This is a genomic window from Streptomyces sp. NPDC051286 (assembly GCF_044455345.1).
GTDB lineage: Bacteria > Actinomycetota > Actinomycetes > Streptomycetales > Streptomycetaceae > Streptomyces.
Genome location: NZ_JBITER010000011.1, coordinates 1 through 115343, shown reverse-complemented (window position 1 = coordinate 115343; position 115343 = coordinate 1). Strand labels below are relative to the sequence as shown.

Sequence of the window (115343 nt, the reverse complement as noted above, 5' to 3'; positions counted from 1 at the left end):
AGGGCCCGGCCACCGCTCCCCCGCTACTGCTCGGACCCTCGCTGGGTACCTCGGCCGGGCTCTGGGACGCCGTCGCGCCCGACCTCTCCGCCGCCCACCGGGTCGTACGGTGGGATCTGCCCGGACACGGCGGATCGGCCGCGGACCTGATCTGGCCGGGCGCGACAGTCGCCGATCTTGCCGCACTGGTGGTGGCGTTGGCCGACTCGCTGTGCCTGGACCGGTTCTCGTACGCGGGAGTTTCGCTGGGCGGCGCGGTCGGCCTCTGGCTCGCCGTCCACCACCCGGAGCGCATCGACCGGCTCGCCGTCGTCTGCTCCTCCGCGCACTTCGGCGAGCCCGGGCCGTGGCATGAGCGGGCGGCGCTGGTCCGGCGGGACGGGCTCGCACCGGTCGCGGCCGGGGCCGCGGCACGCTGGTTCACACCACGATTCACCGCGCCGGAACTGCTCGACGATCTCCGGGCCACCGACCCTTCCTCGTACGCCGCCTGTTGCGACGCGTTCGCGGCGTACGATCTGCGGCCCCGCCTCTCGGAGGTCCGAGCGACGACACTGGTGATCGCGGGGCGCGAGGACCCGGCGACACCCCCCGCACACGCACGGGAACTCGCCGACGCGATCCCCGACGCCACGCTCACCGAGCTTGCGGCGACCTCGCATCTGGCGCCCGCCGAGAACCCTGAGGCGGTACGGGTGGCACTGCGCGGCCACTTCGGTGCGAACGGGAACGGCCGCAGTGGCATGGCGGTGCGGCGGGAGGTGCTCGGCGATGCGCATGTGGACCGGGCGCAGGCCGGCACGAACGGATTCACCGCCCGTTTCCAGGATTTCATCACCCGGTACGCCTGGGGTGAGATCTGGACCGACCCCACCCTGTCGCGCCGTGAGCGCAGCCTGATCACACTCACGGCGCTCGTCGCGCACGGGCACCACGACGAACTGGCGATGCACGTCCGGGCGGCGCTGCGCAACGGTCTGACGCCGGAGGAGATAGGCGCGGCACTGCTGCAGACCGGGGTCTACTGCGGTGTGCCTGCCGCGAATTCGGCTTTCGCGGTGGCCCGCCGGGTCCTGGCGGAGGTACAGGAGACCGACGGGCCGGACGCCTCTCTGCCGAACTGACCGTCTCAGACCAGTCGGCCGTCGCGGGCGACGGGCCGTCCCGGCCCGTACCACCATGGCCGGGACGGCCGGTCCACCACGGCCTCCGGTAGCGAACCGGAGGCGAGATGTACGAAGTCGGCCGGATCGCCGACCTCCAGCTCCTTCCCCAAGCTCTCAGCTTCGTTCGAGCAGGGGAGACCCCATCCGAGGACTTCCGGCCGCCTTGCGATGCACGCCCTGGACGACGCTCCTCATGGGGCAAACATTGCCGGTCACGGCACTAGGATCGCGTCGGCGCGTCAGTGGTCCGTGCAGCTCGCAGCTCGGCCAGGTGATCGGCAATAACGGTGCGCAGCGCGTTGGGGGTGTCGACGTCCGGGCGCATGGCGGCGTGCACGGCGAGTCCGTCCAGCAGGGCGTGCAGCCGGGCGGCCTCCCGCTCCGGGTCGCGGCCGGGACCGATGAGGCCGGCTACGAGTCCGCGGCAGCCCGCGCGGAGCATGTCGTACCCCTCGTCGCGCAGGGCCCGCAGCTCGGGGTCCGTCATGGCGCGGGCGGTGAAGGCCAGCCACACCTCGTTCTCCGCTCGCCGCTGGTCGTCCAGCGGCAGCAACTCCGCGAGTACACGCGCGGCACGCTGCTGCGGGTCGCCGTCCGAGGGCAGTGCCGCCACCCGCTGCTCGATCCCGTCGATGACCATCCGCAGCGCGAAGGTCATCAGCTCGGACTGGCTCGCGAAGTAGTGCCTCAGTGAGCCCATCGAGAGTCTTGCCTCCCGGGCCACGTTGCGGACCGAGGCGTGCTCCAGGCCGTCGCGCCGGACCACCCGCCATACCGCTTCAGCCAGCTCTCTGCGACGGATCCGAGGATCGACCACCTTAGGCATGGACCTTTTATAGCACAGTCGTGTTACATTCGACCCGGACGCTTCATAGCACGGTCGTGCTAAATAAATCGCGGAGGTTCCCATGCGGCTCACCCGCCCCACCACCGCCCCTGAATCCGACTCGGCCCACCACAAGCCCTTGCTGCGCTCGCGGGCTCTATGGGCAGCCGCCATCGGCTGGCTGGCCGTCAACGCGCTCGTCGTCGCCGTTGCAGGAGACCGACTGCCCTTTACCTGGGCATCCAGCACCGGGCAGAAGACTGCGGACCACCTCCTGGAAGCCAATGCCGGTCTCGTCGAGGTTCTGCTGCTGATCGCCTTCGTCGGTCTGCTCACCCGCCGACGGCCCCGGCCCGACCTCGCGGCCCGCACTCCCGAGCGCGCCCAGGCGCTGCGCGAAACCCTCCTGTTGCTGGCCTACGGAGCGGCCGGACTCGCCTTCGGATACGTTCTCGCCCGCTCTCTCGGCTGGCACCCCTTCGGTTTTCACCTCGCCGGCACGCTCTACGGCACCCATGAACACGTCACCCCGACCGAGGCCGTCACCTGGGCCCTCTACAACGTGATCGTGTACGCCCTCCTACCTCTGCTCTACTTCCGCCGTCGCTATACCACCGAACAGCTCTGCCTGCGCTCAGCCGACCGCAGGGCCGACACCGTCCTGGTCGCCGCCGTGCTGGTCGTCGAGTCGGCGGTGCAGTACCTGGTGCTCGAACCCGAGACCCTCGAACTGGGCGGCCGCCGACTGCTCGTGGGCCTGCCGCTCACCTTCACGCTCTACCTCGCCGGCGCGGTGCTCCCCGCCATGATCTTCATCTACGCGATCCTGCTCCCCCGCGTGCTCAAGCTCACCGGCTCGACCGCCGCCACCGCGGTCGCGGGCGGCCTCGCCTACGCCGCCTTCCACCTGTGGGACGCCTGGACGCGGTTCGGCTCGCTCGAAGGCGCGCTGCTGTCGGGGGCCTTCCTGCTTCTCACCTATTTCGCCCCGGGCATGATGAAGGCGGTGCTCACCCTGCGCACGGGCAACGCCTGGGTCCACGTCTGGGCATACCACGCCCTGGCCCCGCACACCCTGGCGGACACCCCTCATGTGGTACACATCTTCCGCGTCTAGGGCGTGATTCGAAAGTAGCGTCGTCCGCCCGTAGGCCGCCCGGCAGGCGGGACTTTCGAAACACGCCCTAGTCGTCCGCTCGGGTCCGGCCCCGCCAGCGGTTCGACACCGTGATCCACGGCCGCCGCAGCTACCAGGTCGCCGTCGACGCCGGCCTCACCAGCCCGTACGGGCATCTGCGCGAGTACGTCCTGACGCGCAGCCTCACCGAGTCCCCGCACCCGAACGTGGAGCTGATCCGCGACGACGTCGGCAAGATCCGCGAGTTGAAGGTGGAGGACGAGCCGGCGGACATCTGGCTGTGCGGGGGCGCGGAGCTCGCCGGGGCGCTCGTCGACGAGATCGACGAACTCGTGCTCAAGACCTACCCGGTGATCTTCGGCGCGGGGATGCCGATGTTCAGCGGCGGGGCGTACGCCATGAAGGATTTCGCCCTGGAGGAGAGCCGCTCCTTCAAGAACGGTGTGATCGTCCGCCGCTACCTCAGGAACCGTTGGCGCGGCCCGGCCCGTAGGTTGGGCCCATGATCGAGCTGCTGCACATCACCGAGCGCGCCCTGTGGGAGAGCGCCCAGGCCTCCGGCACGTACGAGATGTCGACCCGGGGCAAGACGCTCCAGGAGGTCGGGTTCATTCACCTCTCCTTCCCGCACCAGCTGCGCGCCGTCGCCGAACTGCTCTACGGCACGGAGCCGGCGCCCGGTGAGCTGGTCGTGCTCGTCGTCGACGCGGACCGGCTCGCGGCGCCGGTGCGGGTGGAGCCGGTGGGACCGCGCGGGGAGGAGTTCCCGCATCTGTACGGGCCGTTGCCAGCGGGCGCGGTGCGGGAGGTGCGGGACTGGCCGCGCCCCGAGAACCGCAGCCACAAGGAGCGGATGCTCGCCGGTGACCTCTACCTCGCGGACGATCCGGAGCTGGAGGCGGACGCGTTGCGCGCCGCCGACCTCGGCGAGCGGTACAACGCGGGCAGCGTCACCGACCTGCCCGCCCGCCACGCCCTGCTGCGCGAACTGATCGGCGAGGTCGGCGAGGACGTCGTCGTGCGGCCGCCGCTCCACGTCGACTACGGGCGGTACATCAGCATCGGGGCGCGGACGTTCGTGAACTGCGGCGCCGTGATGCTGGACGTCGCGCCCATCCGCATCGGCGAGGACGTGCAGATCGGGCCGAACGTCCAGCTGCTCACGCCGACCCACCCATTGGACCCCGAGCAGCGCCGCGCCAAATGGGAGGCGGCGCGGCCGATCACCATCGGCGACAACGTGTGGCTGGGCGGCGGAGTCATCGTCTGCCCCGGCGTCACCATCGGCGCGAACACCGTGGTCGGCGCGGGGTCCGTCGTCACCCGCGATCTGCCGCCGGACGTGATCGCCGTCGGCAACCCGGCGCGCGTGCTCCGCGCCCTCGACGAGCCGAAGGACCGCCCGAGCCCGCCGCCGGTCTAGGCCCAATGCCGCTACTCGTTCCCGCATCCAAGACCGCCCCGACCGAGCGAAAGCCCAAGGCCACGACTTAAAACAGCGGCATTGGGTCTAGGCGCGGAAGGCCTTGCAAAGGCGTTCGCCGAACTCGGCCGGGTGCGTGGTCAGGCCGGTGTGCCCGCCTGGAAAGTGCTGGAGTTCCGTGCCGAGACGCTCGGCCAGGAAAGCGGCCGGACGGTAGGGCAGCTCGCCGCGTGAGTCCTGGCCGCAGGCGAGCACGAGCCGGTCCGATAGCGCCTCCAGCCGTTGGAGGTCTGGGGAGTAGGACATGAAGCTGGGCACGATGCGCTCGACGAAGTAGGGCAGGTCGCCCATCGTCCGCTCGGCCCGTGCCGCCGCTTGCGGCGGAAGCTTGATCTCGGCCTTCGGCTCGGTGGTGTCGACGTCCTTCTTCAGACCCGCAGCGAATACGGCCATCGCCGGCATGAGCCCCTGAGTGTGGAACGTTGCCTCCACGCGCGCGATGAGCGCGCGGTGTTCGGCGGCGTCCGGCAGGACCTCCACTACCGGCGGCTCGTGCGCCACGACACGTTCGAGGCGTTGGGGATGGGTGGTGAGCAGATGCAGGGCGGCGATCGCGCCCGAGCTGGCGCCGAACACCCGGGCGGGCTCATCGGGCGACAGCAGTTCCAGCATCCGGAAAGCGTCATCGGCGTGCTCGGCCACTCGCTGCTCGGCCTCGGGATCGTCCAGTGTGCTGCGGGACATGCCGCGCGGGTCGTAGGTCGCGACGGTGTATTCGGTGGCCAGGCCGTCGGCGATGCCGCAGAAGGAGGCCGCGCCGCCCGTCCCGCCGGGGATCAGCAGTAGGAGCGGACCCTGGCCGCGCACTTCGTAGTGCAGGGTCGCGCCGTTCACGCGCAGGCTGCCGATGGTCGGGTCGGTCATCAGGAGTCTCCTTCTGGGGACGGGGGCCAGTGCTCCAGGAGGGTGTGCAGGGCGTCGAGGGCGCGAACCCAGGAGTGCTGCGGCGAACGCTCGTGCGCGAACCCGCCCGCGGCTTCCAGGGCGACGAACCCGTGGAACGTGCTGCGCAGCAACCGGACCGCGTCGGTCAGGTCGGGCTCGGCCAGTCCGTAGCCGCGGAGCATGCCGTAGGTCAGCTCGACCGCACGCCGTGGTCCGGGCGCTTTTGCGGCCAGTTCAGGGTCGATCTGGATCGGGGTCTGCGTCGCCATGTAGCGGCCCGGATGCGTGTGGGCGTACTCCCGCCAGGCGTTGGCAAACGCGACCAGCGCGTCCTTGCCCGCTCGCCCGGCAGTTGCCTCTGCGATACGGATGGTCTTCTCGTCCGCCGCCAGAAGCGCGATCCGTCCGCGCAGGTCCTCCAGGCTTCGGACGTGCGTGTAGAGGCTCGCGTCCTTCACTCCGAGCCGCCGCGCCACCCGTGACATGGTCACGTGGTCGAGCCCGACCTCATCCGCCAGTTCAGCGCCCGCGATCGTCACTCGCTCCGCTGTCAGCCCCGCCCGCGCCATGCGCCCTCCTCAAAATCCTAGGTGGATTAGGTATATCCTAGACCCTCTAGGAATGTTAAGCGTGGGGCGCGTTCACACAGGTACCGCTGCTACGGATGACGGGGAATCAGGGCTGGCCACCATCACTTGTGCGTGCGAATGCCCGCTGGTCACCGAGCGGGTGAGCGAGCTGCCGACGCAGACGCTGATTCTCTTCTGTGAGTTGCCGATTCCGATCCAGGGTTGCCTCCAGGCGCGCGTGCAGCGAGGCACCGGAGGAGCGCTCAGCCGCAAGAGCCTGCAGCGAGCGGGAACGGCGGCTCCTTGAACGGAGCCGCGGCGAGGCGGCGGTGCACTGCCACGGCCCCGGGAGCAGATCGTCCGCGACCGGCCGAGTTCGGGCTGCGCGGCACCCGAGAGACGTCCGGGCAGCATGTGGGGCTGCGTCAGGTACGGCCTGCCCGCCACCCTCCCACCGGGACATCGACGCGGGGCAGCACCGTCCGACGCCATGCGTACACGCCTGCGCCCCCGTACGCGAACGTACGGGGGCGCAGGCTGCTGCGTGCGACAGGATCCCGTCAGCCGAGGCCGCGGGCGTCCTGCTTCAGGGCCGTGTCCACGGTCAGGGCCGTCGCCACGACGAGGCTGAGCAGCGGTTCGGGCAGCTGGTAGTGGATCTGCAGCACGTAGTTGTCCGCCGTCGTGAACATCGTCTTCGCGAGGCCTTCCCAGGTCTTGGTGATCCGGGCGATCTCAGCGTCGTTGTGGTCGACGATCGCGAAGTTCCAGGCGCGCCAGTTCTCCGCCTTGATGGCACCGACCTGCTGACCGTCCACCATGATGGCAAAGTTGATCTTGCCCATGAAGTTCTGCTGCACGATCTCGCCGACCGGCTGCCCGTCCGGGCGCTGCACGATGACCCGGGACTTGATGGCCTTCGCCGGCCGGGTCAGCAGCAGCTGCGGCTGCCCGTACGCGTCACGGATCTCCAGCTTGTGAGTCAGAAACTGATCGACACTGGAGACGAACCGCAGCACCTTGCGCAGCGCGCTCTGGCCGACCTGGACGACCGAGCCGATCGTGTTGCCCTGCTGATCGAAGACGCTGTACTCGTTCGTCAGCTCGATCAGCTTGGCCTTCTGGTTCACGACCAGGACCTGCTGATTGAAGAGCGTGGCGCCGCCGGGAACCGCACCCTGCTGCTGAGGGACGGCCTGCTGATGCTGGAGGGCCGCCTGCTGGTGGGGCACCTGGACCTGAGCGGGAGCCTGCGCGGGCGCCTGGGGCTGAGCGGGAGCCTGGGGCTGCTGTCCGCCGGCCTGGTTCGTGTGCTCGGTCCACTGGGAACCGTCCCAGTAGCGGAGCAATTGGGGCGCGCCGTGCGGATCCGGATACCAGCCCGCAGATGCGTTCGAGTGCGTTGTCACCGGGGCACACTATCCCGCCGATCCGACAGAGCACGCCCCACTCGTCCCATAAATGGCATCCCCGCACTCGTTAAAGGACGCGCTGCGGGCGGCGAAGGGCAAAGACGCCGAGGTGCACTTCCTCCGGCTGATGGCCGTGCACCACCGGGCCGGTGCGGAGATGGCGCAGGCGGCGGACCGACGCGGCGGGCACGGAAGAGATCAGAAATCCGGCGGCGGCATGGTCCTGGGCCAGCAGGCGGAGATCAGGCTGATGGCCGGCATGCTGAGGGAGCGCGTCGTCACGGCATGAGCCGGCAGGCCGGGGCGTGGTGGTCCCGTACCTTGCGTACGCGGCCACCACGCCCCGGTTGACACGGTCCGGCGGACGACGACCGGCTGTGGACCCAACGGGGCAACGTTTCCGTCTGCGGGGCTGGCGTCGAGCGTGAATGCGTCGCTGCGGCGAACGGCACGTCGGCGACCACACCCGGTGTCACCACGGGGTCGCACCCCGCACCCCGCACCTCGGCCACGGCGGGTTCCGCTGCATGCTGCGAGGGGAGCCGGCGCCCGCTCCAGACCGTACTGACGTGCGCAATCGCATAGGCTCAGCAGCGACATGAAGAGCAACCTCACGACGCTGGGCCCCAAGGCCGACAAGGACACCGTGCGACGGAGCAACCTCAGCCTGGTGCTTCGGGCCGTCCGCGACGAGGGCGAGCGCGAGGCGACCAGGGCCGGGGTGGCCGCACGCGTGGGGCTGACCCGTGCCGCCGTGTCCTCGCTGGTCGAGCAGCTGCTCGAGAGTGGGTTCCTCACCGAGTCCGGCAAGACGTTCAGCGGGCAGGCCGGGCGCCCCGGCACCGCGCTCAAGGTGGCGCGCACGGGCCCCGCCGGGCTCGGCGTCGAGGTCAACATCGACTACGTGTCGGTCTGTGTCGTGGACCTGGCGGGCACCGGCCGGGTCCGGCTGACGGAACACCTCGACAACCGGGGTGCTCCGCCCGCCGAGGTGCTGGCCCGGGCGGCCCGGATCGCGGCCCGCACCCTGGATTCGGCGGCCGAGCAGGAGCTGTTCCCGGTCGGGGTGGCCCTGGCGCTGCCCGGACTGGTGTCCGGCGGCACGGTGCGCCAGGCGCCCAACCTGGGCTGGAATCAGGTCCCGGCGGAGGAACTCTTCGCCGCGTCACTCGCCGCACTGCGCCCCGGCCAACCGGAACTGCCGGTGAGTTCGGAGAACGAGGCCAATCTGGCGGCACTGGCCGAGCTCTGGTTCGGCGGGCTCGACGAGATCCGCAGCTTTCTGTATCTGACGGGCGAGATCGGCGTCGGTGGCGCCCTGGTCATCGACGGTGAACTGCTGCGCGGTGCACACGGGTTCGCCGGTGAGATCGGGCATGTGGTGGTGGACGCGGAGGGGCCGGAGTGCCGGTGCGGGTCGCGCGGCTGTCTGGAGCAGTACGCGGGACAGGCGGCGCTGCTCCGGGCGGCCGGGATCGAGGAGACCGGCAGCGGCATCGCGGTGGCCGAGCTGGAACAACGCGCCCGGGCCGGGGACGAGCGGGCCGTGGCCGCCGTGGTGGAGGCGGGCCGGATGCTGGGGCGGGTGCTGTCCGGGGCGGTGAATCTGCTCGACCCGGACGCCGTGGTGCTCGGCGGGATATACCGGGGCCTGATGCCGTGGCTGTCGCCATCCGTCGACGAGGAGCTGACGGGCCGGGTGGTGTCCGGGCTGTGGTCCCCGCGCGGCGGCCGGCTGCGCGCCTCGTCGGTCGCGGGCGACGCGGCACGGGGTGCGGCGGCGCTGGTGATGCAGGACGTACTGACCGACCCGGTGGCGTACGCGGCGCGGGTGGTGGGCTGAAACCGGAACCGGGCCGCACCCGCCTGACACAGGTACGACCCGGACCCCAACGCCGGGCCGCACCCGCCTGACACAGGTACGGCCCGGACTCCAACGCCGGGCCGCACCCGCCTGACACAGGTACGACCCGGACCCCAACGCGGGAGCGGACCTGCCGGACACAGGTACGGCCCGGCAGCATCCGCCCGTGCTGTCAGCGGACCCCGAGAAGGTGGTCCATCGCCAGCTGGTCCAGCACCTCGAACGCCATGCCGCGCCCGGCCGCCGCGTTCACATCGAAGTCCTCGAATGCCGAGCGGTCGGCCAGCAGCCCCGCCACGCCGTCCTCGGCCGTCGGCCGGGCCAGCTCGTCGAGCCGGGACGAGCGGAGCGCCTCCTGGACCGCCGGGTCGGCGCGGAAGGCGGCGGCGCGCTCCTTGAGGATGAGGTAGTTGCGCATGCAGCCCGCGGCCGACGCCCAGACACCGTCGTAGTCCTCGGTCCGCGGCGGCTTGAAGTCGAAGTGGCGCGGACCCTGGTAACCGGCGGTCTCCAGCAGGTCGACGAGCCAGAACGCCTGGCGCAGGTCACCGGCGCCGAAGCGCAGGTCCTGGTCGTACTTGATGCCGGACTGGCCGTTGAGGTCGATGTGGAAGAGCTTGCCCGCCCAGATGGCCTGCGCGATGCCGTGCGGGAAGTTCAGCCCGGCCATCTGCTCGTGGCCGGCCTCCGGGTTGACGCCGACGAGTTCCGGGCGCTCCAGGCGCTCGATGAAGGCGAGGGCGTGGCCGATGGTCGGCAGCAGGATGTCGCCGCGCGGCTCGTTCGGCTTGGGCTCGATGGCGAACTTCAGGTCGTAGCCCTGCGCGACGACGTAGTCCCCGAGCAGGTCGAAGGCCTCCTTCATCCGGTCGAGAGCGACCCGGATGTCCTTCGCCCCGCCCGACTCGGCGCCTTCGCGGCCGCCCCACGCCACATAGGTGGCGGCGCCCAGCTCGACGGCGAGGTCGATGTTACGGAGGGTCTTGCGCAGCGCGTACCGGCGTACGTCCCGGTCGTTGGCGGTGAACCCACCGTCCTTGAAGACGGGGTGGGTGAAGAGGTTCGTCGTCGCCATGGGCACGACGAGCCCGGCCGCGTCCAGCGTCTGCCGGAACCGCTTCACGATGCTCTCGCGCTCGGTGTCCGACGAGCCGAACGGGATCAGGTCGTCGTCGTGGAAGGTCACCCCATACGCACCCAGCCCGGCCAGGCGCTGCACGGTCTCGACGGGGTCGATCGCCGCGCGGGTCGCGTCGCCGAATGGGTCGCGCCCCTGCCAGCCCACGGTCCACAGGCCGAAGGTGAACTTGTCCCCCGGGGTGGGCTTGAAGCGTTCCGTCATTGCCTGACCACCTTCGGTGCCGTCGGGTCCACGGCCGGTGGAGGCCGCCGAATCCCTATTTGTTCAGTGTCATGACTAATCATGCACGTCGCCCAGCGGAGAGGTAAACCCCCCACCACGGGGTGTCGAGAGTGACCCCTGTTCCGGGCTGACTCGATCGCGTAATTTGTTTTCCGTACGATCAAATGGATCGCGCCAGCCCTCCCACCCACCGTGGCCCCCGCGCCGCGAGAATGAGGTATCCCCAATGCCGCCGCGTACCGTCGTCATCGGTGTGGACAGCTCCACCCAGTCCACCAAGGCGGCCTTCGTCGACGCCGCAACCGGTCAGCTGCTCGCCGTCGGACGCGCCCCGCACGTCGTCACGGGCGAGGCGGGGGCCCGCGAGACCGACCCCGCGGTGTGGTGGCAGGCGCTGCGCACCGCCGTCGCCGCCGGCCTGAAGGAGTCCGGCGTGCCCGCCGCGGCCGTCACCGGCATCGCGGTCGCCGGTCAGCAGCACGGCCTGGTCGTCCTCGACCGTACGGGCCGCCCGCTGCGCCCGGCCCTGCTGTGGAACGACACCCGCTCCGCGCCGCAGGCCGCTGCCCTCACCACCGCGCTGGGCGGTGCGGACGCCTGGACGGCCCGCACCGGATCGGTACCGGTGGCTGCGATGACCGCGTCAAAGTGGCAGTGGCTGCGTGAGAACGACCCGGAGAACGCAGCCGCGACCGCCGCGATCCGGCTCCCCCACGACTTCCTCACCGAACGGCTGACGGGTGCGGCCGTCACCGACCCCGGCGACGCGTCGGGCACCTGCTGGTACTCCACCGCCACCGGCGCGTACGACCCCGAGCTGCTCGAACTGCTCGGCCTGGATGCCGCGTTGCTGCCCGAAGTGGCCGAGACGGGTGCGTCCCGCGCCGGTTCGCTGACCGATGAGGCGGCGCAGGCGCTCGGCCTGCCGGCCGGGATCGCCGTGGCGGCGGGCACGGGCGACAACATGAGTGCCGCCGTCGGCCTCGGTCTCGGCGGTGCCGGACTCCTCGACCACCCCGTTCTCAGCCTCGGCACCTCGGGGACGGTCTTCGCCGCCTCCCGGACCCGGCCCGCATCGGCGGCGCTGTCCGGTTTCGCCGCGGCCGACGGTACGTACCTCCCGCTGGCCTGCACGCTCAACTGCACCCTCGCCGTGGACAAGGTAGCCGCCCTGCTCGGCCTGGACCGCAACGACGCGGCGCCCGGCGGCGTGGCGGTACTCCTCCCCTATCTCGACGGCGAGCGGACCCCCGATCTGCCCACCGCCTCCGGTCTGCTCACCGGACTCCGGCACGACACCACCCCGCAGCAACTGCTCGGCGCCGCCTACGAAGGCGCGGTCGTCACGGTGCTGCGCGCCCTGAACGAGCTGCTGCGGGCCTGCGGGCTCGACCCGGCCGACCCCGAGGTCGCCGCCCGCCCGCTGCGCCTGATCGGCGGCGGCGCGCAGGGGCGCACCTGGGTGGAGACCGTACGACGGCTGTCGGGGCGGCCCGTGATCGTGCCCGGCAGCGGCGAACTGGTGGCCCTGGGAGCGGCAGCGCTCGCCGCGGCGGCGGATTGCGGAGAGGACCCCGTCACGATCGCCACCGGCTGGAATACGGCCGGTGAATCCGAGCCGGACACCGAACTACCGCCCATGGAACGGGACATGGACACCTGGAACCGGGTCGACTCGGTGCTGGAGCGGGCCACCGGACCTCTGCTCGGCGGGGACCGGTAGCCACCCCGCCGCCACATCCTGCAACAACCGCTGACCGACTGTCACTCACCCCCGCAGGTCCGGGACAACGGCATCCCGGCGGCCCCGGACCGGTTTGGGGGTGGCATGTGATCTTCACTAGTATCCGGCGATGATCATAAGAAAAAGGCTGACGGTCGGGGTGGGCATCCTGCTCGCCACCCTGACCGCCGGGCTCGGCACGGCCCTCCCCGCCGCCGCCGACGAACCCCCCACCAAAGCCTCCCCCAAGGTCGAGCTGGTGCTCGACGTCAGCGGTTCCATGCGGACCCGCGACATCGACGGCCAGTCCCGGATGACCGCGGCGAAGCAGGCGTTCAACGAGGTCCTGGACTCGGTGCCGGAGCAGGTGCAGCTCGGCATCCGGACCCTCGGTGCCGACTACCCGGGCAACGACCGGAAGGTCGGCTGCAAGGACACCAAGCAGCTCTACCCGGTCGGTCCGCTCGACCGGGTGGAGGCGAAGACCGCGGTCGCGACGCTGGCCCCCACCGGCTGGACCCCGATCGGGCCCGCCCTGCTGGGCGCCGCCGACGATCTCGAAGGCGGCGACTCCACCCGCCGGATCGTGCTGATCAGCGACGGCGAGGACACCTGCGGCCCGCTCGACCCGTGCGAGGTGGCGCGCGACATCGCCGCCCGTGGCATCCACCTCGTCATCGACACGCTGGGTCTGGTGCCGAACACCAAGATCCGCGAGCAGCTGACCTGCATCGCCGAGGCGACCGGCGGCACCTACACCGCCGTTCAGCACACCGATGAACTCTCCGGCCGGGTCAAGCAGCTGGTGGACCGGGCGGCCGAGCCCGTCGTCACGCCCGTGGCCACCGAAGGCGCGGACAGCTGCTCCGCCGCGCCCCAGCTCAAGGCTGGTCTCTACACCGACCGCGAGAAGTTCGGCGAGCACCGCTGGTACCGGGTGGATGTACTGCCCGGCCAGGAGCTGCGCGCCTCGGTGAGCGTGTCCGCGGACCGCGCCGTCAACAACGACTACGGCGTGCTGCTGCGCGCGGTGACCGTACACGGCCGCGAGATCGTCAGGGGTTCGGAGTCCGGCACTGGTCGCACCGATGCGATCTCGTCCGGGCTGCGCTACCCCAAGCCCGAGCAGGACGGCACGGACAGCGGGGACGAGCCGGTCGCGGAGACCGTCTGCCTGCAGCTCAGCAACTCCTTCTCGGCCCCGGCATCGGTGAAGACCTCACCGGGCATGCCGGTCGAGCTGACCGTCGACGTGGTGGACGCGCCGGACGACGCGGCCGATGCCGCCGCGTTCGGTCTCGGCCGCGGCTGGTGGCTCCTGGGTGTACTCGTCCTGACCGGACTGATCGCGGGTCTGCTCTTCGGCTGGATCTCGCGCTGGCGCATCGCCGTATGGAGGACCAACTGATGGTGCGTACACGACGGGTACTCGCGGGTGCCCTGCTGGCCGGGATGGCCCTGTTGACGTCGGCGGGGTCGGCCGCGGCCGACGACCCTTCGGCGAGCCCGAGCCCGAGCGCCTCCGACGGCGGTACGGGACCCACCGAGGCGGGCACCACCTTCCGTACCGCGACGGCGATCCAGCGGAACCAGCGCGCCACCGCCGGGGCGTCCACGGGTGACTACCTGTACTGGGTGTTCCCGGCCGATGCGGGAGAGCGCGCGACCGTCAAGGCGACGGTCACCCTGCCCGGGACCGCCACCCGGCACGGCGCCTCGACCTGGCAGGTCGATGTGTACGACGGGCTGCGGCGCCGGCAGGCCTGCGTGTACGGCCACCAGACCAGGAAGGCGGCCGCCGACGCGTCGACCGTCGAACTCTCCTGCGTCCTGCGGACCGTTCGCGCCTGGTCCGAGCCGTGGGCGAACGACCCGCTGCCGGGCAGCTACTACGTGCGCCTGACGGTCGTCGACCTCCCGTCGGCCGACCTTGGACAGCCGGTGCAGACGGCCGTCGAGGTGACGGCGGCCGACCAGGGCGGCGCCCATGACGTCGACGGCACGCTGAGCGAGCCCCTGGTGCCCGGCGCGTCCTCGGCGCAGCAGACGGCGGACGGCACCTCGTCCGACGACGGCTCCACGACCCGGGTCTCGCTCGGCAGCGAGCCGGACGACGGCTGGGCCTCCGGCTGGTGGACGGACCGCTGGATCTGGACCGTCGGCGGCGGCGTACTCGGTGCGCTCGCGGCCGTGTTCGGCTACTCCCTCACCCGCGGCAACGGCCGCCCGTCCCGGGTCCCGCCGGGCGTCTGACCTGCCCGGCCGCGAACCGGCCCTCATACGCGGCGCCTTCGCCCCACACCAAATGGGGCCAAGGCGCCGCGGCGTTTCCCCCGGCCGAGCCGCCCGGTGCGCGCCGATGTCCGGACGGTCGCCCATCGCCTCCGTCATATGGGGTCGGAACAGCACGCGGGATCCCGGTACGCGGCACCGCCGTTCCGACCGCACTTCCGTAACGAGACCCGGATACCCTCGACAACTCACGTACTCCGCAAGGCCGATGGGGACATCGCCCCTGTCGGAACTCCGGAGTCCAGCCACGTCGCCGCGTACCGGATGCCGGTGCGCCACCAGGAAGCGGAGACCTTTTCATGTCCACGGAGACCGGCCCGGCCGCCGATGCCGAGCCACGCGGCCACGTGCCCGTACCGGGCCCCAAGGGGCTGCCTTTCCTCGGGAATCTGCCGCAGTTCGGGAAGGACCCGCTGAAGTTCTTCGAGCAGCTGCGCGGGTACGGGGACATGGTGCGATGGCGCTTCGGCCCCAGCCCTTGTGTGTTCATAGCCGATCCGGAGTGCATAGGCGAGCTGCTCACCGAGACGGAACGCACCTTCGACCAGCCGGTGCTGGGCATCGCGTTCCGTACCGTGATGGGCAACGGCGTGGTGGTCGCGCGTGGTCCGGACTGGCGGCGGAAGCGATCGCTGGTGCAGCCCTCGGTACGGCCGAAGCAGGTGCGGTCGTACGCGGCGACGATGGCGGGCAGCGCCGTGGAGCTCGCGGACACCTGGTCCGGCGGCGAACGCGTCGACATCAAACGGGAGATGGCCGCGCTCACGCAGAAGATCGCGGTCCGCACCATCTTCGGGGTGGACACTCCGGCGGACACCGAGGCGATGGGCCGCGCGATGGATGTCGCCCAGCAGGAGATCGGCAAGGAGTTCAGCGGCATCGGCGCCCTGCTCCCCGACTGGGTGCCGACGCCCGGCCGGGCCCGGATCAAGAAGGCGGCCGCGGTCATCGACGCCGAGGTGGGCCGGGTGGTGGCCCGGCACCGGGACGGCGACGGCGAGCGTCCCGACCTGCTGAGCCGGCTGCTGACCGCAGTGGACGAGACCGGCGCACAGCTCACGGACGAGGAGATCCGCGACGAGACCGTCACCCTGTACATCGGCGGACACGAGACGACCAGTTCCACGCTGGTGTGGGCGTGGTACCTGCTGGCGCGCAATCCGCAGACGCGCGCGGCGCTCACCGAGGAGCTGGACCGTGTCCTCGGCGACCGGGAACCGGAGTTCGACGACTACGCGCGGCTGACATACACCCAGGCGGTGGTGAAGGAGACGCTGCGGCTGTACCCGACGATCTGGCTGGTGACCGGAGTCGCCAAGGACGGGGCGCGGATCGGCGGCGTGGACATGCCGAAGGGCACGAAAGTGTGGACCAGCCAGTGGGCGACGCACCGCGACGAGCGGTGGTTCCCGGAGCCTGAGGCGTTCCGCCCGGAGCGCTGGGACGCCGACCGCGGCGACAACATCGCGGAGTACGCCTGGTTCCCGTTCGGCGGCGGACCCCGGGTCTGCCTCGGTACGCGGTTCGCGATGGTCGAGGCGGTGCTGATCCTGGCGGTACTCGCGCGCCGGTTCGAACTGGAAGTGGACCCGGGTGACGTCAACCCCGTACCGACGCTGACCCTGCAGCCCGACCGGGACGTGCTGGCCACCGTGCGGGCGCGGTGACGGGGGAGGCCGTAAATCGGCGGGGAGCGTGTCCGTACGGCGGAACACGCGCGGGCGCGATGTGCCCTCGGGTTGCGCCGTACGGCATCCTCGTGCTGAACGAGCAGCCCGGCCCCGGAGCGGCGAGTGATCTTGCCGGTTCGGGGCCGTACCCGATGGTGGAGGATGCGGAACCCGATGACTGACAACTCCGACATGGTGGCCTTTGTCCGGGCTCGCCTGGCCGAGGAGGAACAAGTCGCGCGAGCGGCCGGCGGCGAGCGTTGGCGGTGCCCCGCCGAGGCGCCGGGCGAGGTCCACGACCGGACCGGCGCCATTGCGTTCAGCCTGCGGACGCATGGCTACGACGACCACATCGCCCTGCAGGATCCCGCGCGCACGCTCCGCCGCATCGAGACGAGCAGGGTGCTCCTGGACGAGTACGAGGAGGTCGCCGCCCTGGACACCGACCGCCCCCACCACGACTTCCCCTCGGGCCGTGCGGTCGGGCTCGGATTCGTCGTCCGGCAGATGGCGGCGGAGGATGCCGGCCACCCCGACTATCAGGCCAAGTGGCTGCCGCGGTTCACCCAGTGACGAGCCCCTCGCAGGGACGGTGACCGAGTTACGGGCCGCGAGCCGTACCCGGCCGGCGTCGGCGTCCTGCCGGGCCGGGGAGGGCCGACACCATGAGCGGATCGGTCAGGCCGTACCGCCGCAGGGCCGCGGCCGGTTCGCTGACGGACCCGGCTCGCACGCCGCGTGCGGCCGCGGCTCCGTCCGGTCGCCGCGGGAAACCGCCTCGACCGACCGGGCGCGGGGCGCGTCCCCGCGCCCCGGCTCCCCGCCTTCCCGCCTTCCCGCCTCACCGGCAGAAGGTTCACAGCCGTCATGGCGGGCAGGTCGCAACCGGACGGCAGATACTGATCTGGTCCGTCCGCGCCGGCCGTTCGCGGGGACACACCGGCCATCCAGCCGCGATCACCGGCCGTCGAGATCCCGGGAGAAGCACCATGCGTCTGCGCCCCGCCATCGCCTCCGGCTTCACCGTCCTGGCGGCCGCCACCGCCGTGGTTCTGGCGGCCACGGGCGCCACGGCCGCGGTCGGTACCGCGCCCGCCGCCCCTGTGGCAGCCTCCCGGCTCGGCGTGTGCCAGGAGAAGGCCCTCAGTGTGAAGGCCTCGCCCGGCGGTCAGCAGAACGTAGTGCGCATCACTGTCACCAACCGTGGCAGTCGCAGCTGTGTCGTCGACCGGATCCCGACCATCACCTTCGCGGGGCTGGACGGCTCCGCCCAGGCCGTGCCGCCTGCCGAGAGCGCCCCCTACGTGCTCTCTCGAGGTGAGCGGGCGTATGCCGCCCTCCGTACCGCCGATCCGGCGGGCACCGAGGGGCATGTGGTCGGCAGTGTGAGCGTGGCGGCGGATCCGGCCCACTACGGCGTCACGTTCGGAGCGGCCGGCGTGGGCATGCCCCGGGGGATCCGGGTCTGGGAGCCGGTCACCACGCTCTGGCAGGTGTCGGCGGCCGCCGCAGCCAAGGCCCTGGCCGACGGTCTGGGCTGATCCGCCGACCGTGCACGTCTCGCGGAAGGCCCGCCGGCTCATCCGTGCCGTACGACTGCGAGGCCGTCCTGGACCGGAGCGCGTCCCGCCAGCCACCGGGCGATCTCCGCCCGGTTCCGGGCTCTGCCCTCCTCCAGAACCGCCGCGAACCGCTCGGGCCGGGCCAGCAGCCGCCGGTCCTCGGGATACAGCGCCGTATGGGCGAGCAGCCAGCCGGCCAGCACGTGCCGGTCGAGGGGGCCGATGCCGCCCAGCTGTGCCGCGTACGCCTCCAGCGCCGCGCCCGCGTCCCCTGAGACCAACAGTTCGTCCGCCGTCGACGGGGGGCCGGGCTGCTTGCGCAGGTACAGCTGTCCGCGCTCGTCCTGCCAGTGCCCGCGGTCGCCCACGGGTACGACCACCGGCTGACCGCCCCGCACCGGCTCCGACCCGGAGCGCAACGCCTTGACGAGTGCCTCCTGTTCGTCCTTGCCGCAGCGCAGATTGCGCAGCCGCCACTCCACGCGGTGGCTGACCGCCGCTGCCCTGGCCCGGCCCTCCACCTCCTGCTCCACCGGTTCCCGCAGCCAGTTGTCGACGGTCTCGGACAGGCGTGTGACGAGCCGTCGCCCAGGGACGGTGAGCTCCGCGCGGGTGGCCAGCGTTCGGAGCACCATGCGCGTCTGGAGCCGGCGCAGCGCGAAGAGGAACGGTGCGTGCCCTTGGGGGTCGGCCACGGTGTCACCGATCAGGTCGAGCCAGAATCCGGTCACTCCGACGAAGGCGTAGGCACCGTGGAGGAGTCCCGGCAGGTGGCGTGGGTCGGAGCGCCACGGCGCGTAGTGGAGTTCGGTGCGGTCGTCGTCGAGCAGGGGGAACAGATGGAGCAGCGCGCCCAGTTTGCTGTGCTGGAATTCGTGTACGAGGGTTTCCGCCAGGGCGAGCCCGCTCCGGGGGCGGGCCACCACCATAGAGGCGAAGGCGTCGCCGGTGGAGGCGCTGAGCCCGGCGGCCGGAACGGGAAGCGTGTGCGCTCCGTCCTTGGCGCGCCAGGGGACGATCCGGCTGATCTCCTCGGGGCGCAGCCCTCCGGGCCCCGCAGCACCGCGTCGCAGAGTCGAGACGGCGTCCGCGAACAGCGCCTGCCAGGAGCGCAGTTCGCCGGGATCCAGTCGGCCCGGGGCGATCGGTTCGTCCAGGTCGCGGTACGGATCGAGGTCGTCGAGCTGCACGCCACGGGCCCCGGGCCCGACGAGCAGCGTGTGCACCGGCCACCAGGACGCGGATTCCGGGTCGGTGAGCGGCCGCACGACGACGTCGGCACCGTGCGGCCCGTCCCGGCCCTCACTGCGAAGGGTGACCGTCCCGGCGGACACCACGGCACGGACCGCGTGGAAGTCGTCCTGGACGGGTTCCGGGAGCCGGACCAGCCCGAGCGTCGGCAGACTCACGGCCGCGCCCCGGGCAGGCAGCAGCAGCTGGGTATCCGTACCGGCGTGTACGGCGGCCGTCGCGGCCACGGCGGCGATGTGTCCCGCGTCCGCCCACAGCGGCGGCCCGGACGTGGTTCCGTGCAGCCGGCGCAGGGTGTGGGCAAGCCAGCTGCCGACCTGGGGGCTGAGCAACAGCTCCTCGACGGCCTCCGGTGCCTGCGCGGCGGCAGCCTCCAGCGCGGGCCATATCGCCGCCGCGTCCAGCGGGCCGAGGATGCCGGGGCGTTCGTCGAATCGGTCGAGGAGCTCGCGCAGCAGCAGCAGGCGGCGGGTCCGCTCGCCCTTCACCAGGAACGCGACGGCCTCGGGCGAGCCGCCGCCTGCGGCGATCTCGTCGAACAACGGGCCGGGCATGCGGATCGGGGCGTACGCATCGCTTGCTGTCATGGACTGTGCCTCCTGGACCGTCTGCGCTATTCGGCCCGTCCGGGTTCGGGGTTACCCATGGCGTTGGTGCGCGCGCGCCGCAGCTCTTCCAGCAGCCGTGGGCCCGGGCCCGGAAGGTGCCGCAGGTCGGTGACGCTCACTGCGGCCAGATCCATGACGTCGGATTCGAGGTGATCAGCTGTGCGGTCGGCGGGTACCGGCTGGTACAAGGCGCGCTCCCCCTTCGCGAGCGGTGGCACAGGATGCCACCGTTTACTCCATGATGACGAACGGGACCCCTTCCCGAAACCCATGTGATCACGCCAGCGGATCACATTCCCGTCCCCGTGTCCCCGAGGAAGTCCTGTATGGCCGACTCGAGTTCAGCCGCTCGCGCGGGTTCGTCGTCGAGTAGCGTCACCGCGCCGTACAGCTCCCACAGACTGTCCGGCCGCGCTCTGAGGGTACGTACGATGCCGATCACGTCGGTGCGAGGCGTCGGGTGCCGTGGCATGCGCGCGACCACGGCGGGCGGCAACTCGTTCACCAGCGCCTGCCGTTCATCACGGTCGTTCATGAGTGGGTACGCAAGCAGGGCCTCGATGAGCCGGGCCAGCTGCCTGCCCGCCGGAGTGCCACCGGGGCCGGCCGGTGGCGGGAGCGGTGACACCGCCGGACTGCTCTCGGTACGTCCGGGTCTGTGCAGGAGGAGGCTGGGCAACTGGTCGGTGCGGCCTGCCGCTCGCAGTGCGGCCAGCCGGGCCCGCACGGACTCGAACAGGACGTCGGGATCCGGCAGCAGATCGGCTGGGAGTTCGTCCAGCACGATGTCCGAGAACACACCAAGCCGCCGCTCGGGATCGTTGGCCGCACGCTGCCCCCGGCCGGCCGCGAACATCAGGATCTGGTCGTGGGCCTCGATCCGGTGCCCGGCCGGAAACTGCTCACCGGGCAAAGAGCGCGGGAAGTTGTGCCGTTCGTCGAACGTCTGACAGGCGTCGACCATCCAGATCTGCCTGCCGAAGCCCGTCACCGCGTCACTTCTTAGCGTGCTGCGGGCCGATTCGACGTCGATGTTGCGCCGGTCCGGCTCGGTGGCGTCGGTGCAGTAGAGCCGCAGGTGCTCGTCGCGGTCCAGCACACCGTGGCCGCCCCACCACACCCACAGCACGTCTCCGGTGCGGGCCGGGATGTCGGTCACGAAGGCACGCCGCAGGGTGTCGTGGTCGGCCGGCCGGTACGGGACACCCGGATCGGTGCCGCCCGAAGGCGCGAGATGCAGCAGGACGTTTTCCTCGGGGACGCCGAGTTCCAGCAGCCAGTCGCGGAAGCGCAGCGCGTCCCGGACCGGCCCGGGAAGGTTCCAGCTGTCGCCGGCCGCGTACTGCTCGATGCCGACCACCAGTGCCAGGACGCGGCCGGGCTCGACACGTTGGTGGGTCACGGGAGCAGGTCTCCGATCGCCCGGTAGACGGCCCGGTCACTCCAATAGGCGCTGTGTGCGACGGGGAAGGGCTGTCGGCTGTCGGTGGGGACGTCGGTCGCCCGTCCGGGAAAGAGCGGCTCTGCCGCGTAACCGAGCAGGTCGCGACGGTCGTAGAGATTCAGCCACTGCGGTACATGGCCGGGCAGGGTGTCGGGGTGGGCGAGTGAGGGCAGCGCTCCGGTCTCGTACAGGAAGGGGCCCTGCGAGCCGACCGTCACCAGTAGTTCCACGCCGGCCAGCGGACCCGATATCAGGGTGTCGAGGGCGATGATGCCGCCGAGACTGTGGCCGAGCAGCACCACGGGGGGTTTCAGGGAGGCGACCATGTCCCGCAGTCCCTGCCGCATGGGCTCGCCCCGGGCCAGATACTTGAGGATGTCACCGGCGGCCGGGTGGGCGGCGTCGGTGAGGGCCCGGCGGCGGCGCACGGCGTAACGGGAGCCGAGGCGTACGACGGGCTTCGCGGCCATGCGGAGTACCGGGCCACGGCCGGTCCCCGCCGGGGCGGCACCGAGCCGTGCGGCGAGGGCGGCCACGGCGGCGTCCCGGGCATCGCCGACACCCTGCACCGGTGCGTCGGCCTCGATGGCCGCCGCGACGACCGCGGCCGTCAGCGCACGCGCCAGCGTCCACGACAGTGCCTCGGCGTCCAGTGCCTCGGCTGCCGGGGCGAGCAGCGCACTACGCGCGAGCTGGGCCGCCGCCTGCGCGAGCCCGGGCCCCATCCGGTCGGCCCGTTCCTCGCCCTTGGCCGCGAGCTCGAGCAGCAGAGCCCTGGGGCGCTCGTCCGGGAAGGCGGCGCCCGGCGGGATGGCCCCTGCGGTGGCTCCGGCCGCCGCCAGGGCCAGTTCGGCCGTGGGGTCGTCGTAGAGGCGCGCCCACCCCTCCGCCTCGTCACCCGGATCACCCGGGCCCTCGGCGCCCCGGCCGGCTCCGGCGCCAGGACCGTCCGGGATGCTGGCCCCCGCTGCCGCGAGGCTCGCCCCGTACTGCTCGCCCCAGCGGTAGGCGACCAGGTGGACGTCGGGCGCCGCTTCGGCAAGGCCCTCGGTGACCCGTGCGAGCAGGCCCGTGAGGTGTGGTTCACGCACACCTGTGCCGTGAGTGAAGACCACCGTGGTCATGTGCCGCCCCCATTGCTGTGTTGCTGCCGGGCCGGCCCACTGGCGTCCCATGGACGGCGGGACCGGTCCGGCAGTTCTTCCTGCGGATGCGCCGCGCACCGGTCAGATCGGCAGCGGTGCGATATCGCATTCGATGCGCTGGTGCAGGCGCGCAGCTGCCTGCCAGGGATGGTTGTCCCCCAGCACCCGTGAAAGGCCCTCGATCGCTGTCGCGTTGAGCCGGTCGGCCTCCGCCGACCGGCCCAGGCCCCGGTGATCGAGGGCGAGGTTGGCCGTGCAGACGAGTGTCAGCGGGTGATCGGGGCCCGCGGTCTCGGTGAGCCGGGGAAGAATGCCGGCATCGGCTTCCTGGGCGCGGGCGAAGTCCAGCCGTGCGTAGTGATTGTTGGCCCCGCTCATGGCAGCGGTGAGGGTGTTGATGTGGTGCTCGCCCAGCCCGCTCTTCAGAAGCTGCCACGCCTGGATGTCCAGGGTTTCGGCCCGGTCGATCTCCCCGAGCGCCCGCAGCGTGGCCGCCAGGTTCACCTTGGCGGACTGCGTGTTCGGATGACGGTCGCCGAATACCGCTTGATAGGCGGCCAGTGTCCGCTCCCCCAGCTCCCGGGAACCCGCGAGATCGCCGTTCATCCTGCGCTCGACCATGGTGTGGACCGCGGCGGCAAGGGCGTCCATGTTGTTCAGACCGTACCGGGTGGTGAACCGGTCGAACGTCTGCTCCGCGAGGGCCGCTCCTCCTTCGACCACACCGGCCCTGCGCCGGCACACGGCGAGGTTCAGGGCCGCGCGAATGGTGGCAGCGTTGGTCTCCCCGAAGTGGGTGACGAACGCCTGGTAGTTGGACTCCTGGAGGGCGCGCGCGCCGAGGTAGTCGCCCGCCTCACGAATGTCGATGGCCAGGCCGTTCAGCGTGTTGAGAGTAAGGCCGCTCGCCGGTCCGTAGAGAAGCTCACGCTGGCGCACCGTCTCTTCGTCGAGCTCCCTCGCGGTCTCGAAGCGGCCGCTCGCCCGTAGTGAGACGCCGTAGTCGTGCGCGGCGCTCAGGGTCGTCGGATCCTCGGGCCCGAACAGATCACTGGCCCTGGTGAAGGCCTCCTCGTCGAGATCGCACGCCGCCTGGATCTCGCCCCGGTGACGCAGGGCCCCGGCCATCTGCCACATGGAGTCGATGAGTTCCTCGTCCGGGATCTGCGCGCCGCGCGAGATCGCCAGGGCGCGTTCATTGTGGGCGACCGCCTCCTCCGGACGACCGAGAAGCCGGAGATAGAAACCGAGCAGCTTGGTGACCCTGATGACATGCAGGTCCTCGTCGCCGGACTGGGCGCGCCAGGCGGTCCACGCCTGCCGGGCCTGCGCCGCGCCCGACTCGTGCGCGCCCCAGTAGTAAAGGAAGAACACCATGTCGTAGAAGAGGTCGCGGACCCATGGATCGGAGCTCTCCACCGCTCCGGAGGCGATTACATGCGGCAGGATCGCCTGGTAGGCGGGCCACTGGTCGGGGGACGCGGGGGCGCCGGGCTTGGCCGTGGTGAGCAGCAGGTGGGCCGCTCGTGTCATCTTGGCCCGCTCCTCGGGATCCAGCCGGGCCACGATGACGTTCTGCATCAGCCGATGCATTTGCAGCGTGCCAGTCTTGTGGTCCAGCCTCACCAGGGACAGCTTGCTGAGGTCGCGGGTGGCGCGGGCGAGCAGCAGCGGGTCACGCAGGACCGGGTCGAGCTCCGGTGTGATCTCGACGTTCCGGCCGCCTCTGAGCATGTTCAGCGGAATGGGCTCCGGCGCCATGCACGCGCAGATCTCGAGGAGTTGACGGGCCGCCGGGTTGTCCTGCGACAGGCGTCCGAGCGAGATGTCCCAGACTGCGGCGACCGGCAGCGGGTAGTCGGGGGACGGGTCGAGTTCGAGGATCTCGGGCCGGCGCTGTTCCAGCAGTTCGAGGTACTCGTCCACGGGCATGCCGGTGGCGGCGTGCCATGCGCCCGCCTGTTCGACAGCGAGCGGCAGGTCGCCCAGGGCGGCGGCGAGCCGGCCCGCGTCCGTGCTGCTCAGGCCCCGGGCGCGGCGCTGCAGGAGGGTGATGCTCTCCTCCCGGTCGAAGACGTCGACGCTGAGCGGAGTCGCCACCCGTTCCCACTCGCGGTTGCGCGAGGTGACGATGATCTTTCCAGGGCCGCCGCTGGGGAAGTAGGCCCGCACGGCCTCGATGTCCTCGGCGTTGTCGAAGACCAGCAGCCAGTTGTCGAACGGTTTGCCGGTACGGAGCGCCTCGCGCACGGCCGGGACCGCGGCGTTGGCCTGGGGGCCCACCTCCAGGCCCAGGCTGCGGGCAAGGTCGGCAAGGGCGCCGAGAATCAGGTTCTCCTGTTCCGCCGGAATCCACCAGATGACGTTGAACTCGCCGCTGTGGCGGTACACGTACTCGACGGCGATCTGGGATTTGCCGACGCCGCCCATGCCGTGCAGCGCGTGCGGGAGAACGGCTGTCGTCTCGTCCTCCTGCAACTGCCGTTCGACGGCTGCCAGAAGGCTCTCGCGCCCAGTGAAGTTGGGGTTCTTCGGCGGTACATTCCCCATGATCTTCGGCTGGCCGGTCCGGACGAACCGCACATCCGGTGTCGTGACTTCCACTCTCGGGTCATCCCTCCGGGCATCCTGGTCATCTGTTACGGGTGTCGTGGGCGACACGGATCCTCCTGGTGTAACGGCCGGATGCGACCGGGGCGCGTGGGCATTCACGTCAAATGCCTCTTTATCATCTCTGGTCGCCTCCGTTGTCTGCCCCGCACCGCGCAGCCGGTCGGTCAGGCGTGCCGCCCGGTGTCGGTACGGCAGCCCTCCCAGGGCGCGCAGTACGGCCAGCTCGATGCGGAGCCACGTGTGGCCGCCCGTGGTGTCCGGGAGAGCCGCTTGCGCCGGGTCCCGCAGCGCCGCCCGGAGCCTGATGCCCTGCGCCTGGCCGGCTCGCGACTCCGCGACAAGGCCGACGGCCCGGGCCAGCTGGGTGCGGTTGCTGGTCGCCAGCAGCGCCTCCCGGACGCCTTCGGCGAAGTCGGGGCAGCCCTCGCCGTCGCGCTCCCAGTCGATGAGGCCGCCCATGAGGATCTCGGCCAAATGGTCGGGCCCGGACTCGGGAAAGGCCCGGTCGCGCAGCTCCTCGATGACATCGAATCGCAGCGGGGCCACGGCCAGCAGCACGGCCAGCTGCCGCGCGAGTGGACTGGCCAGCGAGACGAACTTGCGTACGGCGGCTGCCGCCGCGCGCGGCCCGTCGATCTCCGGTGCCCGCAGACCCGGCGCCGGCACGCCCTTGGCCATCGCTCCGGCCAGGACCACCGGGAGCGTACGCCGGACACCGCGTTCACCGGTGAGGAGGTCGGCCCAGGCCCGGAACGAGCCGGGGCGAAGGCTGAGCACCGGAACCGGTACGGAGCCGTCGTCCTGGTCGGGCAGCAGGTGTCCCTGGTCAGGCACGCCGTGGAGAGGACGACAGAGGAAATGCCGGTTGAGCGCCCCGAATCCGGCCGCGTCCAGCCGGGCGCGGAAGGGGTAGAGCGAGGATCTGTGGCGCAGATACGGGGGAAGCAGATGGACAAGGGCCGTAGGACCACCGGCCGAGAGCCGCCCCAGCAGTTCGTCGGCTTCCCGCCCGGCCCAGCCCGCCGCCAGCCCGTCGGTGACGACGAGGAACAGCCGTGACCCGCGTCCGTCGAGCAGCTCCGCCGGGTCGGCGTGCCGGTCGCCCGGCCAGCGCAGGACCGGCATGCCCCGCCCGGTCACCTCCACCTCGACCGTACGGACGTCGCGGAACGCGCCGCTGCGCACCGCCTCATCGGCCAGTCGGCGGACGGTGCTGCTCCACACGGGCATGCTGGGCGCATTGTCGACGAGCAGCATCAGGTCGAAGGCGCGCTCCTGTACGGGCTCGAGGTAGGGAATCCACAGCCCGTCGCTCAGACCGCACTCGGCGGTGCGCGGCTCGTCGAGACGGTTCAGGTAGCGCGAAGGCACACGTCGGCCGAGCCCCCTCAGCGCCTTCGCCAGTGGCAGCGGCACCACGCGTCGCACCGGTCGCGGCGCCGCCTGAAGCACCGTCTTCGGCTGGCCGCTCCGCATCTCTTCGACGGCTTTCAGCGCCAGCTCTCGCGGGTCGATGCCGATCATGCTCCCGGCGGCCACCACGTCCGGCGAAACTTCACCCGAAGGAGGGGCGGCGACATCGGAGGGTACGCCCGGCTCTGGCTCACCGGATAACTGTTCAGGGGTGTCCGGCTCCTGGCCCGAGGTCCGTCCGGACACATGCCATGCCGCAGCCAGCCAGGCGGCGTCGGCGATGTCCTGCCAGCTCGGGCCGCCGTCCGCGTCATGGATGGCGGTGTGGCTGGACGAGGCCGGCACGTCCGGAGCACGCTCCCGTGGCGAGCCGTTCATCAACGGCCTTTCGAGAGGTCGCGGAGCAGCATCTCAATGAGCTTACGCCCGTCCGCATCGGCCTGGAATCCGTTGGCCGTGGTGAGTTGCACAGCGTTCAGGAGCTGATCCACCGACTGGGTGCCCCCGCCGTGCAGGCGCCTCTCGAACTCGTCCACCAGTACTTCGACTCCCTCTGGTCGTTGGCGCAGATGGCTGACCACAATGGCAATCAGCTGCTCCCGGCTGGGCGGGCGCATCTCCAGTGGCAGGCAGCGGCGCCGGAAAGCGGCCGGGAATTCACGTTCGCCGTTGCTGGTGATCACGACGACGGGGAATTCCACACACTCGACGCGGCCTCCTCGGACGACGACCCGGCGTTCGGGATCGTCGGTGAAGACTGACACTTCCGCCGAGTTGGTACGCACCAGCTCCGGAATGTCGAAGCTGCCGTTCTCGAGGACGTGCAGCAGGTCGTTGGGCAGGTCGATGTCACTCTTGTCCAGTTCGTCGACCAGCAGGACGCGCGGTCGCTCGTATGCGAGCAGCGCCGTGCCCAGAGGGCCGAGGGTCAGGAAGTCCCCAAGGTCGGGCGCGCTGCCGCGGTCGCCCTCCGGCACATCGGCCCGTGCCTCGCCGCCTGCCCGCCAGGCCGCGATCGCCTGCGCCCGCCCGATGGCGTCGTACTCGTAGAGCCCGCCGCGCAGCGTCGTCCGGCTGACAATGCTCCACGGCAGCACCCGCCCGAGCCCCAGCTCACGGGCGATCAGATACGCGAGGGTCGACTTGCCCACCCCGGGCGGTCCAGTGATCAGCAACGGTCGGCGCAGCAGGAGCGCCGCGTTGACGGCGTCGATCTCCTCCTCGCGCAGCTGCGGACCGTCCTGTACGACCCCGAGGCGGCGCAGGGCGGCCTGCGCATCGTCGGGCGGCGCCGGCTGCAGGGGGCTCCCCGAGAAGACTCTCCAGGGCGGCGGGGACGGAAGCCCCGGCGGCTCTCCGGCAGGAGCCTGTCCCGTTGCGTGGAACACCCTCCAGGAAGGCGACATCGCAGGCAGGGCGGTCGCGTCCTGCTCGGTCATGCTGTCAACTCCTCACAGTCGACCAGGCGGTTGGGATCGTCCCAGAAGAACGCAATGTGTCTTCCCAATAGCAAGCTGCCGCTATCCAGATCCTCAGCGCTCTTACGTAACTGACCTACTTTCGAGGCAAGTTGGGCCGGATTGTGCCCGAGCAACAGCGTCAGCACCTCACCCGACTGTGCGGGACTGTCCGGCCTGCGGTCCCACGCGGCGAGGCCCACCCCCTCGGCGATGGCGGCGACGAGCGCCTCCAGACCGTGGCCGGGCAGGGCGGGCACGTCGAGTATGACCGCGGTCAGCCGTGGCTCCGATGCCAGTGCGGCACGCCAGCGGTCGAGTTGCCCGGTCTCCGAGCTGCGCCAGCGGAACGCCTCGGCGGCACCGGCCCTTTTGAGCCGCTTCCATCGGGCCCGCCATCGCCTCAGCTGACCGGGGTCACGGGTCCGCATACGCTCCAGACTACGCAGATGAATATGGTAGCGAAGGCCGATCGGCAGCGCGTCATGAGAGCGCGTACCCAGCTCGAGCCGAGCCATGTCGTGATTGAGCAACTGGAACGGAAGTACGAACTCGACCTGTACGGGAGGTTCGTTTTCCGTGTCCGGCACATCGGCCCATCGGGCCTCACCACGGTGGATGGCACGTTCGACCGCCACCGCCAGGGTGTCGAGAGTCGCGCGCTCCACAGCACCCGCCACCGGCTCCCAGTAGCCTGGTGCCGCATTGACCCAATGACGTACGTAAATATCGGCCGAACCGTCATCGGCGGGCTCCACCATCACGACGAGAGAGCGTGGCACTTCCGGGTCGGTCCTCGGCAGAGCCGCGATCGCGCGTCGGCGTTCCTGAAGCGCGCCCACCGCATCGGCACCGGCCTCCGCGGCCCATCGGTCCGACCAGTCCCTCAGCCTCTCGCCGAGAATCGCCCCCTGGTCGATGGCGATCACCTCCACCAGAACCACAGCCGGGGGCAGTCCGTCGGCCTGGGCGTTGACGTCCCGCAGATAGTCGAAGCGCCGAAGGGGGCTCAGCCCGTAGGGAATGTCGACGCCGAGCTCATGCCCGAGGATCGCGTGCACGCGGCCGTCGTCGAAGTCCCGGACCTCGGCGAGCAACCCTCCGATCTCCTGAACAGCGGTGTCAGTGAACACCGGGGGCAGCTCGGCGACCGTATCGTCGGGCCAGGCGGTTCCGGCGAGCCTGGCCAGGCGCGCCGAGTCCTCGGGGCCGGAGGCGACACTCACGCCGAAGACCAGCGCGTCGAGTCCGCCTTCGCGCAGCAGGACATCCATGACGAGGGACAGCATGTCGACGCGCGGGTTCTTGCGCAGGTAGTTGATCTCCATCCGGAGCTGCATGGCGACCAGCGCCACGAAGTGGATGCACTGATCTGGATCGCGCACACAGTCGAGCGCGCATAATTCGTCGACCAGCGCCCCGACCAGATACGGATCGGTCTCGCGTGGTCCTTGCGGCGCGTGTGCCACCACCGACCATCCCCCGCTGAGCCGGTACTTCCTCCACCACAACTGATCGCGAAGCTATCACGTCACATCTTCAGCAACCAGGTTCATTCCCAGCCCAGTTGACCCCTTCCTTGCCCTCCCCATGCGCTGTGTCGAAGCGCTTCGACACGGGTTATGCCGTATGGCCGCCGGGGCGGGGTGGCCCACCCCCACGATAGGCCGACCGCGCCCGCGAGCACACGGATCGGCGCACTGGATGGACACCCGGGGCCATGCCGTGTCCGGCGGAGCTTCCTTCCCACCGCTTCTTCAGTGTGATCACCGACGTGCTGATCACCGCGCCGCCCGGCCAAAGGTGCCGCCGCAATCAGGCCCTGTTCTGTGTGGGCCGCCCCCGCCGCCCCGAGATGCGGGACGACGGCGGGCAGCCCGTGCTCTCCCCGTTCAGCCGCCCAGCAGCACAGGGAAGGACTCCATGTCGTTCTGCGTCATCACCGGCAGCTTACGGAGCTCCTCGTCCGGCACGGCGAGCCTCAGCTCGGGAAAGCGGCCGAACAGCGCGGGCAGGGCGATCCCCGCCTCGACCCGGGAGAGCGCCGCGCCGGGACAGATGTGGGGGCCGTGACCGAAGGTCATGTGGCGGATCGGCGTGGGCCGGGTGATGTCGAAGGCGTCGGCGTCCGCCCCGTGCTGTTCGAGGTCGCGGCCGATGGCCCGATAGGAGATGACGACGCCCTCCCCCTTGGCGATCACCTGGTCGCCGACCTGGATGTCCTCCGTCGCGAACCGCATCAGCAGATGGGTGGTGGGGGTGTCCCAGCGCAGCGTCTCCTCGATCACGGTCTCCCACGGGATCTCGCCATCGAGCACCATACGCAGTTGGTCGGGGTGGGCGAGCAGGGCCCGTACCGCATTGAGAATCAGCCCGATGGTGGTCTCGTGGCCTGCCGCCACCATGGCCTTGAGGTTGCCGACCACTTCCTCCTCGGTGAGCGGCTCTCCGCCCTCGTCGGCCAGGATGAGCGCACTGGTGAGGTCGTCCGTCGGCTGCGCGGTCTTCTTGCGGACGAGCGCCGCGTAGAAGACGTCGAGCTCGGCGAGCAGGGCCAGCCGCTCCTCCTGCGGGGTGAGCATGGAGAAGAAGGCCTTGTACTTCCGCATCAGCATGGGGTGCTCGGCTTCGTCCACACCCATCAGCATGCCGACCACCCGCATGGGCAGCGGCTGGGCGAACACGGCCTTGAGGTCGACGACACCGTCCTCGCCCTGCTCGGCCAGGGCGTCCAGCAGCTCCTCGGTGAACTTCTCGATGTCCGGGCGGATGGCCTCCAGCCGGCGTGGGGTGAGCGCCTGGGAGGTCTTGGTGCGCAGCCGCCGGTGTTCCTCGCCGTCCACGGTGAACATGGACCGCCCGGCATCGATCATGCCGATCAGCGGCCAGGCGTGCGTCACCGCACCGCTCTGCCAGAGCCCCCAGGCGTCGAGGTCCTTCACCAGGCGCGGGTCGACGAGCAGTTGACGCGCCTCGGCATGCCGGGTGACGGTCCAGGCAGGAACCCCGAGCAGCTCGATCCTGGCGAGCGGCCCTGCGTCGCGCAGGCGCGCCGTCTCTCCGTCCAGGTCCTGGACCATGGGGTCGATGACGACGGCCTCGCTCCCCTGAGTGGCCTGGTGAGCGGCGGCGTGAGGACAGTTCAAGAGAGGTCTCCTGTCATGGGTACGGGCGTGAACCGGACGGGCAGCGAGGTCATCCCTCGCAGAAAGGCGGACTGCCGCCGGACGAGCGTCTGCGCGGGCACTGCGAGGAGGAGGTCGGGCAACCGGTCGAGGAGCACCTCGATACCGGTACGGGCGATGGTCTCCGCGATCTCCTGCGCGGGGAACGGGCAGCGGTACTCGCCGTGACTGAACGCCAGGTGGGCACTGTTGCCGCCCTGTCCGGACATTCCCTCGGTTGCGACGCGCTGCCGTACGTGCGGGTCGGAGTTGGCCGCCCCGAGGCCGAGGAGCAGCATGTCCCCGGCGCGGATGCTCCGGCCGGCGAGCCGGGTGTCGCGGGCGGCCCAGCGGCCGGCGAGGATCTGGGTCGGGCTCTCCTCCCAGAGAACCTCGTTCATCGCCTCGGCCACACTGTGCCGGCCCCCGGCCAGGGAGTCGGCGAACAGGTCGTCGGTGAGCATCAGCCGCAGGGAGTTACTGATCCAGTCGGCGGTGGTCAGGTGTCCGGCGGCCGTGATGGCCATCAGGTCGAGGACGTATTCCTCGTCGGTGAACGGTTCGGGGTAGGCCAGCATCCTGGAGGTCACATCGTCTCCGGGCACGGCACGCTTGGCCGCGACCAGCCGCTGCATGTGCTCCCCGAACCGCACATGCGCCCTCTGCGCCTCGGGACCGCCGTCAGCGAGGTCCTTCAGCACCTGCGCGATGTCCGTTCCCTCCGCGTCCGGGAAGCCGACGAGCCTGGCGAGGACCAGGACGGGCAGCGGCTCGGCGAACTCGGCCACCAGATCGGCCGTACCGCGCGTGCAGACGTCGTCGATGAGCCGGTCGGCCAACTCCTCGCAGTGGCGCCGGATTTCGAATGGATCGACGCGCTCCAGGGCCGGCCCCACCATGTCGGCGTGGCGGCGGTGCTCGGCGCCCGCGGTGAAGTAGATCGATGGCATGGGGCGACCGACCATCGGGAGCAGTGGCCAGTCCTCGGGAATGTTCTCCCACTGGTTCCACAGCCCGACGTCCCGGGGGAACAACTCGCCGTCAGTGGTGACCTGGTGGAGTTCCCGGTACCCGATGACCAGCCAGGCGGGGAACCCGCCGGGCAGCTCAACGGGGACGACGGGCCCGTGATCACGTCGCATGGTGCGGTAGAGGGCCTGGGGCTCGGTGTGGAATTCGGGACCGCTGAGCGGCACCGCGGCCGAGCCGTGCCTTACCGGACAGCCGCCGCCGGTGAGGGTCTCGGGGTCGGGCGCGGGTACTGCGGAAGAAAGGCGCGTCATCGAACTGACTCCATTGGCGGCGGCTTCGCGTTGCGGACCCATGATCAACGCAGCACCACTATAGGGATGTCGAGTGAAGCTTCAGGCATCAATCACGACTGATTTCGACACTTCGGCGATCACAAGAAGCAGACAGCGGAGCATGTTTGATTACAAGGGGGATGAACTCCCCCAGCGCACCGCTCTTTCGACACCGTCGGCCATCCCGCACCCGGGCCGTTGACATGCACCTGCATGAGGGTGAATCCTCGCGCGAGATGTTGCACGATCTCACGCATGTTCAAGCATTTGTAAACATCCAGTGCTTGGTTCGAAAGGGATGCATCCCGTGCGAAGACTTCAACACCGGTCCCGCTGGACCGCCCTGACCACGACGGGGCTCGTCGCGGCCCTGGCCGCCGCCCTGCTCGGCGCCCCGGCCGAGTCCGCCCACGCGGCGACCCCCGCGAGCGCCGTGCTCGACGAGGCCCACAAGAGCGTCACCTGGCAGAGCCCCGTCTACCCCAAGGGGACGGTCGGCGGCCCCAAGGAGTGTCCGTCCGCCGCCGAGGACCCGGACAACAAGGTCTGCGACCGCTTCGACCTCACCGTGTCGACACCCGAGGGCTACTGGGACGACAACCCGGAGGGCGGGGTGCCGATCTCCATCGAGTGGCAGAAGCCCGCCGAGGACTTCGACATGTACATCTACGACTCCGCCGGCAAGCAGGTCGCCTCCAGCGCGGGCACGGCCGACCCCGAGGCCACGGTGATCCCGCGGGCCGAGGGGACGTACCACGTGATCGTCGTGCCGTACGACGTCACCGACAACTCCTTCACCGGCACGGCGTATCTGCCGGAGACGACCGACTCGGGAAACCTCACTTCCTTCGGCGGGAGCAACGGCAGCTACTCCATCGAGGCGGGGGACCTGAAGGCCAAGGCCGACTTCCTGACCGGCGGCCAACTGCGCCTCCAGGCCACGCCCTCCGGAGAGTTCACCGACCCGGCCGGCACAGCGATCATCCGCAGGCAACCCGCCCTGCAGAAGCACACCAGCACCTTCGACAAGGGCGAGTACTACGGGATCCGGTCTCCTGACTCCGTACTCCGCGTCTACAAGAAGCCGCTGCGCTTCGGTCTCTACAAGGCCGACAACCGGACGCGGATCTGGCAGGAGGACAAGCCTCTGCGCTGGTCCACCGGAGGAATGCGGCAGAGCCTGGAGCGCGGCACGGACGAGCAGTTCTTCGGTGGTGGCGAACAGAACGGCAGCTTCTCGCACCGTGACAAGACGGTGTACGTCGCCAACAACACCAACTGGAACGAGGGCGGTTACAACAACTCCCAGCCCTTCTACCTCTCCAGTGCCGGATACGGCGTCTACCGCAACACCTTCGCGCCCGGCGTCTACCACTTCGGCTCCCCGGTCCAGACCGGTCAGCAGGAACGGCGCCTCGACGCGTACTACTTCATCGGGGACGCGAAGGAGGTGATCGGCAAGTACACCGCGCTGGTCGGCAAGCCGTTCATGCCGCCGGTGTACGGCCTCGAACCCGGTGACGCCGACTGCTACCTGCACAACGCCAACCAGGGTGAGCGCCACACCCTGGACGCGCTGAAGGTCGCCGACGGCTACACGCAGAACCAGATGCCGCTGGGCTGGATGCTCGTCAACGACGGCTACGGCTGCGGTTACGAGAACCTCCCGGAGACCGCCAAGGGCCTCCAGGACCACAATGCCCAGCTGGGCCTGTGGACCCAGAACGGTCTGGACAAGCTCGCCGACCAGGTGAAGGCGGGCCAGCGGGTCGCGAAGCTCGACGTCGCCTGGGTCGGCCAGGGGTACGGCATGGCGCTCGACGCCTGCGACGACGCCAAGTCCGGCATCGAGGAGAACAGCGACGCCCGCGGCTTCGTCTGGCTGCCCGTCTCCTGGGCCGGCGCACAGCGCTGCGGCGTCCTGTGGAGCGGCGACCAGTCCCTGTCCTGGGACTTCGTCCGCTGGCAGATCCCGACGTACGCCGGGGCCACCATGTCCGGCATCGCGTACAACACCGGTGACGTCGGCAGCATCTACCGCCACGACGCCAAGATGTACGCCCGCGACCTCCAGGCCAAGTCGTTCCTCCCGGCCCTGATGACGATGGACGGCTGGGCGACGGACCTCACCACCAAGAAGAAGATCAACCAGCAGCCGTGGGTGGACGGCGAACCGTACACCTCCATCAACCGCAAGTACCTCCAGCTGCGGGAGCGGCTGCTGCCGTATCTGTACACCCTGTCCGCCGAGGCCGCGAAGACCGGCGTGGGCGCGGTACGCCCGCTGTGGCTGGAGTACCCGGACGACCCCGACACCCTGGGCGCGAACGCCAAGTACGAGTACCTGGCGGGCTCCGACTTCCTGGTGGCCCCGGTCTACGAGGACTCCGACACCCGTAACGGCATCTACCTGCCCAAGGGCACCTGGACCGACTACTGGACGGGCAAGACCTACGAAGGCCCGACCACGGTCGACGGCTACCACGCCCCGATCGACACCCTTCCCCTGTTCGTCAAGGGCGGCTCCATCGTGCCGATGTGGCCGAAGGGCACGACGTCCTGGCAGACCCGGGACCGGAGCGAGCTGGACTACGACATCTACCCGCAGGGTACGAGCACGTACACGCTGTACGAGGACGACGGCGTGACCCGCAAGTTCGCCGAGGGGTCCTCGGCAGCGCAACGCGTACGTGTGCACGCACCCACCCAGGGAGAGGCGAGCACCACCATCAAGGTCGGTGCGAGTGTGGGGCGTTACGAAGGGAAGCAGGCCGCCCGGGCGTACCGGTTCACCGTGCACGGCAAGGACGCACCGTCGCAGGTGGTCATGAACGACGGCCGTCTCCAGCGCCTGAACTCCGCGACGGCGCTCGCCTCGGCCGAGTCCGGCTGGTACACGGACCCCGCAACCGGGATCACAGAGATCAAGACGCCGTCCGTCTCCACGGGCCACGGCTTCACGGTCGAGCTGCTGAAGTAGCAGGAAAGAAAATCAAGACAGTGTCAGGGGCAGCCTCCGGGCGGCCCCTGACGCACGTCCGGAGCCAGGGGCTCCTGACGTGTCCTGGAGCCGGGGCCCACGTACGGCAGGCTCGCTGTCCGCCACGAAGCACCCTCGATCAATGCCGCTCGCCGTTGTCCGGCGCGGCTGCAGTCCCGCCTGCCGCGGCTCACCCCCTGTCCGTGACGAGACGGTGAGCCGCGGCTCCAGCGGCGGACCCGTACAGATATGTCAGGCCTCGGGCTGCACGGCGTCCGGGTGCAGGACCCGCGCGAGGAAGGCCTTGGTCCGAGGGTGCTCCGGCCGGGCCAGCACATCCTCCGGGGCGCCCTCCTCCACCACTCGGCCGCCGTCCATGAAGACCACGCGGTCGGCGACGTCGCGGGCGAAGCCCATCTCGTGGGTGACGACCATCATCGTCATGCCTTCGTCGGCCAGGGTGCGCATGACCCCCAGTACGTCGCCCACCAGTTCGGGGTCGAGCGCGCTGGTCGGCTCGTCGAAGAGCATCAGCCCTGGCCCCATCGACAGGGCCCGCGCGATGGCCACACGCTGCTGCTGGCCGCCGGAGAGTTGGGAGGGGAAGCTGTCCTCGCGGTCGGCCAGGCCGACTTTGGCGAGGTTCTCCCGGGCGATGCGGCCGGCTTCCTCCCTGCCGCGTCCGAGAACCCGGCGCTGAGCGATCGTCAGGTTGTCCAGGACGTTCAGATGAGGAAAGAGGTTGAACTGCTGGAAGACCATCCCGATCCGCCGGCGCATCGCGTCCAGATCGATGTCGGGATCGGTCATGTCGACACCGCCGACGGTGACCGTGCCGCTGGTCGGCTCCTCCAGCAGATTCACACAGCGAAGCAGGGTCGACTTCCCCGACCCCGAGGGGCCGACGACGCATACGACCTCGCCGGAGGCGACCGTGAAGTCGATACCGCGCAGCACTTCGACGTCGCCGAACGACTTGTGCAGCCCCTGGATCTCGATCGCCGCAGTCATGTCCGCCATCCCGTGATCACCTCGCCTGTGCATGACGGGCCTCGAGGCGCCGTACGAGATAGCCGAGCGGGACAGTGACCAGGAGGTAGCACAGACCCGCGACGAAAATGGGGGTGGTGTTCGCCGTCGTACTGGCCAAGTCACGCCCGAACTTCGTGAGTTCACGCTGCTCAAGTGTGACGCCCAGGAACAGCACCAGCGAGGAGTCCTTGAAGAGCAGGACCAGTTCGTTGGTGAGCGGCGGCACGATGATCCGGAAGGCCTGAGGAATCACGATCGACCGCATCGCAGTGGCGTGCGACATACCCAGCGTGCGCGCCGCCTCCAGTTGGCCGCGCGGTACGGCCTGGATGCCCGCCCGGATGGTCTCCGCCATGTACGCAGCGGAGACCAGCCCGAGGGCGCAGGCGACCTGCCCGTACGTCTCCCCGGGGAAGACGATCCCCGGGAAGGCGAGCGGGACACCCACCCCGACGAAGATGAAGATCAGCAGGGCGGGCAGGCCGCGGAAGAACTCGATGTACGCCATCGCGAGCCAGCGGTACGGCCCAACGGACGACAGGCGCATCAGGGCCACTACGAGGCCCAGGACGAGTCCGACGCCGAAGCCGGTCAGCGTGTACACCACGGTGTTCAGCAGCGCGACCGTGATGAGTTCCGGGAAGAGCCGCTCGGCAACCGACAGGTCCAGAAACTGCTTCTGGAGCTGCTGCCAGTCGGCCAGCGCACCCACGACCACCACGGCGATCACGAAGACGGCGTACTGCACCCCGCGGGAGATACGGCGACGGCGGCGCGGTGACATCCGGGGCCGCGCAGCCGTCTCCTCCCGGTCCTTACCGGTGATCAGGGTCGTCACTGGGCGTCGGCACCCTTCGGCATGGGCCCGATCCACTGCTCGTACAGCTTCTTGTACGTGCCGTCGGACTTCGAGTCCTTGATGGCCTGGTCGATCGCCGCGAGAAGCTTGGGGTTGCCGCCCTTGCGGACCGCGAAGCCGTACTGCTCACCGGTGTCGAGATTGCCCACGATCTCGAACTTGGCCGAGTTGGCGGGGTCCTTGAGCCAGTTCTGCACGACCGGGTAGTCCTGCACGATGACATCGGCCTGGCCGGTGCGCAGTCCGTTGAGCTCGGCATCGGAGCTCTCGAAGGACTGCGGGTCGGCGCCGTGCTCACGGGCGAAGTCCTCGCCGGTGGTGGAGGACTGGGATCCGAGCTTGAGCTTCTGCTTGGTGATGTCCTCGACAGTCGCCGCCTTGACGCCCTTGCGGGCCAACAGGGCCTGGGTGGCGTTGAAATACGGGACGGAGAAGTCCAGATTCTGCTTGCGCTCGTCGGTGATCGTCATGCCGGCGGCGGCCACGTCACAGACACTGGCATTGAGGTCGGCACCGGTCTTGATCGTCTCGAACGACTTGTCCACGACGACCTGCTTCACACCCAGGTCCTCGGCGACCAGATCGATCATCGAGACATCGAATCCGACCACCTTTCCGTCCTTCTCGGACTGGAAGGGCGCGTATGGCAAGTGGGTACAGGTGGTTATCTGGCCGGACTTGATCAGCTTTGCACCTTTGACGGTCGCACCCTCACCGCTGCTGCTACAGGCACTGAGCGGGAGAGCAAGCGCGACGGCCGCGCATATCGCGGCGATCCGGCGGGAGGGCAGGCGGGACGATCTCATGAGAGTTCCCCTTGTGCACGAAGGACGGACTCGCGGACGGAGGTGAGGACGGACTCGCGGATAGACGCCGAACAGCAATCAAGGTCCGCACAGAATGTCGGAGCACTGACCGAAAGTCCACCCTGCCCGGGTGGTCCGGGACTTCGGCCCGCTTCACTCCGGGCGGCTCACTCCGGGGGCTGCTGGGCGGGTCTTCAGCTCCTGGGTTTGCGAGGTGGGAGATCAACTGGCCAACAACCGGCCTCGCAAAACCCTGAGTTGGCAGACCCCGGCCCAAGCTTTCGCCGCCGCTCTGGCACCATGAGCCTGCAACGTTGCAACGATCATGCGAATTCACCCATACACACACGGGTACCAGCTGGCAGTCGCTCGAGTACATGGTTCGCGGCAAAGCCGAACCCTTTGTACGGTTAACTCCCCGACTCTCTTCTCGTGCTCCCGCAGCCGGCACCCGTCCCGATCCTGCTCCGTAATCACGTCACGCGGTACGGCCTTCGCCTTCCCTCTCGTAGGCGAACAGTTCCCGATTGAGCGGGACCGCGTTCAGGAACCGTGTCCGCAGCTCCATGTCGTCGATACTCTCCGCCTTGCGCAGGACCTCTCGGCGAGCCCTGTCCAGCAGCAGGGTTGCCTCGCTGTCGTTGCCGTAGGCAGTCAGGGCAGTGGCAGCGTCGTACAGGACCTCCTCGGTGCGGAGGGCAGGCAAGTCTCCGTGCTCGGCCAGCAGGGCGAGGGCGTGACGGACGTCGCGGACCGCGAGGTCGGCGCAGCCAGTGGCGAGCCGGATCCGACCGCGCAGGCAGTACCCGGCGATTTCACTGCGCACCATCCCCGTCTCCCGGGTCTCGGCAAGCGTGTGATCGGCGAGTCGGCGGGCGAGTTCCGGGTCCTCACGTAGCCGCAGCAACACCTCGACGTAAAGGTTGCGGACGATCGGCACGAGATTCACCAGTCGGGTGCGCTCCGTCTCGTGCCAGGCGTCCTGGATCCGTTGCACTGCCTCGTCCCGACGGGCCGGGTCATGAGTGGCGCGCAGGGCAAGCAGTGCAGAGTTGTACGCGTGCCAGCCGCTGTCGCCACCACGCCGTTCCTCGAATTCGAGCGCCTCCCGCAGGACGGTCTCCGCATCCTCGTACGCGCCCATCGCGAGGTGCAACTGGGAGAGATAGTTGAGTGCGATGGGGAGTTCCGCGCGGAGCCTTTCACCGCGCAGACGGTCTGTGCAGCGCAGTAGTCGATGCCGGGCCTCTCCGAGACGACCCGCATCGAAGAGGTTGATGCCGATCTGCATCTCATTGAGGTTGCGTGCGTGCTGCAGTACGGGATTTCCAGCCTCCCCGAGGCTCGGGTCGGAGGAGTAAAGTTCCTCGGCCTCGATAAGAACCCGTAGGCCCGCCCGAAGGTCCCGTTTCGGCAGTTGGCGGCCATACTCGACCATGGCGACGAACAGCGCGGCCGCCCCACCCGCCCCCTCACACCCCCGGGCGTACTGGACCGCCTCTTCAAGCTTGGCCAGGGAGGGGTGCAGGCCTTGCATGGCCATCAAAGTCTTGCCGCGCTGCAACGTGGTGCGCGCTATGAGCAGGCGGTCCCCCAGCCGGTGGGCAGCCTGCTCAGCCTCGGCCGCGAGGGTGTCGATGCCGCCGCTGTCCTGCTCGCTCTCGCCGCCCTTCCACCGGACCTCGGTGAGGCACAGCAGCAATTCGACCGCCTCCACCAGCCGCAAGTCCCGTTCTGGGGTTTCGGGCGGCAGCATCCGTGCTGACTCGATGGCGGTACGGCAGTGCTGTTCAGCCTGCGCGAAGGAGAGGTCGTCCACGGCGACGGACCGGGCTAGTTCGTAATGGGCCGCTGAACTCTGACCTGCGCAGGCGGGCCCGGCCTGATGGAGCTGGTCGGCGATGAGCGCGCGCAGTTCCCGGGGTGCGCGCTCGGATGGGGCGTGCGGCAACTGCCGAAGAGCCTCTGCAAGGCGGGCGTGGCGGCCGAGCCGGGCGCCACGGGACTGTCGGCCCCGGATGCCGTGTTGCAGAATACGGTGCTCGAAGTCGTACCAGTCGGTGTTCAAGTAGCCTGCCCATGCCGGAAGGCCCTCGCATCGCTCGCGGATCAAGCCATGCTCGTGCGCGACCCGCCGCAGCAGGTCCTGGACCTGGGAGTGCGGTACTCCGGCCACCTCGGCCACCGTGTGTGAAAAGAAGAACTCGCCCATGGTGGCGCCGATGACGAGTAGCTCTCGGGACCGGTCGTCGAGCAGGTCTATTCGGTCGTCGACAGCCGCAGGAAGGTCTCGGGGCAGCGGAACCCGAGCTCCGTATGCGGGCTGCCAGAGTTGCAGGCACTGCTCCACAAAAATCGGGCGCCCTGCCGTTGCGCGGGCCAACTGGAGGGCGAAGTCCGCAGGGACGCCCTGGCCTTGCAGTCTGGCGTCGACGAGCTGACGGACCGCCCAGTCCGGCAGCGGTGGCAACACATGTCCGGCCATCAGCTCCCGATGAGACGCCCGCCACGCCTCCAGCAGAGTCTTGACTGCCGGGCCGTTACCCAGGGTGGACGTGTACGAGCTGACGCCCAGGACGAGCCCCAGCGGCTCGCCTGCCAGCCTGGGAAGCAGGAGATGCAGGAGCTCCAGCGTCGTCACATCGCAGAGCTGCAGATCGTCGATGATGAGCAGCAGGGGACCGCCGGCACGAGCCTGATCCAGCAGGACTTCGATGAACTGCTGGGTCACGGTTGCCTGTACCGGCAGAAGGCTGTCACCGGGAATGGAACCCGTGGACACCGCTGCATCAGTGAACTCCCGCCCTGCCGCGAACAGCACGCCGAGCCCTGGCACGGCGGCTGACAGCAGATCCGGTGCGGCGGCCATCGCGCCCCGGCCCAGGGCACGGCCCCACCAGGTGGATCGCCGTGTGGCTACGGGCGTGCGCCGTTGCAGTTCGTGAAGGGCGTCAAGAATGGGGCCGTACGGCCGATGCACACCGATCCCTGGCGTAGAACGCACCAGCACCATCCGACACAATGTGGTTCCCGCGTCAGCAGTACGCTCGACGAACTCGCGCAGAAGGGATGTCTTACCCATCCCCGATTCGCCTTCGATCACAAGGACGCTGCTGCGGCCATCCGTCAACGCGTCCGCCACGCTCGCGAGCGCGTCCAGGCTCTCCGCACGGTCGACGAAAACCGTCGTCACACTGCCCCCACCGTTGCACTTTGAAGGCTCCGCACTGAGCCAATAATGTGTGACTGAAGACTATTTGACGCGCCAGCATGTGATCGGGAAGCCTGGCACCTTGGCTGAATCCAGCCTGCTGATATGTATGAGCGCCTCGCCTCAGGAGGCCACTTCGCCCTCTGCGTCTACGAGTTGTTTTGTTGCGGAGCCCTTCAGCATCGGGGAAACGCGCGCCGGGGCACCGGCCTGGTCTTGCCGAACATCGACTCCGGCCGGAACGCCCGACGCCCTCATCCCACATCTGTCCCCTCAGTCCCCCGTCGGTGCCGCGGGCCGCTTCCGGTCATGGGCCTCCAGCGCTGCGCGGGCACAGTGGACCACCTCGCCATGACGCCCCTGGTCCTGCGCCAGCGCCAGGTCGATCGCCAGCCGAACCTGGGGAGCCTCCCCGTAGGCATAGGCGATTCCGGAGGTCTTCTGCCGGTTGCCCACCATGATCAGCGTCTGGGCCGCGCCCTCATGATGTTCATGGTGGAGCCACTTGCCGTAGGCCCACTCGCGTCGGCCGGCCACACCCGCGAAGAGAACGCGCTTGTCGGTGACGGCGATCTCGCCCACCCACGTGTTCTCCGTGTGGCTCACACCCTGTCGTGTGCGCACCTCCACCAGTGACGCGGTCGCGACCAGGAGCACGCGCTCGTCCCGCTTGCGCGCTCCCCAGCGGAAGTCCGCCGCGCTGTACTCCGTACCCCGTAGTTGACGTACGAATTCGTGGTCGGCCGCGAGCCTGTCCCGGGTTCGCTGCCAGTCGGCCAGTTCGCGCTCATATGCCTGCTGAGCACGCCGGAGCGCTTCCCGGCGACGGCGCGCATCGGCCTCCTGCCGTGCCACGCGCACGCGATCCGCACGCTGCTCGGCAGCCATCCGTGCGTTCTCCCGCCGACGGGCCCACCACGCAATGACCGCTCTGCGCCGCCGCCACAACAGAAGCCCGCCGAGAACCAGGGCCAGCACAGCGCCGGCCGTCCACAGCAGGGCGTTGCGGATCCGTGCGGCGGTCCAGTCGTCCGAGACGTGGACGGTGAGATCCGTGCGGTTGATGTTGCCGTGGGCGTCGATGAGCCGGGCGATCAGCCTGTGGTTACCGGGCGCCGCGTGCCAGCGGAACGTCCGGCGCTCCGCGTCCAGGGTGACGGTCCGCTTCTCGCCCGCGCCGGACAGCACCAGGCGGGCGCCCTCCTCGCCGGTCACAGTGAGGACTACGTCGCCGTACTTGGCACGTTCGGCGTCGTACTCAAGCCTCAGTGCTGGTGGAATGGTGTCCACTGTGAAGGTGCCGGAGCTCCCGGTGCCCGCGCGTCCGAAGGAGTCATTCAGGTTCACCAGCACACGGTGGGAACCGTCGTCGACCGAAATGGACACAGCGGCGCGCCCGTCGCTGTCGAGCCGCACGGGTTCGGACTCGCCTCCGGTGGAAACGATGCCTGCCGCACCGGGCGGCCCAGTGACCTCGACCTGCGTCGTACCTCCGCCGACCGGAGGCTGAACACGCACCTGGGGCCGGAGCTTGTCCAGCGACACGGTGGCGGCAGCCTCGGTACGCGTCTGGTTGCCCACCTCGTCCCGCACCACGCCAGTGAGCCGGTACGAACCGTTGGGGAGCCAGAGCGAGCCCCGCACCATACCGTCGTCACCGACCGTGCCGCTGAGCCGTTCCTTGCGGCCCTCGACACTCACTTCGTACCGTGCGCCCGCTTCGGCCTCGAAGGAGACCTGGACCGCGCCCGTCACCGCGTCGGCCGCGGTCACGACCGGCTTGCCCACCTCGGGCCGGCTCGCGTCGACGGCTACGGAGAGCTCCTCGCTCGCCTCGCTCGCATTGTCGGCCGAATCGACGGCGACGACGGAGTAGGTGTGGTCACCGTCCTTCGCTTTGAAGGTGACCGTCTGCGCGGAACCGGTGGCCGTGGCTCTGCTCACGACGGAGTCCTCGGCATCCCGCACCTCGATCCGCGATCCCTTCTCGGCGGTCACGGTGACAGTGACGCGGCCACCGGCGATGGCCTTCGCACTCTTGACCCTCGGCCGGTCCGGCGCCTCGATGTCGTCGGCTTCTTCGTCCTGGGCGCCGGAGCCGGAGCGCGGCAGAGAGCTGTAGCCGCAATAGGTGAAGTCCCCGAGGTCCCCACAGACGTAGGACCCGGTGTCGGACGGACAGGAATGCCAGCGGTGGCATCCGTCCCGGTGCGCGGCCGCGGGCGGCGCACCGAACCAGAGGGCGGTCGACGCGATGAGTAGCGCGAGTACCCCATTAAGGGCACGACGAAGGCAGGTACGTATCTGCACGTGGCTGGTCCCCCCAGCTCAGCGACGGCTCAATGCACGCCGGATGCGGGATCGTGTCAGACGATGTGAAGAAATTGCAAGTTACTTGTGGAGAAAGTCGGCTGACTGATCCAGTGACGCTGGTAGTCGGCGAGGGCACCGCTGGCCCACAGAGGCACCAGGCGCGGGAGTTCGGTGCGCGGGACGGTGCCGCGTACGCAGCGCAGGCCAGAGTTGCGTGAGTGAGCGGGGAACGGCGTCCCATGGTGGTCCTCCTGGTCACGATGGCAATGGCGGGGCAGGCCGCGGCGAGGCAATGTCGGGCGTGGGACGGGCGGCACCGGGCCCCCTGCCGGTGCTGCGGGTGGTTGGTCAGCCGGTGGTGCCGGCCCGGATTCTGGCGTAGAGGGTGAGGAAGAGTTCGAGCTCCTCGGCCTCCTCCGCGGTCACCCGTCCGGTGGCGAGACGGTCGCGGGCGTCGTGATGAGCGCGGCGCAGGTGGCCGGTGTGCTCCAGGTGATGCCAGAGGAGACGGAAGGTCTGCTGGTGGTCGTAGAGACTGGTCTCGTACGACCGGGTGGTGATATGCCGGGCCTGGGCCATCAGGGCCCGAAAGTTCCGCCGCTCGTCACCCTCCAGCAGCTGTGTCAGGTGGCGCTGATACACAGCCAGTTCCGGCTCACCAGTCGTGTCCATGCAGCCCCTCCCTCTTGTCGATGCGTTGCCGTGTTCGCTGTCGCGGCGGCGATGGTCGCGCGCAGGCGACGGTGAAGGTGATGCGCCGGCCGGTCAGCCGACCTTCTTCCACTCCTGGCAGCGCTGGGTCTGGAAGTACTCGCCCTTGTTGAGCGTCACCCGGCCCGGGCCCTCCAGGTTGTTGTTGGCGATGATCGCGTCGAACTCTCCGCTGGCGTCCTTGAGCCGGGCCCAGTAGCAGCCGAACGAACCGTCCGAGCCTGCGGTTTTGTACGTCCCTGCCTTGATGTCCTCGCCGACCAGGTACTCCCCGTCCCCACCAAAGCTGGTCGCGGGACCGGCCTCCTTGGTCTTCTTCGGCTTGGCCGTCACCGTCTCGGTCACGGTCGGCGCGGGACCGGCCTCGGCGGTCTTGGTCGTGGTCACCGTCGGCCCGGGCTTCGCGGCGGCGCCGGCCTTGGTGTCCGCGTCGGCGTCCCCGCTGGAACCAATGCCCGTGCCGATGAACAGGGCGACGAGGGCGACCGCGCCGTGCGTGAGCCATGCCTTGCCGCGCGAGGGCTTGTGAGGCGAGGGAACAGGCGGGGCCGGGACGGCGTGCTGGGGCGTGTTGTACGGTCCAGGGCCCTGGTACTGCGGAGAGTTCATGGCGTGCTCCAAGTAGGCGTGATGCCAGGTTGGTTCGGGATACCGTGCCCGCCAGAACGGCGGGCCGGGCTGGTGCTGTGCGTGAGATCCGGTGCTACTGGCCGCGGATCCTGCGCCCCGCCTCGGTGCCGGGGTAGAGGATCGCGTCGGCGACCCGGCCGCCGGAGTCCTTGACGCCGCCGCTGAAGTTCAGGCGGCCCGTGGCGCCCGCCTTGGCGGCTATGCCGTCCCAGTAGCGGGCCTCGCGGTCCCACTGGATGTCGGCAAGGAGCCGGTGCAGGTCCTCGGCGCCCAGCGCGTTCATCGGGTCGGCCCACGGGGTGGCCTGGTGCACGGCGATGCCGAGGCCCGCGAGTACAGCCGGCGCGGTGATGGCGCTGCGCGAGGCGAAGTGCGGGAAGTGGTCGGAGATCAGCCGGGCCAGCAGGGGGACGACGCTCCCCTCCACCCGCTCGGCGTTCGTCCCTGCGGGAAGCTCGTCCTCGTGGACGGTCTCTGCCGAGCGGGACAGTCCGGTACGTCCGTAGATCGCCGCGATGACGAGGGCGCGCAGCGCGGAGAGGGTGACGACTTCCGGGTCGGCCTTGCCGACCTGCCGCTTGCTGGCGTTGACGAGCTTCGTGAACGGTACGAGCTTGTCCTCGACGTCGACCTTCACAGCGTCGGCAACACGGTGCGCGAGCCGGGTCGCGAAGTCCCGCTGGTCCATGGACATGGCCAGGTTCTTGGCGACGACGACGCCCTGCACATTGCGGTCGTAGAAAATCTGCCGCGCGTCGGCGACGGACAGGTCCACGTACAGCTCGAAGGGGACGCGCACCTGAGCGAGTTCGGCGTACGTGAGGCCGTACCTCTCGGGGTCGTCGTAGAGCTCGTGCCAGGCCGTCGTCTGCGTCTCGCCGTCTATGGCGACGACGCAGGTGCCGGGCGTGATGGTCAACGTCCGCAGTCCGGTGCCGGGCAGCAGTTCGTCGCTGAGGGCAGCGAGCGGTCCGGCATGCCAGAACGTGATCGGCGGCGTGGACCAGCCGGCCCCCAGCTCCCCGTTCACGCCGTCGGCGATGTACTCGGCGTACGAGCCGACGTTCTTCCCCTTCTGCGTGGACTTCAGCGCCCGCTGCACCAGGGCCCGCAACTCGGCATGGCGCCGTACCGCACCGGACGCGGCCTTGAGCGTCTTGGTGTCCTCCTCGCGGCGGGGCGAAGGCACGAGCTGGACGAGCGTCGGCACGGACATGGTCCCAATCACGGCGTCCGCACGGAACGGCATGACGGTGAGCTGGATTCCTTCGACGACCGTGGTCGGCAGGGCGATGTGCATGGTGTGTCCCCCTTCGGGATCAGAAGCGCGGTGCATGTCTCTGCACCGCGCTACCGGCAGGGCAGCGAGCACCCCACGGGCTCATTCCGTGACGAGTGCTGCCAACCGGAAGCTCAACCAGATAAGCATCACCGTGAAAGCACTGTCAAACGACTTGACGGATTTGACGCCCGTTGTAGGGTGTTTACTGTTCGCTCTCGAGAGGCTCAGGAACCCATGCCACAGCCATCAGCCCAGGTGACCGCCGCCGAAATCTCCCGTATCGCGGGTGTCACGCGCGCCACCGTCAGCAACTGGCGCCGTCGGCACGACGACTTCCCGGCCCCGTCCGGCGGCACCGACACCAGTCCGCTCTACGACCTGGAGGCGGTACGGGGATGGCTGGAGGCACGCGGCCAGTCGTCCGCCGCCACACCGTCCGAGGAGCTGCGTACCGTGCTACGGCTCCATGGGTCGGGGGCCGGCGTCGCAGCACGCCTGTTCCCTCTCGTCCTCGCGACGTCACGGCGCAGCGCGGACGAACTCACCGCTCTTGATGAACTGCCGGACTCCGACGTCATCGCCCAGGCCGACAGCGCGACAGCGGAGCTGGCCGGCTCGGTCCCCGGGGCGGAGGCCGTTCACTTCCGTGCGGACGACGTCGGCGCTCTCCGTGCCTTGATTCGCTGCGTTCGCGATGAGGACGCCCAGAGCGCTCTCGACGTCCTCGCCGAACGTGAACTGGACGACACCGCCTCCAGCGGTACGTATCAGACACCTCTGGGGCTCGCGGCCCTCATGGCGCGGCTCCTGCCCGGTCGCACGGCACGCGTCCTCGATCCGGCGTGCGGCAGTGGCACGCTGCTCACGGCAGCGGCCCGGCGGGGCGCGACCGAGCTGTACGGCCAGGACTCGCTGCCCGTACAGGCTCAGCGCAGCGCCGTACGCCTGCTGCTGTCGGCGCCGGATGCGCAGGTCAGTGTGCACGCTGGAGACAGCCTGCGTGCCGACGCCTTTCCGGAGTTGAGGGTCGGGGGCGTGCTCTGCAATCCGCCGTACGGCGATCGCGACTGGGGGCACGAGGAGCTCGCGTACGACCAGCGGTGGGCCTACGGGGTGCCGCCGCGGATCGAGTCGGAGCTGGCCTGGACGCAACACGCGCTGGCGCATCTGGAGTCCGGCGGCTACGCGGTGATGGTGTTGCCGCCGGCCACAGCCGCCCGTGCCTCGGGCCGCCGTATTCGCGCCGAACTCGTACGCAGCGGTGCGCTGCGCGCCGTCGTCGGCCTGCCCATCGGCGCCTCCGCGCCCCTGCACATCGGCCTGCACCTGTGGGTCCTTCAGCGCCCCGAGCCGGGTGGCACGGACAGCAAGTCCGTCCTGTTCGTGGACGTGAGCGGAGACCAGCACGAAGGCCCGCCGAGCTCACCGCGGGCCGCGCACTCCCGGCTGCGGCATCGTCGCACGGGCGTGGACTGGAGCACGTTGTCCGACGAAGTCCTCGGCCACTGGACCGCGTACACGGACGACCCGGAATCCTTCACCGACGTACCGGGTATCGCACGGGCCGTGCCGACCATTGCCCTCGTCGACGATCTCGTCGACGTCACCCCGGCCCGACAGGTGCGTGCCGCACCCGTCGACATCGATCCGGCAGAGGTGGCACAGCGCACGGAAGAACGGCGCAAGCTGCTCGCCACTTCCCTCAACGCCCTGGAGATCGCGGTGGGTTACGGGCCGTGGAAGGCAGCCACGGAGTCCTCGCGGGCATGGCGTACGGCCACCGTCTCCGACCTTGCCCGAGGGGGCGCGCTCTCCTTGCTGCGGGCGGCAGTCCCGGCCGGCCGTGGGGATGCCCGAACCGGGAGCCCGGACACGGACGGCGCGGAACGCCCGGTACTCACCGCATCCGACATCAGCAGCGGCGCACGCCCGTCGGGCACGGCGGAGGACCTTCGTACCGATGCGGCGCATACCGTCGCCGCGGGTGATGTTCTCGTACGCGGCGTCGCCGGCGGCCACGGCATCATGGCCCGCGTCGCGGATGAGGCGGACGCCGATGCTCTGCTCGGTCACCACATTCACCTGCTGCGGCCGGACCCGGCACGGCTCGACCCGTGGTTCCTCGCGGGGTTCCTCGGCGCCGAGGACAACATCGCCGGAGCCTCCACGGGCAGCACCATCCTGCATGTCTCGCCGGGCAGGCTCCGCGTGCCGCTCCTGCCGCTGGAGGAGCAGCGTCGGTACGGGGCAGCATTCCGCCGCGCCTACGAACTGCGCACCGCCGCCCGGCGGACCGCCGCACTCGCCGAGGAGACGGCACAGGCACTGCTCACCGGCCTGACGGCCGGGGCGCTACTCCCGCCTTCCGAGAGCCAGTTGACCTGAACGGCAGCACCGTCTTCACACATCGACCACACTGGATCCCAACCGCCCCAGCCGGGCGGGCCATTGAAGGGAACGCGTTGAACAGCAGCAAGCACACGGAGCTGGCGAACCACGCCTGGTCCGTCGCCGATCTCCTGCGCGGCGACTACAAACAGTCCGACTACGGCAAGGTCATCCTGCCGCTCACGGTGCTGCGCCGCCTGGAATGCGTCCTGGAACCGACGCGCGACAAGGTCGTCGAGACCGTCGCCAAGTTCGCAGGCCAGGAGATCGACACCGACCACTTCCTGCGCCGCGCCTCGGGCCACTCCTTCTACAACACGAGCGACCTCACGCTGCGGAAGATCGCGGCCGACCCGCAGAACGCGGCGAAGAACCTGCAGATCTACGTCGGCGCCTTCTCCGACAACGCCCGCGAGGTCCTCGACAAGTACGAGTTCAACCAGCAGGTCAGGAAGCTCGACGGCGCGAACCTGCTCTACCAGGTCATCGGCAAGTTCACCGACCTCGACCTGCATCCTGATGTCGTGCCCAACCACAACATGGGCTACATCTTCGAGGAGCTGATCCGCCGCTTCTCCGAGCAGTCGAACGAGACCGCGGGTGAGCACTTCACTCCGCGCGAGGTCATCAAGCTGATGGTCAACCTGCTGGTGGCGCCGGACGCGGACGTCCTCAGCCTGCCGGGTGTCGTCCGCACGGTCATGGACCCGGCCTGCGGCACGGGCGGCATGCTCAGCGCCGCCGACGACCGCATCAAGGCGCTCAACCCGGGCGCGACGGTCGAGGTGTACGGGCAGGAGCTCAACCCCGAGTCGTGGGCGATCTGCCGGTCCGACCTCATGATCAAGGGCCAGGACCCGGAGAACATCGCCTTCGGCAACTCCTTCAACGACGACGGCCACGCCCGCCGCACGTTCGACTACGTCCTCGCCAACCCGCCGTTCGGCGTGGAGTGGAAGAAGGTCAAGGAGGACGTCGAGTACGAGCACAAGTCGCTCGGCGATGCCGGCCGCTTCGGCGCGGGCCTGCCGCGCATCAATGACGGCTCGCTGCTCTTCCTCCAGCACATGATCTCGAAGATGAAGCCGGTGGACGTGAACGGCGGGGGCGGCTCCCGTATCGCCATCGTCTTCAACGGCTCCCCGCTGTTCACGGGCGCAGCCGAGTCCGGCGAGTCCAACATCCGCCGCTGGATCCTGGAGAACGACTGGCTGGAGGCGATCGTCGCCCTCCCGGACCAGCTCTTTTACAACACCGGCATCTCCACGTACTTCTGGATCCTCACCAACCGCAAGGACGCCGACCACAAGGGCAAGGTCGTCCTGCTCGACGCGCGCGACCAGTGGCAGAAGATGCGCAAGTCGCTCGGCGACAAGCGCAAGGAACTGGGCGACGGCACGAACGGCCGCCCCGACCACATCGGCGACATCACCCGGCTGTACGCGGAGGCGTTGCAGGTCGCGGGCGACCCGGAGCACGCTCTGCACAGCAAGGTCAAAGTCTTCTGGAACGAGGACTTCGGCTACCAGCGCATCACCGTCGAACGCCCGCTGAAGCTCCGCTTCGAGGTCACGGAGGAGACGTTGGCGGCACTGGCGGAGGCCAAGCCGGTGGCCAAGCTGGAGCGGAGCGAGGAGTTCGTCGCGGCGGTGCGTACGTTGCTCGGCTCGACGTGGATGACGAAGTCCGAGGCGTTCATCGCGCTCAAGGACGCGGTGGTCGCGGCCGGGCTGACCTGGCCGTCAGGTGCGCCGTTCGCGAAGGCGGTACGGGAGACGATCGGCGTCCGGGACCCGGAGGGCGAGGTCCAGAAGGTCAAGGGCGCGCCGGAACCGGACGCGGACCTGCGGGACTACGAGAACGTTCCGCTCGGCGAGGACGTCGAGGACTACCTCAAGCGAGAGGTGCTGCCGCACGTGCCGGACGCGTGGATCGACCACACGAAGACGAAGATCGGCTACGAGATCCCGTTCACTCGGCACTTCTACGTGTATACGCCGCCGCGGCCGCTGGCAGAGATCGACGCGGAGTTGAAGTCGCTGGAGGCGGAGATTCAGGGCCTGCTGGGTGAGGTGACCTCGTGACCTCACCGGAACAACGCTTGAAATACTTCTATCGCGTGACTGACCAGCGCGCCGGAGAAGATCAGCCTCCGTTGCTCGCTGTGTCGATTCACCATGGTGTCGTCCCACGTAGCACCCTGACTGATGATCTACCTCGTGCCGAGGACCTGAGTAACTACAAGCTATGCGAACAGGGCGACATCGTCTTGAACCGCATGCGAGCCTTCCAAGGGGCCATTGGTGTCAGCTCGGTACGCGGACTTGTAAGTCCGGATTATTTGGTGCTCCGGCCGGGTCCTTCGACTGAGGTTCGGTACTTGCATCACCTTTTCCGGTCTAAGTGGTTTGTTGGAGAGATGAGTTCACGTCTCCGAGGTATTGGAGGCACTGAGAACGGGGCTGTGCGTACGCCTAGAATTAACCCTGAGGATCTTGGGGATATTCGCGTGGCTCTTCCATCACTTGAGGAGCAGCGCCGCATCGCCGACTTCCTCGACACCGAGACCGCCCGCATCGATCGCTTGGCCGATCGTTACCAAAAGTTGTCAAATTTGTCAATTGAACGGGCGCAAGTGGTAATCGACAAAGCTTTGATGGGGTTCTCCGAAGAATCCGCCGTCCCGGCATCTACCGTCTGTAGCGCCATTGTGGACTGCGTGAACAAGACAGCCCCAACATCGACAGAGGTCACGCCATACAAGATGATCCGGACCTCCAATATTCGGAATGGAGACGTAGATCTAACGGAGACTTTCTCCGTAGGGCATCAAGTGTTCATTGAGTGGAATCGTCGGGGCGCCCCTCAGAACGGAGATATCCTCTTCACGCGCGAAGCCCCGCTCGGGCAAGTTGGCATGTTGCGCACGGACGCCTCGGTCTTTCTCGGACAGCGCATCGTGCTCTATCGGGCAAATGAAAATGTAATCAAGAAGGAGCTGTTGCTCTACAATTTCTTGGGATCGCACATGGATAGGCAATTGCGGCTCCTCGGTGCAGGTTCGTTGCACGAGCACATGCGTGTTGGAGATTGCCTGAAGCTGCGCATCTACTGTCCGCCGCGTACACAGCAAGATGGACTCGTGGCAGAAATTGAGGCCGGAAGGGCAAAGAGCCTCCGCCTCGCCAAGCTCGCAAAGCGACAGCTTGCTCTCCTCGCCGAACGTCGCCAAGCCCTCATCACCGCCGCCGTAACCGGCCAGTTCGACGTTTCCACCGCCAGCGGACGCAACGTAACGGACGGAGTGAGCGCGTAGCCATGAGCCCCATCCACACGGAGTCTGCCTTCGGTGACGCCATCGTCGCCGCCATGGTCGAGCGCGGCTGGCGCGAGGCGCGTCCGCAGGATTACCGAGCCGATCTCGGCCTGGACACCAACGAGTTGTTCACCTTCATCGGGGCGACCCAGCCCGATGAGTGGAGCGAGCTGCTCACCGTCTACGGCGGCGACCCGAACGAGGCGCAGCGCGGGTTCGCGGGCCGCCTCGACCAGGCCATCGCTACCGACGGGCTCCTCGACGTGCTCCGCAACGGCGTCAAGGACCGGGGCGTCCTGCTCCGCGTCGCATACTTCAAGCCGAACCTCGTCGCCCACGACTCCGTACTCGACGGCTACCGGGCCAACCGCCTCACTGTCGTCCGTGAACTCGAGTACGCGACGAAGCAGGCCGACTGGGGCAACCGGCTCGACCTGACCCTCTTCCTCAACGGGATCCCGGTCGCCACGGCCGAGTTGAAGAACCCGCTGACCAAGCAGGGCGTGGAGCAGGCCAAGGAGCAGTACCGCACCGACCGCGACCCCACCGAGCTGATCTTCACGCGCCGCGTCGTCGCGAACTTCGCCGTCGACCCGGACCTGGTCTTTGTCGCCACCCAGCTCAAGGGCAAGAACACCCGCTTCCTCCCGTTCAACACCGGCTCCAACGGCCCCGGTCAGCCGGGCGGCGCCGGTAACCCGGCCCCGACCGCCTTCGGCGCGTACGCGACCTCCTACCTCTGGGAGCAGGTCTGGCAGCCGGACAACTGGCTGGACCTGCTCCAACGGTTCGTGCACCTGCACAAGAGCAAGACGCCCGGCGGCGGCACGACGAAGACGATGGTCTTCCCGCGGTTCCAGCAGTGGGACGCGGTCAAGAAGCTCACCACGCACGCCGCAACGCACGGCGCGGGCCACGACTACCTGGTCATGGCCTCGGCCGGCTCGGGCAAGTCGAACACCATCGGCTGGCTCGCGCACCGCCTCAGCGACCTGCACACCCCCACCGACCCCCGCGAACTCGACCCCGAGGCCGTGGCGAAGGGCCTCAAGCCCGGCGTGCCGGTCTTCGACAAGGTCATCGTCATCACCGACCGCCGCAATCTGGACGCCCAGCTCCGGGAGACCATCGGCAACTTCGAGCAGACCGCCGGCCTCGTCGTGAAGATCGACGAGAAGCACGGGGCGAAGGGCGAACAGCTCGCCAAGGCCCTTTCCCGCGACACCGGGAAGATCGTCACGGTCACACTGCACTCCTTCCCGGCGCTGCTCGACTACCTCCAGCGCAATCCCACCGAGATCCGGGGCAGCCACTTCGCGATCATCGTGGACGAGGCGCACTCCTCGCAGTCCGGCGACGCCGCCACCGCTGTGCGATCCGCTCTGCGCGATCTCGGCCTGGACTCCGACTCGGACGACGCGGGCGTAACTACGGTCAAGGCCGAGGTCGCCACCCTCGACGAGCAGCTCAAGAAGCGGGCCGAGCAGCGTTCCCGCGCCGCGAACCTGTCCTACTTCGCGTTCACCGCCACGCCGAAGGCCAAGACCCTCGAACTCTTTGGCACGCTGCAGGACATCGACGGCAAGGCGACCTACCGGCCCTTCCACACGTACTCCATGCGGCAGGCGATCGAGGAGGGTTTCATCCTCGATCCGCTGCGCAACTACGTCACGTACAACACGTACTGGAAATTGGTGAACCAGAACCCGGACGAGCGGGAGGTCGACCCGTCGAAGGCGAACGGCCTGCTCGCCCGGTACGCGCTGACCCATGACTCGACGGTCGCCCAGCACGCCCAGGTGATCGTGGAGCACTTCGTGGCGCATAGCCGGGGTCGCCTCGGCGGGCGGGCCAAGTCGATGGTCGTGACCGCGTCACGCCAGTCCGCCGTGCAGATGGCGCGTGCCATCAAGAGCTATATCAAGGACCGGGACTACGACACCAAGTACCCCGATCTGGGTGTCCTGGTCGCATTCTCCGGCTCGCTGACCGTCGACGGCGAGGAGACCACCGAGCCGAAGGAGAACGACGGTCTGTCCGAGAGCGCGCTGCCGAAGGCGTTCGCGTACACCCGTGCCGACGACAAGGCCGCGCGCGCCGGCGGTGCGGGCCAGCGGGAGTACAAGATCCTGGTCGTGGCGGAGAAGTACCAGACCGGGTTCGACCAGCCGCTGCTGACGACGATGTACGTCAACAAGTCGCTGACCGGCATCTCCGCCGTCCAGACCCTGTCCCGGCTGAACCGGACCGCCGAGCGCAAGACGCAGGCGGACCTGGCGGTACTGGACTTCGTCAACGAGGCCGAGGACATACAGGAGTCCTTCCGCCCGTACTTCGAGGAGGCGCACACCCTCCCCTCCGACCCCAACCTGCTCTACACCGCGCAGAGCCGGGTTATGCGGGCGGCGATCCTGTCCGGGCAGGAGATGGACGAGTTCGCCGCCGCGTACTTCGCCGCGAAGGAGAAGGCGGCAGGTTCGCAGTCCAAGTGGGAGAAGCTGCACGCTGAGCTGTACCGGCTGCTCTCCCCCGCCGTGGCCCGCTTCACGCCCCTGCTCGAAAGCGAGGACGAGGACGACCAGGAGATGGCGGAGGGCTTCCGCGCCGACCTCAACGACTACGTCAGGAAGTACGGCTTCCTCGCGCAGATCGTCCCCTACCGGGATGCCGAGCTGGAGCGGCTGCACCTCTACGGCCGCTACCTCCTCAACCGGCTGCCGCGCCGGGCGGACGGTGGCGTGGACATAGGCGAGGTCGACCTCAGCCATATGCGGGTGGAGAAGACCGGCGAGTACGACGTCTCCCTCACTGCTGAGGGGCCGACGACGATGCAGGGCTTCGGCGACGGCTCGGGCGGTGCGAAGGAAGCGGAGAAGTCGCTGCTCTCGCAGCTGATCGACAAGTTCAACGAACGCTTCGGCACCGAGTTCACCGAGCAGGACGTCATCCGCCCGTTCGAGGAGGCCAAGGCCGACCCGAAGGTGCGGGCGGCGGCCGTCGTCAACGACGAGGACAACTTCGGCCTCGTCTTCGACAACGTCTTCGCGGACAAGATGGCCGACCACATCGACACCATCGCAGGCATGGGCCGCCAGTACTTCGGCCCCGACAAGGGCTTCAAGTCCAGCCTGGACCGCAGCGCCCGCAAGGCCGCCTGGCGGATGATCCGCCGCGAGGAGGGCCTGGACGAGTAGTCCTTGGACTGATGGGAGGGCCCCTGCCGCACGCTCGAACCGGCGCGCGGCAGGGGCCCTCCTCAGTTGGCGACGAGACTTACGAACCCGGCCCATGCTTCAGGTCCAACGGTCAGCACGGGGCCGTTGACCTGCTTCGAGTCCCGGATGTGCACGTGGGTGGCGGCAGAGGCGAACTCCACGCACTGGCCGCCTTCAGCCCCGCTGTAGTTGCTCGCACGCCAGGCGACTTCCAAACATTCCCCGCCGTTGCCAGTGCTGTAGCTGCTCTTGAACCACGCCAAATCGAATGCCGCCGGCCTGGTGCGGTGAACGGTCATGTCTCTCCCAGAAGCTTCTCAATGAACTCCGAAGTCTCACGCGGCGTGAGCGCCTGAGATCGGATAATGCCATAGCGGGCCTCAAGCTCACGGACCGTCGTCTGGCCGGTGTAGAGACGGCTGTCACCCTGGACTTCGGCGTAGGCGATGCGCTGCCCCTGAGCAGTGTCAATCAGCGTGAACGGCCCTCCGAGTGCTGCGTGGTCCTCCCTGTCCAAAGGCATCACCTGCACCTCGACGTTGCGCTTCTGTCCGATGCGCTGCATCTGCTCCAACTGGTCGCACAGCACTGACCGTCCACCGATCGGCCTGCGGAGTACGGCCTCGTCGACGATGAAGCTCAACAACGGGGCGGGGCGTCGGTCGTAGATCTCCTGCCTGGTCAGTCGAGCAAAGACCCCTTGTTCAATGACCTCGTCGTCGAGTAGCGGCCGTTCCTGCTGAAACCCCGCTCTTGCATAGTCTGCCGTCTGTAACAACCCCGGAACCGCATACAGGCCGTACACACAGATGGCAGCGGCCTTGGCTTCCAACCGTGCGGCATCCCGGAAGAACGCCGGATACTGTGCCCGCGCGACCTCTTCCTTCAACGCCTTGAGCACGCCACCGGCATCCAGCACCTCATCCGCCCGGTCGATGAACCTCGGCGGCGGGATACGCCGTCCCTGCTCGAAGGACGCCACCGACTGCCCCGCGTAGCCCACTCGCTTGCCGAACTCGGGTCGCTCCAGCCCCGCTCTCAACCTCAGCAGCTTCAACTGCCTCCCGAACGCTGCCACCACGCCCGAGCCCGGTTCGTCCTCCGGCCGCCTCCCCGACTCTCCCGCAACCGCCTCGTCCTGCGTCATCGCCACCGCCTGTCCCACGCACGTACACGCCGTACGGCCGCCGCGTACAAACACCCCGCGACGGCGCGTCACCCCTGGTCACGCTACGCCACCGAGCGGCAACGTGGAGGCATGAACAGCAACCCGTCACCTCTCCCCGTACGTCCCATTCGCCCCACCCAACCCTGCTTCCCCTGGCACCACTTCACCATGCGGTTCAGCTCCACCCCACGCGGCGCCCGCCTCGCCCGGCGCCTGGCCGGGGAACGTCTCGACACGTGGGGCATCCCGTACGGGAGCGATGCACACGACGAGTTGACGCTGGTCGTCGCGGAGCTCAGTACCAACGCCGTACGCCACGGACGCGTACCCGGCCGCGACTTCCGTCTCCGGCTCTCCGCCGAGGGCGCGACCCTGCGCGTGGAGGTCACCGACTCACGCGGCGAGAGCATCCCCGCCCTCACGGAACCGTCGGACGACCTGGATGCAGGCCGCGGCCTCCTCCTGGTGGCCGCACTCACCGACCGCTGGGGCTGGTATCCGTGCGTCGACGGACCGGGCAAAACGGTGTGGGCCGTACGGGACGTAGGACTGGCGTAGGCGCTCATCCGCTCACGTAGCCGCCCCGCCCTGCCGGCCCGGGACCGTCCCCAGCCCCGCCTGCGGCTGGCCGCCGTCAACCGGGATGTGGGCACCGTTCACGGCTCCGGAGGCCGGTGAGAGGAGGAAGGTGATGACTCGGGCGACCTCCTCAGCGTTCAGCAGGCGCCCGCTGGGGTTGCGTTCCGCGTACGCCTCGTACGCCTCGGGGTCACGTTGGCGCAGGCGGTCCCAGCTCTTGCCCGGCAGGAGAATCGAACCAGGGCTGACGGTGTTGACCCGGACCCCGTACGGGGCGAGTTCCTGGCACAGGGCACCTGCAAGGTAGATCTCGGACGCCTTGGCCGCCCCGTACTGTGCCGGGAAGCGAGGCTTCCAGCCGGAGATGGAGGCGACGATCACCACGGAGCTGCCCGGACGTAGACTGTCCAGCGCCGACCGCACGGTGCGCACCGCGTGGCCGCCGTTCAGGTCCCAGGTCGCCTGCCAGTCCTCGCGGGTCGAGTCGAGGAGGCCGCCACCCCGCTTGCCTCCGATGTTGGCGACCAGGCCGTCGAGGCCGCCGAGTACGCTCCCGGCCTGCCGGGTGAAGTCCTCCAGTTCATGCGGCTTCAAGACGTCCACAGATCCAGCCACAACCTGGGCGTCGAAGTCCTTGCGCAGCTCGGACGAAGCCTGGGCCAGAGTGTCGGGGTCGCGACCGCAGATCGCAACGGACGCTCCCTCGGCGGCGAGGAGTCGGGCGACCGCGTACCCCAGTCCCCTGCTGCCACCGGTCACCAGGAACGATTTGCCACGCAGTCCGTACGCGACAGCCGGTGCTGCCACCGCGCTCTCTTCGGCCTCTTCACGCTGGTCCATGGGCCTCACTCTGTCACCCGGTCATCCCCAGGGACTCAACGCACCAGCTTGCGGATGACGATGCCCACAATGAGAGTGGTGAACAGCATTCCCACCACTGTGAACAAGACCGCAAGCGCCGACCATTCGGCCGTCTTGAGCTCGGACGGCATGCCGGTGCCGACGTTCAGCCACAGGGCGAGCGCCAGAACGAAGCTCTTGCCCGCGGTGGTCACGTCCGTAAGATCTCGTCCTGGTTCGCGCACCGCCCCCACCAGATGGAGCACCACGCCCGTCAGCACGACCCCCACTGCCAGCACACGTGCCGGGTTGCGGGCCCGCACTCCCCAACCGAGGACCCCGCCGAGGATGCCCTGACCGATGGCGCGCCGCAGCGGCGACAGGACTGCCGCCTCGCGCTGTCGCGCAAGGTAGTAGAGCTCGTCGACTTCGCGGTTCCGGTTCCTTCTGGCCAGTGCCGACCGTACGGACTCCAAAGCAACAGCGGTCACTTCGGTGAAGGAGCGCTCCAGGAACGAAAGGGCTTGGGAACCGTTGCGGAAGACCTCGCCGGCCAGTTCCATGTCACCGACGCTGGAGGAGCTGTCGAGGCTGTAGCGGGAGTTGCCGGACGGAAGTCCGAGGGTGCCCGTGACCGAGGAGCCGTGCAGGCTGATCACAGACGACGATTCGGACGATGAAGTGAGGGACATGAGCGTCGTGTTGTGAAGGGAAAGGCGGGCAGTCGTATCGGTCCGATCGCTACCCGAGCTGTCACAGAGCCCGAGGTTGCGGACCTCCATGGGCCCTCTGACGGTGCTGTTCGTGATCACGCTGTCCTCGACAGGTACGACCAACCCGTTCACTCGCACCGTCTCGCTGCAGCGAAGCTCGTTCGCCCGCAGCGGCTCGTCGAGTCGCACACGCTGCAAGATGAGCTCGGGTGTCTCGACATCGTCGAGTTCGATTGCGGACAGCCAGAGATCGTCGAACGTGACGTCCTCACGGGCGCGCAGTCCTCGCACGACCACACGAGGTCGGCCGAGGCGGCCGCCTGTGGCTTGGCTGCGGACCGCGAGCGCGGACACGCGCGTGTTGCTGATCCGAATCGGCCCGCGCAGGGCGTTGATCTGAACGAGCTCCTCCACGCGGAGGCGCTCCAGCCGAGTTTGTCCGCACGAGTGCAGAGCAAGAAAGTCCAGGGCGGAGTCAATGACCGTGACCTCACAGCCCATCGATGCATTGCGGATGGTCAGGCGGCCGATTCGGGAATTCACCACCAGGAGCGCGTCCGCCTCCACGTGATCGACGACCAGTTCATCGATGTGGCAGGCGCGTACGGTGAGCGCCCCGTCGATGCTCATACGGTCCAGGGAGACACGGTCGGCCGATACGGTGTCCAGCAGAAGATCTGTCGTGACCTCGTCCTGATGCAGATGCACGCTGCGATCGCTGACGGTGCGCTGGCGACCGATTCTCGCCAGGTCTTCTAACGTCCGGACAACTCCCACCGGCATCCCCCTGTTGCTTGTGGCCGTTGATGTCGCTGTACCTGTACGTGCACGTGCTCACGCACGGCGCTGAGTCGCGCTCCGGCGAGCCCCGCTTTTGTCCGTGCCGAGCTCGAGAGTCGCGTACAGCTCTTCCGTACTCAAGACGTCCGGTGCCCCGTCGAGCGCATGGGCGATCTGCTTGGCAGCCGTCTCCAGATCCGTACGGTCCGTGCGTACCACCAGGTCGAACAGGTCCCGTACGTCGGAGTCGAGAACGTCCTGTGCGGTCTCGTCCCAGGCAGTAAGCCGCTTGGTCGTATCGGTGTCTCCCCGTTCGCGGGACCGTGTCTCGCACACGTTCCTCGGAACCCAGAGGAGGATGCGCAGCCACGAGGTCGCCCGACTGCGGTCCAGCAGCGTGCGCATGTCGGTGACGTTGCCAATGTGGGCGATGGGGATCCGGCCCCGCTCCTGCGGCTGTGTGAGGGAGAGGTCATCGACCGCGTAGATGTTGCCGTAGCGCCGGGTCTCCACCACGATCCTGCCCTGGTGGCGCAGGTCATCGAGTTCCTCGGCGGTGACGAACTGGTACCCGGCCGACCGGCCGGTCCCGTGCTTGAGCTTGGTGACCAATTCGAAGCGTGAATCGGCGGCGCAGAGGGCTGACGTCACGGTGTCCTTGCCGGCCGTGGGGGGTCCGTACAGAACGATCGCGCTCACGAGTCCCCCAGCAGCCGTTGCGCGATGGACTCGACCTGCTCGGCCAGCGGGCGTGCGGCTCCGATGCGGTTGTCGATGACGTGGTGAGACGTCACTGGCCGGAGGCCGAGGTCGACGCCGGTCGTGTACGTCGGCCAGTGCGTCAGCTTCCACGTATCGCGTGAGGCATTGCGCGAGATCAGCCGGTCTCGCATGGATTCCAGGTCGCTGTCCACCCACAGAGTCTCGAAACGGGCTCCGGTCCTACGACACCGGCGTGCCACCCGAGAAGTCCATTGCGCATCGGCGCTCTCGGCGAGGAACGGCGCCACGGCGACCACGGACGTTCCGCACTCAAGGTTCTCCCAGACCGCTTTCATCAGGCACTCGTACTCCAGAGGCCTGGCGTGCTCCAGGTAGGTGGGGCTGTGACGGTCGTCCGGATCCCCGCCCAGTGCCAGCAGCAGTCGCTCGGTCATGGGGCGGCTGATGGTGTCCTTGTCGAGCATGGCCCAACCGGTCGCCGCCGCCAGGAGCTTGCCGGCCTCCGACTTACCCGAACCGGCATACCCGGCGACAAGAGCAAGGGTGATGGTGCTCGTGCCTAACGCAGTGGTCACGCTGTCCGCCCCCGAGACGTCTCGACACAACTGGGCCCAGCTTAAGGGCGGCAGGAGACTACGCCGCTCACACTTCTTGCATGTTGATCGCAAATCAAGCCGCGGGAGCCGCGGACTCACGGGCCGCTGAAGGGCTCCGAACGCCAGGCACGCGCGACCTGCCCGGCAACGAGCCACACGGCTGACCGGAAAGAGACGCCTCAGCCCCCGGGCCGCCACTGGACCCTGATCGCCCTACCGGAGAGACTTGGTCCCAACCATGTCGGGGCAAGCGCTGCAGCGCGCCCCGGCCAGCACACGCACGCACGGGGGCAAAGTGCCGCAGCAGGTGATCTCTGGCCGTTACGAGCTGCTGGAGCAGTTCAACGAGGGCGGCATGGGCGTCGTGTGGCGCGGCTACGACGCCGTCCTCGACCGGCCCGTCGCCGTGAAGGTCATCCGGCAGGCGTCGATCACCTCCCCTCACCTGGCCGAGGAGTTCGCCAAGCGGTTCCGCCGCGAGGCCCGTATCACCGCACGCATCCAGCACCCCGGAGTGCCGCAGGTGTACGACGCGGTCCTCGACGAGTCGTACGAGCGGCTGTTCCTCGTGATGGAGCTCGTCGACGGTATGTCGCTGTCCGCCTATCTCCACCCCGACCACCCCTTGCCCATCAGCTGGGCAGTCGCCGTCGCCGCGCAGGTCGCGACCGTGCTGTCGCATGCGCACGAAGTGCCGGTGATCCACCGCGACCTCAAGCCGGGGAACATCCTGGTCGCCCGCGACGGCACCGTGAAGGTCCTCGACTTCGGCATCGCGGCGATCCTGCGCACCGATGTCACCAAGCTGACCGCGACCGGAAGCCCCATCGGCACCTACCAGTACATGTCGCCCGAGCAGGTCCGGGGCGGGCGCATCACCCCGCAGACCGACCTGTACGCGTTGGGCTGCGTTCTGCACGAACTCCTCAGCGGACGGGTCGTGTTCACGGCGGAGAGCGATTACCTGCTGATGTTCCAGCACGTCAACGCCGCCCCCACTCCGCTACGGCAGCTGCGGACCGACGTCCCCGAGGCGCTGGAGGAGCTGGTGCTGCACCTGCTGCGCAAGGCGCCCGAGCAGCGGCCCGCCGACACGCAGGAGGTGTACGAGCGGCTGCTGCCGTTCCTCCCGCCGCCCGGCCAGGCACCCACCGCGGCCGAGGCCGGACCGGCCGGGGTGCCCGACCCGACGGGCCTGTTCCGCCACCCGTACGCGCCCCGCGCCCGCGCCCAGGCGTCGCCGGCCGGAGGTGCTGCGCCCGTTGTCCCCGCCCCGCACGCCCAGCCGGTGCCCGTGCCTGCCCAGCTGCGCCAGGACATCAAGGAGGCGTACGACCATTCCGACGCCCTCTTGGAAGAGGAACGCTTCGCGCAGGCCGCCGAGGTGCTCAGTGAGGTCATCGAGCCCGCCGCTCTCGCCCTCGGCTCCGAGAGCAAGCAGGTCCTGGCACTGCGCCGCCGGCGCGCGGCGGTCCGCCTCCTCGGTGGCGACTACCGGGCCGCTCTGCCCGAGTTCGACAGCCTCGCCGACGCCTACGCCCGCATCAGCGGCCCCACCGGCGAGCAGGCACGGTCCTGCCGCGCCCAGGCCGCCCGCTGCCGCGCCGAACTGGGGCAGGTCACCGATGCGCTCGCCGCGCTCCAGGGCGTACTGAACGTCGTACGGACCCTCGACAGCGACGTCAGCGAGGAGGCCGTCGAGCTGCGGCACAACATCGGGATGCTGCTGCTCGCCCAAGGGCGGGCCGCCGAGGCCCGGCAGATCCTCGAACCGCTCCACGAGGACATGTGCATGCTGTTCGGCCCCAAGGACGAGATGAGCGTCGAGATCGCCGAGGCGCTCGCCGTAATCCGCCTCGGGCTCGACGGCGACGGCGCCGGATGAGCGACACGTACACCTCGTACACCGTGAACTCCTAGGACGCACGCAGCACGTAACCGGAACGGAACACCATGCCGCATCTCGCCTTCGACATAGGCTTCTGCGCCCAGCTCGGTAAACTCCAAGGCACCGTCAAGCAGGGGGTCTTCGATGCCTGGGAGAAATTCGAGCGCCTCACCCTGGACCAGCTCTTCAAGGACCAGGGTCTGAAACTGGAGGCGTTGAAGCAGGCCAAGGACCCTCAGATCCGGACCATCCGCATCGCCCAGGGCACCCGCGGCGTCGTCCTCGCCCCGGACCGTGGCGACACCTTCGTCCTGCTGCGCGTGATGCCGCACGACAAGGCCATCGCCTGGGCAATCAAGCAGAAGGCCAGCATCAACGCGGTCACCCGCGCCGTCGAGATCCGCGACATCGCGATGCTCGACGATCTCACCCCCGCCTACGAGCGGATCGCCGCCGCACCCGATCGGCGGCTGTTCTCCAAGGTCTCCGACGGCGACCTGACCGCCCTCGGCATCGACGAGACCACCCTTCGCCAGGCCCGCGCCCTCACCAGCAAGGAACAGCTGGAGGTCTTCGCGCCCTACTTCCCGCAGGACCAGCGAGAGGTGCTGGAGTATCTCGCCGAGGGCTTCACCGTGGAGGAGGTCTGGCGTGACCTGGTGTCCGTCAACCTCCCCACCGCCTCCGCCGATCCGGTGGACACGACCGACTACGCGACCGCGATTCGCCACACCCGCACCCGTATCGCGCTGGTCACCGCCTCCGACGAACTGCGCGACATCCTCGACAAGCCGTTCGCCGCTTGGCGCGTCTACCTCCACCCCTCCCAGCACAAGGTCGCCTACCGGGCCAGCTACTCCGGACCGGCACAGGTGACCGGCGGTCCCGGCACCGGCAAGACCGTCGTCGCCCTGCACCGCGTAAAGCACTTGCTGAAGTTTCTGCGCGACGGCGACCGCGTCCTGCTGACGACGTACACCAACGCCCTGGTCGCCGCCCTGCGCGCGGGCCTCGCCGCCCTCGTCGAGGAGGAGGAGCTGCGCGCCCGTGTGGACGTCACCACCGTCGACGCCTTCGCCAGCCGCGTCGTCTCCACCGCGCGCCGCCCGCTGCGCAGTGGCGAAGAGGAGAGTCGCTGGGAGCAGGCCGCCCAAGCCACGGGCTTCACCGGGACAGCCCAGTTCCTGGCCCAGGAGTACAAGCACGTCGTCCTCGCGCAGAACCTGCGGAGTCCGGAGGAGTACGAGATTGCCGACCGGCGTGGGCGCGGGAGCCGCCTCCCTGCCGCGGAACGCCCTCTGGTGTGGAATACGGTCCAGGAGTTCTCCGACCGGCTCACCGCCGACAGCCTGCGCACGTACTTGGGAACGTGCGCCGAGGCCGCCGACACGCTCGAAGCGAAGGGGCCGCTGTACCGGCACATTGTCGTCGACGAGGCCCAGGACCTGCACCCCGCCCAGTGGCGACTCCTGCGCGCCGCCGTCCCCTCGCGCCCCGACGACCTGTTCATCGCCGGCGACCCGCACCAGCGGATCTACGACTCGAAGGTGTCGCTCAAGGCACTCGGTATCAAGGTCGCGGGCCGCTCGACGAAGATGCGGAAGAACTACCGCAGCACGCACGAGATCCTCAGCTGGTCCACCGCGCTGCTCGTCGGCCGCCGCATCGCACAGCTGGAGGACGACGACCGCAACGAGACCCTGCTGGGATACCGCTCCGCCCTTCATGGCAGCGGCCCGGCCGTGTACGCGGCCAGATCAGAGGAGGCCGAACTGGACGCGCTCGTCGCGCAGATCCGCACGTGGACCGAGGCCGGTGTCAGCCCCGGCGAGATCGGCGTCAGCGCCCGCTTCAACAAGAACTGCGCCAAGGCAGTCGAACGACTGACGGCCGCCGGCGTCCCCGCAGCACAGTTGCGGTCCGACACCTCCGAGCACGCGCCAACCGTACGCGTCGGAACGATGCACTCATTCAAGGGGCTGGAGTTCCGGTGCGTTGCCGTCATAGGCGTACACGACGCGGCGCTGCCCTACCCGGGCGCCGTGACGCCGGCCGACGTGGACCGACTCCAGCACGAGACAGATCTCATGGCTGAGCGCTGTTTGCTCTTCGTCGCCTGCACCCGGGCCCGCGACGGGCTGTACGTGTCCTGGTGGGGAGCGCCGAGCCCGTTCCTGGTCGAAGCAGGAGCGGCCTGAGGGCATACCGGAGGGGCATACCCGCGCGGGTATGCCCCTCCGGACACCAGTCATGCGATGGCATCCTCCGCCCGCATTCCGGCCGGGATGTGGAACGAGTAGTACAGCTGGTGCCATGAGCGACAACAACGCCCTGTACCGCCTGTTCATGCCCAAGGACCCACACCATGCCGCGCACCGAGATGCATAGGGCTGCGGGCCCTGGATCGCCCTCGCCCCCACACGCGCACCCAGGCCCTGTGCCGTCAGAAGACCGTCTCCGCGATCCGCCCGGCGACGGTGAATGCGTGTGTGCCGTAGACCACGAAGACCGCGATGGCGGCAAGGACGACTATTCCGAGCGGGACAGCCCAGGCGAGACGGATCTTCATGCGTGCTCCTTTTTCTTGACGGGCTCCGGTTCCGTCGTGCTTCCGACAGTCAGTACGGTGTCGCAGCGGTCTCGGACAGCGTCGTTGTGCGTGGCGATGACCACGGCGCAGCCGTCATCACTCATCGTGCGGAGAATGTCCACCACCAGGGTGGTGTTGTCGTGGTCGAGCGCGCCGGTGGGTTCGTCGGCCAGCACGAGGGCCGGTTGTTTGACGATGAGGCGGGCCAGCGCAACGCGCTGCTGTTCGCCGCCGCTGAGTCTGTGGACCTGTTCCTTCTCGCGGCCGTCCAGCCCGACACGTTCGAGGGCGTCGGCGACGGTCGGGGAGTTCCCCCGCTTCCTGCGCGGCTTCATGGCCACTTCGAGGTTGGCGGCGACAGTCGCGTTCTCGATCAGGGCGTAGTTCTGGAAGAGGTAGCCGAGGACATCGCGCCGGTACCGCCGGGCGGCGCCCGGGCCGAAGCCCGTGATGTCCTTGCCCTCGTGGCGGATCGCTCCCGAACTGGGGCTGTCGAGAAGTCCGAAGCAATTGAGCAGGGTCGACTTGCCGGAGCCACTCGGGCCGACCAGCGCAAGCAACTGACCGCGCTGGACGGTGAAGTCGAGGCCGGACCAGAGAGTGCGGGGGCCGTAGGACTTGCTGAGGTTTTCGATCTCGATCATGCGCTGGCTCCGGGAGAACGGTACGGTGTCATGCTTCTGCCGCTCCTTCCTTGACGATCCGGCGGTGGAAGACCGCCAGTGCCACGACAACCGCCGTGACCTCGACGGCGACGAGTAGGGCATTGGCGGTGAGGCCGAGGCCGGTGATCTCGATGGGGGCAGTGGGCCGCGCCGCTCCCATGGCCGCACGCTCCATGTTCTGCTGGTTCTCCCGCCATATCTGGAACGGCATCCAGACTGCGAGAAGGACGGCCAGGACACCCTCCAAGGCCAGGAGGGAGCGGTGGGTGACGGTGAACCGCCAGCCGCTGATGTGCCGGGCAAAGATGTTCTGTGCGTTCTTCCGGGCGTGGACGATGCACGCTCCGACGCCAGTAATGAGCAGGACCGATATCGCCACCGCCAGGTTGAAGAGCTGAAGCCTGAAGTCGGCGACGAGATCCCGGAGGTTGAGGGCGGCGTTCTGGCCGACCGGGCTCATGCCGGTGACGTAGGTCTCCAGATGGTGCTTCGCGATTCCGGCCGTGACATCGTCCGGGTCCTTGAAGACGAGACTCTGCTGGGAGGCATAGGACATGTACCCGCGGTCGCTCAGGTAGGGGGACCCGTCGGGAAAGACGATGAGAACCGGATCTTGTACGAAGGACTCGTCCGCATCGGGGTTGGTCCTGCTCTGCAGCCGACCTCGGGGGTTGTAGGTGAAGAGACGTTGCCCGTTCTCGATCCTGAGAGCGGATACCTGCTTGCCGGGGACCTTGCCCGGTTCGCTCGGGTTCAACGTCTCCGGGACCATGGCGGCGAGCCGGTCGGTGTACCGGCTCAGACCCTCGGGCACCAGCAGCCGTATCCGGGAGCGGTCGGCTGTTGTCCCGGGCAGACGCCGGCCGCCCGCGTCGAGGACCGGCTGCGCGGCGAGGTAGGACTCGTTGACCAGAAGAAGATCACGGTCGGGGAGTGCGGCCGGGTTGCTCGAATTCCGGAAATGCCGGTGTCCGACGACAAGAATCTGTCCGTCTCTGTCCGCCTGGCGCAGCCAGCCCCCCACCTGCTCGGTGAGCGCGTTCAAGCCGTTCTCGCTTGCGACACTGCCGTTGAGAGCGAGCGCCGTCGTGTCCCCGATCTCGCGGTAGGTCTCGATGCTTGATTCACGGGCCATGATGTTCTGGCCTGCCAGCACGACGTCACCGGTGATACCCACCGCGAGTAGCAGGGCAGGAATCCGTACGAGGTAGGTGCTCACCGAAGCGGTGCGTGTGGGCAGTTCACCCTTGAGGGCGCGCAGCAGCTCGGTCCGGAAGGTCAGCTGGAGGACGATCGCGTGGGCCGCCAAGGCGACGAGGCCCAGCACAGCGGCGAACCCCAGGGCGACGAGAGCGAAGGTCCCGATCCAGGCCAGCCCGTTGTACCAGGCCAGCAGCAGGAGGGCCAGGGCGGTCACGGCCAAGAGGGCGGCCATCCAGAAGATGGCCAGCTGACGGAGGTCCCGCAGGAGTATCCGCCCGAAGCCTCTGCCCTGCAGCCGTTGGACCCCGTACGTCTTAGCACTGAGCATGACGCCGGCACCTGTCATCGTCACGACGGCCAGGGCGACGATGAAGAAGGAACGGAGAAGAGCGCTGCCGCTGTAGACCGGAGTCAACTGGTCGATGGAGTAGGGGTGGTAGACCGCGGCCTCGAATCCGAGGCCCGCCAGGACCTGGACGAGTTCGCCGGCAGCTTGGTCCGGTCCGAAGACGTAGTAGTAGCCGCGGGGATCACGATTGCCGAGTTCGGCGACGGGGTGCACATCGGTGCCGTAGTCGCGGTCGAACGCGGGGTAGCCATCGCGCAGCCAGTCGGAGCGGGGCCCGCCGGCGGTGAGATAGAGGTGTCGACGACTGTACGGCGACTTGAGATCGGGGATCTCACGGGCGATCGTCGCCCGGTGGGAATCGGCGAACTCCGTCAGCACGCGGGTGACGTGTGCACCGCTGGTCGTACCGTTCGAATCCGTCACCCATACGACAGCTGAATGCCCCATGGCCCAGCGCCCGTCGAGGTCTCGGATGAACAGAAAGGCGAGTACGGCGGAGAACACCAGCACCGCGGCGTGAACGAACTTGATACTTCGGTGCAGCATGAACAACCCGAGATTGGGGAGCGCGGCTCCGGGAGGGCAGAGCAGACAGGCAGCGGGCCGTCCGCGCGAGACGTAGCGTCTGCGTGCGCGGGCGACCCGCTCACCTCATGGTCAGCAGGCGGGCAGGCCCACCCGCATCAGCAGGTGGTGTTGCAGTAGGCCTTGTTCCCCGACAGGGCCACGGTGGCCTGTGCGAAGGACCAGCTGCCCTTGGCCGCCTCGTCACTGTCGATGTACTTACCGACGGCGGTCGAGCCGTGGCACTTGCTCCCGTGGTAGTAGTCCGACCACACGATCGCCGTTCCGGCTCCGTGGTCCCAGGTGCCACCCTCCGCCGGGTAGGTGATGGTCGCCAGGGCCGGGGTGGCAGCCGCGACGACCAGGGCGCCGGCGGCTATGCCGGCCTTTTAACCATTCTTGATCTTCATAGTTGTTCCTCAACTCGCATGCGGAAGTCATGATCATGTAGATGGCATGACCATGCGAACGATCCAAGATCGTCGCGTCTGCGGCAAGATCATTTTTCGGCCAGCCTTGCAGTTGAGGGGGGCGTCGCGTTCAAGCGCAGGCCAGATGCCTACGCGCGCCGTCGAGTGGCTGGAACGTGTCGGGGTGGCGGTCCGCACGGCGCGGGGCCGGCACGGAGCAGGCGCTCAGGGTGCCAGGGCGGCGGCCGCGATCATGACGGCGCGTCGTCGCACGCCGTTCCCGGCAGGTCAAGTCCATCCGTCACGCCATGTGCTGCGTACCGCTGTCATGCGATGGGGTAGACGGGCACCTCGGCCGCCGGGAACAGCTCGCCCTGCCCATCGGGCACGTCCGCGGTGCCCAGGCGTTTGACACGGCGGATAATCAGGTGGGCAGTGACCTGCTGTTTCTTCGGTTTGGAGGTGAAGGCGGTGTAGGTGGTCTCGGCTATCTCGGCGCCCGAGATCCAGCACTGCGGTCGTCGCGGGTCCGCGCACGCTGAGCCCGGTGGCACACTGCCACAGCAGCGGACGGACTCCCCCTCCGCCGCTACGGCAGCGACCGCCGCTGTCTCCCGCTGAAGTCCCCCCACGGCAATTCGGCGGGGGATTCCCAGGGGCTTCCCCCAGGGGACAGCTGGGGGGTAACCCCCAGCAGAGTCGGGGATTAACCCAGTCGCTCGGACGACGCCCGGACCGTAGGTTCTGGGGTGGAATCGGAACACCGTTCCACTCAGCCTACGGAGGCCCCTCGTGACCGCCCCTTCGCGCCCGCAGACGCGCACTCTTCATCCGCTCGTCGCGGCCTTCGTGCGGTTCGTCCTGTGTGGTGGCGGTGTCGGGCTGGCGTCCAGCGGGGTACTCGTACTGCTCAACGACCGGATACCGATGGCGGTTGCCAACGCGCTGGTCACCGTCGTCTCGACGGTCATCGCCACCGAATTGCACGGGCGGGTCTCCTTCCGGAGCGGGCGGAAGGGGTGGGGGGTCCATCTTCAGTCCGGGGTGACCGTCGCCGTGAGCTACGCGTTCACGACAGGGGCACTGTTCTGCCTGTACGCCGTCCGACCCGAGCCCTCGGCCCTGGTCGAGCAGACGGTCTATCTGTCGGCGTCCGCTCTGGCGGGGATCGGACGGTTTGCGCTACTGCGGGTTGTCGTCTTCGCCGACCGGGCCCCCGCGCCCGACGCCTCGCTCAGCAAGGCTGCAGTGACGATGGCTGCGTGAGGTCGCCGTCTTACGGAATCGCGGATTGCGTCGCTGCGTAATTGGCACCTGGCCCCGCGGCCTTCACTGCCTTCTCGGCCTCGTTCTCGGCGGCTTCAGCGTCGCCGCCTGCCGCCCCTGCCCCTGCCCCTGCCGCTTGAGCCCGGTAGGCGCCGCTGATGGCTGCGGCCGAGATGGGCGGCCGGCCGCCGACGGGCCTGCTCGGCGACCGTCCTCAGATCCGCCAGACCCGCATGGTCGGGGTGACCGGATGCGAGAGCGGCCTCAAGAGCCTTATGGGCGGAGACTTCCTGGCCTCCCAGGATTTCGAGCAAGCCTTCGGGGCCCGCTGTCTCCAGGAGCTGGAGCAGGCTCTCGGCGACCATGACGAGGCTCTCGGGCTCGTTGAGGTCCTCGGCACCGAGGACCTCCCGGCGCACCAGGACACTCAGGGCAGTGGGGCCGAGGAGCGGGTCGCCGCGCAGGCCGCGCAGTAGGGCCTCGCCGTCCGGGTACGCGTCGACGAGTGCATCCAGCAGGGCTTCGGCGCGGGTACGGAACGGGGTCGCGCGCACCGCGTCGGTCAGCTTCTCCAGCGCCTCGGCAGGGCTCTCCCGGGCGGCGACCCAGGCAGCGAGTTCGGTGCGGGCTGCGTCCGGGTCGTAGTGCTCGGCGATGACCCCGAGGAGCCCGGCGGCGGGGGCGTGGGCGAGTTCACCGACGCGCGGGGCATCCCGCCCCTCGGCGAGCAGCCGACGGCGTACGGAATCGTGGCCGAGGGCGGTGAGACGGATCAACTCGACGGGTCCATTGGTCAGTTCTGCCCGCTGCTCCTTGCTCCGCTCTGCGGCATCCTCGCTCTCCCCGTGTCCACCGGCGACGACGCCGAAGAGCTCGGCGAGCTCCGGCGGCATCCCGGCGGGCGGCAGCATGGACTCCTCGAGCAGTATGTCGAGGAAGACCGGGTCGGCCATGCCCTCGTGCCGCTTGATCGCGCCCAGGTCCTCCAGCACGTCCAATGCGGTGCGCAGATCACGATCCGCATGTCCGAGTTCCCTCTGCCAGGCGTAGTGCCCGGTCAGTTCGTACTCGGCGCGGTAGCGCAGGTGCAGCGAGTCGCGCAGCCGGGGCCAGGGCATGGCGTGCGGCAGGCTGTAGAGGGTGCTGAGAACATCCGGCATGGTGTCCTCGAAGCTGTCGAAGAGCATCGACTCGGCGTGTCGGCCGCTGCGGGCGCCCAGGAGTGGCACGCGCAGCTCGGAGAAGGTCTCGAAGGCGTGCCGCCACAGCGCGAGCGGGTCCTTGAGCAGGGGCTGCGCCTTGGCGACCGCGTAGAGCCGCCCCTTGACCACTCGTACCAGCCGGGCCTTCTTCGCCCACTCGACCGCAAGCCTCAGCCGCGGCAGCTGCGTGGAGGAGCGCACCGTTTCCACCGCGTCGCCTGTCCCCAGCTCGGCGACGAGGGCTCGCGCGTCCGCCATGCGCAGGTTGCCCGTCGCGGTGAGCACGCGCCCCTCAGGGCCCGCCCAGTCGGCGATCCCTCGCAGCCACCGCAGCGCGCGGGACGTCTCGGCGCGTGCACGCAGCTCCTTCTCCACGGGCAGCAGGACCGGCAGCTGCGGTTCGGCGCGTGTCACGGCTGCCGGGCCGCGCGTCAGGTGGTTGCGCACCACCTCGTCCAGTACGTCCTGGTCGTACGGCACCTCGCCTTGCTGAGCTTGCTCCACGAAGCTTTGAAGCGCCGCCGGATCCTGGACGTCGATCCCCTGCTCTGCTGCGGTGACCGCCCAGAACTTCGCCATTCCCCAGCGGCCGCGGTCAGCCATGGCGGGGGCGTATCGCGGTGCGAGGGTCTCGACCGCAGCAAGGTTGTCGGCCGACGAGGCACCGCGTGGGTCGCTGAGGCCCATCGCATCGAGGTAGCGCAGCAGGGCTGCAAGCGTGCCGGGCGCATCCGCCGGCTCTTCGCCGGGCAGCACGGTGGCCGTGTGCGGCAGCCAGTCCAGCAGATACTCCTCGATGTGCCGGGGCTCCCAGAGCCCCAGCCGCCCGTCGGAGGTACCTCGGTGGCGATAGTCGAGCGCCGTCTCGACGACGAAAGGATCCACGCTCTCACCGTGCTCGCGGGCCCACTGGCCCATCCGGCGGATCAGCAGCGAACGCGCTGCCTCGTATTCCTCGGTCTCCTCGGGCGCGAAGAACATCCTCATCACACCGGCCCTGCCTGTCCTGTCGTACGGCCGCCGTCCCGCAGCATGCCAGCGGCCCCGGGCCCGGTGAAGATCACGGTTCCGCGGGACCAGGCGGTCACTATTGAACCGTAGCCGGTCTGCCGGCGGCCGCAGGGGCTGACGGGGGGGAGGAGATGATTCTGCGCTGTCGGCAACGGGTCCCCGTTGGGTTCAGGGCGCTGTGAAAAGTGCCGGGAAGCGGGAGCGAGGGCTTGGCCCCGTGACGGTGCGGGAGCGGGCCGACGGCCTCGGCCCGCTCCCGCGAGGTCAGTCCCCGGCCGGAGTGCCTGTCACCTTCAGGTGACGGACGCGGCCCGCGTTGTCGAAGGATCCGAAGCCCACCCGGCCCGAGGCGAAGACCGGGTCGGTGGCCGTGATCAGCGGGTTGCGGCTGCCGTCCAGGTAGACGGCGGTCTCACCGGTGTCGGCGCAGTGGGTGAGGCGCACCTTGTGCCATCCGTCGTCCTTGATCGCCGGAGGTGCGCCGGAGGTTCCGTTCCACTGGTCGTCGATGCGCAGCCGGTCGGCTTCGTTGACGGTGAACATGCCGTTGTGCGGGTAGATGGTGTTGTCGCTCGACAAGTGCGCGTACTGGAATCGGGTGTCCGACTGATAGTCCCAGATGAGTATGACGTCACGGTTGGTGATCTCGACGGGGGTGTCGATCCGGACCTCCGCCTCGACGGTGACGGAGGAGTAGCGCGGGCCCGCGGTCAGGACGGCGTACTCGAAGGGGCGGCGCGGTCCCGGGCGGGCGACGCCCGGCTCGGCCAGGATCGTCTCCCGCTCGGTGTATGCCCACTTGGCCGGGGTGACCGGCGCCCAGTTGTCGGGACCGGTGGTGTGGGTGGTGGGGGTGTTGCCGATCTCGCAGTCGGCGAAGGTGCGGGTCCCGGTCACCTTCCAGACCCTGCCGTTGGCCTTCGAGACGATGTACAGGCCGCCGCTGCGGTCGGAGCCGAAGCGCAGGTCGACACGTTGGTCACCGGCGAGGTCGCGCATGGTGACCGTCTTCCCGGTGGACTTGTCGAAGAGCATCAGCTGCTCGAGCGGCGCGAGGTCGGCGCCGCGGTGCATGTCGCGGGTGTCCGCGGCCAGGATCCGGCCGTCCACGAGGTCACCGAAGATGTACTTTCCGCGCAGCGCCGGCGCGTCCTTGCCGCGGTAGACGAAGCCTCCGGCAATGGCGCGGCCCACATCGGACCGGCAGTTCCAGCCGGGTCCCGGGTCGTGGTCGTAGGCGGCAACCGGGTAGGTGTAGCCGTACTGGGCGTCGTCGGCGGGAAGGGGACGGATGCGGGCGCACGGGTCTGTGGTCTTCTTGTCGAATGCGAAGGCGCCTTCGCGCTCGCTCCAGCCGAAGTTGTCCCCGGCCTTGACCTCGTACACCGACTCGATGGCATGCTCGCCTATGTGGCCGAGATACATACGGTGGCTGCCGCCCGCGTCCCAGCTGAAACGGTGCGGGTCCCGCATGCCTATCGCGTAGATCTCCCCGAGCGAACCGGGCTCACCGACGAACGGGTTGGACGCGGGGATGCCGTACCGGCCGTTGGCGCTGTCACGGCCCGCGGGGTCGATGCGCAGAAGTTTGCCGTGCGGGAGCGCCAGGTTCTGCGGCTCGCTGTTGCCGAAACCCTGCCCTCCGTCGCCCACCGCGAGGTAGAGAAGGCCGTAGTCATCGTCGTGGGGCTTGGCCGTCGGATTGAAGTCGATCTGCTGAATGCCGTGGACCTGGCCGCTGAAGCCGATACGCAGCACCTCGCGATGGGTGCCGTGGAAGACGGCGGCGGAGGGGTCGTCTGCGGTCCACTCAGTGATAATGCCGTGATAGGTGGGTGTGCCGGCCTGCTGGTGATCGGGAGTCTCGGTGGCCTGCGAGGCGAGCTCGGTGTGGACGGTGTAGAAGCGCCCGTTCGCTCCGAACTCCGGGTGGAATGCGGCGTACCCGAAGCCCTGACCGAGACCGCGGCCCGAGAAGAAGTGCGGGAATGCCGCCTTGACGTCCAGGTAGGGGTGCGGGGTGCCCCCGGAGGTGCGCGTCGCAGCTCCGGGGTCGGTGAGATACAGGGTGCCGTTGAGGTCGGGGGTCGCCATCCGGCCGGAGCCATCGGGGAGTTCATTGATGGTGTTGATCCGTGCGTGACGCATCAGGCGCGGATCCGTCGGTGCCGGGACGGGTTCCAACTTGGGGAAATTCGCGAACTCCTGCAGGACGAGACCCGTCGTGGACTGGACGGGCTTCTGCGGAATGGGGTCGGTCAGGGCGGCTGTCGCCGCGGAGGGCTCGTCGGCATGGGACGGCGCGGCAAGACCGCCCAGGGCGAGGGCCGCGGTGACGGCCACCGCCGCCCAATTCCTTCGGTACGTACGTCGTGACGCCATGTGGGTCCCTTCAGGCCGGCACGGCAAATGGGCAGGGAAAGAACGATCCGGGGACAACAACGGTCAGCGGCCCCCCGTCATGCGCCGGTACTCCGCCGCCACCGCTCCGGCCGGCACCGGACGGTCCAGGAACAGGAGGTCGTCCATGCGGCAGTCACAGGCGTTGTTCTCCCGGGTGTTCTGGGGGAAGCTGCCGCCGATCTTGATGCCGCGGGGATCGGTGGGCGAGGCGCGGTGGGGCGCCGGCGTGGTGGCGATTTCCCAGGGGTTGCCCGGCGTGGCGTAGAAGCCATCCAGGGGCTTGCCGTCGCGGTAGAGGGCGAGGGTGCCGTCGCGGAAGTCGAACGTCGCGGCCAGGTGGACCCATTCACCACGGGGCAGCAGTTCTTCCCAGGGGGCGCTGGCAGCGAACGTCTGGGAGGCGCCGCCGTCCAGGCGTCTCCCCAGCGCGACCAGCTTCAACTCGCCATTGACCTGGATGAGTTCGAGCAGCGCACGCACCGCGTGACCGTCAGAGGTTCCGGACAGTATGCCGGCCAGCCCGATCGCGTTGTAGCGGTCGCTCGGGTTGGCCGTGTTGGAGTTGAGGGCGGGATTGTCGCCCGTCATCTTGAACCAGCCCATGACGGTGGCACCCCGGGCACTGCGGAAGGCCCCGAGGGACGACATGCCCTCGGCGTCCCAGGCCCCGGCCTTCCAGTCGTCATTGCCCACGGTGGCCGGTTTCTGCTGGCGTACTTGCAGGGCGGGTGAAGCGCCCGGGTACGCCTCGTCGGCCACGCGCATCGCGGAACCGCCGTTGATCAGGGTGAGCGTGGTGCCGGAGCGCCCGATGTCCTGCTCGCGACCGGGGTCGGCGGGGTCCGGGTGTCCGAAGTCGTACGCCGCCACAGCCTGGGCTCGCAGCGGGGTGTGGGCGGTTGAGGGGCGGGCTGCCTGAGCCGGAAACGTGGCGGCGGCAAGCGAGGCGGTCGCGGCGAGAGCGGCGACGGCGAGTGAGTAGCGTCTGGTGCGGGGCGATGTCATACAGCCTCCCAGCGGCAGCGAAGGAGCAGCAAAGGGGCAACGAAGGGGCAGCCGACCGGGGTCTCCCGATCGACAGAAAGCGCTTTCGTCCGCGTGCGGGGACCATGTAACCCCTTCGCCACGACCCTGACAATGGGCGTGTACTCGCCAATTTCTTGGGCGCCTTTCGGAGGCGGCGCGGACCTCCGGACGATCACTTCGGTCAGGACCTCGCCGGTGCGCACGTCCATGGCGGCGACCAGGGAAGCGGTGCCGTGGCGGACGTACTCGAACTCCTGGCGAGCTGCCCGCCCCGGGGCGGTGGGGCAGCCGGGGTGCTTGCGGGAGCGGGCGGCAATCGCGGCCTTCTCGTTACAGGTCGCAGATGTGCTCGGCTCGCTGCCAGAACTCGGGGGTGTCGCGGCGGGTGAGCCAGCCGCGGACCTGGTGCGGTTTGAAGTCCAAGTCCGCCAGTATTCCCCCGACTTGGCAGGGTGAGACGGCTACGAAGACCATACCCGCGATCTGTTCGGCGATCGACCGGTGGGTCCAGGTCGTGGCCGGGCGCAGTGGCGCGCTGGTCGCGGCGGCCGCGATCGCCACCCGCACCTTGTCGTCGTAGACCTTGGGGCGGCCCGGGCGCTCGGCGCCCTTCAGGCCCTCGGCGCCGTGCTCGGCGAAGCGCCTGCGCCACTTGCGCACGGTGTTCACCGCGATGCCCAGGTCGCGTGCGATCTCGGCATTGGCAAGCCCGTCGGCGGCGGCGAGGACAATCCGGGCTCGCAATACCTGGCGGACGTGGGCCTTCGCGGAGGCGGACGCCCGTTCCAGGGTCCTGCGCGCGGTATCGCCCAAGGTCACCGCTACCGCCGCTACCGCCCCGCCCACCCGTGCGCACACGTTCATGATCGATGATCACGGCGGTCCGTCGGCACACCGGGCAGGATGGAGGCCGTGCCGAAGAACCCGCTCGAGTCCATGCAGGCCCACCTGTGCCAGCGCCTGAACACCCGCGCCCAGGACAACCTCCTGCCCACCGGGCTACCCTTCGGCAGTCCCGAGGACTGCCTGGACTGCGCCTGTTACCTCTGCCTCGGCGACCAGCCAGCCTGACTCCGCGACCTTACGCGGAGTTGCACTTGCGGGGCCGCAGCCCGTCAAGGGTGATGTCGATGAGCCGGCGCCAGTCGCCACTGTTGGTTCGGATGATCGCGGACAGGCAGCCGACGAGCATGTAGACATCCGCGACGGTGCTGTCCTCCCGGATGGTGCCAGCGGCCTGCCCCTGCTCGATCAGCGCGCTGACGGCGCTTTCGAGTTGTCCCCGCATCTCCCCCCTCGGTGCGGTCTCAGCGGATCCTCTGTCCGCCTCGATCGACGCGGACAGCCCCCGGTCACTGTCCAGCACCTCGCCGATGTGGCGCAGGTACTGGGCCAGCCCCTGTCCTGCCTCTGGGTGCCGCAGGCATTCCGTGCGTGCGAAGTCCAAGATCTGCGTGAATCGGTGCTCGGCCGCAGCCTCGATCAGCGCGTGCCGGGTCGGGAAGTGCCGGTAGACGGTGCCGACACCGACTCCGGCCGCGCGCGCCACCTCGGGCATCTGCACGTCATCGCCGCGCTCGGCGAACAGCGCACGTGCCGCCTCCACGACGCGGAGGCGATTGCGTTCCGCATCGGCACGCGGCTTGCGAGCGGCGGGAGTTGATGGTGTTGACAATGCTGGGGCTCCTCTCCGTATCCTGATCCGGAACCGGAATCCGTTTCCGGATTATGTCACGACGGAAGGGCTCACGTCATGCCTGTCGACCGTTTCATCCTGCTTCCGCCTGACGCGGCGCGGCCCGGCCGGATTCCCCTGCCGCCCGCGTTCACGGTCAAGGCGATGACCGAGGACACACAAGGACGGTTCTCCCTGTTGGAGGTGATCGTGGCAAGGGACATCCCCCGGCACATCCACCACGCGGCAGACGAGTGCATCTATGTACTGGACGGTGAGCTCGGGATCGAGTTCGACGACCGGAAGTACTCGGCGACGAAGGGTACGTTCGTGCTACTGCCCCAAGGGGTCCCACATGCCCTTCTCTGCGCCTCGGAGCCGCCTCCCCGCGTACTGCAAATCTCCTCACCTGGCGGGTGGGAGCATTACGTCGAGGACCTGATCGAAGCGGGACCCTCGGTTCTCACGGACGGCAAGCTCGACCCAGCGAAGATCAACCCCATCGCCGCCGCGTACGACCTTTTCTATGAGGAGCGGCAGCTGCCGGAAGCTGCCGAAAACGGGGCTGAGCGGGATTCCGAGCAGGCCGACTGAGACAAGAGCGACCAGGGCCCGGACCCCGTGCCGTCGAGGGCCTCGTTCGCCCGGGCCGGCGCGTGCGAAGGACCCGGCGGCGGTGCACGAGCCTCAAGACGTACCCCCGTCGCCGTAGCTGAGGCGCCGCCTGCCCAAGGACGCACTTACGCTGGACCTACGACGGCACCCCGCTCAAAGAAGCGGCCTGACCAACGCCTCTCCACGAACTAACGCGGAGCAGCACTGGCTCCGCCGCGCGGCGGAGCCGCTGGCCGGTGTGCCAGGGGGTGCGCGTCCTTGTACTGAGCCGCCTCAGCGATAGGCGGCCTGACCGGTGAGGGCCTGGCCGACGACCAGTGTGTGCACCTCGCTGGTGCCCTCGTACGTGAGCACCGACTCGAGGTTGTTGGCGTGCCGCAGCGGCGAGTACTCCAAGGAGATGCCGTTGGCCCCGAGCACGGTCCGGCATTCGCGGGCGATGGCCAGTGCCTCCCGTACGTTGTTCAGCTTGCCCGCACTCACCTGCTCGGGACGGAGGGTGCCGAGATCCTTGAGCCGGCCGAGGTGGAGGGCGAGCAGCGCCGCATTGCCGAGGGAGAGTGCCATGTCGGCGAACTTGCGCTGGGTGAGCTGGAAGGCGCTGATCGGCCTGCCGAACTGGACGCGCGCGTCCGCATAGTCGATGGCCGTCTGCAGGCAGTCACGGGCCGCGCCGACTGCGCCGAAGAGGATGCCGAACCGGGCCTCGTTCAGGCACGAGAGCGGACCCTTCAGCCCCTGGGCCCCGGGAAGCCGGGCGGATTCCGGCAGCCGGACGTTGTCGAAGTGGAGCTCGGAGGTGATCGAGGCCCGGAGCGACATCTTCTGCTTGATGTCGCTGGTGGTGAAGCCGGGCGTGCCGCGTGGCACGAGGAAGCCCCGGACGCCGTCCTCGGTCTGCGCCCAGACCGTGGCCACGTCGGCGATGCCGCCGTTGGTGATCCACATCTTGGAGCCGTTGAGGATCCAGTCGCCGCCGTCACGGACGGCACGCGTACGCATCCCCGCCGGGTCACTGCCGAAGTCGGGTTCGGTGAGGCCGAAGCAGCCGATGGCTTCCCCCGCGGCGAGCCGGGGCAGCCACTCCTGCCTCTGCTCCTCGGACCCCCACTTCCGGATCGAGTACATCGAGAGCGAACCCTGGACGGACACGAAGCTGCGGAAGCCTGAGTCGGCGGCCTCGAGTTCCAGGCAGGCGAGCCCGTAGCCGACAGCGCTGACGCCCGCGCAGCCGTACCCCTCCAGGTGCATGCCGAGAACGCCCAGCTTGCCGAGTTCGGGGGCGAGTTCGCGGGCGAAGTGCGCGTTCTCGAACCACTCCCCGATGTGCGGGCGTACCCGGTCGGCGAGGAACTTGGCGACCGTGGCCTGGATTTCGCGTTCCTCGTCGCTGAGCACCGAGGCGATGTCCAGCAGGGCGAGGGGGTCCTTCATCGGCTTGTTGCCGCTCATCATGTGCTCCTGGGAGGGGTGTATGGAGGTGTACGTAGTGGTTGGGGCCGGTTGCAGCGGTGGCCGGGTCAGCTGTCGAGCCAGTCGGCGATGGAGTCGGTGTGCTCGCCCAGCCGGGGCGGGCGCCGTGGGTAGTGGACCGGGGTACGGGACAGCCCGATGGGGTTGGCCACGAGGTTCATCGGACCGTCGTGCCCGCCCTCGGCCTCGGCGCCCGCGTCGTCCGGAGTGACGCGCGGCGCAAGCCCCAGCTGTTCGGCCAGGTCGAAGGCGCCGGCGAGGTCGTTCACCGGACCGCACGGCACGCCGAGCGGAGTGAGGAGCTCGAACCATTCGTCCGCAGCGCGCCGCCGGAGCCGTACGGACAGCTCTTCGGCGAGCGCCTCGACGTGGGCCACCCGGTCGGTGTTGGTGGCGAACCGCGGATCCACGGCCAGACCGGCCGCGTCCAGGCCCTGGCACAGCGCGGCGAACTGGCGGTCGTTGCCGACGGCGACGACGAGTGGACGGTCCGCCGTCTCGTAGACCTCGTACGGGGCGATCGACGGATGGCGGTTGCCCAGGATGCCCGGCACCTGACCGGCCAGTGTGTAGCCGGCGGACTGGTTGACCATGCCGGACAGCAGCGACGACAGCAGGTTGACCTCGACATGCTGACCCTCGCCGGTCGCATCCCGATGACGCAGGGCGGCCATGACCCCCATCGCGGCATGCAGCCCGGTGAGTACGTCGACCAGCGCGACACCCGTCTTGACCGGTTGCCCGGGGGCCGGTCCGGTGACACTCATCAGTCCGCCGACAGCCTGGATCAGCAGGTCGTAGCCGGGCAGTGCCGCACCCTTGCCCGCTCCGAAGCCGGTCACCGAGCAGTACACGAGGCCGGGGTTGAGTTCGCGGACCCGCTCGTAGGCGAGCCCGTACTTGTCCATCGTGCCGGGGCGGAAGTTCTCGAACACCACGTCCGATCGGTGGATCAGTTCCGTCGCCCTGCGGCGGCCCGTCGGGTCGCGCAGATCCACGGCGAAGGATCGCTTGTTGCGGTTGACGGAGAGAAAATAGGTGGCCTCACCCCGTGCCTTCGGCGGACCCCATGCCCGGGTGTCGTCACCGGTTCCCGGCTGCTCCACCTTGATCACATCCGCGCCGAGGTCGGCGAGGAGCATGGTCGCGTACGGTGCCGCGAGCACCCGGCCGAAGTCGGCCACCAGCACGCCGGACAGCGGCAGTCGAGAAGCGTCGGTCATCGGGTTCCTGCCCGGGAGGCGCGCACATAGACCGTGGTGGTCGTGGTGAAGAAGTCGCGGGCGGCACGGCCCTGCTCCTTCGGGCCGAAGCCGCTCGCCTTCGCCCCGCCGAAGGGCACGTGCGGATCAGCCCCTGCGGTCTCGGAGTTGATGTGCAGCACCCCGACGTCCAGGCGCTGTACGGCTGCGGTCACTGCCCGCAGGTCATCGGTGAACACGGCCGCGGCCAGCCCGAATTCGCTGTCACCGACGAGATCGAGTGCGGTGTCGTCATCGGGTGCCCGACGGACGACGACCACGGGACCGAACAGCTCCTCGCGCCACAGTGGGTCGTCCCCGGCGAGCTCCACGACGGTGGGCGGCAGAAAGGCGCCGGCGGAACGCTCGTCGTCGTAGGGCCGGCCACCGGTCAGAATCCTCACGCCTGCACGGGCGGCGCCTTCGTCCAGGGCACGCTGGATCGTGTCGCGTGCCCGGTGCGAGATCACCGGTCCCATCCGGACTCCGTCGTCGAGGGGATCTCCCACCTGAAGGGCGACGGTGCGTGTGACGAGCCGGTCGAGGAACGCGTCGGCGATCCGCTCGTTCACGATGACGCGGGAGGTGGCGGTGCACTTCTGTCCGGTGGAGCGGAACGCACCTGCGAGGACTTCGGCGACGGCGAGTTCGAGGTCGGCGTCGGACAGCACGGCGGCAGCGTTCTTGCCGCCCGTCTCCGTCTGCACGGGCCGGGCGAGACGGCCGCAGACGGCCATGACGTCGCGGCCCACGGCGGTGGATCCGGTGAAGGTGACCGCGTCGATGTCCGGGTGGCCGACGAGCCGCGCGCCCAGCTCACCGTCGCCGATCAACAGCGACAGCACCCCGTCCGGCAGTCCGGCCTCGACGAGTGCCTCGGCCATGCGCACGGCGAGCAGCGGCACGAGTCCGGAGGGCTTCCACACCACGGTGTTGCCGTATCCGAGCGCCGGGGCGATCTTCCACGCGGGGATGGCGATGGGGAAGTTGAACGGGGTGACCGCGGCGACGACACCCACCGGACGGTGGATCACCTGAATCTGCTCACCAGGCCGCGGAGAGGCGAAGACCTCGCCCGCCGGCCGGTCGGCCTCCGCTGCGCAGTAGCGGAAGATCTCTGCAGCCCGCCGCACTTCGCCGATGCCCTCGGGCAGGGTCTTCCCTTCCTCCCTGGACAGTTCCTCGCCCCACTGGGCCGCATGTGCTTCGAGCACGTCGGCGGCGCGGGCAAGGATCCGGGCCCGGGCGTGATGGGGTGTGGCCGCCCAGTCCGGGAAGACCTTGCGTGCGGCTGCCACGGCGTCTTCCAGATCGGCGGGACGGGCCATGTTCCCCACCGCGACCGGTTCGTCGGGGCGGGCGGGGTTGACGTCGACCAGTTCTTCGCCCGCACCGGTGCGCCACTCCCCCGCCACCAGGTGACGCAGGCGCGGGACTCCCTCCGGCGGAGCGGCGGCCTCCGGGGCGCGGTCACTGCCTGCGTGCTGCTGCATCGGGGTTCCCTTCCGTATGCGTCCGTACGCACCACGTCCTGGAGCGCATCGGGATGACGAGGCCGTCATTCTCCGCATGCCGCAGCCCCTCACGCAGTGGACAGAATGTCCCGCCCATCGCACAGTTGGCGCTCCAACACGTCCATGGCCGCCGGCCCCGGTGCACGGTTGGCTCAGCGGTCCATCCCCGTGCATCCAGGAGGAGACCCCATGCCTGCCACTCCCGGTCCGGTCGGCGGACCCCGGCTCTCACAGGAACGCCGGATCGTCACCGAGATCCCCGGCCCCCGCTCACGGGAACTCCTCGCCCGCCAGCGCGGACTCGTCCCGGCCGGTGTGGGCTCCACGCTGCCGGTCTTCGTCGAGTCCGCAGGCGGTGGCGTGATCACGGACGCGGACGGCAACTCCCTCATCGACTTCGGCAGTGGCATCGCCGTGACGACGGTGGGCAATGCAGCCCCCCGGGTCGTCGCACGGGCCGTCGCGCAGCTGGAGCGCTTCACCCATACCTGCTTCCTGGTGAACCCCTACCGCTCCTACCTCGACGTCTGCGAGACCCTGAACCGGCTCGCCCCGGTGCCCGGCGAGAAGCGCACCTTGCTCGTCAACTCCGGTGCCGAGGCGGTGGAGAACGCGGTCAAGATCGCCCGCGCGGCCACCGGCCGGCCGGCCGTCGTCGTCTTCGACCACGCCTTCCACGGCCGCACCCTGCTCACCATGTCGCTGACCGCGAAGAACCGCCCGTACCGGCAGGGGTTCGGCCCGTTCGCCCCCGAGGTGTACCGCGCCCCGATGGCCTATCCGTACCGTTGGCCGTCGGGTCCGGAGCGCTGTGCCGAGGAGGCCGCCGCGGCGCTCGCGGACCTGCTGGACCGGCAGGTGGGCGCGGAGAACGTGGCTGCTGTGCTGGTGGAGCCGATCCAGGGCGAGGGCGGTTTCGTCGTACCGGCTCCCGGCTTCCTGCGCAGCGTCGCCGAGCTGTGCCGGGAGCGCGGCATTCTGCTGATCGCCGACGAGGTGCAGACCGGTATCGGACGTACCGGGCGGATGTTCGCGTGTGAGGACGAGGGTATCGAGCCCGATCTGCTCACCACGGCCAAGGGACTCGGCGGCGGTCTGCCGCTGGGCGCGGTAACCGGGCGCGCGGAGGTGATGGACGCCGTTCCGGCGGGTGGTCTCGGTGGTACGTACAGCGGGAACCCGGTGGCGTGCGAAGCGGCGCTCGGGGTCTTCGAGGAGATCGAGACGCATGGACTGCTCGCGCGGGCACAGGAGATCGGCGATCTCATGCTCGGCGCCCTCGACGCGCTGCGGGCTGCCCACCCGGAGATCGGCGAGGTACGGGGCCGGGGCGCGATGACAGCCGTCGAGCTGGTGACGCCGGACGGCTCCCGGAGCCCGGCGCCCGAGCTGGCGGCGAGGATCGCGGGCCGCTGCCACGCGCAGGGGCTTCTGGTCCTGACGGCGGGCAGTTACGGCAACGTGCTGCGCTTCCTGCCGCCGTTGTCGATACCGGACGAGCTGCTGAAGGAAGGCCTGGAGATCCTGGGGGCGGCGTTCGCCGAGGAAACCACCGGGCCGTCGGCCTGACACAGAGCGGTCCGGCTCGTTCGCCACGTCCGGCGCATGCATCGCGCTCGGCGCACCCGGCTCATCCGGGTCGCTCAACTCGTCCGGCTCGTCCGGCTCATACGGCGCGCTCAGCGCTCCGGCGCGTCCGGCGCATGCATCGCGCCCTGCGCGTCCGGCCGCGTGCTCGCCGCCCCGCGGACCAGCGACCGGCCGGTCGGCCGGTCATTGGTCCGCCACCCCCTCCCAGGCGGCCAGCGCGAGCAGCAACTCGGCCCGTACGTGCGCGGAGTCGAGATCCACACCCAGCAGTGTCCGGATCCGCTCCATCCGGCTGCGCAACGTGTGCCGGTGGACCTCCAGGGCTGCGGACGCGGCACCCCACTGCCCGTGATGTTCCAGGAACGCGCGGAGGGAAGCGAGCAGTTCCGTGCCGTTGTCCCGGTCGTGCGCGGATAGCGGCGCGAACCGTTCGGCGGCCATCCGGCGCAGGACCTCTCGGGTCTCGGGGGCGCTGACGAGCACGTGTCCGGCCAGCGACTCGAAGGCGACGAGCCCCGACCGGCCGCGCGCCTCGGCGACCGCGACCGCGTTGCTCGCCTCGTGAAGAGCCTGCTGCCCGGCGTCGGGCTCATGCACAAGGCTGAGCCCGGCCCAGAGGCGCGGCCCGAACCGTGCGACCGCATCATCGACAAGGCCCCGGGCGAGGCCGATACCAGCGGCGCCGCCGCGTCGGTCGCTCTCTGCGGCACCGTCGTCCCCACCCGCTCGCATCCCCACCCGTGGACCGTCCCCGGGCAGCAGGAGCACGGCACGGCCCTCGCGTACGGCACCGAAGCGCGGCAGACCGATCTCGGCGAGGCGGGGGCCGACCGTGTCGAGGGCTTGCCAAGGGCTCGGCCCGCTCAGTACGAGGACCCGGATGCCATTGCGGGCCGGGAAGCCGGCCTCCGTCAGGTGGTCACGGGCGGTGCGCAAAGGGAGTGCCCCGTCCAGGACCATACGCAGGAAGAGGCTGTTGACCCGGTGCTGTTCGTCCTGCAGGCGCAGCGGCTTCTCGGCCTGGAGCGCGATCAGTGACGCCGCATGCCCGAGCAACAGGTGGTCGACGGCGGTCAGTTCCCGGTCGGCGGCGAGCACGAGTCTGCCGTGGGTGCGCGGGCCCACGCGGACCTGTTGGGCGACGACCACCCCGTGCGGTCCGGCACTCAGCGCCTGCGTCGCCCGGTCGCTCCCGCCGGCGCTCCTCAGCTCGGCGAGCACACCGGGGTCGACGCCCGCCGAACCGGACGGATGGGCGGCCCGCACCGCACCGGCGTCGTCCAGGTACAGCACCGTGGCGTGCGTCGAGACGGCGAGTTCCCGTACAACGGCCCTGGCGCCGTCGCGCAGCGCGGCCCGGGTCATCCGGGGCTGGACGCGGGAGGCCCGCACGACTCCCTCGTACTGCAGCTCGGCCAGGCGTTCCATCACGGCCTTGGTGATCGCGACGAACGGCGTGGGCAGCGGCACTTCGAGCAGGGGCAGTCCCACCTTGTCGGCCGCGTCCACGACGGCCGCGGGAACATGCCGGTGCGAGAGTCCCGTGCCGAAGCCGACAGCGGCCACACCGGCATCCGCCAAGCGCTGGATGTACGCCCGCTGCCCGGCCTCCGCTTCCGGCAGTCGTAGTCCGGTGGTGAGCAGCAGTTCGCCGCCGCTCAGCCAGGGAACGGGGTCGGCCAGATCGATGCTGTGGGCCCAGACGGCCTCCCGGTCGAGCCCGTCCCGCCCGGCCAGCACCGTCAGCCGCAGCTCGGGGCGGCCGATCAGCCAGTGGAGGGGTACACCCAAGGTTTCCACCGCCGCCCTGCCCGCGCCGCAGGTTCGCACCCGGGCCTCTCGTTCGATCGGGCAAAGGTAGCAGGCCGGCCGGAATCCGCCTCGACCGGTGCGGGAGCGTTCCCGGATCCCGTCACGGCGCACGGGTCCCGCCACCTCCGCCGACTTCGTGCGGGTCAATGGCCACACCGACCCGTCGTGCCCGAAAGCCCGCCGGCGGAAGGAATCTCCGCCGACTACTTGCCACCGGACGACACCCCGAACTCCCCTACGATCAACCGCGTGTGCGCAAACGTCATCGTCGCCGAAGACGACGAGAAACAGGCCGAACTCGTACGCCGCTACCTCGAACGCGAGGGCCACGCGGTCACCGTCGTCGGGGACGGTCTCGCCGCGCTCGACGAGGTGCGGCACGGGGAGCCCGACCTGCTGGTCCTCGATGTCATGATGCCTCGGGCGGACGGGCTCGATGTGGTGCGTGTCCTGCGCGCCGAGCACCGGGAACTGGCGGTGCTGATCCTGACGGCCCGGACCACCGAGGACGATCTGCTGCTGGGTCTCGACCTGGGTGCGGACGACTACATGACCAAGCCGTACAGCCCCCGCGAACTGATGGCCCGGGTCCGGACGCTCCTGCGCCGGACGAATCGGCCAGGACAGGCGGCCCCCTCCGCGGACGCCGCTGATGAGGTTCTCTCCGTGGGCGGACTCAGAGTTGACCGGGCCCGGCACGAGATATCAGTCGACGGTACGTCGGTGGAATGCACGCCGGGCGAGTTCCGCATCCTCGCCGCGATGGCCGCCGAGCCCGACCGGGTCTTCAGCAGGCAGCGGCTCCTGGAGGAGCTGCACGGCTTCGACCGGTACATCAGCGACCGCACGGTCGACGTACACATCATGAACCTGCGCAAGAAGATCGAGCCGGCCCCGCGGAAGCCGTCCCGGCTGCTCACCGTCTTCGGAGTCGGGTACAAACTGACCGACCCCGCAAGGGGCGCGTCGGGTGCGTAGCCGTGGCCGGCCGGACCGCCGACGACTGCCGCTCCGCAAGAGTCTGCTCGTGCGGCTGCTGGCCGTATCGGCGCTGGTGGCGGCCTGCTCGGTGGCGGCCACCGCCTGGCTCGCCGTACAGACCACCTCCGGTGCCATCAAGCAGGAGCAGGGCCAGAACCTCACCGCCGACGCCCGGATCTACAACAAGCTGCTCGGCTACGCGGCGGGCCATTCCCGGTGGGACGGTGTCGAGAGGACGGTGCACGAACTGGCGACGCAGTCGGGCCGCCGGATCGCCCTGACCACCGAGGGCCGGGAGATCATCGCCGACTCGGCGACAGGGGCGTCCCCGCCCGCGCTTCCCACGCAGGCATCGGCCCTGGTCGACCCGCTCTCCGTGGACACAGCTCTGGCGGCGCAGTCCTCCGGAGCGACCGGCACCGCGGCCGACCGAGTCGACCCGCGGGCCGTCGGACCATTCCGTCTGCCCGCGGCGGAACGCACGCAATTGCGTCGCACCGCCGACCGGGGTGTGGCGTGCCTGAACGACGCCGGGATCGCCTCGGACGTCGTCGAGGGACCGAGCGGGCGCCCCCGCATCCAGATCGTCGGCAACGCCCCCGACCGCATCCTGGGCACCAGGTGCTCGACCGACGCGCTGGACGGTCCCACCGAAACCGAGAAGAAGGCACTCGGCGCGCTCAATCAGCTGACCAACGCCTGCCTGGACCGGCAGGGCCGCGCGGGTGTCCAGCTGCGCCTGGACCTCTCCTGGGGGGACACCGAGCCGGAACCCAGCACGGGCCCGGCCCGCCGCCTCGCCACCCCTGTCCCTGTGCCGGCCGTTCAGAGCAGTGACAACGACCGGGCGATCGCGTCGTGCGTCGGCGCCGCCCGCCGCGAGCAGCTCAGTTCGTACGTCGCCTCGCCCGCGCTGCTGTTCATCGGGGACGCGGGCGGCGCCACCGTCCCCGGTTTCGATCTCTCACCGGCGAACACCGCCCGTATCGCCGGTGTCGCGGCCCTGGTCCTCGCCCTCACCGTCGGCGCCTCGGTACTGGCAGGAGTCCGGCTCATACGGCCGCTGCACGCGCTCACCGGTGCCGCCGAGCGGATGCGGGACGGTGAGGAGTCGGCGCCCGTACCGGTCACGACGGACAATGAGATCGGGCGACTGGCCGCCACCTTCAACGACATGACGGCGCATCGTGCACGCCTTGAGGAACAGCGGAAGGTGATGGTCAGCGACGTCGCCCACGAGTTGCGCACTCCGCTGAGCAACATCCGCGGCTGGCTGGAGGCGGCGCAGGACGGCGTAGCCGACCTCGACGCGGCTTTCGTCTCCTCGCTCCTGGAGGAGGCCGTTCAACTGCAGCACATCGTCGACGACCTCCAGGACCTGGCCGCGGCCGACGCCGGCGCACTGCGTCTGCACCCGGCGCCGGTACGGATCGACGACCTCCTCGGCCAGGTCGCCGCGGCTCACCAGGCCCGCGCCGAGACGGCCGGAGTGACGCTGACGGTACGCACGGCCGCCCCCGGGCCCCCTCCTCTTCCCCTGACCGCCGACCCGGTACGGCTGCGGCAGGCCCTCGGCAACCTGGTGTCCAACGCGATACGCCACACAGCTCCGGACGGACACGTGGCCCTGCGCGCGTACGGCTCCGAGTCAGGTGACGAGGTGGTCGTGGACGTCGAGGACACCGGCAGCGGTATCTCGCCCGAGGACCTCCCCTATGTCTTCGACCGTTTCTGGCGCGCGGAGAAGTCGCGGAGCCGCCGCACCGGCGGCAGCGGCCTCGGCCTGGCCATCGTCCGCAAACTCGCCGAGGCCCATGGTGGCGCGGTGAGCGCCGCGAGTACGGAGGGGAAGGGCTCGGTCTTCACGCTGCGCCTGCCTGCGAGCCCGCATCGCACACCGGCGGCCCGGCCGCTGAAACCGTCGGACCGTCCGGACGAGCCCGCCCCGGACCATCAGGGCTGATGCGATGACCACAGCGATCTGACAGCTTCTTCATAAGTTCACGCGAGGCTGACGGCACGCCCGGCGCCTGGTGCGAATCGGCATCCAGGCACCACCAAGGCCGGGCTGGAACTGGAGCCACGTATGTCCCACCGTCCCCGTCCGACCCTGCGCACCGCCGTCCTCACCGCCGTCGCGGCGGGCGCAGTACTCTTCCCCTCCGCCACGGCCTTCGCGTCGGTCCCCTCCGACGGAACCCCCAGTCCTTCGGTGACGTCCGCCGAGGGGACCCCGGCACCCACTCCGGAAGCCGGGTCGAGCAGTCCCGCGCGTGGCGAGGGACCGTCGGTGGCGCCCCGCGGCGGCGTGGCCGCCGGCGATGAGCCCAGCGCGACCCCGGCCGTGCGCTTGAGGCATGGCTCCGCCGAGCCCCGCGGCGGCGTGGCCGCGGGCGAGCGTCCGATCGGCACGACGAGCAACACCACCGCCGCCGTCGCGGGTTCGGTCGCCGCCGCGGCCCTGCTCGGGGGCGCGGGCACTCTCGTGCTGCGCCGCCGCCGCACGACCGCACACCGCAACGGCTGACCTCCACGTGGCGCCGTCCTTCAGGGGCGGCGCCACCGCCCGTCTCCGCACCTTCTGTCTCCTGTTCTGGAGCATGCATGTCCCCTGCACACCACACACCCCGGCGGTCCGCCGCCCTGCCAACTGTCGCCTGCCTCACGCTCGCCCTCCTCACCGGCTGCGCATCCCACGCCGCGGAGCCACCACCCCCCGCCCGCTCCCCCACGCACTCCCCCGCTTCCCTCGCTTCCCCCGGGGCGGAACAGCCCGCGGCTCCCGCTCAGGTGGCCATCCCCTCGATCGGAGTAACCAGTTCCCTGATGCCGCTCGGTCTCAACGCGGACGGCACCGTCGAGGTCCCGTCGGCGGAGAAGGGCATGACGGCAGGCTGGTACACCGGAGGTGCGATCCCGGGCGAGCGCGGAGCAGCCGTCCTCATCGGACACAACGACACCCGGTTCGGCAGGGCCGTCTTCCACGACCTGAAGAAGATCGGCAAGGGCGCGGATGTAGTCGTGCGCAACGAGCGGGGCCAGGCAACCCACTTCACCGTCACCGGTATGGAGTCCGTGAGCAAGAAGGCGTTCCCCACGAAGAAGGTGTACGGCAGGACCGACGACCGGGCCCTCCGTCTGATCACCTGCGACGGCGCATTCGACGCCCAGGGCCACCCGGTGGACAACCTCATCGTCTACGCCACCGCCCGCTGACGGGACGTCCGATGAGGCCTCCACCATCATTGGTACGCCGGTGGAGGGACTCCCGACACCCGGCGTCTACCCACGGGTAACTCCCGCTGATTGGATGTGTGTTGCCTGTTCCACCCCCCATCAGCAGATACAGGAGACCCCGTGCCGCTCACCGCGCTCCGCCGCACCTCCGGCGTGACTCTGTCCGCCGCGCTCGCCGCCGTCACACTGATCGCCAACGCCCCTCAGGCGTCGGCGGCCGACGTCCCGTCCTTGCGCGTGCTCACGTACAACACGTTCCTGATGAGCAAGAACCTCTACCCGAACTGGGGACAGGACCACCGAGCCGCGGAAATACCGAAGACGTCCTTCTTCCAGGGCAACGACGTGGTCGTCCTCCAGGAGGCGTTCGACAACTCCGCCTCCGACGCTCTGGCACGGACAGCATCCGCTCAATACCCCTATCAGACACCGGTGATGGGCCGGAGCAAGAGCGGCTGGGACGCCACGGGCGGCTCCTACTCGGCCACCACCCCGGAGGACGGCGGGGTCACGGTACTCAGCAAGTGGCCGATCGTCCGCAAGGAACAGTTCATCTACAAGGACGCCTGCGGCGCCGACTGGTGGGCCAACAAGGGCTTCGTCTACACCCAACTGAACGTCAACGGCACCAAGGTGCATGTGGTGGGGACCCACGCCCAGTCGACCGACCCGGGATGCAATGCGGGCGAGGCGGCGCAGATGCGCAGCCGGCAGTTCAAGCAGATCGATGCCTTCCTCGACACCAAGAACATCCCCGCGTCCGAACAGGTCATCGTGGCAGGCGACATGAACGTCGACTCCCGCTCCCCCGAGTACGCGTCGATGCTCGCCGACGCCGGACTGACCGGAGCCGATGCCCGCACCGGGCACCCGTACTCCTTCGACACCCAGGACAACTCGATCGGCGCTGACCGCTACCCCGACGACCCCCGCGAGGACCTCGACTACGTCCTGTACCGCACCGGGCACGCGAAGCCGGCGGGCTGGACGAACGAGGTGGTCAAGGAGCAGAGCGCGCCCTGGACCGTCTCCAGCTGGGGCACGGACTACACGTACACGAACCTCTCCGACCACTACCCGGTGATCGCTTCCGCCCGATAGCGGATCCAAGCCCCCGCACACCCGTCACCCCAGTCGCCCCACTCGAACACCGTTGGCAGACAATCGGATATGACGAGGCGGAGTGCCGCAAGCCCGGCACTCCGCCTCGTCGATGTACCCAGCGACGATCCGCCCCGAAGGAATCCTCTATGGTTCTCGCGCACCAGCCGTTCCGCCTTCTGCCCGGCGGGGTCGCCTCATCGATCCTGCTGCATGTTCCGCACTCGGCTCGCCACATCCCCGAGCAGGTGCGTAGCGGAATCAAACTGGACGACAGGGCCCTGGAGCTGGAGCTCGCCCACATCACGGACTCCCACACGGCCGAGTTGGCCGCCAAGGCCGCTCTGGCTGCTCCCGTCACGCCCTGGCGATTCATCAACGGCCTGTCGCGGCTCGTCATCGATCCCGAACGGTTCCCCGACGAGCGCGAGGAGATGGCGGCGGTCGGCATGGGCGCGGTCTATACGCAGACCACGCATCGCGAGCAGCTCCGCTCACCGGATGTGGATCCGGAGCCCCTGATCGACCGCTACTTCCGCCCCTACGCCGAAGCCATGACCGCCGCCGTCGACGAACGGCTGGCCGCGACCGGCCGCGTCGTCATCATCGACGTCCACTCCTACCCGACGGCCCCGCTCCCCTACGAACTCCACGGCTCCGGACCGCGCCCGCCGATCTGCCTGGGTACCGACCCCTTCCACACTCCGCCGGAAATCCTCGCCCAGGCCGAGAAGGCGTTCGCCGGTTTCGGGGGCACCGGCATCAACACCCCCTTCACCGGTACGTACGTACCGCTGAAGCACTACGGCACGGACCCGCGCGTCAGCGCCCTGATGATCGAGATCCGTCGCGATGTCTACATGTCCGAGCCGGGCGGACCTGCCGGCCCCGGCCTCACCGCGCTGGCTTCGGCGCTGGCCACTCTGGTCACCGCGCTGTCCGGGGCGAGCGAGCCGGGGGCGCGAGCGTGACCCCTCGCTTCGCCACCGCACGATTCCATGTCCGGACCGGTCCGGACGCACTGTTCACGCGGGTGCGACACATCATGAGGGCGCCTGTGTCGCTACGAACCGGCCGGCACGCGCTGGAGCGGCTGGCAGGACGGCACGCGCCGACAGACCGGCTCGTCGAGTTCGATCCGGGTGCCTGGGAACTGGTCTCCGCCGACGTACGGACCGACACCGGCAAGTGGGTCAAGTCCACCTGGAGCGTGGACGTCGACGGTCGGCGGTGGTGGGTGGTCATCGGCCTGGGGAGCACCGTCGTGACCGTGATCGACGTGGCTCCGGAGCGTGTGGGGCTGGGCGACGGGATCATCACGGAGGGGCCACTGTACGAGTTCGTCGCGGGCGTGAACGCGAAGCTGATGGGCTGATCGATCACGATCGAGGTGCAGAAAGGCTGTCGTGCGTGGGAAGCCACGCAACGACCGCCGACAGGTTGAGATGCCGTACACCCCCGAGACCACTGGGCACAGCTGTTACGGCCTTGAGCACACGCCGCTGATGAGCTGGCATCGCACCGGGTTGCCCGCGTCCGGAGCGGCCAGGATCTCGATGCCTTCGACGTCGAACCCATGCCGGACCAAAAGCTCTTCCCACAGGCTCGGCGCGATCACCCACATGTGCACGGGGAGAGGAGTGTGGTCGCGTAGGCGTACTTCCGCCCTTCGTGGCCGCACAGTCTCCGAGGGACCCGCCCCGTCCGCGTCGGTGTGCAGAACCGAGAACACCAGCCGGCCGCCGGTCCGGAGTGCATCCCGGATGGCAGGCAGCGACCGGTCCGGGTCGATGTAGCCCAGAGCGTGTACGGAGTAGACGACGTCGTACGGCGCACCGGCTCGCGCGTACTCAACCGCGTCGCCGTGCACGAAACTCAGCCCGTGGGTGTTCCCGTACTGGCCGAGAGCACGCCGGAGTTGCGTGGCCGATGAATCGATCGCGTCGACCTGGGCGCCGCACGCGCGGGCGACGTGAGCGGCGTAGCGACCGGTGCCGCAGCCTATGTCGAGAACTCGTTTGCCACTGACCTCGCCGAGGGCCTCCGTTCCGGGGCCCTCGCCCCAGAACCCCCAGTCGATGGAGTCAGCCACGGGCGGAAGATATCCCCGGTCAAGCTGGCGCCGCCCGTACTCCGTCCAGCTCCGCGCGTTCTCGAACTCCCAGGTTCCCACGGTCACGCCCCTCGCACGCTGTCGGCCGGTCCGCCGGTCCACCGATCCACTGGCAGCCTGAACAGGCGCTACCCCGGTCAGGGCATCCCTACACGAACACCCAGTTCCAGTCCACCCGCGCGAGCCTCACGAACCTTCAAGACACTGTCACCCACGGATGCGGAGTGCGGAAGCAGGTCAGGTCGCCCATGGATAACTACCGCGTCCAGTTGCTACGCCACCTTGAGGACTGCCTGCGAAGGGGCCGGTGGCGCCGCAGGCGGAGAAGAAGCTGCTGTCCGAACTGATCGGCAACTTCAATGCACCAAGTTCAGTGCGCACTTCGCCAAGCAGGACGTCATCCAGCCGTTCAACGAGGCCAAACATGACGCGAAGGTCCGGGCTGCCGCCGTCGTCAACGACAAGGACAACGTCGGCAAGGCCTTCGCCGACAAGATGGCCGTTCACATCGACACCATCGCCGGCATGGGACGGCAGTACTTCGGAACCGACAAGGGTTTCAAGTCCAGCCTGGACCGCAGCGCACGGCGGGCGGCGTGAGTAGCCGTTTCTTTTCCGAATCTGATGTGCGAGTTTCCACAAGTCAGGCGCGATGTCCGCGTTGTCGAGGCATGGCTTTGGCCGTCTTGTTCGTCGTAGGTGACGTGGGGGTGGCAGATGCCGTCGATGCGGGCAGTGCTCGAGTGCCGTGAGAAGGCCGCGCTGGTGCGGGTGGAGGAGTTGCGGGCCGAGTTCGAGCGTGTGCGGGCAGTTCTCGCAGAGGCGGAAGAGGTGCTGAACCACCGGGTGATCGGCCTGGAGCAGTATCTCGAGGCGCTGGCTGAGCATGATGCGCCCACCGCGGCGGGGGTCCCTGGGCCGGCCGCGGCCGAGACTGTGGTGGAGGAGCCGATGTCGGTGACTGGGCCGCGCAGGACGGTGGCCCGCAAGGAGGACGGGGTGTCGATGGAAGCCCTCGGTGCGGACTACCGGCACATCTCGCCGCCTTGCCCGCCGCACATGCGATGTCCGAGTGAGGGCCTATCGTCGTGAGTTCTGGTTGGGTCGTGGTGAGGACACAGGGTGGCATACGTGGGGGATGGTCGACTGGTTGCGGCGCCGGAGGTGCGCGCCTATCTCGATGCGGTGTTCACGCCGGGCACCCGGCTGGGGGTGCGGCGTGATGATCAACGGACGTTCGTTGAGGTGGTGGAAGTGGCTCGGGTGACATCGATCCGCGTGCCAAGCGGCCGGCTCGTGGTGGACACCCCATGGCTGGAGGACGAAGACGGGGTGCCGCGGGAGCTCGCGGTTCGGATCCCTCCAGGTGCATTCAGGGTGGATGCGGCATGGACGGAAGCGCCGTACGAGTTCTTGGGGGAGTACTTCTCCGGCCGTGAGGTGGCCGCGACGCACCTGTGCGTGCGGGAAGGCACGGTGGCGGTCTGGGAAATGGGCCTCGCCGAAGGCGACGACATCGAACGCCTTCGTCAGGGCGACCAGGTGGGATTCAACACGGACACTTCCACGGGCAGCTTCGGCGACGCGACAGCGTGGCCTGCTCTGACAGCGCCGTTCCGCAAGTTCTGGGAGCAGCGCAGGACAGCACCGGGCACGCTCGTGTCCCGTGACACCGAGAGCCTGGGCGGCGGCGAGTTCGAGATGGTCCGTGATGAGGCCCGGGGCGCAGACCTCCTCACCTTTTCCGCCACTGAAGGACTTTCCGTAGCCTGGCTCGGTCGTACGGAAAACGGAGAGCTCAGCTCCATTGTCGTCATGGGCCACATGGGGATGGAAGCGCTGGCCTGAGGACCATTCAGCACGGCTCCCCGGCGGCGGCGGGTGCTCTCGCTGTCTGCCGCAGTTGCACGGAGCCCACGACTTCTGTTCGCGGTTCCGCCACGGTGACGTTTTCGCGAACGGGACGGTTCTCCGATGCTCCGGCTGACCGCCACTGACCTACACCGTCAGGTTCAGAAACAGGCACTGACAGATGATCCGCCGCGAGGAGGGCGTGAACGAATAGTCCGGGGACGCGGGGGAGGGTCCCGCCGCTGCGCCGGTACAGCGTGCGGCAGGACCCTTCCGGCTTGCGCTACCTCAGCGGGCCTCCCGTCCGGTGGCAAATCCCAGTAGCCCTGCCCATGCCTCGGGTCGGACGGTCAGCATGGGGCCGCCGACCTGCTTCGAGTCACGGATGTGCACATGCATAGCCGCGACGGCAATCTGTACGCACTCGCCGCCGTTACCTGTGCTGTAACTGCTCTTGAACCACGCCAACTCGGGTGCGGTCGGCCCGGTGCGCTGAACGGTCCTGGGTCTTGACCGTGCGCAGGATTTCCATGCCGTGCAGGTGCAGGGACCGATGCGTGATGTCCGTGAACCGGTGCCAGCGACAGGGTCGTTCGCGGGTTCCGTAGAGAGCGCGCGCGGCGGCGGGGGTGTAATAGGTCTGCCGGGTTGCCGCGTCGGTTCTTCGGCTGTCGAGCTCGAAGGGTATGGGGCCTTCGGCCCAGGGAGGAGGGGAAGGCAGCCGGACGGGGAGGACTACGGCGACCGTCTGCCGGACACCGGTGATGGAATCGATGTCGGTCGTCACTGGGCATACCCTTCCGTCCGCGCACATCCGCGCCTCCGACAACCCCCTGCCGGCGCGTCAGGTGACCGAAGAACCGTCATGCGTGGATCTCCAGTTGCTCACATCCGGCAGCCGATCGCCCGGCAAGATTACCCAGTTGCGGATCACCAAACACGTCGCCCCACGGAAGACCGGACCCTCAACACCACGCTGACCCGGCGTACGTGTGGCCGGAGAACTTGCAGCGGCGTCTCGGTGGGAGTCATGCCTCACGGCAGCAGGCCTTCAGGCCTGTGCGGAACGTCTCGTACATGACGACCAGCCGCCGCCATCGCGAGCAGCAAGCGGTGCCCCTCACTGGCCGGGGTCAGGCCGGCGACGACGGCCTTCCGCATGAGGTCGACCGTGTTCTTGACGCGGATGCCCTTGCGGCGGGCGTAGCGGCCCGCTTCTCCGTCGTCCGTGATCCATACGGAGTCTGCCAACTCTCTGCGGTGCTCGATGATGACCAGCGTCTCCGCCTCGCCCAGGTGTTGCAGCGGCCGGGACGGTGAGCCGCCGAACACCACGCGGCGTATGCGGTCCACGCGTGCGGTTTCGGCCGGGTCGTCGATCTCGATGGGATCGCCGAGCCACCCGTCCTCGGTCACCTGGCGCAGCCGCGGCCAGTACCGGGTCGACTGCTGGGCCTCCGCCGAAACCGCCTGCGTCCAGCGGCCGCGACCGTCCAGGATCTTTTCCAGCAGGCCCAGACGGTCGACCGCCGCGAAGTTGCACAGCACAGTGTTGTCGGGGAACCAACAGTGGCGTGTCATGGCTGGAAGACCAGGTCCCCTTCGTCCACGTCGGCTGTGGACGGTGTGCCGTCCTCCGGCTCGGGTTCGAGGGTCGCGCGGATCTCGTCAACGTCCAGGCCGGTGTAGGCGGCCAGCGGGCGCAGGGTCGTCTCTCCGGCGAGGTAGGCCTCGTACAGCGACCGGATGGGGCGGAAAGGCAGCCGGGCGGCTTCCGCCCAGGCAGTGCGGGCTGCGAAAGCATCGCTCTGTCCGGTCAGCAAGTGGCAAGCCTCCGTGGTGAGCTCGCGCAGCCTGCCTCTCGTCTCCGTATCGATGAAGCCCAGCTGGGAAAGCCGGGCGGCCAGTGCGCTCGGCGACACCTTGAAGCGCACGACGAGCGATCTGAGCTCTTCGTCCGTGAGGTCACGCCCTTTCGCAGCGGCGTTCATCTCGTCCCTGGGCATCAGCAGGTTGGCGGCGAACACATTGGCGCGGATCTCTGTCAGGTCCTTCTGCCGGCCGGGCGCGAGATGAGTCTCCGTGAGGAGGTCCTGGGCGTCCCGGGCCAGGATGTGCCCGAGTTCATGGGCGAGCGTGAAGCGCTGGCGCGTCGGCACCTTCGTCCGGCCGATCATGATGAGCCGGAATCCGTCCGCCTGCCAGGCCGCACCGTCGACACCGTTGGGCAAGCCGATCTTCGCCACGTCCACGCCGAAGGCACGCTCCATGACGTGGACCAGCTCGGGCGTCTCCAGATCGCTGACCGTCGGTGTCCCGGCGGCGGCCAGTGCGTCCTCGGCCAGAGCCACACCCTGGTCGACATGGCGCTCCACCTCGCTCCGGACGGACGGCAGCTCCGGCAGCTCCGGTGACCGGCCGAGACATTCCAGTACCTCGTGGGCCGTCGTGAACCTTTCGACGAGATCCCTGAGCGTGTCGTGTCCCTGACCATCGGCTTCCGGGGCGCTTGCGCGGGCCGCGAAGGCAGGACGGAGCGGCTCGCGGCCGGTCAGGAGCCAGTCGACGGTGGTGTTGCCGAATTCGGCGATCCGGGCGAGGTCAAGGGACGTGAATCGTCGGACGCCACTGAGAGACTTCGACAGTTTGTCGGGGGTCAGTCCTATGGTCTCGGCGAACGCTGCCTGGTGGATCGAGGCCGCGTCCATGACTTTACGTACACGTTCACTCACACTCTCGCCCATGCGGCCAGCGTACGAGGGTGTTGCGAAAATCGCAACGCTCACCGCTTGCGCCACGGTTCCGGCGCCGCCGATATCGCAGTGTCCGGACCGGATGTGCGAACACCATCGCCTCCGCACAGGTCTTCACCACCGCCCGCGGCACATCGGGACTCACGGAGGCGTACACACGCCCCTTGCATACTGCCCCGTAACCTCTGACACACCTCAGATTTATTCCTGAGTGACGTGGGACACTGCCAAAACCACAGAAATCCCCGATGATGGACATCGAGCCGTGCCACGGTGACGACCCCCTGGCCCCCCACGGCCGGGACCGCACACCTTCCCCCCACAAAGGCGAATCTCCTCCATGAGTGACCGCTCCACTGCGGCCGAAACGCTCGCCGCCGCCCCATCGGCGACGAGCTCCCCCCACCGGGACGCCGGCGATGCCGGTTACAGCAAGGACCTCAAGTCCCGTCACATCAACATGATCGCCATCGGCGGCGCGATCGGCACCGGCCTGTTCCTGGGCGCAGGCGGGCGACTGGCCGATGCGGGTCCCTCGCTCGCCCTCGCCTATGCGGTTTGTGGTGTCTTCGCCTTCTTCGTCGTCCGCGCGCTCGGCGAGCTGGTCCTCTACCGGCCCTCCTCCGGTGCCTTCGTCTCATACGCCCGTGAGTTCATGGGCGAGAAGGGCGCCTTCGCCGCCGGCTGGCTGTACTTCCTGAACTGGTCGACCACCGCCGTCGCCGACATCACCGCGGCCGCAACCTACGCCCACTTCTGGGCGATGTTCAGCGACATCCCGCAGTGGATCCTCGCGCTGATCGCCCTCGCCGTCGTGCTCACCGCGAACCTGATCTCGGTGAAGTACTTCGGTGAGATGGAGTTCTGGTTCGCGATCATCAAGGTCTCCGCCCTGGTCACGTTCATGCTCATCGGGATCTTCCTGGTGATCACCCAGCACCCGGTGGACGGTCACACGCCCGGCTTCTCCACCATCTCCGACAGCGGCGGCATCTTCCCCACCGGCACGCTCCCGATGCTGATGGTGATCCAGGGTGTCGTGTTCGCGTACGCCTCCGTCGAGCTGTGCGGCGTGGCCGCCGGCGAGACGGAGAACCCCGAGAAGATCATGCCCAAGGCGATCAACTCGATCATGTGGCGCGTCGGCCTCTTCTACGTCGGCTCGGTGGTGCTGCTGGCCCTCCTGCTGCCGTACACCTCGTACTCGGGGGACCAGAGCCCGTTCGTCACGGTCATGGAAAAGCTGGGCATCCCGGGCGCGGCCGGTGTGATGAACCTGGTCGTGCTGACCGCGGCGCTCTCCAGTCTGAACTCCGGCCTGTACTCCACCGGCCGCATCCTGCGCTCCATGGCGCTGGCAGGCTCCGCACCCAGGTTCACCGGCCGGATGAACAAGGGGCAGGTGCCCTACGGCGGCATCCTGCTGACCGCCGGCTTCGGTGTCCTGGGCGTCGTGCTCAATTACGTCATGCCGGGCCAGGCGTTCGAGATCGTTCTCAACTTCGCGTCGATCGGCATCCTCGGTACCTGGGGCATGATCATGCTCTGTTCGCTGCTGTTCTGGCACCGCTCGCGGGACGGCCGGGTCACCCGCCCCTCGTACCGGCTGCCCTGGGCCCCCTACACGCAGATCGTCACGCTGTTCTTCCTCGCCGGCGTCGTCTGCCTGATGTGGTGGGGCGGCGGAGTGGGCCGTACGACCGTGCTGTGTCTGCCGCTGATCGCGGCGGCACTGGTCGGCGGCTGGTTCGTCGTCCGGGGCCGGGTGAACGTCCTGGCACGGGAGCGCGAGGACGCCTGACGTTTCCAGGCAGCGGCGACGGCCCGCGCGAAATCATCACCGCGCGGACCCTCGCGTGGATGGGGAATGCCGATCTGCCCCAGGCCTGCTCCGCGTTGCGGGCGAGGTGGTTCAGTCGGTCGGCGCGGGCCGCCTCGGCGGCCTCGACGCGACGGCGCTCGTCCGCTTCCCGCGCTGCGCGTTCCCGATCAAGGGGCCCGGTGCGCTGCGCATGAGCGGTGTTCAGTAGGTGCGCGGCACTGCGCCGCACTTCCGGCGCGGTGCCCTGGCGGCCCCTGGCGGTTTTCCGGTAACGGGCCAGCAGCTGTGCTCCGGGACGCGGCTCGCTGCCCATAGCGGCGAGCCGACCGAACACTGCCGGTGTGCCGGAAAGGGGCCGCCGTCACAGTGCGTGCTGGTCGAGCAGCCGCATCAGGTTCCGCTTGCGCTTCTGACCTCCGCGCAAGGCGGCGAGGTACGCGGCGAAATCGTCCGGAGTGCCCAGGCGGCGGTGGCAGTCCCGCATGCTCAGGAGCAGGCTGGTCAGGCGCTCGTAGACCGCGTTGCCGGTCTCTTTCTCGAGGGGTTCGGCCAGGCGCTGGTAGACGCGCAGCGCGTCGGCGGGGCGCGTGGTGCGGGCCTGGTCGGCGAGGGTGAGCCACTGCCGGTCGTCGGCGCCCGAAGCGGTGGCGGCCTGCCAGGCGGCATCGGTGTCCTTGTCGTCGAGCAGAGCGTCGATCAGGACCGGGCCGCCGTACCGGACCCGCTCGCGCTGTGCCGCGTCGGCACGCAGCAGCGCCAGCGCCTGCCCGCGCTCGGCCTCCCAGCAGTCGGCTGCCTGTGCCGCCGTGCGCAGTTGCTGATACGCGGCGAGGGAGCGATGGGCGGTGAAGTGGGCGCGGCGCACGGCGACCGCGTCGAGGAACCGGTCCGAGCGTGTGTACCGGTCGCAGAGGTAGTCGACCAGGCCGATGGCGGGGGTGGTGGTGTCGGAGACCTCGCCGATGCCGCGTTCCGCCCAGCGCAGCGCGTCGCCGGGACGGCCGGCAGCGTCCAGTTCGCGTGCGATGACCAGGTGGGTACTGCCGTCGCGTGCAAGATCGGACGCGTGCACGGCGATCACCGAGTCCACATCGCCGGCCGCCTTGGCCAACCGTTCCATCAGGTACTTCTCCGCCCAGCCTGTGCGGTTGCCACGCCAGGCTTCGAGCGCCAACTCCCTTACGCCGGCCAGTCCCCGTTCGCCGAGGACGTCCTCGTAGTCGAGCGGGTCGATGTCGGTCAGGTCGTCCAAGTCGCTGAGCACATGGTCAACCAGCCACTGCGCGGTCTCCTCCGGATCGGGGCGGGCCGCGCGGCACGCGTCGAGATGGACTGTGGCAAGAGCGGTCCCGACCTGACTGAGGTGTCCGTCGGAGTCGTCGATCGCGTCCTGCACCTCGTTCAGCATCCGCATCGCCTCCCGGGACAGGGAGATCGCGTCCCCGGCCTGCCCGGAGGCGATCAGATCAGCGATGGCGGAGACCGCCTGCGAGGCCTGTTCGCCGTAGGCGTGGGCATCGGCGTACTCGACGTATCCGTACCGTGCGAAGCGGCCGATGTCGAGGAGTTCGCGAATCCGGGTGCGGACTTCGGCGAGGTCTCCGCGGGCACTCGCGGCACGCAACTCCAAGCGGCGGCGCACCTGCCGGTCCTCGGCGATCTGCTCCCGTACGAGTGCGAGCAACTCGTCCCTGGAGAGCGCGGCCAGCCACGCGTCCAGGTCCTGAACACGGCTGCGGGCACGGGTGTACTCCCCCGGCAGGCTCTCCGACCGGGCGAGCGCGGTCAGGCCGAGCGCGACCAGGTGCTTGCAGAAGTTGCCCTCCATTCCGTACGGGCAGTCGCACTCCCCGGTGAGCCCTTCAGGCTCATCGAGCGACAACTCCACCTCGTAGGCGTCCGTCCCATGGACCGTGGCGGTGATCCAGCCGTCGCCGACCTCCAGAGCGGTCACCGCGTCCAGATAGTCCTCGCCCCGCTCGAAAGACCGCGGCCCGGCCAGTACCCGCAGATCCGCCTCGGTGAACCCACCCATGATTTCCCCGCCTCGGCCTTCCCATTTCGTTCCCGGAACCTACGCCGCCCTCATCCTGCCTGCTCGGGTACGCCTCCTCGGAGACTCGTCCCTGCCATCGGGTGGCGACCCGAATATATGTGCAGCCGACGCCCAGCAGGTCGGGCGGGCGGCACGCGAGGGCGCCCGCAGGGATGAGAAGCGTCGTCGTTCTGGGTCAACTGGTACGTCTTCCGACGAGCGTTCCCTGGCCGGCCTGCAGCCCGCACAGGAGGCCGAGGCCGCTTCGCAGGCCCCGCGCGCCGGCACAGCATCGTCGCAGCCCGGCGGTCGCTGCGTCAGCGGCCGTACCACCTGCACGAGTTGCTCATTCCTGCGCCGACCCTGGACATAAAAAAGGAAAACCCCCCGCCTTTGGCGCTGTTGCAGCGCCCGCACAGCGCGCTGCGGGTGCGCGCTTCGCGCTGGTAGCGCACCACATTGCGGGCCGCGCGCGGCACTTCGTACGGACTCGGTGCGTCCCGGTGTTGCCCAAGTCCGGCTCACTGCCGGCTACTCCGTCCACACGGACTTGTCGACGCCTTGTCCTGATCGCGATCCAACCGGCGGCGATGTTCGCGATGGCACGTGTCTGATGGCCCGTTGCGCTCTGCGATCCGGCCATCGAGGGGGCTGGTCGACATATCGGTGGTGCTCGGCGGGGCATCGGCGGGGCGGACGCCGGGTCGTCTCCCGTTCCATAAACGTTCAACCGGCTGTCCCTGCCTGCCACGTGTGCCGTCCCTAGGGTCCTTGAAGGTTTCGAAAGGAAGGGCTCATGGACACACTCCTCGCGATCCGGGCTCGCGGGATCACCAAGCATTTCGGCGACGTCGTCGCACTCGACGGCATCGATCTGGATGTGGCGCAGGGGCAGATCCACGGCCTGGTCGGACCCAACGGTGCCGGCAAGACGACCCTGCTCGGCCTCCTGCTGGGCCTGGCCGTCGCCGACAGCGGCCACCTCGAGATCCTGGGTACGCCGGTCGGGCGGGCACTCGCCGCTCCCGACGGTGTCGCCGGTTTCGTGGATGGGCCCGGTCTCTACCCCTCGCTCACCGCCAGGCAGAACCTCGCCGCGTTGGCCGCTCTCCGCGGCCGCGACGCGCGGACAACGGGAATCGACGACGTGCTTGACCAGGTCGGGCTCACCGATGTCGCCGACGAACGGGCCCGCGGCTTCTCCCTCGGCATGCGTCAGCGGCTCGGGCTCGCCGCCGCCCTGCTCACCAAGCCCCGGCTGCTCGTGCTCGACGAACCTTCCAACGGCCTCGACCCGGCCGGCAAAAGACACGTACACGGTGTCCTCACCCGGCTCGCGTCGGACGGAACCAGCATCGTGCTCTCGAGCCACCGCATGGACGACCTCGAGGCACTGTGCTCCGAGGTCACCATCGTCGCCACCGGACGGGTCGTCTTCTCAGGCCCGCTGAGCAAGCTGGCCGCCGAGAACCGTGAACTCGACTACCGCCTGCTGACCTCCGACCCGCAGGCCGCCCGCGGGCTGGCTGTCGACACGGCCGGGATCCGCGTCGTCGACGACGCCGGGGCACGGCATGACGCCGAAGTGCTCGTCGTGCGCGCGCTGGTGCCCGCCCTCGACGAACTGGTGGTCAGGCTCGTGCACGCGGGCGTCGCGGTGCGCGAGCTCGCACCCGTGGTGTCGCCGCTCGAGGCCGCCTTCCTCGCCCTGACCGAGCAGCAGGAGGCCGGCCGATGACCGCGACCATCGCCGACGACGTTGTTGCCGGTGCCCGCCGCGTTTCGATTTCGCGCGGCTACCGCTTCGAGCTGGTCAAGTTGGTCTCGCAATGGCGGATCCGCTTGCTGGTCCTCGCCTGCTGGATCGCGCCGGCGCTCTTCGTCGCCGCGGTGAGCCAGCAGAGCTCGCTCCCCTCCGACACCCTCTTCGGTCGCTGGATGCACGCCACGGGGTGGGCCGGATCGCTGGTGGTGCTCGGTTTCGCGGGCACCTGGGCGCTCCCGCTGCTGACCTCGGTGGTCGCCGGCGACGTGTTCGCCTCCGAGGACCGGCTCGGCACCTGGCGCCACCTGCTCGTGGCGGTCCGGTCGCCTCGACGGATCTTCGCAGCGAAGGCGCTGGCCAGCCTCACCGTCATCCTGCTGCTCGTGGCCGGACTGGCCTGTTCCAGCGCGGCCGGCGGGATCGTGGCGGTCGGTAACCAGCCGCTGGTCGGCCTCGACGGCCATCTGCTGACGCCGGCGGACGCCGGCGTCAGGGTCCTGCTCGCCTGGGTCTGCGTGCTCGCCCCGACGCTGTCCCTCGCCGCGATCGGGCTCCTCGGGTCGGTCGCGCTGGGGCGGTCCCCGATGGGGCTGCTGCTGCCCCCGCTCGTCGCGCTCGCGATGCAGGTCGCCCAGATGCTGCCGCTGCCCGTCGCCGTGCGCCTCGCCCTGCCCGGCTACGCATTCACCGCCTGGAACGGCCTGTTCACCAGCCCGGCACAGGTCGGCCCGCTCCTGATCGGCATCGTGGTCAGCCTGGTGTGGGCGGTGGTCGCGACAGCGCTGGCGTACCTGCTTTTCCTGCGGCGCGACTTCACCAACCTGGCCTACGACGGTTCCGGGCGCCGCGCGATCACCACCGGACTCCTGCCGCTGGCCGGACTGGCCGCCCTCACCGTTGCGGTGGTCGCCGTGGCGACCCCGTCGATGGGGTCCGGAATCGAGCAGGACAAGGTGCAGCGGTCGGTCGCCACGGCATTCGCCCACCTCTACCGCATACAGACCCAGCAGCTCAACCGCCCTGCCGTCACCGAGGCGCAGCTGCGGGTCACGACGGCGTGCAACAAGAGCGGCGGCCAGGTCGCCCCCCAGGGAGCGGGCAATGACTGGCGTTGCGTCGTCACCTGGCATCTCCCCGGCGTCGAGGCCGCGGGGACGGCCATCTACCAGCTTGACGTCGCCTCAGACGGGCGGTTCGTAGCCGATGGCGACGGACCGAAGGAAGTGAACGGCTACTTCCTGGTGCGGACCCCGACCGGGGACGCACCGAACCCCCTTTGGCAGTTCGACGGCAACGTCGAACTGCTCGACACCACCCCGAAGGGATAATCCCATGCAGGTAACACGGCAGCGTCGGATTAACGAGAAGGAACAGATCAGCCTTTTCGGTCGACGCGTCGGCCGCCGGACCCCTCTGGTAACGGCGGGCATCGCTGTCGTTCTCGCCGTCACGGGCACCGCTGTTGCTCAGACACATCAGTTCGGCACCGAGGAGGTCGGCCAGGTCACCGCTAACGGCCAGGTCGTCTCCGCCGACCAGTACATCGCCCCGTACGGCAGCCGCACCGTCATCAACGACGGCAAGATCATGTCGTCCTCGGCCAGCCCGGACGGCACCCACCTCGCGGCCTCGGTCACCGACGGTGGGATAGCACTGGTCATCATGGACCTCAAGACCGGGCAGGTGAAGCAGCGCGTCGGTACCCCGGCGTCGGCGGACCTGCGCATCAAGAGCAACTCCGTCGGCCAGGAGGGTCCGACGTACTCGCCCGATGGTTCGCAGCTGTGGCTGGGCCAGCTCGACGGCTACACCAAGTTCACCGTGAACCCGGACGGCACCCTGTCCAACCCGGCGACCGTCTCGATCCCGGCCGACGGCTCCAAGCAGGCACTGGTGGGTGCGGCGGTGTTCTCGGCCGACGGCTCCACGGTGTACTCCGCGGTCAACGGCCAGAACCGGGTGGTCGCCATCGACGCGGCGACCGGGACCATCAAGCAGAGCTGGGCCGTGGGCAACGCCCCCCGTGGCATCGCCATGGTCGGCAACAAGCTCTACGTCAGCAACGAGGGCGGGCGTCCGGCGAAGCCCGGCGACACCACGATGAACTCCTACGGCACCCAGGTGCTGGCCGACCCGGACACCGGTGCCACCACCACCGGCACGGTCAGCGTCATCAACCTGGCGGACCCGTCCGCCGCCGCTACGAGCATCGACGTCGGTCTGCACCCGACCGCGGTGTACGCCAAGAACGGGGCGGTGTTCGTCACCAACACCGCGGACAACAACGTGTCGGTCATCAACACCGCCAACGACAAGGTCGTGCAGACCATCGCCACCCAGCCGTGGCCGGAGGCGTCGGTCGGCTACGAGCCCAACGCGGTGACGCTCACCGACGACGGTCGCCTGCTGGTGACGCTCGGCCGCGCCAACGCGGTCGCCGTCTACCGGTACACCTCCCCGCAGGAGCCGGCCGGCTACGTGGGCTTGCTTCCGACGGACTACTTCCCTGCGGAGATCACCACCGTCGGCGAGAACGTGGTCGTTTCCAACACCCGTGGTATTGACGCCCTTCGCCCCACCAACAAGGCCGGGCACGGCACCCACGACACGACGTCGAGCCTGACGCAGTTCACGCTGCCGGACGACAGTGTCATCAAGTCCGAGACCGGCAAGGTCTTCACGCAGAACGGCTGGCACGGCAGCTCGGTCATCCAGGGCACGGGCGACGCGAAGCCGGTGCCGGTCCCGGTGAAGCTCGGCGACCCCTCGACGATCAAGCACGTCTTCCTGCTCGTCAAGGAGAACCGGACCTACGACCAGGTCTTCGGTGACATGCCGCAGGGCAACGGCGACCCGTCGCTTACGCAGTTCGGCGAGAACGTGACGCCGAACCAGCACGCGCTGGCCAAGCAGTTCGGGCTGTACGACAACACGTACGACATCGGCACGAACTCCGCCGAAGGTCACAACTGGCTGATGCAGGCCGACAACCCGGAGTACACCGAGTCCTCGGCCGGTGAGTACAAGCGCAGCTACGACACCGAGGACGACGCTCTCGGCCACCAGAAGTCCGGCTTCATCTGGACCGGTGCGCAGGCGGCGGGGAAGACCGTGCGGGACTTCGGCGAGTTCCAGTCGTTCGAGAGCAAGCCGTCCGGCGCGAACTGGCAGAACCTGTACTGCGACGCCAAGAACATGGACGCGACGGGGCAGAAGACCGCCTACCCCATACAGACGGGCTCGGCGATCCCGTCGCTCAACAAGGTGTCGGTGCCCGGCTTCCCGATGTTCGACATGGACGTCCCGGACGTCTACAAGTACGAGATCTGGAAGCAGGACTTCCAGAAGAACGGTCCGGCGAACCTGAACATGTTCTGGTTCTCCAACGACCACACCGGTGGTCCGACGAACGCGCCCGCCGCGGTCGCGGACAACGACCTCGCGGTCGGCAAGATGGTCGACGAGATCTCGCACAGCAAGTACTGGAAGGACTCGGCGATCTTCGTCGTCGAGGACGACTCCCAGAACGGCCTCGACCACATCGACGGCCACCGTGCCCCGGTCCAGATCATCAGCCCCTGGGCGCAGCACGGCAAGGTCGACAGCCGCTACTACTCGCAGATCACGATGATGCGGACCATCGAGCAGATCCTCGGGATCCACCCGATGAACCAGAAGGACAGCGCGGCCAGCCCGATGCGTGGGGCGTTCACCCAGCACGCGGACTACACGCCGTTCAAGGCGCTGCCCAACCGGACCTCGCTGACCGACGGCCTGAAGACCCCGCCTGCCTGCGGCGTGGACACCCCGGCGCCGCAGAACCCCAGTGCAGCACCCGCGCCGTCGGCGAAGGTGCCGGCGGACAAGCAGGCGATCGCGGCGAAGTGGGAGGACTGGAAGTCGCACCAGCGGCTGACCGGGCCCAACGCCGAGCCCGACTTCGCGAACCCCGCGCAGATGAACCACTTCACGTGGTACCAGACGCACGAATGGAAGAAGCCGTACCCCGGCGAGGACAAGATCTTCACGCCGGAGGGCGTGCCGGGCGCCTACATCCCGTCGTCGGAGTCCGACGGCTGACGTAGGCTGATCGCGCCAAGGGGCCCGTGGCCGGCGTCACCGCCGGCCACGGGCCCCTTCTGCCCGCTGTGACCGCTCGCTGCTGACCGACCCCCACGCCGCCAAACGGATCCGGCTGTTCGGTCTCGGCGGCTTCCTGCACGGCCGGCTGGTCCGCGCGGGGGTCCCAGCAGTTCGCGCCGAAAAACAACGCTACGGAATGCTCCACGGGTCAGCGCGCGGGTTCCCTGGCGGCCAGCTGCTCGTTGTGCTCGCGCAGCATCCGCATGACGGTGGCCTACCTGCGCGGATGGCGCGGCGGCGCGGTGTGGTCAGACGGCAACCGGAGCGTCCTTCTTGGCGGAGAGCCGGTGGATGCTCCACACACTCGGGGCGAACAGCAGGACGAGCGTTGCCAGGGTCATCGCGACGGCACTCGCGACAAGGACGTTGGCAGCGCCAAGGGAGGTCGCAGCGGCGCCGACCACGACGTAGCCCAAGGGCACAGCTGCAAGTTCACCGATGTCGCTGATTGAACTCACCCGCCCCAGCAGAGCCTCCGGAAGCTGCTGCTGCATGGCGGTGTTCCAGCACACGATGGCTATGTCGAGACCGATCCCCGCGAGGACCGCCGAGGCAGCCAGCACGAGCAGCGGTGTCCCGGCGGCCAGGGCGAGCAGGGGAAGCGCCAAGGGAAGATTCGCACAGATACAGGCGACCATGATTCTGGACGGTTTCCACTTCAGGGAAATTACGCCACCGGCGACCAGACCGACAGCAAATGCTCCTTGAACGGTTCCCCAGACGGCAGCACTGAGATTCCGTTCATGGGTGACCACAGGCCCGAGGAGCTGATACCCACCCAGCCAAAGCGCAACGACAACCGTTCCGGAAAGAACATAGGACCACAGCCAAAAACGGCCTGAGAATTCTTTCCATCCCTCCTGGAAATCGCGGATTATAGATGTGCGCGCCTTCATCGGCCCGGAAATGACGAGGCGATTACACAACGCGGCAGCAAGGGCGAAACTAGCCGCATCCCACACCAAAGCCCACTGTGGTCCGACGAGTGCCACGAGTGCACCTCCGATAGCCGGTGCCACGATTCTGATGACGTTGGTCGGAAGACGCAGGAGGGCATTCGCCTCCTGGAGCTCCGAGGCGTCGACAATCTGCGGCAGCAGGCTGTTCATGGCAGGTTGCATGATGGCCGAGGAGCCGCCTGCGACGGCGGCGAAAACGGCGATTCGCACGGTGTCCGCGGTGCCCGACGCAACCAGTAGAACCACACCGGCCTGGGTCAGGGCCAGCGCGAGATTACCGAATACGATGAGGCGTCGTTTGGAGAGCCGGTCGGCGACCACTCCCCCCGCCAACAGCAGGACTATTTGCGGAACGGTGTTACTGGCCAGCACGATGGCCAGCGAATTCGGCTTGCTGTCAAAGCCGAGAACGCTGAATGCCAGGGCGACGGGCGCCATTGCCGAACCACTCATCGATATAAGTCGAGCCAGCATGAAGATGCGAAACTGTTTGTGGCGCAGGACGGAAAAGGTTCCCTTGATGAGCACCCCGCGCACCCTACCAGTCCGATAGCGCTGCTCCAGAATCCGCCAGATCACATAACACTGATGACTGCGACGCAGCCAGCAATAGATAGAATCTTTACGTGATGAGCATCACGTGTCACTTCCCAGGTGTCCGTACCGTCCCGCATTGAACGCCTTGGGGTGAATAGCTCTCGATTGGAATGCCTGGCCGAAAGGTGACCCTTGACGGGCTGTTTGGTGCACGAATCCTTCACAGCGCCTGGGCTTGTGCTCTTGGCCCCGGTTTTCCAACGGAAGAAAGGGATTCGAAATGTCGGAGCTCAACACCAACGCTGACCAAGCACTACAAGGACCCCGACCATTTCAGGTCCCATCTGCCGACACCCGGGGGCGGTCGGTGGAGCGGACGCCGGTAGTCAACGGCATGCTCCTCCGCGGCGTACGGCGTGGGCCGCGGCGATCCTCGGCGTGCGGCAGGTCGCGCCGCCCGGCACGCCCGCTCGCCACGTCGGCCACAAGCCCTGGCAGCTCCTCATGGGGCAAACATGGCCGGTCACGGCACTAGGGCGTGTTTCGAAAGGAGCGTCGTCCGCCCGCAGGGCGGGCCTGGCGGCGTCTGGTGCGTGCGATCGCAAGGCGGAGGGTCACCCCGATACTGGGCGTATCGGGGAGAGCCCAACAACGCAGCGAGCGTGCGTGCCAGGCGTCGCCAGGCAGGCGGGACTTTCGAAACACGCCCTAGCAACGCGCCTCCCCGCCGCAGAGGCGCAGTGCGCTTTCCAAGCACAGAGCCTCTGCCTCGTGGGCAGTGAGGCGCCCGGTTGCGACTTGTGCCACGGCCGTGTGCTGGAGCCCGAAAATAACGGCGGCGAGCCAGGCCGCGGGGAGTGACGGGTCGAAGTCGCCCGCGTGCTGGCCTCGTTGGATGAGCCGTTCGAGCCGCGGGGGCGCGAAGTCATGGGGGTCGTTGTCGGGCCGCGGGATCCGGGCCGCGGTGGCGTTCAGCAGCATGGGATAGCGGTCGAGGAACCGCCAGCCGGCGCCGAGGAACTGGGCCAGCGCGTCGGCGGGCGGGGCAGTGTCGAGGCCCGCGTCGTCGAGCATGGCGGCGAATTCGGCGGCCGCGGCCTCGACGAGGGCGGCTACCAGGGCGTCGCGTGAAGGGAAGTGCGCGTAGACGGTCTGGCGCGTGACGCCGGCCGTGACGGCGATGTCCTCCATGCTCGCGTCGGGCCGCTCGCCGAGCACGCCCCGGGCCGCGTTGAGGATGGCGTCGATGCTGCGCCGGGCGTCGGACCGGCGGCGGCGTGGCGGCGTGGCGGTGTCGTGCGGGTCAACCATGCCAAGAATGATATGCGTTCGAGCATAGCCTTGACATGTTGTAAGAGATAGCTAACTCTTACAGCATGTCAAAGAAAAGCCTGGATGGAGATCATCCGGCGATCGAGGCGCACGGTCTGGTCAAGGTCTATGGAAAGAACCGGGCGCTGGACGGGATCGACCTCACGGTCCGGCGCGGTCAGGTGTTCGGCTTCCTCGGCCCCAACGGGGCGGGCAAGACCACCACGATCCGCATCCTGGCCACGTTGACCCGGCCGGACGGCGGCACCACCCGCGTCCTCGGCCATGACGTGCTGACCGAGGCGGACGCGATCCGGGCCCGGGTGGCGGTGACCGGTCAGTTCGCCTCCCTCGACGAGGACCTGACCGGATACGAGAACCTGCTGATCCTCGGCCGGCTCCACGGCTTGTCCCGAGCGGCCGGCAGACAGCGCGCCAACGATCTGCTCGTCGCGTTCGACCTGACCCGCTCGGCCGGCCGCCCGGTGGGCGGCTACTCGGGCGGCATGCGCCGCCGGCTCGATATCGCCGCCAGCCTGATCGTGACCCCCGACCTGCTGTTCCTCGACGAGCCCACCACCGGTCTTGACCCGCGCAGCCGCAACCAGGTGTGGGAGCTGGTTCGCCGGATCGCCGCGGCCGGTACCACGGTGCTGCTCACCACCCAGTACCTCGAGGAGGCCGACCAGCTCGCCGAACAGATCGCGGTCATCGACAACGGCCGGATCGTGGCCGAAGGCACCAGCGCCCAGCTCAAGTCCCGAGTCGGCTCAGGCACCCTGCACCTCCGGCTCCTCGACGGCGAGCAGCGCCCGCAAGCGCTGCAGATCCTGGCCGGTGCCCTGGAGGGGACGGTCCAGCTCGCCGCCGACCCGCTCGCCCTGTCCGTGCTGCTCGCCACCCGGCCTGACGCGACGGACGTGGGCCGGCTGGTCGGGCGCGCCGCGACCCGGCTCGCCGACGCCGGGGTGGGCATCGCCGATCTCTCCCTCGGCCGGCCCAGCCTGGACGAGGCCTTCCTCGCCCTGACCGGCCATCAGGCCGGTCAGGCCGGTCAGGCCACCATCGACCACGAGGGCCTGAGCGTATGAGTATTCCTGCCGCCTCCACGCGTCCCGCCGCGGCGGAGGCCGACCCGATCGACGTCCTGCTCGCCGCGGGACGCTTACGCCGCCGTGCCGGGGCACTCGCCGCCTCGGCCGCCTTCGGCAGGCGCGCCATGCTCAAGATCAAGCACGACCCCAAGCAGCTCGTGGACTCGGCCGCCATCCCGATCCTGTTCACCGTGCTGTTCACGTACCTGTTCGGCGGCGCCGTCAGCGGTTCGACCAGCGACTACCTCAAGATCCTCCTGCCCGGCGTGCTCGCCATGAGCATCGCCATCGTCACCATGTACGGCGGTGCCCGTCTCGCCCAGGACGTGCGGAGCGGAGCCTTTGACCGCTTCCGCGGCCTGCCGGTCTGGCGCGGCGCCTTCGTGCTCGGCGGCCTGCTCAGCGATGCCGCCCGCTACCTGTTCGCCTCCGCCATCGTGGTGGTCCTCGGCGCGCTCATGGGCTATCGCCCCGACGGCGGCGCGCTGGGCGTGCTCGCCGCGGTCGCCCTGGTCGTCGCCTTCGGGCTCTCGCTGTCCCTGCTGTGGGCCGCCCTCGCCCTGGTCATCCACGACCCGGCCGTCGTGATCAGCATCGCCAACGCCGTGCTGATGCCGCTCTCGTTCGCCAGCAACATCTTCGTCCAGCCCAGCAGCATGCCCGGCTGGCTCCAGGCCTTCGTCGACGTCAACCCACTCAGCCACGTCGCGACCGCGGCCCGGGACCTGATGAACGACACCGGCGGCGCCGGCGGCGCGGTCGCCTGGTCCCTCACCGCGACCGCCGTCATCACCCTCGTGTGCGCCCCGATCACGCTCCGCCTCTACAGCAAGCAGGGCTGAGGGGCGATCCGACAGGGATCTGTGCTGGGCCTGGCACGACGGACCGGCACGCTGCGGCACATGAACATCGACCTTCTCCAGGCAGTCGTCATCCCCCTTGCCCGAACCTTTTCAGTGGAGTTTTCATGCGAGTATTAACATTTTCGTCCGGCCGGAGGGCCAAATGGGCCGTCCTCGTGTTCTGGATCGGCCTGGTGGTCGTCGGCAGCATCTTCAGCGGCAAGTTCACCAGCGTCCAGAAGAACGACGTGGGCACGTTCCTGCCGAAGAATGCCGAGTCGACACAGGCCATCGAACTGGCGAAGAAGTTCACACCGGACGTCAGCTCGGCGGTCGTCGTCTATGAGCGCGCCGATGGCGCCGTCACCGCGGACGACCGGGCGGTGGCCGCGGCGGACTCCCGGCGCTTCGCGCAGTTGGCGCACGTGACCACGCCCATCGTCGGCCCGGTGGTCGCGAAGGACGGCCGGGCGATCGAGCTCGTCGTCCCCATCAAGTCCGAGGGCGCCGGGCACACGGGCTCAAGCGAGATCGAGACCGCCGTCAAGGAGATGCGGTCGATCCTCCACTCCCATCCCGGCGTCACCACGCACGTCACTGGACCCGCGGGCTACGCCGCGGACCAGGCCAACGCGTTCTCGGGTGCCGACAAGGCGCTGCTCCTGCTGACGGTCGCGATCGTCGTCGTCATCCTGCTACTCACCTATCGCAGCCCGGTGCTGTGGATCGCCCCGTTGATCTGCGTGGGTGTGGCGTTGGTCGTCGCACAGGCGACGATCTACCTCTTCGCCCGGTACGGGGGCCTGACGGTCAAGGGGGACACCCAGTTCATCCTCACCGTGCTGGTCTTCGGCGCGGGCACCGACTACGCCCTGCTGCTCATTGCCCGCTACCGCGAAGAACTGCGCCGACACGAGGACCGGCATGAGGCGATGGCGGTCGCCCTGCGACACGCCGGGTCAGCCATCCTCGCCAGTGGCGTGACGCTGGTCCTGAGCATGCTGTGTTTCCTCGTGGCCGAGCTCAACTCGACCAAGAGCCTGGGGCCTGCGATGGCCATCGGCGTCGCGAGCGCCCTGGCCGCGATGATCACACTGCTTCCGGCTCTCCTCGTCATCCTCGGGCGCTGGGTGTTCTGGCCGGTCCGGCCCACGTTCGGCTCCCCGCAGCCGGCGCAGCGCGGCCCGTGGACGTGGATCGGGCGCGTGGTGTCCCGCCGGCCGCGCACCACCTGGATCGGTACCTCGGTCGTGCTCGGTGTGCTGGCGCTCGGCCTGATCGGGTTCACGGCGGACAACATGCAGCTGAAGGACTCCTTCACCAGCAAGCCCGAAGCCGTCACCGGTGAGCAGGCGATGGTCCGGCACTTCCCGGCGGGCGGCGGCGATCCCGTCCAGATCATCGGCTCCACCGGCGCGGCCGAACCGCTACGGTCCGCCGTGGCCGCCACGCCCGGGATCACGGACGTCACCGCGCCGGTTGTGAAGGACGGCCACGTCTACCTGGAGGGCACGCTGACGGCCGCCTCGAACAGCAACGCGGCGTTCGCAACCGTCGACCGGCTGCGTGATGCGGTGCACGCCGTCCCCGGCGCGGAGGCCAAGGTGGGTGGAGGCAACGCGATCGACCTCGACTACCGGAGGGCCGCCCAGCACGACCGGACCCTGCTGGTCCCGCTCGTCCTGGTTGTCGTGGGCCTCATCGTCGGCGTGCTGCTGCGTGCCTTCGTCGCGCCGCTGGTCCTGCTCGGCACCGTCGTGCTGTCGTTCGCGGCGGCGCTCGGTGTGAGCGCCCTGACCTTCCAGCACATTTTCGGGTTCGCCGGAGCCGACCCGCAGATTCCGCTGTGGATCTTCGTCTTCCTCATCGCCCTGGGAGTCGACTACAACATCTTCCTGATGACGCGGGTGCACGAGGAATCCAGGGTGCACGGCACCCGGCGCGGAGCGCTGCGCGGCCTGAGCGCCACCGGCGGCGTGATCACATCCGCGGGCATCGTGCTCGCCGGAACATTCGCCGCGCTCGCGACGCTGCCACTGGTCTTCGCGGCGGAAATCGGCTTCGCGGTCGCGTTCGGCGTACTCCTCGACACCTTCGTGGTGCGCTCTGTCCTCGTCACCGCCCTGACGTACGACATCGGTCGCTGGATGTGGTGGCCGAGTGCCATGAGCCGCGAGAAGGAGAAAACGGAGAGCGATCGCAAGGAGGAGCTCGCGCCGCACTCGCTCGCCCGGCGGTGAATCCTCCGTGACCGGGCGGGGCCGGGTCACCCGAGGCAAGCTCGATCAGGGCTGGCGCCTCGGCGTGATCCAGGCCCCGTCCGCGTTCGCAGGCGGCCTCGTAGTCGCGCCCGCCTACCACTGCGTGGGTCAGACCGCGTTCGATCAGGCCCAGGCGGAAACCTGTGGCATCCCCATACCCGGCGTCAGCGACGAGCAGGTCCGGCAGCTCCCAGTCGTCGCAGACTTCGTCCTCCCGACACCCGGGGGGGCGGTCGGTGGAGCGGACACCACCAGTCAACGGCATTCTTCTCAGCGGGGCACGAGCGTCCGCAGCGGTATCTCCCTGGAATATCCGGGCGGTTGAGGATGCCGGCACCGGGATGACTGCACTCACCTATCTCGGCGGAACGACCGCACTCATCGAATACGGCGGCCTGCGCCTGCTGACCGACCCGACCTTCGACGCCCCGGCGACTACCCGATCGGCGAGCGCAGGCTCGTCAAGCTGGCCAGGCCCGCCCTGGGCGCGCAGGAGGTGGGGACGGTCGACGCGGTATTGCTCTCGCAAGACCAGCAACCGGACGGCCTTGACCATGCGGGGCGTACGTACGCCGCCGCTGCCCACCCGGGTCCGCTCCCGCCCACTCCGGAGCTGTCGGGGAGCGAGGAGCGCGGAGGGCCTCGTTCGGTTCGTTGCGGGCGAGCGCGGCGTGCGTGAGCGGTGCCCGCGGGCTGTCGGCCCGCGCCGACACGACACCGCCACGGGGCGGTGCTGTGTCAGACGGTGGCCTTCGAGGGCGCCGGCAGGCGGGCCGGGTCGAAGACGGTGGCAGCGAGCGTGCCGTCGGAGGTGATCAGTCCGAAGACCGGGTACCCGGTGATGTCGAAGGCCTCGCCGAGCGGTCCATCACCCGGCTCGACCACGACATGGGCGACCTCGGACAGGACCGCCACCTGCTCACGGGCCTCCTCCTCGGTGCCGTGCACAACGGCGAGGACGCTGCGACCGGTCTCACGGGTGGCGGTACGGGCCTGCTCCACGAAGAGCGGCAGCCGCTCCTTGCAGGCCCGGCAGTCGGGTGAGAAGAAGCCGAGCATGGTCTCGCCGAGGCCCTCGCGGGTGATCCGCTCACCGGCGGTAGTGACCGCGGAGAAGCCGGGGACAGCGGAGCCGGCCGGGATGATAAGGCCTTCCACCACCCTGTCGCCCTTCTCCTCGGCCTGGGCGCGGAGTTTGCGTATGACACCGAAGGTGAGCAGCAGGTTCAGCAGACAGAGCACGGCGATAAGGGCGACGGCGGTGACCAGAAAGGGCATGGGTGACTCCGAGGTCTCGTGTCATCGTAGGGCGGGGTGTCCGCCGGTCGGGATCGCGGGATGCGGGGTACGGCGGCTTGGACGGGTGCGGCGTGCCCGGTGCAGCAGCTGCGGATTGCTCGTCGAAATGGCCACCGTGATGGTCAATGAACATGAAACACATGCGCAGTCATAGCAGTTGTCGCCTACGGGACGGATCTACGGACCCGTCCCGAGGTACGTGGGGCGCCGTCGTCGAACAGCGTGCCCAGCTCGTCCGTGAAGATCAC

Annotated in this window: 92 protein-coding genes and 3 pseudogenes (1 of these 95 running past the window's edge); 43 read left to right on the top strand and 52 right to left on the bottom strand. The window is 69.0% G+C overall.

All coding sequences use genetic code 11. The features are described 5' to 3' along the window. A protein-coding gene (gene pcaC, locus ACIBB8_RS14130; protein ID WP_398951787.1) for a 4-carboxymuconolactone decarboxylase crosses the window boundary here: on the top strand, nt 1–1124 show its 3' portion. Its footprint begins 37 nt before the window's first position; only the last 1124 of its 1161 coding nucleotides appear in the window; its start codon lies beyond the left edge, outside the window; the stop codon is at nt 1122–1124. A gap of 5 nt (nt 1125–1129) precedes the next feature. Here pcaC and ACIBB8_RS14125 read toward each other — a convergent pair whose 3' ends face one another. Next, nucleotides 1130–1276, bottom strand: coding sequence for a hypothetical protein (locus ACIBB8_RS14125; RefSeq protein ID WP_398951785.1), 147 nt, complete (start codon nt 1274–1276; stop codon nt 1130–1132). A 110-nt stretch (nt 1277–1386) separates the two neighbouring features. After that, on the bottom strand, nt 1387–1992 hold the full coding sequence (locus ACIBB8_RS14120; RefSeq protein WP_398951783.1) for a TetR/AcrR family transcriptional regulator: 606 nt from the start codon (nt 1990–1992) through the stop codon (nt 1387–1389). Between the two features lie 82 nt (nt 1993–2074). On the opposite strand from ACIBB8_RS14120, the gene ACIBB8_RS14115 reads away from it, so the two are divergent. From ACIBB8_RS14115 to ACIBB8_RS14100, 4 genes and pseudogenes are all read left to right on the top strand, one after another. Further along, nucleotides 2075–3109 (top strand): hypothetical protein, encoded by a 1035-nt coding sequence (locus ACIBB8_RS14115; RefSeq protein WP_398951975.1) that lies wholly within the window; start codon nt 2075–2077, stop codon nt 3107–3109. Nucleotides 3110–3204: 95 nt separating this feature from the next. After that, nucleotides 3205–3636, top strand: a pseudogene (locus ACIBB8_RS14110) (dihydrofolate reductase family protein); the annotation flags it as partial. Beyond that, nucleotides 3633–3950: pseudogene (locus ACIBB8_RS14105) on the top strand (DUF952 domain-containing protein); the annotation flags it as partial. The pseudogenes ACIBB8_RS14110 and ACIBB8_RS14105, both read left to right, overlap by 4 nt. A gap of 33 nt (nt 3951–3983) precedes the next feature. Then, the gene (locus tag ACIBB8_RS14100) at nt 3984–4553 is read left to right on the top strand and encodes a sugar O-acetyltransferase (RefSeq protein ID WP_398951960.1); all 570 of its coding nucleotides are present in this window, start codon (nt 3984–3986) and stop codon (nt 4551–4553) included. Nucleotides 4554–4640: 87 nt separating this feature from the next. On the opposite strand, the gene ACIBB8_RS14095 is transcribed toward ACIBB8_RS14100, so the two are convergent. The 3 genes from ACIBB8_RS14095 to ACIBB8_RS14085 all read right to left on the bottom strand — a co-directional run bounded on the left by ACIBB8_RS14095 (nt 4641) and on the right by ACIBB8_RS14085 (nt 7476). Beyond that, on the bottom strand, nt 4641–5477 hold the full coding sequence (locus ACIBB8_RS14095) for an alpha/beta fold hydrolase (protein WP_398951781.1): 837 nt from the start codon (nt 5475–5477) through the stop codon (nt 4641–4643). Further along, complete coding sequence (locus tag ACIBB8_RS14090) at nt 5477–6067, bottom strand: TetR/AcrR family transcriptional regulator (RefSeq protein WP_398951779.1); 591 nt, start codon at nt 6065–6067, stop codon at nt 5477–5479. The genes ACIBB8_RS14095 and ACIBB8_RS14090 overlap by 1 nt, the downstream gene beginning before the upstream one ends. Nucleotides 6068–6627: 560 nt before the next feature. Further along, nucleotides 6628–7476, bottom strand: coding sequence for a phospholipid scramblase-related protein (locus ACIBB8_RS14085; protein WP_398951777.1), 849 nt, complete (start codon nt 7474–7476; stop codon nt 6628–6630). Nucleotides 7477–7528: 52 nt separating this feature from the next. Here ACIBB8_RS14085 and ACIBB8_RS14080 point away from each other — a divergent pair, with 52 nt between their 5' ends. Continuing rightward, a complete protein-coding gene (locus tag ACIBB8_RS14080; protein WP_398951775.1) occupies nt 7529–7768 on the top strand; it encodes a DUF305 domain-containing protein in 240 nt (79 codons plus the stop codon). Nucleotides 7769–8077: 309 nt separating this feature from the next. After that, a complete protein-coding gene (locus ACIBB8_RS14075; protein ID WP_398951773.1) occupies nt 8078–9322 on the top strand; it encodes an ROK family protein in 1245 nt (414 codons plus the stop codon). 193 nt (nt 9323–9515) lie between these two features. Here the strand turns inward: ACIBB8_RS14075 and xylA are convergent, their stop codons facing one another. Continuing rightward, nucleotides 9516–10685: a xylose isomerase gene (gene xylA, locus ACIBB8_RS14070; protein WP_398951770.1), complete on the bottom strand. Its 1170-nt coding sequence runs from the start codon at nt 10683–10685 to the stop codon at nt 9516–9518. A 247-nt stretch (nt 10686–10932) separates the two neighbouring features. Here xylA and xylB point away from each other — a divergent pair, with 247 nt between their 5' ends. The 6 genes from xylB (at nt 10933) to ACIBB8_RS14040 (ending at nt 17932) form a co-directional block, all read left to right on the top strand. After that, nucleotides 10933–12429 (top strand): xylulokinase, encoded by a 1497-nt coding sequence (gene xylB / locus ACIBB8_RS14065; protein ID WP_398951768.1) that lies wholly within the window; start codon nt 10933–10935, stop codon nt 12427–12429. Between the two features lie 130 nt (nt 12430–12559). Continuing rightward, nucleotides 12560–13837, top strand: a complete 1278-nt coding sequence (locus ACIBB8_RS14060; RefSeq protein WP_398951766.1) for a VWA domain-containing protein — start codon at nt 12560–12562, stop codon at nt 13835–13837. Beyond that, nucleotides 13837–14682, top strand: coding sequence for a hypothetical protein (locus tag ACIBB8_RS14055; RefSeq protein ID WP_398951764.1), 846 nt, complete (start codon nt 13837–13839; stop codon nt 14680–14682). Before ACIBB8_RS14060 ends, ACIBB8_RS14055 begins: the two co-directional genes overlap by 1 nt. A 338-nt stretch (nt 14683–15020) precedes the next feature. Further along, complete coding sequence (locus ACIBB8_RS14050; RefSeq protein WP_398951762.1) at nt 15021–16388, top strand: cytochrome P450; 1368 nt, start codon at nt 15021–15023, stop codon at nt 16386–16388. A 177-nt stretch (nt 16389–16565) separates the two neighbouring features. Continuing rightward, a complete protein-coding gene (locus tag ACIBB8_RS14045) occupies nt 16566–16964 on the top strand; it encodes a DUF6221 family protein (RefSeq protein ID WP_398951760.1) in 399 nt (132 codons plus the stop codon). Nucleotides 16965–17380: 416 nt separating this feature from the next. Continuing rightward, the gene (locus ACIBB8_RS14040) at nt 17381–17932 is read left to right on the top strand and encodes a DUF4232 domain-containing protein (protein WP_398951758.1); all 552 of its coding nucleotides are present in this window, start codon (nt 17381–17383) and stop codon (nt 17930–17932) included. A 38-nt stretch (nt 17933–17970) separates the two neighbouring features. Here the strand turns inward: ACIBB8_RS14040 and ACIBB8_RS14035 are convergent, their stop codons facing one another. The 9 genes from ACIBB8_RS14035 to ACIBB8_RS13995 form a co-directional block, all read right to left on the bottom strand. Continuing rightward, entirely contained in the window at nt 17971–19791 is a 1821-nt protein-coding gene (locus ACIBB8_RS14035; RefSeq protein WP_398951756.1) for an aKG-HExxH-type peptide beta-hydroxylase, read from the bottom strand. A 26-nt stretch (nt 19792–19817) separates the two neighbouring features. Then, nucleotides 19818–20000, bottom strand: a complete 183-nt coding sequence (locus ACIBB8_RS14030) for an aldo/keto reductase (protein WP_398951753.1) — start codon at nt 19998–20000, stop codon at nt 19818–19820. A gap of 101 nt (nt 20001–20101) precedes the next feature. Then, nucleotides 20102–21214, bottom strand: a complete 1113-nt coding sequence (locus ACIBB8_RS14025; protein ID WP_398951751.1) for a caspase family protein — start codon at nt 21212–21214, stop codon at nt 20102–20104. Beyond that, nucleotides 21211–22380 (bottom strand): hypothetical protein, encoded by a 1170-nt coding sequence (locus ACIBB8_RS14020; protein WP_398951749.1) that lies wholly within the window; start codon nt 22378–22380, stop codon nt 21211–21213. Before ACIBB8_RS14020 ends, ACIBB8_RS14025 begins: the two co-directional genes overlap by 4 nt. A 102-nt stretch (nt 22381–22482) precedes the next feature. Further along, nucleotides 22483–26805: an FxSxx-COOH system tetratricopeptide repeat protein gene (fxsT, locus tag ACIBB8_RS14015; protein ID WP_398951746.1), complete on the bottom strand. Its 4323-nt coding sequence runs from the start codon at nt 26803–26805 to the stop codon at nt 22483–22485. Further along, nucleotides 26805–27866: an AAA family ATPase gene (locus ACIBB8_RS14010; RefSeq protein WP_398951744.1), complete on the bottom strand. Its 1062-nt coding sequence runs from the start codon at nt 27864–27866 to the stop codon at nt 26805–26807. The genes fxsT and ACIBB8_RS14010 overlap by 1 nt, the downstream gene beginning before the upstream one ends. Beyond that, a complete protein-coding gene (locus ACIBB8_RS14005; RefSeq protein ID WP_398951741.1) occupies nt 27863–29353 on the bottom strand; it encodes a hypothetical protein in 1491 nt (496 codons plus the stop codon). The genes ACIBB8_RS14010 and ACIBB8_RS14005 overlap by 4 nt, the downstream gene beginning before the upstream one ends. Before the next feature lie 423 nt (nt 29354–29776). After that, entirely contained in the window at nt 29777–31030 is a 1254-nt protein-coding gene (locus ACIBB8_RS14000; RefSeq protein WP_398951739.1) for a cytochrome P450, read from the bottom strand. Further along, on the bottom strand, nt 31027–32331 hold the full coding sequence (locus tag ACIBB8_RS13995) for a cytochrome P450 (RefSeq protein WP_398951736.1): 1305 nt from the start codon (nt 32329–32331) through the stop codon (nt 31027–31029). The genes ACIBB8_RS14000 and ACIBB8_RS13995 overlap by 4 nt, the downstream gene beginning before the upstream one ends. 328 nt (nt 32332–32659) lie before the next feature. On the opposite strand from ACIBB8_RS13995, the gene ACIBB8_RS13990 reads away from it, so the two are divergent. Further along, nucleotides 32660–35332, top strand: coding sequence for a TIM-barrel domain-containing protein (locus tag ACIBB8_RS13990; protein WP_398951734.1), 2673 nt, complete (start codon nt 32660–32662; stop codon nt 35330–35332). Nucleotides 35333–35584: 252 nt separating this feature from the next. Here ACIBB8_RS13990 and ACIBB8_RS13985 read toward each other — a convergent pair whose 3' ends face one another. From ACIBB8_RS13985 to ACIBB8_RS13950, 8 genes are all read right to left on the bottom strand, one after another. Continuing rightward, the gene (locus tag ACIBB8_RS13985) at nt 35585–36352 is read right to left on the bottom strand and encodes an amino acid ABC transporter ATP-binding protein (protein ID WP_398951732.1); all 768 of its coding nucleotides are present in this window, start codon (nt 36350–36352) and stop codon (nt 35585–35587) included. A 7-nt stretch (nt 36353–36359) separates the two neighbouring features. After that, on the bottom strand, nt 36360–37148 hold the full coding sequence (locus ACIBB8_RS13980) for an amino acid ABC transporter permease (RefSeq protein ID WP_398951957.1): 789 nt from the start codon (nt 37146–37148) through the stop codon (nt 36360–36362). A 50-nt stretch (nt 37149–37198) separates the two neighbouring features. Further along, the gene (locus ACIBB8_RS13975) at nt 37199–38029 is read right to left on the bottom strand and encodes an ABC transporter substrate-binding protein (RefSeq protein ID WP_398951730.1); all 831 of its coding nucleotides are present in this window, start codon (nt 38027–38029) and stop codon (nt 37199–37201) included. Nucleotides 38030–38507: 478 nt separating this feature from the next. Next, nucleotides 38508–41222 (bottom strand): AAA family ATPase, encoded by a 2715-nt coding sequence (locus ACIBB8_RS13970; protein ID WP_398951728.1) that lies wholly within the window; start codon nt 41220–41222, stop codon nt 38508–38510. Between the two features lie 291 nt (nt 41223–41513). Then, the gene (locus tag ACIBB8_RS13965) at nt 41514–43550 is read right to left on the bottom strand and encodes a hypothetical protein (RefSeq protein ID WP_398951725.1); all 2037 of its coding nucleotides are present in this window, start codon (nt 43548–43550) and stop codon (nt 41514–41516) included. Between the two features lie 351 nt (nt 43551–43901). Continuing rightward, a complete protein-coding gene (locus ACIBB8_RS13960) occupies nt 43902–44225 on the bottom strand; it encodes a hypothetical protein (protein WP_398951722.1) in 324 nt (107 codons plus the stop codon). A 93-nt stretch (nt 44226–44318) separates the two neighbouring features. Beyond that, a complete protein-coding gene (locus ACIBB8_RS13955; RefSeq protein ID WP_398951721.1) occupies nt 44319–44873 on the bottom strand; it encodes a hypothetical protein in 555 nt (184 codons plus the stop codon). Between the two features lie 94 nt (nt 44874–44967). Next, the gene (locus tag ACIBB8_RS13950) at nt 44968–46194 is read right to left on the bottom strand and encodes a DNA sulfur modification protein DndB (RefSeq protein ID WP_398951719.1); all 1227 of its coding nucleotides are present in this window, start codon (nt 46192–46194) and stop codon (nt 44968–44970) included. Between the two features lie 216 nt (nt 46195–46410). Here ACIBB8_RS13950 and ACIBB8_RS13945 point away from each other — a divergent pair, with 216 nt between their 5' ends. The 4 genes from ACIBB8_RS13945 (at nt 46411) to ACIBB8_RS13930 (ending at nt 55074) form a co-directional block, all read left to right on the top strand. After that, nucleotides 46411–48561: an N-6 DNA methylase gene (locus ACIBB8_RS13945; protein ID WP_398951717.1), complete on the top strand. Its 2151-nt coding sequence runs from the start codon at nt 46411–46413 to the stop codon at nt 48559–48561. Nucleotides 48562–48638: 77 nt separating this feature from the next. Continuing rightward, a complete protein-coding gene (locus tag ACIBB8_RS13940) occupies nt 48639–50648 on the top strand; it encodes an N-6 DNA methylase (protein WP_398951715.1) in 2010 nt (669 codons plus the stop codon). Beyond that, nucleotides 50645–51880, top strand: a complete 1236-nt coding sequence (locus tag ACIBB8_RS13935; protein WP_398951713.1) for a restriction endonuclease subunit S — start codon at nt 50645–50647, stop codon at nt 51878–51880. The genes ACIBB8_RS13940 and ACIBB8_RS13935 overlap by 4 nt, the downstream gene beginning before the upstream one ends. A gap of 2 nt (nt 51881–51882) precedes the next feature. Continuing rightward, a complete protein-coding gene (locus ACIBB8_RS13930; RefSeq protein ID WP_398951711.1) occupies nt 51883–55074 on the top strand; it encodes a type I restriction endonuclease subunit R in 3192 nt (1063 codons plus the stop codon). Between the two features lie 62 nt (nt 55075–55136). Here the strand turns inward: ACIBB8_RS13930 and ACIBB8_RS13925 are convergent, their stop codons facing one another. Continuing rightward, a complete protein-coding gene (locus ACIBB8_RS13925; protein WP_398951709.1) occupies nt 55137–55394 on the bottom strand; it encodes a DUF397 domain-containing protein in 258 nt (85 codons plus the stop codon). Beyond that, the gene (locus ACIBB8_RS13920; RefSeq protein ID WP_398951707.1) at nt 55391–56242 is read right to left on the bottom strand and encodes a helix-turn-helix domain-containing protein; all 852 of its coding nucleotides are present in this window, start codon (nt 56240–56242) and stop codon (nt 55391–55393) included. Before ACIBB8_RS13920 ends, ACIBB8_RS13925 begins: the two co-directional genes overlap by 4 nt. A gap of 111 nt (nt 56243–56353) precedes the next feature. Between ACIBB8_RS13920 and ACIBB8_RS13915 the strand changes: the two genes are divergently transcribed. Further along, on the top strand, nt 56354–56821 hold the full coding sequence (locus ACIBB8_RS13915; RefSeq protein WP_398951705.1) for an ATP-binding protein: 468 nt from the start codon (nt 56354–56356) through the stop codon (nt 56819–56821). A 12-nt stretch (nt 56822–56833) separates the two neighbouring features. On the opposite strand, the gene ACIBB8_RS13910 is transcribed toward ACIBB8_RS13915, so the two are convergent. From ACIBB8_RS13910 to ACIBB8_RS13895, 4 genes are read right to left on the bottom strand one after another with little or no spacing between them, the layout of a single operon-like run. Beyond that, complete coding sequence (locus ACIBB8_RS13910) at nt 56834–57682, bottom strand: SDR family NAD(P)-dependent oxidoreductase (protein ID WP_398951703.1); 849 nt, start codon at nt 57680–57682, stop codon at nt 56834–56836. 35 nt (nt 57683–57717) lie between these two features. After that, entirely contained in the window at nt 57718–59178 is a 1461-nt protein-coding gene (locus ACIBB8_RS13905; RefSeq protein ID WP_398951702.1) for a hypothetical protein, read from the bottom strand. Between the two features lie 51 nt (nt 59179–59229). Continuing rightward, nucleotides 59230–59874 carry a guanylate kinase gene (locus ACIBB8_RS13900; RefSeq protein WP_398951700.1) on the bottom strand — a complete coding sequence of 215 codons (645 nt, stop codon included), beginning with the start codon at nt 59872–59874 and terminating at the stop codon, nt 59230–59232. Further along, the gene (locus tag ACIBB8_RS13895) at nt 59871–60473 is read right to left on the bottom strand and encodes an AAA family ATPase (RefSeq protein ID WP_398951698.1); all 603 of its coding nucleotides are present in this window, start codon (nt 60471–60473) and stop codon (nt 59871–59873) included. The genes ACIBB8_RS13900 and ACIBB8_RS13895 overlap by 4 nt, the downstream gene beginning before the upstream one ends. 316 nt (nt 60474–60789) lie before the next feature. Here ACIBB8_RS13895 and ACIBB8_RS13890 point away from each other — a divergent pair, with 316 nt between their 5' ends. Next, nucleotides 60790–62379: a protein kinase gene (locus ACIBB8_RS13890; RefSeq protein WP_398951696.1), complete on the top strand. Its 1590-nt coding sequence runs from the start codon at nt 60790–60792 to the stop codon at nt 62377–62379. A gap of 68 nt (nt 62380–62447) precedes the next feature. Beyond that, nucleotides 62448–64580, top strand: coding sequence for a UvrD-helicase domain-containing protein (locus ACIBB8_RS13885; RefSeq protein WP_398951694.1), 2133 nt, complete (start codon nt 62448–62450; stop codon nt 64578–64580). Between the two features lie 245 nt (nt 64581–64825). Here ACIBB8_RS13885 and ACIBB8_RS13880 read toward each other — a convergent pair whose 3' ends face one another. From ACIBB8_RS13880 to ACIBB8_RS13860, 5 genes and pseudogenes are all read right to left on the bottom strand, one after another. Then, on the bottom strand, nt 64826–64951 hold the full coding sequence (locus ACIBB8_RS13880; RefSeq protein WP_398951691.1) for a hypothetical protein: 126 nt from the start codon (nt 64949–64951) through the stop codon (nt 64826–64828). Next, nucleotides 64948–65616, bottom strand: coding sequence for an ABC transporter ATP-binding protein (locus ACIBB8_RS13875; protein WP_398951689.1), 669 nt, complete (start codon nt 65614–65616; stop codon nt 64948–64950). Before ACIBB8_RS13875 ends, ACIBB8_RS13880 begins: the two co-directional genes overlap by 4 nt. Nucleotides 65617–65644: 28 nt before the next feature. Next, complete coding sequence (locus ACIBB8_RS13870) at nt 65645–67735, bottom strand: bacteriocin-associated integral membrane family protein (protein WP_398951687.1); 2091 nt, start codon at nt 67733–67735, stop codon at nt 65645–65647. 137 nt (nt 67736–67872) lie between these two features. Continuing rightward, a complete protein-coding gene (locus tag ACIBB8_RS13865) occupies nt 67873–68082 on the bottom strand; it encodes a lactococcin 972 family bacteriocin (RefSeq protein ID WP_398951955.1) in 210 nt (69 codons plus the stop codon). Nucleotides 68083–68570: 488 nt separating this feature from the next. Then, nucleotides 68571–68762, bottom strand: a pseudogene (locus ACIBB8_RS13860) (IS1380 family transposase); the annotation flags it as partial. 193 nt (nt 68763–68955) lie between these two features. Here ACIBB8_RS13860 and ACIBB8_RS13855 point away from each other — a divergent pair. Beyond that, nucleotides 68956–69429: a hypothetical protein gene (locus ACIBB8_RS13855; protein WP_398951686.1), complete on the top strand. Its 474-nt coding sequence runs from the start codon at nt 68956–68958 to the stop codon at nt 69427–69429. Between the two features lie 95 nt (nt 69430–69524). Here ACIBB8_RS13855 and ACIBB8_RS13850 read toward each other — a convergent pair whose 3' ends face one another. The 4 genes from ACIBB8_RS13850 to ACIBB8_RS13835 form a co-directional block, all read right to left on the bottom strand. Continuing rightward, complete coding sequence (locus ACIBB8_RS13850) at nt 69525–71612, bottom strand: hypothetical protein (protein ID WP_398951683.1); 2088 nt, start codon at nt 71610–71612, stop codon at nt 69525–69527. Nucleotides 71613–71906: 294 nt separating this feature from the next. Then, nucleotides 71907–73985 carry a PQQ-dependent sugar dehydrogenase gene (locus tag ACIBB8_RS13845; protein WP_398951681.1) on the bottom strand — a complete coding sequence of 693 codons (2079 nt, stop codon included), beginning with the start codon at nt 73983–73985 and terminating at the stop codon, nt 71907–71909. 102 nt (nt 73986–74087) lie between these two features. Then, a complete protein-coding gene (locus ACIBB8_RS13840; RefSeq protein ID WP_398951679.1) occupies nt 74088–75050 on the bottom strand; it encodes a hypothetical protein in 963 nt (320 codons plus the stop codon). 351 nt (nt 75051–75401) lie between these two features. Continuing rightward, a complete protein-coding gene (locus tag ACIBB8_RS13835; RefSeq protein WP_398951677.1) occupies nt 75402–75890 on the bottom strand; it encodes a helix-turn-helix domain-containing protein in 489 nt (162 codons plus the stop codon). A 93-nt stretch (nt 75891–75983) separates the two neighbouring features. Here ACIBB8_RS13835 and ACIBB8_RS13830 point away from each other — a divergent pair, with 93 nt between their 5' ends. Then, on the top strand, nt 75984–76142 hold the full coding sequence (locus tag ACIBB8_RS13830; protein ID WP_398951675.1) for a hypothetical protein: 159 nt from the start codon (nt 75984–75986) through the stop codon (nt 76140–76142). A gap of 10 nt (nt 76143–76152) precedes the next feature. Here the strand turns inward: ACIBB8_RS13830 and ACIBB8_RS13825 are convergent, their stop codons facing one another. After that, the gene (locus ACIBB8_RS13825) at nt 76153–76677 is read right to left on the bottom strand and encodes a TetR/AcrR family transcriptional regulator (RefSeq protein WP_398951673.1); all 525 of its coding nucleotides are present in this window, start codon (nt 76675–76677) and stop codon (nt 76153–76155) included. Between the two features lie 147 nt (nt 76678–76824). Here ACIBB8_RS13825 and ACIBB8_RS13820 point away from each other — a divergent pair, with 147 nt between their 5' ends. Next, a complete protein-coding gene (locus ACIBB8_RS13820; protein ID WP_398951671.1) occupies nt 76825–77340 on the top strand; it encodes a cupin domain-containing protein in 516 nt (171 codons plus the stop codon). A 294-nt stretch (nt 77341–77634) separates the two neighbouring features. Here the strand turns inward: ACIBB8_RS13820 and ACIBB8_RS13815 are convergent, their stop codons facing one another. The 3 genes from ACIBB8_RS13815 to ACIBB8_RS13805 form a co-directional block, all read right to left on the bottom strand. Beyond that, on the bottom strand, nt 77635–78813 hold the full coding sequence (locus ACIBB8_RS13815; RefSeq protein ID WP_398951669.1) for an acyl-CoA dehydrogenase family protein: 1179 nt from the start codon (nt 78811–78813) through the stop codon (nt 77635–77637). Between the two features lie 68 nt (nt 78814–78881). Then, a complete protein-coding gene (locus ACIBB8_RS13810) occupies nt 78882–80057 on the bottom strand; it encodes a CaiB/BaiF CoA transferase family protein (RefSeq protein WP_398951667.1) in 1176 nt (391 codons plus the stop codon). Then, nucleotides 80054–81568, bottom strand: coding sequence for an aldehyde dehydrogenase family protein (locus tag ACIBB8_RS13805; RefSeq protein ID WP_398951665.1), 1515 nt, complete (start codon nt 81566–81568; stop codon nt 80054–80056). Before ACIBB8_RS13805 ends, ACIBB8_RS13810 begins: the two co-directional genes overlap by 4 nt. Before the next feature lie 210 nt (nt 81569–81778). Between ACIBB8_RS13805 and gabT the strand changes: the two genes are divergently transcribed. Next, nucleotides 81779–83158: a 4-aminobutyrate--2-oxoglutarate transaminase gene (gabT, locus tag ACIBB8_RS13800; RefSeq protein WP_398951664.1), complete on the top strand. Its 1380-nt coding sequence runs from the start codon at nt 81779–81781 to the stop codon at nt 83156–83158. 204 nt (nt 83159–83362) lie between these two features. On the opposite strand, the gene ACIBB8_RS13795 is transcribed toward gabT, so the two are convergent. After that, nucleotides 83363–84979 (bottom strand): PucR family transcriptional regulator, encoded by a 1617-nt coding sequence (locus tag ACIBB8_RS13795; RefSeq protein WP_398951662.1) that lies wholly within the window; start codon nt 84977–84979, stop codon nt 83363–83365. A gap of 261 nt (nt 84980–85240) precedes the next feature. Between ACIBB8_RS13795 and ACIBB8_RS13790 the strand changes: the two genes are divergently transcribed. From ACIBB8_RS13790 to ACIBB8_RS13760, 7 genes are all read left to right on the top strand, one after another. After that, a complete protein-coding gene (locus tag ACIBB8_RS13790) occupies nt 85241–85969 on the top strand; it encodes a response regulator transcription factor (protein ID WP_398951660.1) in 729 nt (242 codons plus the stop codon). After that, nucleotides 85962–87935, top strand: a complete 1974-nt coding sequence (locus ACIBB8_RS13785) for a sensor histidine kinase (RefSeq protein WP_398951658.1) — start codon at nt 85962–85964, stop codon at nt 87933–87935. Before ACIBB8_RS13790 ends, ACIBB8_RS13785 begins: the two co-directional genes overlap by 8 nt. A gap of 123 nt (nt 87936–88058) precedes the next feature. Beyond that, nucleotides 88059–88499 (top strand): hypothetical protein, encoded by a 441-nt coding sequence (locus ACIBB8_RS13780; protein ID WP_398951656.1) that lies wholly within the window; start codon nt 88059–88061, stop codon nt 88497–88499. A 77-nt stretch (nt 88500–88576) separates the two neighbouring features. Further along, on the top strand, nt 88577–89188 hold the full coding sequence (locus ACIBB8_RS13775; RefSeq protein WP_398951654.1) for a class F sortase: 612 nt from the start codon (nt 88577–88579) through the stop codon (nt 89186–89188). A gap of 141 nt (nt 89189–89329) precedes the next feature. Next, the gene (gene sph / locus ACIBB8_RS13770; protein WP_398951652.1) at nt 89330–90310 is read left to right on the top strand and encodes a sphingomyelin phosphodiesterase; all 981 of its coding nucleotides are present in this window, start codon (nt 89330–89332) and stop codon (nt 90308–90310) included. Between the two features lie 149 nt (nt 90311–90459). Then, nucleotides 90460–91281: an N-formylglutamate amidohydrolase gene (locus ACIBB8_RS13765; protein ID WP_398951650.1), complete on the top strand. Its 822-nt coding sequence runs from the start codon at nt 90460–90462 to the stop codon at nt 91279–91281. Between the two features lie 86 nt (nt 91282–91367). Beyond that, nucleotides 91368–91685, top strand: coding sequence for a hypothetical protein (locus tag ACIBB8_RS13760; protein ID WP_398951648.1), 318 nt, complete (start codon nt 91368–91370; stop codon nt 91683–91685). 105 nt (nt 91686–91790) lie between these two features. Here the strand turns inward: ACIBB8_RS13760 and ACIBB8_RS13755 are convergent, their stop codons facing one another. Next, complete coding sequence (locus ACIBB8_RS13755; protein ID WP_398951646.1) at nt 91791–92402, bottom strand: class I SAM-dependent methyltransferase; 612 nt, start codon at nt 92400–92402, stop codon at nt 91791–91793. 303 nt (nt 92403–92705) lie between these two features. Between ACIBB8_RS13755 and ACIBB8_RS13750 the strand changes: the two genes are divergently transcribed. The 3 genes from ACIBB8_RS13750 to ACIBB8_RS13740 all read left to right on the top strand — a co-directional run bounded on the left by ACIBB8_RS13750 (nt 92706) and on the right by ACIBB8_RS13740 (nt 94271). Continuing rightward, nucleotides 92706–93023, top strand: coding sequence for a hypothetical protein (locus tag ACIBB8_RS13750; RefSeq protein WP_398951644.1), 318 nt, complete (start codon nt 92706–92708; stop codon nt 93021–93023). A gap of 126 nt (nt 93024–93149) precedes the next feature. Further along, the gene (locus ACIBB8_RS13745; protein ID WP_398951642.1) at nt 93150–93515 is read left to right on the top strand and encodes a hypothetical protein; all 366 of its coding nucleotides are present in this window, start codon (nt 93150–93152) and stop codon (nt 93513–93515) included. A gap of 30 nt (nt 93516–93545) precedes the next feature. Next, nucleotides 93546–94271: a DUF4241 domain-containing protein gene (locus ACIBB8_RS13740; protein ID WP_398951640.1), complete on the top strand. Its 726-nt coding sequence runs from the start codon at nt 93546–93548 to the stop codon at nt 94269–94271. Nucleotides 94272–94562: 291 nt separating this feature from the next. On the opposite strand, the gene ACIBB8_RS13735 is transcribed toward ACIBB8_RS13740, so the two are convergent. The 4 genes from ACIBB8_RS13735 to ACIBB8_RS13720 form a co-directional block, all read right to left on the bottom strand. Then, nucleotides 94563–94742 carry a DUF397 domain-containing protein gene (locus ACIBB8_RS13735; protein ID WP_398951638.1) on the bottom strand — a complete coding sequence of 60 codons (180 nt, stop codon included), beginning with the start codon at nt 94740–94742 and terminating at the stop codon, nt 94563–94565. Then, nucleotides 94708–95061 (bottom strand): hypothetical protein, encoded by a 354-nt coding sequence (locus ACIBB8_RS13730; RefSeq protein WP_398951636.1) that lies wholly within the window; start codon nt 95059–95061, stop codon nt 94708–94710. Before ACIBB8_RS13730 ends, ACIBB8_RS13735 begins: the two co-directional genes overlap by 35 nt. Before the next feature lie 248 nt (nt 95062–95309). Beyond that, entirely contained in the window at nt 95310–95855 is a 546-nt protein-coding gene (locus tag ACIBB8_RS13725) for a hypothetical protein (RefSeq protein WP_398951634.1), read from the bottom strand. Further along, on the bottom strand, nt 95852–97018 hold the full coding sequence (locus ACIBB8_RS13720; RefSeq protein ID WP_398951632.1) for a helix-turn-helix domain-containing protein: 1167 nt from the start codon (nt 97016–97018) through the stop codon (nt 95852–95854). Before ACIBB8_RS13720 ends, ACIBB8_RS13725 begins: the two co-directional genes overlap by 4 nt. Nucleotides 97019–97367: 349 nt before the next feature. Here ACIBB8_RS13720 and ACIBB8_RS13715 point away from each other — a divergent pair, with 349 nt between their 5' ends. Both ACIBB8_RS13715 and ACIBB8_RS13710 read left to right on the top strand, forming a co-directional pair. After that, the gene (locus ACIBB8_RS13715; protein ID WP_398951630.1) at nt 97368–98828 is read left to right on the top strand and encodes an amino acid permease; all 1461 of its coding nucleotides are present in this window, start codon (nt 97368–97370) and stop codon (nt 98826–98828) included. A 106-nt stretch (nt 98829–98934) separates the two neighbouring features. Then, on the top strand, nt 98935–99057 hold the full coding sequence (locus tag ACIBB8_RS13710; RefSeq protein ID WP_398951628.1) for a hypothetical protein: 123 nt from the start codon (nt 98935–98937) through the stop codon (nt 99055–99057). 153 nt (nt 99058–99210) lie between these two features. On the opposite strand, the gene ACIBB8_RS13705 is transcribed toward ACIBB8_RS13710, so the two are convergent. Beyond that, on the bottom strand, nt 99211–100884 hold the full coding sequence (locus tag ACIBB8_RS13705) for an SWIM zinc finger domain-containing protein (RefSeq protein WP_398951626.1): 1674 nt from the start codon (nt 100882–100884) through the stop codon (nt 99211–99213). A gap of 796 nt (nt 100885–101680) precedes the next feature. On the opposite strand from ACIBB8_RS13705, the gene ACIBB8_RS13700 reads away from it, so the two are divergent. The 3 genes from ACIBB8_RS13700 to ACIBB8_RS13690 are packed head-to-tail and all read left to right on the top strand — an operon-like array spanning nt 101681 to nt 106729. After that, nucleotides 101681–102622 carry an ABC transporter ATP-binding protein gene (locus ACIBB8_RS13700; protein WP_398951624.1) on the top strand — a complete coding sequence of 314 codons (942 nt, stop codon included), beginning with the start codon at nt 101681–101683 and terminating at the stop codon, nt 102620–102622. Further along, the gene (locus ACIBB8_RS13695; protein WP_398951622.1) at nt 102619–103977 is read left to right on the top strand and encodes an ABC transporter permease; all 1359 of its coding nucleotides are present in this window, start codon (nt 102619–102621) and stop codon (nt 103975–103977) included. Before ACIBB8_RS13700 ends, ACIBB8_RS13695 begins: the two co-directional genes overlap by 4 nt. A 4-nt stretch (nt 103978–103981) precedes the next feature. Then, a complete protein-coding gene (locus tag ACIBB8_RS13690; protein ID WP_398951620.1) occupies nt 103982–106729 on the top strand; it encodes a bifunctional YncE family protein/alkaline phosphatase family protein in 2748 nt (915 codons plus the stop codon). Between the two features lie 311 nt (nt 106730–107040). Here ACIBB8_RS13690 and ACIBB8_RS13685 read toward each other — a convergent pair whose 3' ends face one another. Together ACIBB8_RS13685 and ACIBB8_RS13680 are read right to left on the bottom strand one after the other, a co-directional pair. Then, on the bottom strand, nt 107041–108279 hold the full coding sequence (locus tag ACIBB8_RS13685; RefSeq protein ID WP_398951617.1) for an MFS transporter: 1239 nt from the start codon (nt 108277–108279) through the stop codon (nt 107041–107043). 717 nt (nt 108280–108996) lie between these two features. Beyond that, the gene (locus tag ACIBB8_RS13680) at nt 108997–109599 is read right to left on the bottom strand and encodes a TetR/AcrR family transcriptional regulator (protein ID WP_398951615.1); all 603 of its coding nucleotides are present in this window, start codon (nt 109597–109599) and stop codon (nt 108997–108999) included. Between the two features lie 65 nt (nt 109600–109664). On the opposite strand from ACIBB8_RS13680, the gene ACIBB8_RS13675 reads away from it, so the two are divergent. The 3 genes from ACIBB8_RS13675 (at nt 109665) to ACIBB8_RS13665 (ending at nt 113775) form a co-directional block, all read left to right on the top strand. Further along, nucleotides 109665–110690, top strand: coding sequence for an ATP-binding cassette domain-containing protein (locus ACIBB8_RS13675; protein WP_398951613.1), 1026 nt, complete (start codon nt 109665–109667; stop codon nt 110688–110690). Further along, nucleotides 110687–111535 (top strand): ABC transporter permease, encoded by an 849-nt coding sequence (locus tag ACIBB8_RS13670; RefSeq protein WP_398951611.1) that lies wholly within the window; start codon nt 110687–110689, stop codon nt 111533–111535. Before ACIBB8_RS13675 ends, ACIBB8_RS13670 begins: the two co-directional genes overlap by 4 nt. A 125-nt stretch (nt 111536–111660) precedes the next feature. After that, entirely contained in the window at nt 111661–113775 is a 2115-nt protein-coding gene (locus ACIBB8_RS13665) for an MMPL family transporter (protein ID WP_398951609.1), read from the top strand. 759 nt (nt 113776–114534) lie between these two features. Here ACIBB8_RS13665 and ACIBB8_RS13660 read toward each other — a convergent pair. Next, entirely contained in the window at nt 114535–115074 is a 540-nt protein-coding gene (locus tag ACIBB8_RS13660; RefSeq protein WP_398951607.1) for a hypothetical protein, read from the bottom strand. Between the last annotated feature and the right edge of the window lie 269 nt (nt 115075–115343).

Coding starts and splice junctions, on each gene's coding strand:
- ACIBB8_RS13915 (WP_398951705.1), top strand. CDS start 56,354: ATGAACAGCAACCCGTCACCTCTCCCCGTACGTCCCATTCGCCCCACC.
- ACIBB8_RS13700 (WP_398951624.1), top strand. CDS start 101,681: ATGGACACACTCCTCGCGATCCGGGCTCGCGGGATCACCAAGCATTTC.
- fxsT (WP_398951746.1), bottom strand. CDS start 26,805: ATGAACGGCTCGCCACGGGAGCGTGCTCCGGACGTGCCGGCCTCGTCC.
- ACIBB8_RS13695 (WP_398951622.1), top strand. CDS start 102,619: ATGACCGCGACCATCGCCGACGACGTTGTTGCCGGTGCCCGCCGCGTT.
- ACIBB8_RS13885 (WP_398951694.1), top strand. CDS start 62,448: ATGCCGCATCTCGCCTTCGACATAGGCTTCTGCGCCCAGCTCGGTAAA.
- ACIBB8_RS13670 (WP_398951611.1), top strand. CDS start 110,687: ATGAGTATTCCTGCCGCCTCCACGCGTCCCGCCGCGGCGGAGGCCGAC.
- ACIBB8_RS13715 (WP_398951630.1), top strand. CDS start 97,368: ATGAGTGACCGCTCCACTGCGGCCGAAACGCTCGCCGCCGCCCCATCG.
- ACIBB8_RS13950 (WP_398951719.1), bottom strand. CDS start 46,194: ATGCACATCGCCCTGCCGACCACGGTCGTCGAAGGAATCCAGCTCACC.
- ACIBB8_RS14095 (WP_398951781.1), bottom strand. CDS start 5,477: ATGACCGACCCGACCATCGGCAGCCTGCGCGTGAACGGCGCGACCCTG.
- ACIBB8_RS13925 (WP_398951709.1), bottom strand. CDS start 55,394: ATGACCGTTCACCGCACCAGGCCGGCGGCATTCGATTTGGCGTGGTTC.
- ACIBB8_RS13780 (WP_398951656.1), top strand. CDS start 88,059: ATGTCCCACCGTCCCCGTCCGACCCTGCGCACCGCCGTCCTCACCGCC.
- ACIBB8_RS13705 (WP_398951626.1), bottom strand. CDS start 100,884: ATGGGTGGGTTCACCGAGGCGGATCTGCGGGTACTGGCCGGGCCGCGG.
- ACIBB8_RS14020 (WP_398951749.1), bottom strand. CDS start 22,380: ATGACCACGGTGGTCTTCACTCACGGCACAGGTGTGCGTGAACCACAC.
- ACIBB8_RS14055 (WP_398951764.1), top strand. CDS start 13,837: ATGGTGCGTACACGACGGGTACTCGCGGGTGCCCTGCTGGCCGGGATG.
- ACIBB8_RS13905 (WP_398951702.1), bottom strand. CDS start 59,178: ATGCCGGTGGGAGTTGTCCGGACGTTAGAAGACCTGGCGAGAATCGGT.
- ACIBB8_RS13675 (WP_398951613.1), top strand. CDS start 109,665: ATGTCAAAGAAAAGCCTGGATGGAGATCATCCGGCGATCGAGGCGCAC.
- ACIBB8_RS13765 (WP_398951650.1), top strand. CDS start 90,460: ATGGTTCTCGCGCACCAGCCGTTCCGCCTTCTGCCCGGCGGGGTCGCC.
- ACIBB8_RS13810 (WP_398951667.1), bottom strand. CDS start 80,057: ATGACCGACGCTTCTCGACTGCCGCTGTCCGGCGTGCTGGTGGCCGAC.
- ACIBB8_RS14010 (WP_398951744.1), bottom strand. CDS start 27,866: ATGACCGAGCAGGACGCGACCGCCCTGCCTGCGATGTCGCCTTCCTGG.
- ACIBB8_RS13805 (WP_398951665.1), bottom strand. CDS start 81,568: ATGCAGCAGCACGCAGGCAGTGACCGCGCCCCGGAGGCCGCCGCTCCG.
- ACIBB8_RS14115 (WP_398951975.1), top strand. CDS start 2,075: ATGCGGCTCACCCGCCCCACCACCGCCCCTGAATCCGACTCGGCCCAC.
- ACIBB8_RS13920 (WP_398951707.1), bottom strand. CDS start 56,242: ATGACGCAGGACGAGGCGGTTGCGGGAGAGTCGGGGAGGCGGCCGGAG.
- ACIBB8_RS13725 (WP_398951634.1), bottom strand. CDS start 95,855: ATGACACGCCACTGTTGGTTCCCCGACAACACTGTGCTGTGCAACTTC.
- ACIBB8_RS13880 (WP_398951691.1), bottom strand. CDS start 64,951: ATGAAGATCCGTCTCGCCTGGGCTGTCCCGCTCGGAATAGTCGTCCTT.
- ACIBB8_RS14075 (WP_398951773.1), top strand. CDS start 8,078: ATGAAGAGCAACCTCACGACGCTGGGCCCCAAGGCCGACAAGGACACC.
- xylA (WP_398951770.1), bottom strand. CDS start 10,685: ATGACGGAACGCTTCAAGCCCACCCCGGGGGACAAGTTCACCTTCGGC.
- ACIBB8_RS13775 (WP_398951654.1), top strand. CDS start 88,577: ATGTCCCCTGCACACCACACACCCCGGCGGTCCGCCGCCCTGCCAACT.
- ACIBB8_RS14045 (WP_398951760.1), top strand. CDS start 16,566: ATGACTGACAACTCCGACATGGTGGCCTTTGTCCGGGCTCGCCTGGCC.
- ACIBB8_RS14090 (WP_398951779.1), bottom strand. CDS start 6,067: ATGGCGCGGGCGGGGCTGACAGCGGAGCGAGTGACGATCGCGGGCGCT.
- ACIBB8_RS13680 (WP_398951615.1), bottom strand. CDS start 109,599: ATGGTTGACCCGCACGACACCGCCACGCCGCCACGCCGCCGCCGGTCC.
- ACIBB8_RS13840 (WP_398951679.1), bottom strand. CDS start 75,050: ATGACATCGCCCCGCACCAGACGCTACTCACTCGCCGTCGCCGCTCTC.
- ACIBB8_RS13995 (WP_398951736.1), bottom strand. CDS start 32,331: ATGACGCGCCTTTCTTCCGCAGTACCCGCGCCCGACCCCGAGACCCTC.
- ACIBB8_RS13690 (WP_398951620.1), top strand. CDS start 103,982: ATGCAGGTAACACGGCAGCGTCGGATTAACGAGAAGGAACAGATCAGC.
- ACIBB8_RS14080 (WP_398951775.1), top strand. CDS start 7,529: ATGGCATCCCCGCACTCGTTAAAGGACGCGCTGCGGGCGGCGAAGGGC.
- ACIBB8_RS13720 (WP_398951632.1), bottom strand. CDS start 97,018: ATGGGCGAGAGTGTGAGTGAACGTGTACGTAAAGTCATGGACGCGGCC.
- ACIBB8_RS13945 (WP_398951717.1), top strand. CDS start 46,411: ATGCCACAGCCATCAGCCCAGGTGACCGCCGCCGAAATCTCCCGTATC.
- ACIBB8_RS14035 (WP_398951756.1), bottom strand. CDS start 19,791: ATGACAGCAAGCGATGCGTACGCCCCGATCCGCATGCCCGGCCCGTTG.
- ACIBB8_RS13960 (WP_398951722.1), bottom strand. CDS start 44,225: ATGGACACGACTGGTGAGCCGGAACTGGCTGTGTATCAGCGCCACCTG.
- ACIBB8_RS14120 (WP_398951783.1), bottom strand. CDS start 1,992: ATGCCTAAGGTGGTCGATCCTCGGATCCGTCGCAGAGAGCTGGCTGAA.
- ACIBB8_RS13815 (WP_398951669.1), bottom strand. CDS start 78,813: ATGAGCGGCAACAAGCCGATGAAGGACCCCCTCGCCCTGCTGGACATC.
- ACIBB8_RS14100 (WP_398951960.1), top strand. CDS start 3,984: ATGCTCGCCGGTGACCTCTACCTCGCGGACGATCCGGAGCTGGAGGCG.
- ACIBB8_RS14040 (WP_398951758.1), top strand. CDS start 17,381: ATGCGTCTGCGCCCCGCCATCGCCTCCGGCTTCACCGTCCTGGCGGCC.
- ACIBB8_RS13820 (WP_398951671.1), top strand. CDS start 76,825: ATGCCTGTCGACCGTTTCATCCTGCTTCCGCCTGACGCGGCGCGGCCC.
- ACIBB8_RS13955 (WP_398951721.1), bottom strand. CDS start 44,873: ATGAACTCTCCGCAGTACCAGGGCCCTGGACCGTACAACACGCCCCAG.
- ACIBB8_RS13930 (WP_398951711.1), top strand. CDS start 51,883: ATGAGCCCCATCCACACGGAGTCTGCCTTCGGTGACGCCATCGTCGCC.
- ACIBB8_RS13985 (WP_398951732.1), bottom strand. CDS start 36,352: ATGGCGGACATGACTGCGGCGATCGAGATCCAGGGGCTGCACAAGTCG.
- ACIBB8_RS13745 (WP_398951642.1), top strand. CDS start 93,150: ATGCGGGCAGTGCTCGAGTGCCGTGAGAAGGCCGCGCTGGTGCGGGTG.
- ACIBB8_RS13910 (WP_398951703.1), bottom strand. CDS start 57,682: ATGGACCAGCGTGAAGAGGCCGAAGAGAGCGCGGTGGCAGCACCGGCT.
- gabT (WP_398951664.1), top strand. CDS start 81,779: ATGCCTGCCACTCCCGGTCCGGTCGGCGGACCCCGGCTCTCACAGGAA.
- ACIBB8_RS13850 (WP_398951683.1), bottom strand. CDS start 71,612: ATGTTCTTCGCGCCCGAGGAGACCGAGGAATACGAGGCAGCGCGTTCG.
- xylB (WP_398951768.1), top strand. CDS start 10,933: ATGCCGCCGCGTACCGTCGTCATCGGTGTGGACAGCTCCACCCAGTCC.
- ACIBB8_RS14060 (WP_398951766.1), top strand. CDS start 12,560: ATGATCATAAGAAAAAGGCTGACGGTCGGGGTGGGCATCCTGCTCGCC.
- ACIBB8_RS13975 (WP_398951730.1), bottom strand. CDS start 38,029: ATGAGATCGTCCCGCCTGCCCTCCCGCCGGATCGCCGCGATATGCGCG.
- ACIBB8_RS14050 (WP_398951762.1), top strand. CDS start 15,021: ATGTCCACGGAGACCGGCCCGGCCGCCGATGCCGAGCCACGCGGCCAC.
- ACIBB8_RS13980 (WP_398951957.1), bottom strand. CDS start 37,148: ATGTCACCGCGCCGCCGTCGCCGTATCTCCCGCGGGGTGCAGTACGCC.
- ACIBB8_RS13875 (WP_398951689.1), bottom strand. CDS start 65,616: ATGATCGAGATCGAAAACCTCAGCAAGTCCTACGGCCCCCGCACTCTC.
- ACIBB8_RS13660 (WP_398951607.1), bottom strand. CDS start 115,074: ATGCCCTTTCTGGTCACCGCCGTCGCCCTTATCGCCGTGCTCTGTCTG.
- ACIBB8_RS13665 (WP_398951609.1), top strand. CDS start 111,661: ATGCGAGTATTAACATTTTCGTCCGGCCGGAGGGCCAAATGGGCCGTC.
- ACIBB8_RS13870 (WP_398951687.1), bottom strand. CDS start 67,735: ATGCTGCACCGAAGTATCAAGTTCGTTCACGCCGCGGTGCTGGTGTTC.